We start from the raw sequence: 113510 nt of genomic DNA on the forward strand, positions 1-113510 counted from the left end.
GATGTCGCGCTATCGCGACGGTGCGGTCAGCTATCTCGACGTGGTCACGGCGCAGACGACCGAACTCGATACGCAGATCGCGTCGCTCGACGCCGATGCGCGACGCCTGCAGGCCTCCGTCGCGCTCGTGCGCGCGCTCGGCGGCGGCTGGCACGCCGCGCGTTCATGAACGTTTCTTCATCGGCACGCCCGGTGCCCGCACCGGCGCGCCCGATAACGTGGTGCCTGCCGGCATCGCCGTCGCGGCACCGGCCACTGTCACTTGAAAAGGATCACGCCATGAAGACCTTGATGTCCGCCACCCTCCTCTCCGCCCTTTGCGTCGCGCTGCCCGGCCGGGCCAGCGCGATGCCGCCCGCCGCGCCGGCGGCATCGCAGACGCTCGCCTCCAGCGCGCCCGCACGGTTGCCATCGCAATCGGCATGGAATGCCCCTCAAGCCGCGCCGCTGACGCGTGCGCAGGTCTACCGCGAACTCGTCCACGCCGAACGCGACGGCCAGTTCGCGCAACTCAATCGCGAACTCTATTCGCACTGACTGTACGCAGGCGTGCGTGCCGTGCAGCGCGGGGCGCGCGGCACGCGCGGCGCGATATCGCGCCGTCACCTGCCCGTGTCGAACCGGAACCCGAATCGCGCAACCGTTTCGATCCGTGCGGAGAACGCATGCGCGGCCAGCTTGCGCCGCAACCGCACGACCAGCGCATTGACCGTTTCGGGTTCGATGTCTGCGTCGCCCCATGCATACCGCAGCACGACATCGCGCCCGACCGGCCGTCCCGATTCGCGCAGCAGGCATTCGACGAGACGGAATTCCCGCGCACTGAGCGCGAGCCGCCTGCCGGGTTCCTCGAGTGCGCGCGTCGCCGCGTCGAGCCGGACCGATTCACGCGTGTCGATCGCACCGGCGCGGCGCCACAGCGCGCGCAGCCGCTCGTGCAGTTCCACGAACGAACACGGGTGGGCAAGACATACGTCGCAGCCGGCCTGCAGCATCCGCGCCCGCTGCGCGGGCGTGGCGCCGGTGACGATCGCGGCGATCGTCGCGCCGCCGGCCGAGACGGCGAGCCGCGGCAGTCCGGCGAGGATCGCCGGGTCGGCCGCGGCATCGGGCGCAGCAATCACGACGGCATCGAACCGGTCCTGCGTCGCCGCGAAACAGCCGTCGCGCCATCCGTCGACGCGTTCGACGCCATGCATGCTTTCGCGAAATGCCTTGTCGAGCCGCGCGGCCTCCGGTGTCGGCGGCGCAATCAGCAGGATGCGCATCGATCGTTCTCCTGCGCCGTCATGCGAGCGAGCGCGGCCAGCATTCGACCGTGATCGCCGCGCCGGCCGGCTGCGCGGCGCCGATCCGCAGCGCGAAACCGTGCACGCGCATCACGGCCGACACGATGCTCAGGCCGAGCCCCGACCCGTTCACATGGCGCGTGCGCTCGCCGCGATAGAAGCGTTCGAGCACCGCGTCGCGCTCGCCCGGCGGGATGCCGGGACCGGTGTCCTCGAACCGCACGAGCGGGCCGTTCGCGGTCGTGTGGAGCACGACGCGCACGCGACCGCCCGGCGGCGTGAACTTGATGGCGTTGTCCGCGAGATTGCTGAACGCCTCGAACAGCAACGCGCGATCGCCGTGAATGCCGTCGACCGATGCCGCGTCGAGCGCGAACGACACGTCGGCGGCCTCCGCCAGCGGTTCATAGAGTTCGCACACGTCGCGCAGCAAGGCCGCGACGTCGACCGCGGCAAAGCCGCCGCGCCGGCTCAGCGTGCCGATCTCGGAGATGCGCAGCATCGCGCGAAAGCGTTCGAGCAACCGGTCGGTTTCGTCGCGCGCGCAAGCCAGCAGCGCCGCCGACGCGGGATCGTCCGCGCAGAACGGCTGGTCGGCCAGCCGCGCCAGCATCGTGTGCACGCGTGCGAGCGGTGTGCGCAGGTCGTGCGCGATGCCGTCGCAGGTATGGCGCACCTCGCCCATCAGCCGCTCGACTTCGTCGAGCATGTGGTTCACGAGATGCGCGAGCAGGTCGAGTTCGTCATAGCGGCCGACCGGCAGCCGCTTGCCGAGATCGCCTTCGGCGATCTGCCGCGTGACGCGCCGGATCGCGGCGACGCGGCGCATCTGCCGCATGCCGAGCATGCTGCCGCCCGCGATGCCCGCGATCAGGATCATCACGCCGCCGATCACGAGCCCGCGGATCGCGACGTCGCGAATCTGGATGAAATGCGACAGGTCGCGCGCGACGACCAGCGTCATCCCGTTGCCGCGGCGCACGGCCATCGCACGCGTGATCGGCGCGGGCTGGCCGTCGAGCGGCGCGAGCGTGCGGTGCAGCGTGCGCCCGTGGCGATCCGCGCGCAGCGCGGGCGGCGTCGCGATGTCACCGGCCACGCGGCGCCCGGCCGCGTCGAACAGCCCGTAGAAACTCGTATGCATGTGCTCGTGCTCGAGCCGCCGGTGGATCGCGAGCGGCAGCTCGGCATCGGGAATCGAATCGAAATAGATCAGCTGCCACGCGAGCACCTCGTCGGTATCGCGCCGCATCGTGTGCGTCGCGGCCGCGTCGATCACGCCCGCCAGCAGCAGCAGCGACACCGAGAAGATCGCCGCGTACGCGCACAGCCAGCGAAACGTCGTCGTATGCCAGCGGCGCGTGAAGTTCGCCGCGCGAGCCGCGTCCATTCCCGCCTCCGTCACGCGAGCATGTAGCCCGAGCCGCGCACCGTCTGGATCATCGGTTGCGCGCCAGGCGGATCGATCTTCTTGCGCAGCCGGCCCATGTGGACGTCGATCAGGTTGGTGCCGGGATCGAAGTGATAGCCCCACACGGTCTCGAACAGCATCGTGCGCGTGATCGTCTGGCCCGCGTTGCGCATCATGAATTCGAGCACGCGGAATTCCGTCGGCAGCAGCGGAATCTCGTCGCCGCCGCGGCGCGCGCAGCGCGAAATGAGGTCGAGTTCGAGCGCGCCGACTTTCAGCAGCGTCTGCTGCGGCACGCCCGATGCCTGCCGGCGGCGCAGCAGCACCTCGATGCGAGCGCTCAGCTCGCCGGAATCGAACGGCTTCGTCAGGTAGTCGTCGCCGCCCGCGCGCAGCCCGCGGATGCGCTCGTCGACGTCGCCGAGGGCGCTCAGCATCAGCACCGGCGTATCGATGCCGACCGTGCGCATCGCGGTCAGGATCGCGAGGCCGTCCGCGCCCGGCAGCATCCGGTCGAGCGTGATCGCGTCGTACGATGCGCTCATCGCGCGCATCATCCCGTCGCGGCCGTTGTCGATCCAGTCGACCTCGAACCCGCGCGCGGTCAGCTCGCCGACGATCTCGTTCGCGGTCACCGCATCGTCCTCGACTGTCAGCACTCGCATGGTTGTCCTCTCAATGAACGTCACGTCGGGCGCACACGATGCGCCCGCGACTATCGTAGGCGACGCGGCCGCCGTCCGGCGCTACATGAAAAATGCTTCATCCGGTACCGCGGCAAGCGCGCGTGAAACATGTTTCATTCGTGCGTCGCCCGCTCCGCCGTGCGCGCCGCCTACGCTGACGTCCTGCGGCATCGGGCCGCGAAACCAGGAGCTACCGGATGAAACTGTCGACCACTGTCGCCTGCATGCTGCTCGCATGCGCCAGCACCGCCGCATTGGCGGGACCGCACCTCACCCCGCAGGAATGCAACGCGTACCCGTTCGTTCACACAGGCCGCGACGTCACGCATGCGGACCTCGTGCGCGAGCTGACCGAGCTCGAACAGGTCGGCTACGATCCGGCGCACGCGAGCCCCTACTACCCCGACGATCTCGACGGCGCGAAGCATCGGCTCGCCGCCGAATACCGCGCGGACTGCACGCATGCGCTGACCGCCGACGCAGGCGTGCAGCACTGAGCGCACGGCCGCGCGCAACACGGCCGGGGAGAAACGAGAAAGGCGGCACTTGCGTGCCGCCTTTTCTTCATGAACGCGCATCGATGCCGACCGCTGCGCCGAGGTGCCGCTCAGCGCGACATCATGTTCATGCTGACGTTGTGCATCACCCACAGCGTGCCGACGATCAGGATCGCCGCGGTCAGCACCGTGTAGCTGAACGCCATCACGTTCCAGCGCTGGCCCGACGAGCCGTTCATGTGCAGGAAGTACACGAGGTGCACGACGATCTGCACGAAGGCGAGCACGGCGAGCGCGATCAGCGACGCATGCGGCGACAGCACGCCGCCCATCACGAGGCCGAACGACGCGGCCGTGAGCAGCACCGACAGGATGAAGCCGGCGACATAGCCGCCGACGCTGCCGTGCCCTTCTTCCAGTTGAGACGAATGCGAATGGGCCATTTAGATCACGCTCGCGAGATAGACAAAGGAAAACACGCAGATCCACACGATGTCGAGGAAGTGCCAGAACAGGCTCAGGCACGTCAGGCGCCGCAGGTCGCGATCGGTCAGGTCGCCGCCGCGGAACACGATCTGCCCGGCGAGCACGATCATCCACAAGAGGCCTGCCGTCACGTGCAGCCCGTGCGTGCCGACCAGCGTGAAGAACGCCGACAGGAACGCGCTGCGCTGCGGGCCCGCGCCTTCCGCGATCAGGTGCGAGAACTCGCGCAGTTCCATCGCGAGAAACGCCGCGCCGAGCACGAACGTCACCGCGAGCCACGCGAGCAGCGCGCCGCGGCGCTGCTTGTACGCCGCGAGCATCGCGAAACCGTACGTGATGCTCGACAGCAGCAGCGCGGCGGTTTCCACCGCGACGCCCGGAATGTCGAACAGCTCCTTCGCGGTCTGGCCGCCCGCATACTGGTGGCCGAGCACCGCGAACGTCGCGAACAGCGCCGCGAAGATCACGCAGTCGGTCATCAGGTACAGCCAGAAACCGAACACCGAATGCGACGGCGGATGGTCGTCGTGCTCGAGCAGGGTTGCGCTCAAGGTTTTCTGCAACATCAGTTGGCCTCCAGTTCCACGTCGTCGACGCGCGCGGCCACGCGCTGCGTCGGCTGCTTGTCTTCGATCTTCCGCACCGTCGACGCGGGGATGTAATAGCCGTCGTTATCACGCGAGCTGTAGATCACGAGCGTCGCGATGATCCCGACGAGCCCGCCGATCGCCATCCACCAGATGTGCCACACCAGCGCGAAGCCGAGCACCAGGCTGAAGATCGCGATCACGAGGCCCGCGCAAGTATTCGACGGCATGTGGATGTCGCGGAACGTTGCCGGGTTCGGCCGGCCTTCGCCGCGCGCCTTCATGTCGGCGTACGCGTCGAGCGTGCGCACTTGCGGGATCACCGCGAAGTTGTAGTCGGCCGGCGGCGACGAGGTCGCCCATTCCAGCGTGCGGCCGCCCCACGGGTCGCCCGTCGTGTCGCGGTACTCGGGCAGGTGGCGGTTGCGGATGCTGACCACCAGCTGCAGCACCTGGCACGCGATGCCGATCGCGATCAGCACGGCGCCGAACGCGGCGACCAGCAGCCACGGATGCCATGCCGGGTTGTCGTAGTGGTTCAGGCGGCGCGTCATGCCCATGAAGCCGAGCACGTAGAGCGGCACGAACGCGACGTAGAAGCCGATCTGCCAGAACCAGAATGCGGCCTTGCCGAGCTTCTCGTTCAGCTTGAAGCCGAACGCCTTCGGGAACCAGTAGTTGAAGCCGGCGAGATAACCGAACAGCACGCCGCCGATGATCACGTTGTGGAAGTGCGCGATCAGGAACAGGCTGTTGTGCAGCACGAAGTCGGCGCCCGGAATCGCCATCATCACGCCGGTCATGCCGCCGAGCGTGAACGTGACCATGAAGCCGATCGTCCACAGCACGGGCGTCGTGAATTCGATCCGGCCGCGATACATCGTGAACAGCCAGTTGAACACCTTCACGCCGGTCGGGATCGCGATGATCATCGTCATGATGCCGAAGAACGCGTTCACGTTCGCCCCCGAGCCCATCGTGAAGAAGTGATGCAGCCACACGAGGAACGACAGCACCATGATCGCGCAGGTCGCGTACACCATCGTCTTGTAGCCGAACAGCGGCTTCTTCGCGAACGTCGCGATGACTTCCGAGAAGATCCCGAACGCCGGCAGGATCAGGATGTACACCTCCGGATGGCCCCACGCCCAGATCAGGTTCAGGTACAGCATCGCGTTGCCGCCGGCTTCGTTCGTGAAGAAGTGCATGCCGAGATAGCGATCGAGGCCGAGCAGCGCGAGCGTCGCGGTGAGGATCGGGAACGACGCCATGATCAGCACGTTCGTGCAGAGCGCGGTCCACGTGAACACCGGCATCTTCATCAGCGTCATGCCGGGCGCACGCATCTTGATGATCGTCACGAAGAAGTTCACGCCGGTCAGCAGCGTGCCGACGCCCGAGATCTGCAGCGCCCACAGATAGTAGTCGACCCCTACCCCCGGACTGAACTGCAGCTCCGACAGCGGCGGGTAGGCCAGCCAGCCCGTCTGCGCGAATTCGCCGATCACGAGCGACACGTTGATCAGGATCGCGCTGACGGCCGTCATCCAGAACGACAGCGAGTTGATGAACGGGAACGCGACGTCGCGCGCGCCGATCTGCAGCGGCACGATCAGGTTCATCAGGCCGACCATGAACACCATCGCCATGAAGAAGATCATGATCACGCCGTGTGCCGTGAAGACCTGGTCATAGTGGTGCGGCGGCAGGTAGCCGGGCCCGTTGTACGCGAGCGCGAGCTGCATGCGCATCATGATCGCGTCGGCGAAGCCGCGCAGCAGCATGATCAGCGCGACGATGATGTACATCACGCCGAGCCTCTTGTGGTCGACCGTGGTCAGCCATTCCGTCCACAGCCATTTCCACCGGCCGGTGATCGTCAGCGCGGCGAGAATGCCCAGCACGACCAGCCCCATGAAGGCGCCTGCCCCCATGATGATGGGCTGGTCGAACGGGATCGCCGAGAGTGTGAGTTTGCCGAACATGCGTTACCCCTTCGTGCCGCAGGCGGCGTCCTTCAGGTCGAGGACGTGGCCATCGTTGTATTTCGCGATGATGTTGTGGAAGAGCCGCGGATCGACCGACGAGAAGTAGCGCACGGGCGCCTTCTCGCTCGGTTGCGCGACGGTGCCGTACACGGTCGCGTCGAGCCGGTCCGGCGACGCCTTCACCTTCTGCACCCATGCATCGAACTGTTCGCGCGGCTCGGCGAGCGTGCGGAACTTCATGTCGGAGAAGCCGCGGCCGCTGAAGTTGGCGGACGTGCCCGCGTAGTTGCCGGGTTCGTCGGCGATCAGGTGCAGGCGCGTCTGCATGCCGGCCATCGCGTAGACCTGGCCGCCGAGCTGCGGGATGAAGAACGAGTTCATCACCGAATCCGACGTGATGCGGAAGTTCACCGGCGTGCCCACCGGAATCGCGAGCTGGTTCACCGACGCGATGCCGAGTTCCGGATAGATGAACAGCCACTTCCAGTCGAGCGCGACGACCTCGACGTCGATCGGCTTCACCGACGACTCGAGCGGCTTGTACGGGTCGAGCTCGTGCGTGGTCTTCCACGTGAGCACGCCGAGGAACAGGATGATCAGCGTCGGCACCGTCCAGATCACGACCTCGATCGCGGTCGAGTGCGACCAGTTCGGTGCATAGGTGGCGTTGCGGTTCGATGCGCGATAACGCCACGCGAACCACAGCGTGAGCAGGATCACCGGCACGACGACGACCAGCATCGCCCAGGTGGATGTCGCGATCAGCGCCTTTTCCGCGGCGCCGACGCTACCTTTCGGATTTAGTACATCTAAATTACAGCCTGACAGGCTCAACGCCGCGCCGATTGACATCAGCGCCGACCAGCCTCTTGAAGCTTTTCTTTTCATCACACAGCCCGAGGGTCATTGAATCCGTTTGCGTATGCCCGATGCGCATTCGATCCACGAAAGTGGCCGAATCATACGTCGCGCGGGTGTGATGAAAAACCGGTGGATGCGGCAAATCATCATTGCAGAATCTGCCGTGAGTCACATTGTCGCGGGGCAATTTCACGCAGCCGGAAGCGGGCCCGGCACGCGGCGTGCCGGACCTCGATCGATGCGCGCGCAACGAGCCGGACCGCCGTGCGATGCGGCCCGACATGCCGCGATCAGTCGTGCGTCGACGCCATGTACGAAGGCGGCGTCGGCCCCGTGCCGTCCCCTGCCGGCACCTTCGAATGGCTCGCTTCCTGGATCAGCCTGCCGACGGTCGGATCGATCGCGTCGGTGAACGGCTTCGGATCGACGCCGACCGCCAGCACGATCAGCGCGAGCGACGCGAACATCACGATCTCGCGACGGTTCAGGTCGGCGAGCTTCGCGATGCCCTGGCTCGCGACCTTGCCGAACACGACGCGCTTGAGCATCCACAGCGTGTACGACGCGCTGAGGATCAGCGTCAGTGCCGCGATCGCGCCGATCCAGAAGTTGAAGCGGATCGCGCCCATGATGACCATGAACTCGCCGACGAAGCCCGACGTGCCCGGCAAGCCCACGTTGGCCATCGCGAACAGCACCGTGAAGGTCGCGAAACGCGGCATCACGCCTGCCACGCCGCCGTACGCGGCGATCTCGCGCTGCTTCGTGCGATCGACGAGCACGTTCACGCACAACAGCATCGCGCCGGCGACGAAGCCGTACGACACGAGCTGAACGATCGCGCCTTCGACGCCGATCCGGTTGAACAGGAACAGCCCGAGCGTGACGATCCCCATGTGCGCGACGGTCGAGTACGCGAGCAGCTTGCCGAGATCGGTCTGCGCAAGCGCGATCAGGCTCGCATAGACGATCGCGAAGAGCGACAGCGCGATCACGGCCGGCGCGAAGAAGTGGCTCGCATCGGGCGTGATCGGCAGCGCGAAGCGCAGGAACCCGTAGCCGCCGAGCTTGAGCATCGCGAGCATCAGCGCGGCGCCGGTCGGGCCGTCGGTGTAGACATCGCTCAGCCACGTGTGGACCGGCCACATCGGCACCTTCACCGCGAACGCCGCGAAGAAGCCGAGGAACACCAGCAACTGCGGCGCGAAACCGAGCTGCAGCGTGCGCCATGCGGCCATGTCGAACGTATGCGACTGCGCGTACAGGTACAGCATCGCCATCAGCAGCAGCAGTGAGCCGGCGAACGAGATGAAGAAGAACTTCACGGCCGCATACACGCGGCGCTCGCGGCCCCACGTGCCGATCAGCAGGTATAGCGGGATCAGCGTCGCCTCGAAGAAGATGAAGAACAGCAGCCCGTCCTGCGCGACGAACACGCCGACCATCAGCCCCGACAGGATCAGGAACGATGCGTAGTACTGCGCGACGCGCACCGTGACCGATTCCCACGATGCGATCACCACCACGAGCGTCGTGAAGGCGGTCAGCACGACGAGCCACAGCGACGCGCCGTCGATACCGACGCGCCATCCGGAATTGAACGCCGCCAGCCAGTCGCGGCTTTCGACGAACTGCATCGCCGCCGAATGCGCGTCGAAGCCCGCAACCAGCGGGACGACGGCCGCGAGTCCCACGATCGCGCCCGCGAGCGCGATCAGCCGCGTCCGGCGCGGGTGATGGTCGGAACCGGCACGCAGCAGGCACACGCCGAACAGGATCGGAGCCCAGATGGCCAGGCTCAGGAAGGGAAAATCATGCATGTCAACAGGGCCTTGATGAGGTCGCGCTCTGCATCGGGGACAGGCGAGACGAAAGGAACGAAATCGAATCGACAGGTAGATTTCGTGAATCGCCAGTGTTGGCAAAATGTAAAGCGACATCACGGACAAACTTGATGTCGCTCAAACGCGATCGGGTTAACCAGCATAAGGCGATTGATTATTTTCTGCAGCGCAGCAGAGCATCAATTTTCCGTTCCGGCGCATGACACTGATTTTATTAAGTAATTTTTTGTATTGCGCGTCACGGCGAACCACGAAAAACGACGCAATGCCGCATTTTTGGCGTCGGCGTGTCGTTTCTCGGGGTCTGAACAGGATGATCGAGGTCCGGCAGGTCAACGAGGCAGAAGCTCGTTTTTCCTTACATTAATACTTACATTTATATTTCATATCGCCGGTGAATGGCCACCCTGCCCGCCCGGTGTCGCGGCAGGCATCGCATCGCTGATGTTCCCGGCCATCAGCGCTGATGACTCAGCCGGTCCCAGACGCGCATCGTCACCGCGCGATAGTGGTCGTGTTGCGCGGGGAAATGAACGAAGCGGCTGTCGCGCGTCGCATAGATCGGCGATGAAGCAAGCGTCGTCGCGTCGACGATATGGCGTGCGTCGATCATGCCGGATTCCAGCAGCTCCACGTAGATCGCCTGCTGGTCGCCGCCGCTCGCGTAGACCGACGACCGATCGTCGAAGCGCTCGATGCGCGCACAGATGCGCTCGACGAGTTCACGCATCGGCGCCACGTTGCGCACGCCGATCATGCACGAGTTGATCGCCCAGGCCGTGTGATCGGTACCGATCACGAAGTCGCGGCCGTCGATCACGCTGTCGATGGCCTGACGCTGGTCGATCGCCAGGATGTCCGCATCGACCCAGAACACGAATTCGTGATGCGGCAGATGTTCGCGAATCAGATGCAGCTTCGCCCAGTTCGCGTCGATGCCGCCCGGCAGGAACGCAGGCGCCTCGCGATACGCGTGGTACGCATAGCCGTGCCGCGTGCAGTAGCGGACGAAGTTCTCCTCGTGGAGATCGCCATAGCCCGCGACATGCGACGTATGCAGGCTCACGAACGCAACGCGCGCGTGCGGATTCACATGCCGCTCCGCTTCGCGCGGTCGCTGCTGCGCGGCGCGCCAGTCGTCCAGCGCGCGCGGGTGATCGCCGCGCTGATACCGCTCGGCATCGTCGACGAGCGCAACCACGTAGCGAAAGTCGTAATCGGCCGCCGGCGCCCAGGTATCGCCCACCGCTTGCCACTCGGGTGCATGGTGCGCGACGAGCGGCCGCGCGCCGGCGAGCGAATCGATCGCGACGCCGTCGCTCCAGACCGTCTGGGCCGACGCGAAATGGCCGTTCGCGAGCGGCACGTCGAACGGCAGCGGCGGAAAGTGCTCCGCGAGCAGCGTCGCCTCGCACGCATCGCGCCGCTCCGGAAGGCGCATCGCCCATTTGCCCAGTTCGAGTGCGAGCCTGCGCAATCGCTCCCGCACGTCGGGCACGTTGCGGAAGATCATGCCGCTTGCGGCGGGCAACGGCGATTTCGACGTCTGCGTGGTGACGATTGCGTCGTAACCGTGCGCGACGTCCGGCAGCGCGTGCGGATCGAACACGACGGAGAACGGATCGAGCACGAGCAGCCATGCGCCCGGCTCCATCGCGACGAGCTGCGCGATGATCGCATGGTACTTGTGCAGGATCGGCTGGCGCTCGCCGTACACGTGCATGCTGTCGACTGTCGCATGCCGGTAGCCGTGTAGCTGCGCGTAACGCGCGTGGTTGTCGACGAGTCCGTCGACAGGCCGATGAGAGAGGAAAGTCAGGACGGCATGCGGGCTTGCCAAGAGCGTCACCTTGAGTTGCGCCAGACGATACGCGATATGTAGCGCGTGACGGGGGCTCAAGTCGAGCATTCATTGCCGAGGAAAAAGAAAAAGCCCCGCAAGTCCGAGAACTTGCGGGGCTTTGTCACCGCTTTTGGCGGAGACGGAGGGATTCGAACCCTCGATCCAGGTTTTGGCCCAGATGCTCCCTTAGCAGGGGAGTGCCTTCGACCTCTCGGCCACGTCTCCCAAACTTTCGCTCGCACCAGGGAGGCAGTGCGACGAGAACGAGATAATATAGGGTTTCGAACCGCGCGTCAAATTCCGTGATGCATTTTCTTCAATGCATCACGAAAAATTCACGATGTCTGGTCGAGTTCGAATGCCTTGTGCAGCGCGCGGACGGCCAGCTCCATGTATTTCTCGTCGATCAGCACCGAAATCTTGATTTCGGACGTCGAGATCATCTGGATGTTGATGCCCTCTTCCGACAGCGTGCGGAACATCTTGCTCGCGACGCCCACGTGCGAACGCATGCCGACGCCGACGACCGACACCTTCGACACCTTCGGGTCGCCCTGCACGCGCTCGGCGCTGACATGGCCCTTCACCTGGTTGGTGAGGATGTCCATCGCCTTCTGGTAGTCGCCGCGGCCGACCGTGAACGTGAAGTCGGTTTTGCCTTCGACGCTCTGGTTCTGGATGATCATGTCGACGTCGACGTTCGCGTCGGCGACCGGGCCGAGGATCTGATATGCGATGCCCGGCTTGTCGGGCACGCCCATCACAGCAATGCGTGCTTCGTCGCGCTGGAACGCGATGCCGGAAATGACTGCCTTTTCCATGGTCTCGTCTTCTTCAAAAGTAATCAGGGTGCCCGAGCGCATTTCTTCGTCGAGCGGAATCAGCGGATCGGTCAGGCTCGACAGCACACGCGTCTTCACCTGGTATTTGCCGGCGAATTCGACCGAGCGGATCTGCAGGACCTTCGAGCCGAGGCTGGCCATTTCCAGCATCTCTTCGAACGTCACGCGATCGAGGCGGCGCGCCTCTTCGACGACGCGCGGGTCGGTCGTGTAGACGCCGTCGACGTCCGTGTAGATCAGGCACTCTGCCGCGTCCAGCGCAGCCGCGACCGCCACCGCCGACGTATCGGAGCCGCCACGGCCCAGCGTCGTGATGTGACCGTCCGGATCGACGCCCTGGAAGCCCGTGATGATCACGACCTTGCCGGCGTTCAGATCGGCCTTCACGCGCTCGTCGTCGATCGAGTGGATGCGCGCTTTCGTGAACGCGCTGTCGGTCTTGATCGGCACTTGCCAGCCGGCGTAGCTCACGGCCTCGACGCCGATTTCCTGCAGCGCGATCGACAGCAGGCCGACGCTGACCTGCTCGCCGGTCGACGCGATCATGTCGAGCTCACGCGGGCTCGGCTGGCTCGAAATCTCTTTCGCGAGACCGAGCAGACGGTTGGTTTCGCCGGACATCGCCGAAGGCACGACCACCATCTGGTGCCCGGCCTGATGCCATTTTGCGACGCGTTTCGCGACGTTCTTGATGCGCTCGACCGAGCCCATCGAAGTGCCGCCGTATTTGTGTACGATGAGTGCCATTGTCGTTCTGAACTGGAGGAGAAACCGCACGGGCGCGCTGGGCAGGCCGCGTAGCCGTTCGGTCACGCGGCTTGTGGCTGTGGACGGACGACGAGGGGGACGGCTGGGACGCAACACGCAAGCGTGGCGGATTTTGCCCGGAAGGCCGATCAGGCCGCGCAAACCGGGTACGTCACGCGGAAAACCTGCACAAAACGCTCAAAAATCGAGCCGAGCAAACGACCGAGCGTACCCGATAGACGCCCGCTTGACAAGCCGCTCGCCGTGTTGGCGGCCGTTCCGGCGCTGTTTACCAAATGGTGAAAATGGGCGCGCCATCGCGCCGCCGGAAGCCCGCCCGCCGCTACGCGATCAGCAGGTCGGGACGCCATTCGATCCGGCGCCAGGCGCCGTCGCCGGCCGTCTCGCTGTCGAACATGCCGACATCGCGATTGATGCCGAGCCGCGGCACGTAGATCAGCCGCTCGCCCGCGAACAGCAGCGGCACGTCGCGCTGCCAGGCCGGCACGCCGCGCTCCTGGAACAGGTTCTTCAGCGTGCGGCCCGGCCCGCCCGGCGACGTGCGCATCCGCTCGCCGCCCGCGCGGGCGCGCGCCGCGAGCCGCACGCCGCGCAGCAGTGCCTCCGGCACGGCGTCGGCACTCCCCGCCGCGGCTTGCGCGAACACGTAGGTGCCACGCCAGCCCGGCAGGTGCCACACTTCCTGCCCGTCCCACGCGAGCGCCGCCTCCGGGTGCGGCGAGCCCGTGCCGTCGTCGGCCGGTTCGCTGCTGTCGCCCGCTTCCCAGTAGACGACATCGCGATAGAGCCGCAGGCACTGCCCCGCGTGATCGACCCGCAGCGCATGGGCGTCATGCGCGGCGCGCAGCTGCCGCATCATGTTGGCGAGACGCGCGGCCGACGCGCCCGGCAAGCCGAGCCGGCGCATCCAGAAGCGCAGCAGGTTCGCACCGCGCGTGTCGTCGAACGCGACCAGCGCGTCGCGCGACAGCGCCTGCCCGTCATCGCGCGCGGCGGCGGCGAAATCCAGTTCGGCCAGGTCGTCGAGCAGCCGCTGCGCGGCGGCCGCATGCTGGGCCGCGCGACCGAGTGCATCGCGAAAGCCGGGAAAATGCACGGCCAGCACCGGCAGCACGTCGATGCGCAGTGCATTGCGCGCATAGCGCGTGTCGCCGTTCGATTCGTCGTCGATCCAGGCGAGCGCGTGCTGCTCCGCATAGCGCTCGAGTTGCGCACGCAACAATCGCAGCAACGGCCGCACACGCTCGACGCTCACGCCGTCGGGGCGATAGCGCGGCGCCATCGCGGCGAGCCCGGCGATGCCCGCGCCGCGCAGCAACTGCAGCAGCACGGTCTCCGCCTGGTCGTCCGCATGCTGCGCGAGCCACAGCACGGCTACGCCGTGGCGTTCGCACATCGTGTCGAGCGCCGCGTAACGACGTTCACGCGCCGTCGCCTCGATACCGAGGCCGCTGTCGCGCGGCACGTCGACGCGCATCGCTTCGAACGCGACGCCGAGCCGGGCGGCTTCCGCTTCGGCATGCGCAACCCATGCGTCAGCGTTCGCGCTCAGGCCGTGATGCACGTGCAGCGCGACGCAACGCGACGCGCCCGCGACACGCACGGCCGCATCGAGCAGCACCGTCGAGTCAAGGCCGCCGCTGTAGGCGATCGCGATGCGTGCATCGGCCGGCAGGCCGGAAAACGCAACGCCGACCGCGTCGAGGACGACGCGGTCGGCGAAGAATTCGGTCGGCGGGATCACGAGAGGAACGCGCGCGCAGCGGCGCGCGAATGGAATACGCAGCCGGTCATGCGCCGGGCGTGGTTTCCTTGAACTTGCCGTAGGCCATCAGGCGTTCGAAGCGGCGCTCGCGCAGCGCATCGATGCTCATGCCCTGGAACTGGCGCAGCGAATCGGCAAGCGCGCGGCGCAGCAGTGCGGCCATGCCCTTCGGATCGCGATGCGCGCCGCCGAGCGGCTCGTTGATGATCTTGTCGATCAGGCCGAGCGCCTTCAGGCGGTGCGCGGTCAGGCCCAGCGCTTCCGCGGCTTCCGGCGCCTTCGCGGCGCTCTTCCACAGGATCGACGCGCAGCCTTCCGGCGAGATCACCGAATAGGTCGAGAACTGCAGCATCATCACGGTATCGGCCACGGCGATCGCCAGCGCGCCGCCCGAACCGCCCTCGCCGATCACGGTCGTGATGATCGGCGTCTTCAGCTCGGCCATCACGTAGAGGTTGCGGCCGATCGCTTCCGACTGGCCACGCTCTTCCGCGCCGATGCCCGGGTACGCACCCGGCGTATCGACGAACGTGAAGATCGGCAGCCCGAACTTCTCGGCGAGACGCATCAGGCGTTCGGCCTTGCGATAGCCTTCCGGACGCGGCATCCCGAAGTTGCGCGCGGCGCGCTCCTTCGTGTCGCGGCCCTTCTGGTGACCGATCACCATGCACGGATGACCGCCGAAGCGCGCGAGGCCGCCGACGATCGACAGGTCGTCCGCAAACGCGCGGTCGCCGTGCAGTTCGTGAAAATCGGTAAACAGTTCCGCAACGTAATCGAGCGTGTACGGACGCTGCGGATGCCGTGCGATCTGCGAGACCTGCCACGGCGACAGGTTCGCGTAGAGGTCTTTCGTCAGTTGCTGGCTTTTCTTCGACAGCCGCTCGATTTCTTCCGAAATATCGACCGCCGAGTCGTCCTGCACGAATCGCAGCTCTTCGATCTTGGCCTCGAGTTCGGCGATCGGCTGTTCGAAATCCAGAAACGTGGTCTTCATGTGTTCGAATCCTTGGGTCTTGCGGCAGCGCGTATTCTACCCGCGCGGGCGACGCTCAAAACCGGCTCTCAACTATTGATGTTTAAAACCCGATAGCCGACGCTCAGGCGTCGGTGTCGGGCGCATCGAGGCTGCGCCACATGTACCAGGTCGCGACGGTGCGCCACGGCTCCCAGTTGGCGGCGACTTCACGCGCCTCGCTGCGCGTGACGGGTTCCCCGCTGAAGTAATTGACGCTGATCGCGCGGATCAGGCCCGGGTCGTCGAGCGGCAGCACGTCCGGCCGCGACAGGTTGAAGATCAGGAACATCTCGGCCGTCCAGCGGCTGATGCCGCGGATCTGCGTGAGTTCCGCGATCACGTCCTCGTCGTCCATCGACGTCCATTTGTCGACGTGCAGCGCGCCCGATACGAAATGCTGCGCAAGATCGAGGATGTACTCCGTCTTGCGTTTCGACAGCCCGCACGCGATCAGCTTGTCCGCGCCGAGCCGGATCACCGGCTGCGGCGCGAGCTTCGGACACGCGTCCTCGATGCGCGCCCACAGCGACTGCGCGGACGGCACCGAAATCTGCTGGCCGACGACCGAGCGCGCGAGCGTGACGAACGGATCGCCGCGCTTCACGAGATGCGCGGGACCGAACTTCGGAATCAGTTTCTTCAGGATGCGGTCGCGCTTGACGAGGTCGGCGCACGCCTTGTCCCAGTAGGCAGGACGCACGACCACCTCCTCGCCGTCCGCTTCGGACGCACGCGTCTTGCGGGCCGCGTCGGCGGCCGGCTGCGCAGCCGCCGGCTGCGCATGACCGTTCAGCGCGCCGTTCGGCGCGGCACGCGTCGCGTCCGCCTTCGCCGCCGGCACGCGCCTGGCTGCCGGACGCGCGGCGACCGCGGTCGCGCGCCTGACCGGCGCTTTTCTAGCCGTTGCCATCTTGCCTCCTACCTGACGGATCGGTCAGTGGAACGCATCGCGCTCATACGCGACGCCATTCGGTCGATCCGCCCGGTTTGTCTTCAAGTGCGATGCCGGCTTCGAGCAGTTCCGCCCGGATCCGGTCCGCTTCGGCATAGTCCTTCGCTTGCTTCGCCGCGACGCGCGCGGCGATCTTCGCTTCGATCTCGTCGGCCGCGAGCGCGCCCGCCTGCGCGGCACCGGACGCCTGCTGCAGGAACGCGCGCGGTTCGCGACCCAGCAGGCCGAGCAGGCCCGCCAGCTGTTTCAGCTGCCGCGCGAGCGACGCGTCGCGCGTGCGATTCACTTCGCCCGCAAGCTCGAACAGCGTCGCCACCGCAACCGGCGTGTTGAAGTCGTCGTTCATCGCGGCCGCGAAACGCTGCGCGTGCGGCTCGTTCCAGTCGAGCGCGAGCGAGTCGGCCTCGACGTCCTTCAGCGCCGTGTACAGACGCGTGAGCGATGCGCGCGCGTCGTCGAGATGCACGTCGCTGTAGTTGAGCGGCGACCGGTAGTGCGTGCGCACGATGAAAAAGCGCATGACTTCCGCGTCGTACCGTTCGAGCACTTCGCGGATCGTGAAGAAGTTGCCGAGCGATTTCGACATCTTCTCGTTGTCGACCTGCACGAAGCCGTTGTGCATCCAGTAGTTGACGAACGTCTGGCCGGTCGCGCCTTCGCTCTGCGCGATCTCGTTCTCGTGGTGCGGGAATTGCAGATCCTGCCCGCCGCCATGGATGTCGAAGTGATTGCCGAGCAGCGAGCAGCCCATCGCCGAGCACTCGATGTGCCAGCCCGGGCGCCCCATCCCGTACTTCGAGGCCCACGACGCGCCCTCCGGATCTTCCGGCTTCGCGCGCTTCCACAGCACGAAGTCGAGCGGATCTTCCTTGGCGTCGTTCGCGGCCACGCGTTCGCCCGCGCGGAGATCGTCGAGCGACTTGCCCGACAGCTTCCCGTAGTTCGCGAACTTGCGCACCGAGTAATTGACGTCACCGTCGGTCGCCTGGTACGCGTAGCCGTTCGTCTCGAGCGTCTCGATCATGCCGAGCATCTGCGGGATGAACTGCGTCGCGCGCGGCTCGATGTCGGGCCGCTGGATGCCGAGCGCACCTTCGTCCTCGTGCATCGCGCCGATGAACCGGTCGGTCAGCGACTTGATCGTCTCGCCGTTCTCGACCGCGCGGCGGATGATCTTGTCGTCGATGTCGGTGATGTTGCGCACATACGTGACCCGATAGCCGATCGCACGCAACCAGCGCTGGACGAGGTCGAACACGACCAGCATGCGCGCGTGGCCCACGTGACAATAGTCGTAGACGGTGATCCCGCATACGTACATCCGCACTTCGCCTGACTGGCGCGGCACGAAAACTTGCTTGTCACGCGCGAGCGTGTTGTAGATGCGCAGTGATTCCATAGAGATGAACCGTGAGCCGAAGGAAACCGCCCTGGCGAAGCTCGCCCAGCATGCGACACGGACGGACCATCTGCTGCGGCACCGGGCCGAGCGTCCTCGTATCACACGGGGCGGTCAGGCTGCAAGCACAGCGGTGACGGCCACGAGAGGCTAAGAAAGACTGTCTGCCGCTCGCCGGAACGGGCAGACGTTTTGTTAGAATGGCTCGGAGTATAACATTCCGATTTACGCCTATGAAACCTCATCGCGGCCGCGCGCAGAGCGCTGCGACCCTCGTTGCGACCACCGTCATGGGCGTCGCGCTGACGCTTTTCGCGGTCCCCGCGGCGCATGCGCAGAAGGCCCCGGCGGTCGCCGACGGCACGCCCGAAATCGACGCGTCGATCGCCGGCAAGCAGTGGCAGCAGGCGCTCGCGCAGCTCGACGCGCGCATCGCGTCGAACCCGCGCGACGTGCAGGCGCAGTTCAAGCGCGGCACCGTGCTGGCCCGCCTGAACCGCGACGACGACGCGATCCAGCAGTTCGTCGCGATCACGCAGGCGTACCCCGAACTGCCCGAGCCGTACAACAACCTCGCGGCGCTGTACGCGAAGCATGGCCGCTACGACGAAGCGCGCACCGCGCTCGTCACCGCGACGCAATCGAACCCGAGCTACTCGCTCGCGTACGAGAACCTCGGCGATCTCTACCTGCGCCTCGCGGCCGAGTCGTACAAGCGCGCGCAATCGCTCGGCCGCACGAGCGGCGCCACCGCGCAGCGCCTCGCCGATCTCCAGAAGATCGTGTCGCCGTCGAAAGCCGCGCCGAATGCACGCGCGACGACGCCGGCCACGCGCGACTACACCGATCGCGCCGCCGCGAACGTGAGCACCACCACGCTGCCGATGTCGCCGACGTTCCAGTTCAGCGGTCCGTCGGGCGCACTGGCGGCGCCGTACGTCGCGCCGTCGCACTGAGCGGCGCGGCCTTCTTTCCCCTCCCAACCTGAGGATCGCAATGAAACGTCTGTTGCTGGCGCTTGGCGGCGCCGCCCTTCTCGCGACCGCGCCCGCGTTCGCGCAATCGGCTACCGCGCACCCCGTCGTGCAGCTGAAGACCTCGCAGGGCGACATCCGCGTCGAGCTCTATCCGGAGAAGGCGCCGAAGTCGGTCGCCAACTTCCTCGATTACGTGAAGGCCGGCCAGTACAACGGCACGATCTTTCATCGCGTGATCAAGGGCTTCATGATCCAGGGCGGCGGCTACAAGACCAACTTCGAGGAGAAGCCGACCCGCGCGCCGATCCCGCTGGAGAGCCGCAATGGTCTGAAGAACCTGACGGGCACGATCGCGATGGCACGCACGAGCGATCCGAATTCGGCCACCGCGCAGTTCTTCATCAACACGGTCGACAACGGCGGCCTCGACTACCCGAACCCGGACGGCAACGGCTATGCGGTGTTCGGCAAGGTCGTGTCGGGTCTCGACGTCGTGAAGAAGATCGAAGGCGTGGCGACGACCTCGCGCGGCCCGATGCAGGACGTGCCGGCGCAACCGATCGTGATCGAATCGGCCAGCATCGTCTCGAAGTAAGAACCTGCCGGCACGTCCGGCGCCACACGCGGCCGCGTCGCACGACCGGCCGCGTGCCATTTAAACCGCCTCACCGAAGGAATTCATCATGGTTGAACTGCATACGAACCACGGCGTGATCAAGCTCGAGCTCGACGCCGCGAAGGCACCGAAGACGGTCGAGAACTTCCTGAACTACGTGAAGAAGGGCCACTACGACGGCACCGTGTTCCATCGCGTGATCAACGGCTTCATGATCCAGGGCGGCGGCTTCGAGCCGGGCCTGAAGCAGAAGCCGACCGACGCGCCGATCGACAACGAGGCGAACAACGGCCTGAAGAACGACAACTACACGGTCGCGATGGCGCGCACGAACGATCCGCACTCGGCCACCGCCCAGTTCTTCATCAACGTGAACGACAACGACTTCCTGAACCACTCGTCGCCGACGCCGCAGGGCTGGGGCTACGCCGTGTTCGGCAAGGTCGTCGAAGGCCAGGACGTGGTCGACAAGATCAAGGGCGTCAAGACGGGCAACGCCGGTTTCCACCAGGACGTGCCGACCGACGACGTCGTGATCGAAAAGGCCGTCGTGGTCTGACGCACGGTTACGGAGACACTTCGATGTTGCAGGAGAGTCCGCCGCGAAGCGTCTCCGCGGGCGTGCCCGGCGAGCGCGAGTACGCGCAAGCCGCACGCCCGTTCCTGTTTCTCTCCGATCTGCATCTGAGCGAAGCGATTCCGAAGACGGTCGCCGCGTTCGAGCATTTCGTGAAATACACCGCCGACAGCGCCGACTCGGTGTTCATCCTCGGCGACCTGTTCGAATACTGGATCGGCGACGACATCCTCGACGACGATCCGTTCGCGGCCCGCATGGCCGCGCTGATGCACACGTTCTCCGAGCGCGGGATCGCGCTCTACGTGATGCACGGCAACCGCGATTTCCTGCTCGGCCGGCGCTTCATGAAGGCGGCCGGCGCGATGCTGCTGCCCGACCCTTCGCTGATCATGGCGTTCGGCCAGCGCATCGTGCTCGCGCACGGTGACGCGCAATGCACGGCCGACCGCGGCTACCAGGTGTTCCGGCGCTTCGCGCGCAATCGCGTCGCGCAATGGCTGTTTCTCGCGTGGCCGTTCCGCTGGCGCCATGCGCTCGCGCAGCGCATGCGCTCGAACAGCGAAACGGGACGGATGCGCCCTGCTTCGGCCATCTACGATGTCACGCGCGAAGGCGTGGCCGCCCTGTTCCGGAAGAGCCGCGCGAGCGTGATCATCCACGGCCACACGCACCGCCCCGCGCGCCACCTGGAACCCGGCGGCATCCGCTGGGTGCTGCCCGACTGGGATCTCGATCACGGCAAGCCGCGCGGCGGCTACCTGCGCGTCGACGCGGAAGGCATCCACGCGATGCCGCTCGACTGACACCGTCGTCGCATCGACCGGCGGCCGTCGGCACACATCGCGCCCGTCACACCTGGCGCTCGACCGTCTTTCCTTCCAGCACCGCCGACAGCCTGCGCAGGTCGAGACGCGCCGCATCGGCGCCCTGCAGCGTTTCCAGATGCGTGCCGAGCTGCTCGAGCGCCGCGACGATTTCGTCGACACGGCGGCTTTCCTTCGCCGCGTGGTCGATCAGCCCGTGGATCGCGAGCGACATCGGATCGTCGGCGTTCGGCGTGATCCCGTATGCGCAGAATGCCGCGCGCTCGGGCTGCGGCTTCGGCTGTGCCGGCATCACGATGCGAGCCGGATTGCCGACCGCGGTGCCGCCCGCCGGCACCGGCTTCACGACGACCGCGTTGGAGCCGATCTTCGCGCCCGCACCGACCGTGAAGCCGCCGAGCACCTTCGCACCCGCGCCGACGATCACGCCGGCTTCGAGCGTCGGGTGGCGCTTCGCTCCGCGTGTGAGCGACGTGCCGCCCAGCGTCACGCCCTGATAGATCGTGCAGTCGTCACCGATGATCGCCGTCTCGCCGATCACGACACCCATGCCGTGGTCGATGAACACGCGCCGGCCGATCGTGGCGCCGGGATGGATCTCGATCCCCGTGAGGAATCGCCCGGCCTGCGACGCAAAACGCGCGAGCCAGTAGCGCTTCGCGCGCCAGCAAGCGTGCGCGAAACGATGCAGCACGAGCGCATGCAGCCCCGGATAACAGGTCAGCACTTCCCATGCACTGCGAGCGGCGGGATCGCGCTCGCGAATCGTTGCAACGTCTTCGCGCAGTCTCGTGAACATGATGGGGTCTGGGAAAAGGCCGGCGCGCATCGCCGGCTATGGCCGGCCGTTATCGCGCCGGGTAATTTGCTTATGACGTTCGGCGATTGTAGGGCCAGTCGCGCACGGCCGCACGCGGTCGCGCGTTCACCCCGCCACCGGCGCGGGTATTCGAGCGAAAGGCTTGCTGGAGCAGGCGTCCAGGTGGGTCGGCCGGATGGAATGCGCGAAGCCCGGCGCTTCCGCGCTACCCGACGCACGACCTGCCCGGCCCGAAGCGGCAGCCGGCCGGCGACCGGGCAGCCGGTGCGCCGGCCGCTTACGCGTCGCCGTCGGGCTTGCCCGATTTCAGCAGGATGTGCTTCGCGACGCCACGCAGGATGTTGACCTCCTCGCGCTCGAGGCCCGTGCGCGCAAACAGGCGCCGCAGCCGCGGCATCAGCTTCTTCGGATTGCGCGGATCGAGGAACTCGAGCGCGATCAGCGCGTTCTCGAGGTGGACGTACATCCGCTCGATCTCGTCGCTCTGCGCGAGCGTGCCGGCTTCGGCCGACGGTTGCGCCGGCGGCTCGCTCGCCTGCTCGAGAAACGCGACGCGCAGCTCGTACGCGAGCACCTGCACGGCCTGCGCGAGGTTCAGCGAACTGTAGGCCGGATTCGCCGGGATGTGCGCGAGCGCGCTGCACTGCTCGACGTGCTCGTTCGCGAGGCCCGTGCGCTCGTTGCCGAACACGAGCGCGATGTCGCCCGCGCCGACCTGCGCGCACGCCTGCGCGGCGGCCGCGCGCGGCGCGAGGCGCGGCGGCCCGTATTCGCGCGTGCGCGCGGTCAGCGCGATCGACCAGTGAACGCCGGACAGCGCGTCGCCGAGCGTCGGCACGACATGCGCGGACGCGAGGACGTCGTCCGCGCCGCTGGCCATCGCGATCGCCTCGGGGTCGCTCTGCACGTGCGGCACGCGCGGCGCGACCAGCACGAGGCGCGAGAAGCCCATCGTCTTCAGTGCGCGGGCGGCCGCCCCGACATTGCCGGGATGGCTCGGCTCGACGAGCACGAAGCGGGTGGACGTGAAGCCGCCGGACGGCGGCAGGGACGAGGCCGCGCCCGGCTCGGACGGCGCGGCGGTGTTCTGCGGGGTTTCCACTACGATACGACTCGGTTCATCAGAATGGCAGTATGGTATCGCCATCGCCGCGGCAAACCCACTCGTCCGGACGGACAGTGGGGGTTTCCCCGCATTCCGGTCGCCTGAAACAGCCAAAAATCGGGTAAAATCATGCCTTTACGCGTCGCACACCGTGCGGCGCGGGTCGTACCCCGTTCTTTGTCAATTCGCGTCTCACCTCGCCCGGCATGCTTGCGCCGTTCCGGGCGGTTGTTCCACTTCGTGGCGGCCCGTGCCGCCAGCTACAGGATCCAGCTCATGCATCCCATGCTCAACATTGCTGTCAAGGCTGCGCGCCGCGCCGGACAGATCATCAACCGCGCGTCCCTCGATCTCGACCTGATCGAGATCCGCAAGAAGCAGCAGAACGACTTCGTCACCGAAGTGGACAAGGCCGCCGAAGACGCGATCATCGAGACGCTGAAGACCGCCTACCCCGATCACGCGATCCTCGCGGAAGAATCGGGCGAATCCGACAACGAATCCGAATTCAAGTGGATCATCGATCCGCTCGACGGCACGACCAACTTCATCCACGGCTTCCCGTACTACTGCGTGTCGATCGCGCTCGAGCACAAGGGCGTCGTCACGCAGGCCGTCGTCTACGATCCGAACAAGAACGACCTGTTCACGGCCACGCGCGGCCGCGGTGCGTACCTGAACGACCGCCGCATCCGCGTCGGCCGCCGCGACCGCCTGGCAGATGCGCTGGTCGGCACCGGCTTCCCGTTCCGCGAGAAGGACGGCCTCGACGCGTACGCGCGCCTCTTCACCGAAATGACGCAGGCCTGCACGGGCCTGCGCCGCCCGGGCGCGGCGGCACTCGATCTCGCGAACGTCGCGGCCGGCCGCCTCGACGCGTTCTTCGAGCAAGGCATCAACGTGTGGGACATGGCCGCGGGCAGCCTGCTGATCACCGAGGCCGGCGGCCTCGTCGGCAACTACACGGGCGACGCCGATTTCCTGCATCGCCACGAGATCGTCGCGGCGAACCCGAAGATCTACGCGCAGATGATCCCGATCCTGAACCGCTACAGCCGAATCCACCCGGCAGCGGAGTAAGCCCGGGCCGCGCCGGCATGGCGCGGCTTTCGCGCATACCGTTCGCGGGCATCGTCACGATCGCGCGGCACCCGCCTCCCGCTCGTCCGGGAGGCGCGACAATCTTCCGTGCGCAAGGGGCGCTTCGTGCGCCTATCCTGAAGTTGCCTGACTTGTCCGGGAGGCGGCGTACCGCCGCCCGCACCGCGTTACCCGCAATGACAATGAATGGTTTGCGTCCGGCAGGCCCGCGCGGCGAACCACGCCGCCGCCGGCATGCCGGCCCCACCTGTATCAACACCGCCACGACGCCGTGGCAATCGCATCCGAGTCCCCATGTTACGGCTAAGCGAAATTAAACTCCCCCTCGACCACCCCGAGAGCGCACTCGAGGCCGCGATTCGCGCGCGCCTCACGGAGCTTGGCGTGGCCGCGGACGAGCTCCTCCGTTACACCGTGTTCCGCCGCGCGCACGATGCGCGCAAGCGTTCGGACATCAAGCTCACGTACATCGTCGATCTCGAGGTCAAGGACGAGGCGGCCGCGCTCAAGCGCATCGCCGGCAAGCCGCATTGCGGCAAGACGCCCGACATGGCGTATCACTTCGTCACGAAGGCGCCCGAGCGCGCCGATTTCCTGCGCCCGGTCGTCATCGGCATGGGGCCGTGCGGCCTGTTTGCAGGCCTGATCCTCGCGCAGATGGGCTTCCGCCCGATCATCCTCGAACGCGGCAAGGCCGTGCGCGAGCGCACCAAGGACACCTTCGGTCTGTGGCGCAAGAGCGTGCTCAACCCCGAATCCAACGTGCAGTTCGGCGAAGGCGGCGCCGGGACCTTTTCCGACGGCAAGCTGTACAGCCAGATCAAGGATCCCCACCACTATGGCCGCAAGGTGCTGGACGAATTCGTCAAGGCCGGCGCACCGGAAGACATCCTGTATCTGAGCCGGCCGCACATCGGCACGTTCCGCCTCGTCAGCATGGTGGAAAAGATGCGCGCGTCGATCCATGAACTCGGCGGCGAAGTCCGTTTCGAAACGCGCGTCGACGACATCGAGATCGATCAGGGCAAGGTGCGTGCGCTCAAGCTGTCGAACGGCGAAACGCTCCGGTGCGACCATGTGGTGCTGGCCGTGGGCCACAGCGCGCGCGACACGTTCCAGATGCTGCACGATCGCGGCGTCTATATCGAAGCGAAGCCGTTCTCGCTCGGTTTCCGGATCGAGCATCCGCAGGGGCTGATCGACCGCAGCCGCTTCGGCAAGTTCGCGGGCCACAAGCAGCTCGGCGCGGCCGACTACAAGGTGGTCCACCACGCCAACAACGGCCGGGCCGTCTACAGCTTCTGCATGTGCCCGGGCGGCACGGTGGTCGCGGCGACTTCCGAGCCTGGCCGCGTCGTCACCAACGGGATGAGCCAGTATTCGCGCGCCGAGCGCAACGCGAACGCGGGTATCGTCGTCGGCATCACGCCGGACGACTATCCCGGCGGGCCGCTGGCCGGCATCGCGTTCCAGCGCAAATGGGAGGAACGTGCGTTCGAACTCGGCGGCGGCGACTACCGCGCGCCGGGCCAGCTGGTCGGCGATTTCATCGCAGGCCGGCCGTCGACGTCGCTGGGTTCCGTGGAGCCGTCGTACAAGCCGGGCGTCAATCCGACCGACCTCAGCACCGCACTGCCGGACTACGTGATCGAAGCCATCCGCGAAGCGCTGCCCGAGATCGACAAGAAGATCTCCGGCTTCGCGATGCACGATGCCGTGCTGACCGGCGTGGAAACGCGCACGTCGTCGCCGATCCGGATTCGACGCAAGGACGACTACCAGAGCATGAACGTCGACGGCCTGTATCCGGCCGGCGAAGGCGCCGGCTATGCGGGCGGCATCTATTCGGCAGCCATCGACGGCATCGAGGTCGCGCAGGCGGTCGCCCTCAGCATGACGTCGGGACACACGTCCTGACAGAGCGGACGCGGTCGGCGCGCGACGGTCCGTGACCCGAGTGCGCCGACTGTTTCAGGTCCGCCGCGCCGATGTGCTTCATCGACGCCCGGCCATTGCGCGCTTTCGGCATGCCCGTCAATACACGCCGGGAATCAGCCGGTACCGCACCTTCGACTTGTACGCCCGATAATCGGCGTCTTCCGACAGCACGCGCTCTTCCATCCTGATTCGACCGATCTGCAACAGCATCCAGATGCCGATCGTGAGCAGGTTGCGCGTACTGAAGTTGGCAAGCAGGAAACCGATTTCGGACAACAGGTAACCGGCATAGATCGGGTGGCGCATGAACCGGTACGCACCGGTCGAGACGACCCCTCGATTGGCCGGCAGCAGACCGAACGAGCGCCCGAGCGACATTTTCGCGAACAGCTGCCACGCAATCCCGCAAATTTGCCAGGTGCCCCCTGCCCACTCCGGAATCAGTTGCGTACTGGCAGTCAGCTGATAGGTCAGGCAGTAGAACGAGCCACCGAGGGAAAAGCACACCGCGACAGGATGCCAGTCGCGCCGTTTCGGCAATTTGGCAAAAGCCGACATGCCGACGGTCAGTACTGCGGATACCAGCAGCAGGATCAATGTGATCCGGCTCGGGTCCGCCCGCCACGGCATATAAATCAGATAAGCAAATACGCCCAGCACGGTCACTGACGACACGCGAGCACACAGCTCGATCAGGTCGATCCGCTCCGATTCATCCGCGACCGCCGTAACGTGCGGCACCAGAGTATGCCGCGCGCACGCGCCCCCCGCATCCTGTATGGCCTGCTTCATGTTTTGTGCCCCGAGACTTATTGCGTTTTTATATATATTGCCGTTTCAGACTAGCACGCTCCCTTCATTGAAACTTGCCTAAGTTTCGGTTTTGCGCGGTTGATTGGTGTAAGTCCCGAGGGCATGGGCAATTAAAACGAACGATTAACTGGATTACGCGGCATGCCAAACGTTTCACAGTTCGCAGCGCTCTTCAGGCTGATGAAATCGTCTGCGGTAATCGCCAATCCGCGGCATTGATCCCTGACAAACAGGGTCGCATGAACACGGCGGAACAGGCAGCCATGGTCGGCACAGGACAACGACGACGCGCCGCGAGGTTCAAAGGCGCGGCACGCCGCCCGACGTCGCGAGACGAGCGGATGCCGCGCAGCTCAACCGCATGCTGTCAAACCGGCCTGTCGCTGCAATGGCTGGTGTAAAAGCTGACGCCGTTGCCGTCGGGATCGCGCATCGAGAAATAGTGGTGACCGTAGAGCTCGCCGTCCGCAATGGCTGACGGTGAATATCCGTTGTCGATCAGGCTTGCCCGGTACGACTCCAGATCCGCCTTCGTACGTCCTCCGATCATCAGGTCAATCTTCTCGCTGGCGAAATCGGGCCTCTGGCCACTCTGGCTGTCCGGCAACGCGTCCGTCTGATCATCGCCTTTCTTGAACAGCAGCAGATGCGTGCCACCCCGCATCTCAACGATTGCCATCCCGGGAAAGGCCCCGAAGGCGCGCAGACCCAACCCAGTGTAAAAGCGATAGCTCGCGTCGACATCCTGCACTTTCATGACGAAGTGACCGAGCGCAACAGCAGGCAATCGATCGTCGATTTCATGTTCGTTCATAACCTACCCTGGGGTGTTTGTTGGAAAAAATCTTGCACCGCGTGCATGCCTGCACTAATCTGACCGGCCAGTCGAAAATGTTATACGACTGAGCAGTCGAAAAAGCAAGGGGGTGTGATGACACGCAAGAAGGAAATCGACAGGGACCGGGTTCTGGACGCCGCCGGGGCCGTCATCCTTGAGTCCGGCGGGCATGATTTCACGCTCGACGCCGTCGCGGAGCGTTCGGGAATCAGCAAGGGCGGCCTTGTTTATACCTTTTCAACCAAGGACCGGCTGATACTTGAGATGCTGGAACGAGAAGTGACGCGATTCCAGGAAGCAGTACGCCGGCGACTGGGTAGCGGACGAACCGGACCAGTCGAATGGGCCCTGGCGTATATCGACGCAGCATTGGACGAGGACGACGCCACGACGCAGCAGGCCGCCTTTCTCGTAACCGCGCTGGTACACGCGCCGGGCATGCTGGAGCCGGTGCAGCGCCATTACCGCGCACTACTCGAGCCACTGCGAACGGACCATGGCGAGATTGCCGAAGTTCGTCAGGCACTGCTCGCCGTCGAGGGCATTTTCCTGCTCCGGGGGCTCGGGTTCGTGGAACTCGCCCCCGGCGAGCACAAATCCGTCTTGCTCCACGCGCGCAATACCGTACTTGCTGCGTTGGAAAGATCGACAGATCGGCCATCCTGAGAAGCAGGGGCACGACAGCGCGCGCGGCGACCGCGCGACCGCCGAAAGCTGGCCAAACGGCGAACTTCGCGCGTGCACGTGGAAGCGACTGGTAAACTCGGGCAACCCAAGCAACAACTTCATGCCTGACCTATGACCACGCTGTCGCCCGACGCCTTTGCCGGCCATACCCCAATGATGCAGCAGTACCTGCGCATCAAGGCCGATCATCCCGACACACTCGTCTTCTACCGGATGGGCGACTTCTACGAGCTGTTCTTCGAGGATGCGGAAAAGGCCGCACGCCTGCTCGACCTGACCCTCACGCAGCGCGGCGCGACGGCCGGCACGCCGATCAAGATGGCCGGCGTGCCGCATCACGCGGTCGAGCAGTATCTGGCGAAGCTCGTAAAGATGGGGGAATCGGTCGCGATCTGCGAGCAGATCGGCGATCCCGCCACGTCGAAGGGGCCGGTCGAGCGCAAGGTCGTGCGCGTCGTCACGCCCGGCACGCTGACCGATGCCGCGCTGCTGTCCGACAAGAACGACGTGTACCTGCTCGCGATGTGCACGGGCCACAACAAGCGCGGCGTCGCGGTCAATGTCGGCCTCGCGTGGCTGAACCTCGCCAGCGGCGCGCTGCGGCTCGCCGAAATCGAACCCGATCATCTCGCGGCCGCGCTCGAGCGCATTCGGCCGGCCGAAATCCTGACGCCGGACGGCGCAGTCGATGCCGTGCCCGCAAGCGCGGGTGCAACCAAGCGCGTGCCGGCCTGGCACTTCGACATCGCATCGGGCACGCAACGCCTGTGCGACCAGCTCGACGTCGCAGGCCTCGACGGATTCGGCGCACACTCGCTGACGAGCGCATGCGGCGCGGCCGGCGCGCTGCTGCTCTATGCGGCCGCCACGCAGGGCCAGCAGCTGCGGCACGTGCGCAGCCTGAAGGTCGAGAACGAAACCGAATACATCGGGCTCGATCCGGCCACGCGCCGCAACCTCGAACTGACCGAGACGCTGCGCGGCACCGAATCGCCGACGCTGTATTCGCTGCTCGATACCTGCTGCACGACGATGGGCAGCCGCCTGCTGCGTCACTGGCTGCATCACCCGCCGCGCGCGTCGGTCGCCGCCCAATCGCGCCAGCAAGCCATCGGCGCGCTGCTCGATGCGCCGGCAAGCGCAAGCCTCGATGCGCTGCGCAGCGCGCTGCGCCAGATCGCCGACGTCGAACGGATCACCGGGCGTCTCGCGCTGCTGTCCGCACGCCCGCGCGACCTGTCGAGCCTGCGCGACACGTTCGCCGCGCTGCCGGCGCTGCGCGAGCGCATCAGCGCGGTCGTCGCGAATGCGGACGCGCTCACGCGCGTCGACGCGGCACTCGCGCCGCCCGCCGAATGCCTCGACCTGCTGACGAGCGCGATTGCGCCCGAGCCGGCCGCGATGGTGCGCGACGGCGGCGTGATCGCACGCGGCTACGATGCCGAGCTCGACGAGCTGCGCGACATCTCGGAGAACTGCGGGCAGTTCCTGATCGATCTCGAAGCACGCGAACGCACGCGCACCGGCATCGCGAACCTGCGCGTCGAATACAACAAGGTGCACGGCTTCTACATCGAGGTCACGCGCGGCCAGACGGACAAGGTGCCCGACGATTACCGCCGCCGCCAGACGCTGAAGAACGCCGAACGCTACATCACGCCCGAACTGAAGACCTTCGAGGACAAGGCGCTGTCCGCGCAGGAACGTGCGCTCGCGCGCGAGCGCGCGCTGTACGACTCGGTGCTGCAAGCGCTGCTGCCGTTCATCCCCGAGTGCCAGCGCGTCGCATCGGCACTCGCCGAGCTCGACCTGCTCGCCGCCTTCGCCGAACGTGCGCGCGCACTCGACTGGGTCGCACCGACCTTCACCGACGAGATCGGCATCGACATCGAGCAGGGTCGCCATCCGGTGGTCGAGGCGCAGGTCGAGCAGTTCATCGCGAACGACTGCCGGTTCGGCACCGAGCGCAAGCTGCTGCTGATCACCGGGCCGAACATGGGCGGGAAGTCGACGTTCATGCGGCAGACCGCGCTGATCGCGCTGATGGCTTACGTCGGCAGCTACGTGCCGGCGAAATCGGCGTGCTTCGGTCCGATCGACCGGATCTTCACGCGCATCGGCGCAGCCGACGATCTCGCGGGCGGCCGCTCGACGTTCATGGTCGAGATGACCGAAGCCGCGGCAATCCTCAACGACGCAACGCCGCAAAGCCTCGTGCTGATGGACGAGATCGGCCGCGGCACGTCGACGTTCGACGGTCTCGCGCTCGCGTGGGCGATCGCACGCCACCTGCTCGCGCACAACGCGTGCTACACGCTGTTCGCGACGCACTACTTCGAGCTGACGCAGTTGCCGGCCGAATTCCCGCAAGCGGCCAACGTTCACCTGTCGGCCGTCGAACACGGCCACGGCATCGTGTTCCTGCACGCGGTCAACGAAGGCCCGGCGAACCAGAGCTACGGCCTGCAGGTCGCGCAACTCGCCGGCGTCCCGGCACCGGTGATCCGCGCCGCACGCAAGCACCTCGCGTATCTCGAGCAGCAGTCGGCGTCGCAGCACACGCCGCAACTCGACCTGTTCAGCGCGCCGCAAGCGGTCGTCGACGATCTCGAATGCGCGGACGCGCCGGCGCTGCCCGACACGCCTCATCCGGCGCTCGACAAGCTGCGCGCCATCGATCCCGACGATCTCAAGCCGCGCGAGGCGCTCGACCTGCTGTACGAACTGCGCACGCTGGTCCGGTCGCACGATGCCGACGGGCACGCGTAAGCACGTCTCGCCGGGCCTGTCCGCCCGTGTGGCCGCCGCGCTGGCCGCGGCGGTTCTTGCGCTCGCGCAGGCCGGCGCACAGGCTGCTCCGCCGAAACGCACCACCGCGCCCTATTCGTTCGCGGTCGTGTCGGGCGTCATCAACGCCCCGGCGGACGAACCGTCCGCCCAGCGGCTGCTCGATGCGATCGCGCGCGAGCGCAATCTCGCTTTCATCGTCTATGCGGGCGATCTCAAGGGTTCGAAGGAAGCATGCCGCGATTCGCTGTATTCACAGCGCGGCGCGATCCTGGATTCGGCGCGCGTGCCGCTCGTGTTCATTCCCGGCCACGACGACTGGCTGACGTGCAACACGGCAGCCGGCGGCGGCTACGATCCGGTCGAGCGGCTCGACTTCCTGCGGCAGACGCTGCTTGCCGATTCGGCGCTGCCCGACCCGGGCGCGCTGCAGATCACGCGGGAAAGCGAAGTCGCACGGTTCCGGCCGTATCGCGAGAATGCCCGCTGGATGCGCGACGACATCGTCTACGTCGCGCTCAACGCACCGGCGCCGAACAACCATTACCTGACGGCCGGCGGCCGCAACGGCGAATTCGAGGATCGCATCGTCGCGAACGGTTTCTGGATCGACCACGCAGCCGAATACGCGAAACGGCGCGAAGCGCGTGCGATGGTGGTGATTTTCGAAGGCGATCCGCAGTTCGAACGCTATGAACGCGCGGAACGCTTTGCCTGGCTGCGTTTCAACCGGCCGCGCGTACGCGACGGCTTCCGTGAACTGAAACGAACGCTGGTGAAGGCTGCGGCGACATTCCGCGGCCCGATCCTGGTGATGCACGCGAGCGGCGAGCCGCTGGCGAACGGCTTCCTGATCGACCGGCCGCTGCACGCCGACGATGGTGAACTGATCGGAAACGTGACGCGCGTCGCGATCGGACCGCGTCATCCGGTGGATCAGTGGGTCAAGGTGAGCGTGTCGCCGTCACGGCAGACGATCTTCAACGTGAGCCTGCAGGAGGTGCCGAAGAACCTGCCGGTGCCGCCCGCGCTGCCGCTCGTGCCGCACGACGACGTACCGCTGCCACAGATGCCGGAAATCCCCGCGCTGCCGGCGCTGCCCGACTCGTCGTCGGTCGCGCCGCCGCTGCAGGGTGACGGCGCCGCCCCGGGCGGCGCGTCGCGCCTTGCGCCGCCCCCTGCATCGGGGCCGGCGCCCGGCTTGCCTGCAAGCTCAGTGCAGGGTACGCCCTGACGGTGCTTCGCCGTCTTCGTCGTCGTCCTCGTCGACGATCTCGAGCCCTTCCGCGCCGTGCGCGTGCTCATGCTCGATTTCGTCTTCGGTGGCTTCGCGAACGTCCTTCACGGTCAGTGCGAAACGCAGCGCCATGCCTGCCAGCGGGTGATTGCCGTCGAGCACGACCTTGTCTTCTGCAACGTCGGTGACCGTATAGATCAGCGAATCGACTTCCTCGTCGCCGTCTTCCGGCGTGCCTTCGAACTGCATGCCCACTTCGAGCGGCTCGGGAAAACGATCGCGCGGCTCGATCTTCACGAGTTCGGGATCGTAGTCGCCGAACGCGTCCTGCGGCTCGAGCTGAACCTGCGCTTCGTAGCCGGGCTCGTGGCCGTCGAGCTGTTCCTCGATCTTGGGGAACGTGCCATCATAGCCGCCGTGCAGATAAACCATCGGCTCGTCGCTTTCCTCGATCAGATTGCCCTGTGCGTCCGACAGCTTGTAAGTGACCGACACGACAGTGTTTTTTGCGATTTTCATCCAATTCTCCCAAATACAACTCTCATTATACGATGCGCAACCGGTCTCAAGCCGAACCGCGGGAAGCCGCTGCCGCTCCGCTCGGCGCGCCGCCCTCCGATCTTCCCACACCGCTGCTCGGCGGTCTCACGCCGGCGCAATTCATGCGCGGCTACTGGCAGAAGAAGCCGCTGCTGATCCGCCAGGCGATCCCCGGCGTCGCGTCGCCGGTCTCGCGCGACGCGCTGTTCGAGCTTGCTGCCGACTATGACGCGGAATCGCGACTGATCACCCATTTTCGTAACAAGTGGCAACTGGCGCACGGCCCGTTCGAACCGGGCTCGCTGCCGGCCGTCACGCGCAAGGCGTGGACCCTGCTCGTGCAGGGGCTCGACCTGCACGCCGACGCGGCGCGCGCGCTGCTCGACCGCTTTCGCTTCATCCCCGACGCGCGGCTGGACGACCTGATGATCTCGTATGCGACGGACGGCGGCGGCGTCGGCCCGCATTTCGATTCGTACGACGTCTTCCTGCTGCAGGTCGAAGGCCGGCGCCGCTGGCGGGTCGGTGCGCAGAAGGACCTGTCGCTGCAGCCGGACGTGCCGCTGAAGATCCTCGAAAACTTCGAGCCGAGCGACGAATGGGTGCTGGAGCCCGGCGACATGCTTTACCTGCCGCCGCACATCGCGCACGACGGCGTCGCCGAAGGCGAGTGCATGACCTGCTCGATCGGCTTCCGGGCCCCGTCCGCCGGCGAACTGGGCGCCCAGTTCCTGTACTATCTCGCGGAGCGCGGCGGCCTGCGCGACGGCGGCGGCGACGACCTTTACCGCGACCCGAAGCAGCCGGCCGTCGACACGCCGGCGCAATTGCCCCCGGCGATGGTCGAGCGTGTCGCCGAGATCGTCGACGCGATCCGCTGGCGCAAGCGCGACGTCGCCGAATTTCTCGGTTGCTACCTGAGCGAGCCCAAGCCGAACGTCGTATTCGACCCGCCGGCGCGCCCGCTGTCCGAGTCCGCGTTCGTCACGCAAGCGTCACGGCGCGGCGTTTGTCTCGACAGAAGGGCCGCATTGATGTATAACGCGCGCTCGTACTTCATTAATGGCGAGGAAGGACCGCTCGAGCAGGCCGGGGAATGGCTGCCCGAACTGGCCGATCAACGCCAGATGGAGGCGAAACGGTTTGTAACACTATCCCGGGTTCCCTCGATGACAGCCTTGTTGCACGAGTGGTATCGTGCGGGCTGGATACGGGTCGGAAACCGGAATTAGTGTGAGTCGCCCCGTATGCCCGTACGGATCAAATTCTGTATGGGAAAGACAACGTATTGACCCCGCATTTGTCGACGGTCGATAGGAAAGTGCATATAATTTCCGCCCAAGCCGTAGGGAAGATTCACGCTCTAAGAAGTGCATCTCCACCAGCGGCCCAGGTCGGTGTTGGAGCACATTACCGGTATTGTTTCGCGCTGTTGCTTACCTTTAACCATAAAAGGACGTGATCATGAAGAAATCCCTCCTCGTAGCTTCCCTGTTGGCTGCTGTTGCACTGGCTGCTTGCAACAAGAGCGCTGACCAAGCTGCTTCGTCGGCTGCAAGCGACGCGGCTGCTGCTGCTTCGACGGCTGCTTCGGCAGTTGCTGGTGCAGCGAGCGACGCTTCGGCCGCTGCTTCGTCGGCAACGGCTGCTGCGAGCGACGCTGCTGCTGCAGTGGCGTCGGCTGCTTCGGCAGCGACGGCTGCTCCGGCTTCGGGCGCAAGCCAGTAAGCCTTCAGCATCAGCTGAAAAAAACCGGCCCGAGGGCCGGTTTTTTTACGTCTGCCGTTTCCGTACACATCGCCCGGCAGCCGCACGGGGCCGCCGCAGCGGCCCTGCCCCGCTCATCCGAGCATCAGCCAGTCGAAGCCCGCGTCCTGCGAGGCCACGATCACGTCCTCACCGTTCGTCCCCAGCACGCCGCCGAACGCCCGGCGGGCCAGTTCCGGCAGGTTGTTCTGCTGGCTCAGGTGCGCCGCGACCAGGTGCTGGAGGCGGCTGCGTTCGAGCGACGCGAGGATGTCGGCCGCCGCGTCGTTGCTCAGGTGGCCGTGGTTGCCGCCGATCCGCGCCTTCAGCGACTGCGGATAGCGGCTCGCAGCCAGCATCGCGGTATCGTGGTTGGATTCGAGCACCAGTGCGTCACAGCCGCTCAGGACGGCCGTAATGTGCGGCGTGGCCATTCCGACGTCCGTCAGCACGCCGAGCCGGCTGCAGCCGTCCATGAAGACGAACTGCAGCGGTTCCCGCGCATCGTGGGGGACCGTGTAGGGCATCACGGCCAGATCGCGTATCGCGGCCGTCTCGTCGCCCCACAGCACGTGGAGATCGACGTCGGCCTCGTCCGCGCCGACCGCGCGCGCGGTGCCCCAGCTCATATAGAGCGGCAGCGACGCGCGGCGGGCGAGCGTCAGCGCACTGCCGACGTGGTCGCTGTGTTCGTGGGTGATGAGGATCGCATCGAGATCGTCGATGCCGAGATTCAGTCGGCCGAGCCGGCGCTCGACCTCCTTGGCGGAGAAACCGCAATCGAGCAGCACGCGCGTGGTCGTCGTGCCGCTCGAGGCCTCGACGACCAGCGCGTTACCTTCGCTGCCGCTTCCGAGGCTGGCGAATCTCACGCGCTCAGTTCAGCTGAGCTTGCAGCAGCGAGATGATCCGCTGCGCGTCCGACGAGTTGTCGACCTGGCCATTCGCGCCGATCACCGCGACCTGCGTGCCGCTGGCGCCTTGCGCGCGCACGTTGACTAGGTATTCCTTGCCCGGCTTCGCCGCCGACGGGCCGCCGTAGAACAGCTTGCCGAACAGGCCGTCACGCTTGAGCTCTTCCATCGTATTCGCGTAGCGCACGGTGTACACGCCCTTCTCGCGGTCGCGATTGTCGACCGTGAAGTTGGTGCGGTCGAGCGCCAAGCCCACACGCAGCCACGCGCGATCGAACGACTCGGCCAGCTGCAGCGTCGCCGCGCCGCCGCTCGTGTCGCTGACCTGCGCCGGCGCCGTCGCGGAACGTGCGTCGGTCAGCAGCTGCTTCGCCTGCGCGTCGGTCAGGCCGAACTTCTGCATCAGCTTCGACAGGAACACGGCTTCGAGCACCGGGTTGCGCGGACGCTCTTCCCAACGCGACGACGTACCGCCCTGCGGGCCGACCATCATTTCCTCCATCGCGCTGTGCGTGATCGAGATGTCGGTGTTGCCGTCCGACGTGCGGTTCACGAGCGTGCGGAAGCGGTCGCGCGTGCCCGACGAGTAGGCGAAATCGATGACCTTGCCGATCGTGCGGCGGAACCAGTCGTCCGGGATATTCGCGCGGTTCTCGGCCCAGTCGGTCGCCATGATGCCGGTCGACGGCGCATCGGTCTTCAGCGAGAAGCCGTTCTCCTGCCAGAACTCCTTCAGGATCGGCCACAGCTGCTCGGGTGTCCGGCCATCGACGACGAGCCAGCGGCGATCGCCGTCGCGCTCGATATGCATGCCGAGCGGATCCTGCGCGCTCGGAATGCCGTCGGTCGCGTTGCCGGCCTGCGTCGTGACCCGCGGCGGCAGCGTGCCGAGCCCGGCGTTGCTCGGCGGCGCGACGAACTGCTGCGTCGTCGGCACCGGCTTCAGGTCGCTCGGCACGGCCAGCGGCGGCGCCGAACCGGTGTTCTTGTAGTTGACCCGGTCGGGGGCCAGGTAGTCGTTCAGCGTATCGCAGCCAGCGAGCGCGCCCAGCGCCAGCGCCACCACCGACAGCTGGATGGCGCGAGAGGAAATGGCGAAACGTTTCATGAAATCCTTCGTCTTGCTAGAACGCTCGTCAGGAGCGGCGCCGGACGGAGCCGGCCGGTGCGGGTTGATCAGGGGTCGAGCCGGCGGCCGCAGGACGCGGCCGCCTCGGCATCAGAGAACGCCGGCCTCGACGAGGGCCGAACGCACGGCATCGTGGCAGCGCTCGTCGAGCGCCGTGAGCGGCAACCGGATGCCGCCCTGCATCTTGCCCATCGCCTGCAGCGCCCACTTCACCGGGATCGGGTTCGCCTCGATGAACAGGTTCTTGTGCAGCGACAGCAGCTTCATGTGCAGCGCGCGGGCGGTCTGGACGTCACCGGCCAGCGCCGCGCGGCACAGGTCGCTCATGGCACGCGGTGCGACGTTCGCCGTCACCGAGATGTTGCCGTGGCCGCCGAGCAGCATCAGCGCGATCGCGGTCGGATCGTCGCCGCTGTAGATCGCGAATTGCTTCGGCGCGGCCTTGATCAGGTGCGCGGCGCGATCGATGTTGCCGGTCGCGTCCTTCACGCCGATGATGCCCGGCACTTCCGCGAGGCGCAGCGTCGTCTCGTTCGCCATGTCCGCGACCGTACGGCCCGGCACGTTGTACAGGATCACCGGCAGGTCGACCGCTTCGGCGATCGTCCGGAAGTGGCGATACATGCCTTCCTGCGTCGGCTTGTTGTAGTACGGCACGACCTGCAGCGTCGCGTCCGCGCCGACAGCCTTCGCGTGCTTCGTCAGCTCGATCGCCTCGGCGGTCGAGTTGCCGCCCGCGCCCGCGATGATCGGGATGCGTTTCGCCGCATGCTCGACCGCCGTGCGGATCATCAGGATGTGCTCTTCGACGTTGAGCGTTGCCGACTCGCCGCTCGTACCGACCACGACCAGCGCATCGGTGCCTTCCGCGATGTGCCAGTCGATCAGTTTGCGAAACGCCGGCAGGTCGAGACTGCCGTCTTCGAGCATCGGGGTGACGATCGCGGGGATGCTGCCGCGGATTTGAATGCCGTCTTGGGTGCCGTTAGCCATGAAACGCGATTGAATGTGTACCGGTAAACGTTGAGATTGTAGCGGATTAGCCGGGCAGTTCGTAACGTGGAATTCCCGCCCCCGCCTTCGGGGTCGCGCCCTCGCGCACCGCGCCAAGACGCTGGACGAACGCCTCGCGCGGCGCGGCGACGAAACCGTCCTCGTACGCAACCACCCGGAGGCGGCCGTGCACGGCGTCCAGCAGCTCGCCCGGGGCGAGCAGGAACGCGGGGTTGGACGGTTTGCCGACCGTTTCGTTTCCTTGCGCGAAGGTTTCGTAGATCAGCACGCCGCCCGGCGCCACTGCATCGAGCAGATGGGGCCAGAGCGGACGATGCAGGTAGTTCGTGACGATCACGGCCGCAAACTGCTCGCCGGCCGGCAGCGGCCACGGCGCGCCTTCGAGATCGGCCGCGCGGGCGTCGACGCCGGGAATCGCGCGCAATGCAGCCAGCGCGGCCGGATCGCGGTCGAGCGCGACGACCGGATGCCCGCGCGACGCGAACCAGCGCGCATGGCGGCCGCCGCCCGCGGCGACGTCGAGCACCGCGCCGCCGGCCGGCACGAGCCGCGACCGTTGCGCGACCCAGCGTGACGGCTCGGCCTGGGCGACGTGGCCGCCCGCGGCGGCGATGACGGATTCGCTCATGCGCGGGATCAGTTGTACGACAGGCCCATCGCGTCGCGCACGTCGCGCATCGTTTCCGTCGCGTACTTGCGCGCCTTGTCGCAACCGTCCGCGACGATCGCGCGCAGCAGCGACGGATCGTCCATGTACTTCTGCGCGCGCTCGAGCATCGGCTGCTGTTCGCGCAGGATGCCTTCGACGACCGGCTGCTTGCAGTCGAGGCAGCCGATGCCCGCCGAGCGGCAGCCCTTCTGCACCCACTCGTGCGTCGCTTCGTCCGTGTAGACCTGATGCAGCTGCCACACCGGGCACTTGTCCGGATCGCCCGGATCGGTGCGGCGTACGCGCGCGGGATCGGTCGGCATCGTGCGGACCTTCTTCGTGATCGTCTCGGCGTCTTCGCGCAGGCCGATCGTGTTGCCGTACGACTTGGACATCTTCTGCCCGTCGAGGCCCGGCATCCGCGATGCTTCGGTCAGCAACGCCTGCGGCTCGACCAGGATGATCTTGCGCGCGCCTTCGAGATAGCCGAACAGGCGCTCGCGGTCGCTCATCGACAGGCTCTGCGATTCCTGCAGCATGGCACGCGCCTGTTCGAGCGCCTCGTCGTCGCCCTCCTGCTGATACGCGTTGCGCAGCTCGTGATAGAGCTTCGCGCGCTTGCCGCCGAGCTTCTTCGCGGCCTCGAGCGCCTTCTCCTCGAAGCCGGGCTCACGGCCGTACAGATAGTTGAAGCGGCGCGCGATCTCGCGCGTCATCTCGACGTGCGGCACCTGATCCTCGCCGACCGGCACGAGCGAGCCGCGATACAGCAGGATGTCGGCCGCCATCAGCACCGGGTAGCCGAGGAAGCCGTAGGTGGACAGGTCCTTGTCCTTCAGCTTCTCCATCTGCTCCTTGTAGGTCGGCACGCGTTCGAGCCAGCCGAGCGGCGTGCTCATGCCGAGCAGCAGCGCGAGCTCCGCGTGCTCGGGCACCTTGCTCTGGATGAACAGCGTCGCCTGCGCCGGATCGATGCCCGATGCGAGCCAGTCGATCAGCACGTCCCACACGTTCTTCTCGATGACCTCGGGAGTCTCGTAGTGCGTCGTCAGCGCATGCCAGTCGACGACGCAGAAAAAGCACGGGTACTCGGACTGCAGCTTCACCCAGTTTTTCAGCACGCCGTGGTAGTGGCCGAGGTGCAGCGACCCGGTGGGTCGCATGCCGGAGAAAATACGTTCTGGGAACATGATTGTCGTTAGAAAAGCGAGGCGAATGGGGACAGGATGGCGCTCAGCACGGCGTAGCCGACGTTGACGAGCGGGCGCAGCCAGAAATTCGTCAGCACGCCCGTCGCGACCAGCGCGAGGACGATGATGAAACCGTACGGCTCGATGCGCGACAGCGCGATCGATTGCTTCGGCGGCAGCAGCGCCGCCAGGATGCGGCCGCCGTCGAGCGGCGGCAGCGGAAACAGGTTCAGCACGCCGAGCACGAGGTTCGCGCTGACGCCGGCAAACGCCATCCGCGTGAAGAACGGCTCGTCGACGCCGACGGCGGGCAGCACGAGGGTCAGCACGCCCCAGACCAGCGCCTGCGCGAAGTTGCAGGCCGGACCCGCGAGCGACACCCACAGGCTGCCCCAGCGCGGATTGCGCAGGTTGCCGAACGAAACCGGCACCGGCTTCGCATAGCCGAACAGGAACGCACCGCCCGTCAGGAAGTACATCACCAGCGGGATCGCGATCGTGCCGAGCGGATCGATGTGGCGCATCGGGTTGAACGACACGCGGCCCATCACGTAGGCGGTGTTGTCGCCGAGCAGGCGGGCGGCGTAGCCGTGCGCGGCCTCGTGCAGCGTGATCGCGAAGATCACGGGCAGCGCGTAGACGGCGATCGTCTGTATCAGGGAAGCATCCATATCGCGTTATTGTAACAAGCGCACTCGCGCAAAATTGAACGGCCCGCTCAGGCGGCCGAGAGGCCGAACGGTTCCAGCGCGCCGCGCCCCGCGCGCACGAGCTCCGGCTCGTCGCCGGTCAGGTCGATCACCGTCGACGGTTCGCGCGGGCACGCGCCGCCGTCGATCACGAGGTCGACCTGCTTCTCGAGCCGCGTGCGGATTTCCTCGGGATCGTTGAGCGGCTCGTCGTCCGGCGGCAGGATCAGCGTCGTGCCGAGCAGCGGCTGGCCGAGCGATTCCAGCAGCGCGAGCGTGATCGCATGGTCGGGCACGCGCAGCCCGATCGTCTTGCGCGACGGGTGCGACAGCCGGCGCGGCACTTCCTTCGTCGCCTGCAGGATGAACACGTAGGGGCCCGGCGTCACCGACTTGATCTGCCGGTACTGGCGGTTGTCGACCATCGCGAAGTTCGCGAGCTCCGACAGGTCGCGCACGAGCAGCGACAGGTGCTGCTTCTCGTCGAGGCCGCGAATCCGGCGCACGCGCTCGACCGCATCCTTGTCGTCGAGATGGCACGCGAGTGCATAGCTCGAATCGGTCGGCATCGCGATCACGCCGCCCTTGCTGACGATCTCCACGGCCTGCTTGATCAGGCGCGGCTGCGGATTATCCGGATGAATCCTGAAGAACTGGGACATGGGGGCACGTAAAGGGGGAGGAATCGGCAACGCACGGCGGCGCGGGCGGCGGTCGGCCGCCCGGCGTCAGAGCCAGCGTTCCCAGACCGGCGTGAGGTCGGACGGCAACGGCGGCAGGCTGCCGAGTTCGACGCGGCCCTCGCCCGGCGCATGGAAATCCGAGCCGCGCGACACTTCGAAGCCGAAGCGGCGCGCAACGTCCGCGTATTCGCGGTACTGGTCGGGCGTATGACTGCCCGTGATGACTTCGATCGCGCGGCCGCCCAGATCGATGAACTCGCCGAAGAACGCGTCGAATTCGACGGGCGTGTAGCGGTAGCGGCCCGGATGCGCGACCACGGCTTCGCCGCCCGCCGCGCGGATCCAGCCGACCGCGTCGGACAGCGACGCCCAGCGATGCGGGACGAAGCCGGGCTTGCCGTCGCCGAGCAGGCGGTCGAACACGTCGGACGTCGATTCGGCGTGGCCGTTCTCGACGAGAAAGCGCGCGAAATGCGTGCGCGAGATCAGGTCGGGATTCGACACGTACTTCAGCGCGCCGTCGTACGCGCCGGGAATGCCGAGCGTCGCGAGCTGCTCGCCGATCGCCACCGCGCGCGCCGCGCGGCCGTGGCGCGTGCGGTACAGGCCGTCGACCAGCGCCGGGTTCGCGGGATCGATGTTCAGGCCGACGATGTGCACGGTGCGCGACGCCCACGTGACCGAAATCTCGACGCCGCTCAGGTAGCGCATGCCGAGCGCTTCCGCCTCGCTGCGTGCCGCCGCCTGGCCGCCGATTTCATCGTGGTCGGTCAGCGCCCACAGGGTCACGCCGCCAGCATGCGCGCGGCGTGCGACGTCGGCAGGCGGCAGCAACCCGTCGGAAACATTGGAATGGCAGTGGAGATCGGCGTTCATCGTAGGCATGGCAGGTAAGGCTTCATTCTACTGCAATGCGGCAATTGCGCCGCCCGCCTGCCCTGCCGCCGGCGTCGCGCGCCTACGCGCAGAACGCCTCGATCAGCGCCGCGACCTGCTCGGGCTGGTCGTGATGCACCATGTGGCCGGCGTCCTCGACGAGCTTTTCGCGCCAGTCGGGGAACGCGTCGAAGCGCGCCTTGAATTCGGGCAGCGGGATGTCGCCGGCGATGTGCGCGAGCGTCGGCGAATTGACGGCTTCGACATGCAGCACCTTCGCCCGCACCTGCTTCCAGGTGGCCATCACTTCATCGAGCCGGTACAGCAGCGGGCCCGGCATCTTGTGCGCCGGATCGGCCAGCAGGTGGTAAAGGCCGTCGTCGCCGCGCTTCGACCAGTGCTCGGCGAGAAACGCGGCACGGCGCGGGGCGAGCCGCGGATTGGTCTTGATCAGGCGCGCCGCCACGTCGTCGAGGGACGCGTACGGCCGCAGCGCGGGCGGCTCGCGCAGTTCGTCCAGCCAGCCGCGCAGCCGGCGCGGCGCCTGCTCGGCATGCGCGGGCGCGAGCCCGAATCCTTCGAGGTCGACCACGCGCCGCACGCGCTCTGGCCGCGCGCCGGCGTACAGGCACACGACGTTCGCGCCCATGCTGTGGCCGACCAGGTTGACTTCGCCACCCGGCGCATAGTGGTCGACGAGTGCATCGAGGTCACCGAGGTATTCGTGGAACCAGTAGTGGCCGCCGCCCTGCCGCGCGACCGGCCAGTCGGACAGCCCGAAGCCGCGCGCATCGGGCGCGATCACCTGCCAGTCGCCCGCGAGCGCATCGACGACGAACTGGAACGACGCCGCGACGTCCATCCAGCCGTGCAGCATGAACAGCATCGGCGCATCGGGCCGGCCCCAGCGCCGCACATGCAGCTGGACGCCGCGCACCGTGACGAAATCGGAAACAGAACTCGAGGCACTCATTGCAGCCGCCAAAAAAGAATGGTCGTTCGATTATAGCGGCGACGCCCCCGTTCCGGCGGCCGGCAATCGAGGCTCCGCTCTAGCGGCGCGGGCATTCGAAGGCCGGCCGCGAATCCCCACGGGCCGGGTGCGCGGGGCGCCGGCGGCCGACCGGATACGGCCGGACGCGATCCGGCTAGTGCGCGGCGTTGCCGTCCGCCGCGTCCTGCGCGGCCAGTGCGTCGAGTTCGGCCTGCTCGAAGCCGGCGTCGCGCCGCGCATCGAAGTTGAACGGGCCGCGCAGCCGCGGCGCATGGTATTGCTCGGCGAGCTGCCGGTAGGTCGGCACCGGATCGCGGCCGGCTGCGTCGCACAGATGCCGGAACCAGCGGTTGCCGATCGCGACATGGCCGATCTCGTCGCGCAGGATCACGTCGAGGATCGCAGCCGACGCGTCGTCGCCCGCCTGCAGGAGCCGTGCGCGAATCGGCGGCGACGCGTCGAGCCCGCGCGCCTCCAGCGTGCGCGGCACGAGCGCCATGCGCGCCAGCACATCGCACTTGGTCCGCTCGCACATCTCCCACAGCCCGTTGTGCGCGGGAAAATCGCCGTACACGTGCCCGAATGCCGCGAGGCGGTCCGACAGCAGCGTGAAGTGATAGGCCTCCTCGGCCGCGACCTTCAGCCAGTCCGCATAGAACGCGTCCGGCATGCCGGCGAAACGCCAGACTGCGTCGAGCGCCAGGTTGATCGCGTTGAACTCGATATGGGCGAGCGCGTGCAGCAGCACGGCGCGCCCTTCGGGCGAACGCATGCTGCGCCGCTGGAGCTGGCGCGGCTCGACCAGCGGCGGCCGCGCCGGGTGCCCGGGCAGATCGGCCGGTTCGGGCAGCGCGAGCGACGGCATGATCGTGGCCTGCCCGGCCCGCAACGCCTCGTGCAGCGCGCGCACCTGCGCGGCCTTGGTCGCGGGTTCGGACACGCGCAGCGCGTCGAGCGCCGCGCTGCGCACACAGGCCGGCGCATTGCCGGAGGAAGAAGACGCCATGCTCATAAACGGGGACACCCTGCGTACGCGTCGCGGGAGCAGTTGCACGCGACGGTTTACAATATGCGATTGTTCCGCGGCGCCATGCGCCGGGCAACCGGACGCGCCATTCTACCGGCGCCCATCACCGAAGAGACAAGGAGACTCCGTGACGATCTACAAGCTGGGCGATACGGCCCCGACGATCCACGAAAGCGTATTCGTCGCCGATACGGCGGCCATCATCGGCAAGGTCGTGCTCGAGGAGAACGCGAGCGTATGGTTCGGCGCGACGATTCGCGGCGACAACGAAACGATCACCGTCGGCGCGGGCAGCAATGTCCAGGAAGGTGCGGTCCTGCATACGGATCCGGGCTTTCCGCTGACGATTGCCGAAAACGTGACGATCGGGCACCAGGCGATGCTGCATGGCTGCACGATCGGCGAAGATTCGCTGATCGGGATTCAGGCGGTGGTCTTGAATGGAGCGGTTATCGGCCGCAACTGTCTGGTCGGTGCCGGCGCGGTCGTGACGGAAGGCAAGACGTTCCCGGACAACTCGCTGATTCTCGGCGCGCCGGCGAAGGTCGTGCGCGAGCTGTCGGCGGAAGACATCGCGCGGCTGCGCGCAAACGCGAAGACGTATGTCGAGCGGCGTGCGCATTTCAAGGAGCAACTCGTGCGGATCGGGTGATTCGCACGGATTTCAAGGAAGAAGAGTGAGCGACCAGTTACAGAAATTCATGTTCAATGCGGCGCCCGTGCGCGGCGAGATCGTTTCGCTGCGCAATACGTGGCAGGAAGTGCTCGCCCGCCGCGACTACCCTGCCCCGGTGCGCACGGTACTCGGCGAGATGATGGCCGCGTGCGCGCTGCTGTCCGCGAACCTGAAATTTCACGGCACCCTGATCATGCAGATCTTCGGCGACGGGCCGGTCCAGATGCTGGTCGTCCAGTGCGGTTCGGATCTGTCGATGCGGGCCACCGCGAAATTCGCCGGCGACGCGGCGCAGACGATCGGCGACGACACGAGCTTCGCGTCGCTCGTCAACGCGAGCGGCCACGGCCGTTGCGTGATCACGCTCGACCCGGCCGACAAGCTGCCGGGCCAGCAGCCGTACCAGGGCATCGTGCCGCTGAACGGCGTCGACGGCCCGCTCGAATCGGTGTCGCAGGTGCTCGAGCACTACATGCACCACTCGGAGCAGCTCGACACGCGGCTGTGGCTCGCGGCCGATCGCGATCGCGCGGTCGGCATGCTGCTGCAGAAGCTGCCGGGCGACGGCGGCATCGTGCCGCGCAACGCCGAAACCGATATCGACACGTGGGAGCGCGTCTGCACGCTCGGCGGCACGTTGTCGGCGAAGGAGCTGCTCGAGGTCGAACCGGAAGTCGTGTTCCGCCGGCTGTTCTGGCAGGAAAACGTGCAGCACTTCGAACCGGCCGGCACGCGCTTCCAGTGCTCGTGCTCGCGTGAGAAGGTCGGCGCGATGCTGCGCATGCTCGGTCGCGAAGAAGTCGACAGCGTGATCGTCGAACGCGGCCACGTCGAGATCCACTGCGAGTTCTGCAACCAGCGCTACGAATTCGATCCCGTCGACGTCGCGCAATTGTTCGCGGCGCCCGGCGTCGAAACCGGCATCGCGCCGGCAACCGACCAGCGTCACTGAGCGGCGTGCTCGTGCCCGCCGTCCGGGCACGGGCGCATAATGACGCACGAGCGCCGCACGCACGGCTCAGGCGCCGGAGGCCCGGCCTTCGGCGCACGCCGCTTCCCGCCGTCGGCGCGCTGCAGGAGAAACACATGAATCGCCTCCGCCCGTTTCGCCCCCTCATCCTGACGAGCGTCGCCGCCGGCACGCTCGCGCTCGCCGGCTGCGCGATGCCGCCGCCGACTTCCACGATCCTGAGCCGCCTGCCCGAGCCGGGCGCGTCGAGCGGCCAGCCGCCCGCACTGTCGAGCGCCGAACGCAAGCGCTACGACGAGATCGACCGGCAGGTCCTGCGCGAGCAGAACAGCGCCATCGCGGCCGAGGCCGCCGCGCGCGCATGGGCGTACTACTCGCCGCCGCCCGTGACGGTCTACGGCGGCTACTACGGCGGATGGGGAAATCGCTGGGGAACGGGTGTCAGCTACGGCTACCCGGGCTGGTGGTGGTAAGCGGTCGATCGATTGACGACTGGCAGGAAATAAAAAAGCGCGGCATTTCCCGCGCTTTTTCAATGGGTCCGACGTATCGCGATCAGTGATGCGCGGCCTTGCCCTTGTCGCCGCCATGATGCCGCGACGGCTTCGCGATCGACTGCGGATTCGGCACGACACGCACCGGCGCCGCGGAGACGGTACCGCGCGTCGACGTGTTCGACGGCGTGTTGTTCAGCGGCCCTGCAGGTGCATTCGGCGACACGAACTGCACGAATACTTCGCCGTCCTTCACCATGCCCATCTCGTAGCGCGCACGCTCCTCGATGGCCGCGGTGCCGCTCTGCAGATCCTGCACTTCGCCGGCCGTGCGCTCGTTGCGCAGCTTCTCGTCCGCATTCTTCTGGAGCTGGTCGTCGAGCTGCTGACGCAATTCATGCACCCGCAGCCAGCCGCCGTGTCCCCACCATAGGGGGTACTGAATGAGCGCCAGCAAGGCAATCAGGACGACAGTGACAAGCCGCATGTAAGAGACGCAGATATAAGAAGCGCCGCTCCGCGCACATGCACAGAGCGGCGTCGAGATGACGAACCCGATAGTAGCGCGTTAGCGCAGGTTATAGAAAGCCGATTTACCCGGGTAGCTTGCGATGTCGCCGAGATCTTCCTCGATGCGCAGCAGCTGGTTGTACTTCGAGATGCGGTCGCTGCGCGACAGCGAACCCGTCTTGATCTGACCGGCGTTCAGGCCGACCGCGATGTCCGCGATCGTCGAATCTTCCGTTTCGCCCGAACGGTGCGAGATCACGGCCGTGTAGCCTGCGCGCTTCGCCATTTCGATCGCCGCGAACGTTTCGGTCAGCGTACCAATCTGGTTGATCTTGATGAGGATCGAGTTCGCGATGCCCTTCTCGATGCCTTCCTTCAGGATGCGCGTGTTCGTGACGAACAGGTCGTCGCCGACCAGCTGCACCTTCTTGCCGAGGCGGTCGGTCAGCAGCTTCCAGCCTTCCCAGTCGCTTTCGTGCATGCCGTCCTCGATCGACACGATCGGGAACTTGTCGGCGAGCGTCGCGAGGTAATCGGTGAATTCTGCCGACGACAGTTGCAGGCCTTCGCCCGCGAGCTGGTACTTGCCGTCGTGGTAGAACTCGGATGCCGCGCAGTCGAGCGCGAGCAGCACGTCTTCGCCCGCACGGTAACCGGCCTTCTCGATCGCCTGCAGGATCGTCGACAGGCACTCGTCGTTGCTGCCGAAGTTCGGTGCGAAACCGCCTTCGTCGCCGACTGCCGTGCTCATGCCGCGGTCGCTCAGGATCTTCTTCAGCGCGTGGAACACTTCCGCGCCGCAACGCAGGGCTTCACGGAACGTCGGCTGGCTGACCGGGACGATCATGAATTCCTGGATGTCGAGGCTGTTGTTCGCGTGCGCGCCGCCGTTGACGATGTTCATCATCGGCACCGGCAGTTGCATCGCACCCGAACCGCCGAAGTAGCGGTACAGCGGCAGGCCTGCCTCTTCGGCAGCCGCCTTCGCGACAGCCATCGACACGGCCAGCATCGCGTTCGCGCCGAGGCGCGACTTGTTGTCGGTGCCGTCCAGCTCGAGCAGCGTCTTGTCGAGGAACGCCTGTTCCGACGCGTCGAGGCCCATGATGGCTTCGGAGATTTCGGTGTTGATGTGCTCGACTGCCTTCAGCACGCCCTTGCCGTTGTAGCGGCCGGCTTCGCCGTCGCGCAGTTCGATCGCTTCACGCGAGCCGGTGGACGCGCCCGACGGCACCGCCGCGCGGCCCATCGTGCCCGATTCGAGCAGCACGTCGCATTCGACGGTGGGGTTGCCGCGCGAATCCAGAATCTCGCGGCCGATGATATCTACGATGGCACTCATGGGTTTCCTCTGAGAATGACGATGGATTCTTCAAACTGCGACGGCGCGCGCGCCGGAACCGCTTTCGCTACAGACGCGCGAAGCCGTCGCAAGGTTCATTCGATCTTTAATTGAAATCGTTTTCCAGGAACGGATTGCGCTTCACCGCCTGGTCGAGCGTGACGAGCGTCTCCAGCAGCGCACCCATCCGGTTCAGCGGCACCGCGTTCGGGCCGTCCGACTTCGCTTCCGCGGGATTCGGGTGCGTTTCCATGAAGAGGCCCGCGACGCCCGTCGCGACCGCCGCACGCGCGAGCACCGGCACGAATTCGCGCTGGCCGCCCGAGCTCGTGCCCTGCCCGCCCGGCAGCTGCACCGAGTGGGTCGCGTCGAACACGACCGGCGCGTTCGTCTCGCGCATGATCGCGAGCGAGCGCATGTCCGACACAAGATTGTTGTAGCCGAACGAGACGCCGCGCTCGCACGCCATGAAGCGGTCTTCCGACAGCCCCGCCTCACGTGCCGCGTCACGCGCCTTGTCGATCACGTTCTTCATGTCGTGCGGCGCGAGAAACTGGCCCTTCTTGATGTTGACGGGCTTGCCCGAGCGCGCGCACGCGTGGATGAAGTCGGTCTGGCGGCACAGGAACGCCGGCGTCTGCAGCACGTCGACGACCGACGCGACCTGCTCGATCTCGTCGATCGAATGCACGTCGGTCAGCACCGGCAGGCTGAGCTGGCGCTTCACCTCGGACAGGATCCGCAGGCCTTCGTCCATTCCGAGGCCGCGGAACGACTTGCCCGAGCTGCGGTTCGCCTTGTCGTAGGACGACTTGTAGATGAACGGAACGTTCAGCTTCTCGCAGATCTCCTTCAGGCGGCCTGCCGTGTCGATCGTCATTTGCTCCGATTCGACGACGCAGGTACCCGCGATCAGGAAGAAAGGCTTGTCGAGACCGACCTCGAAATCGCACAGCTTCATGCTTTACACTCCGCGCGCTTGCTTGTTGGCGAGCGCGGCTTCGACGAACGACTTGAAGAGGGGATGACCGTCACGCGGCGTGGACGTGAATTCCGGGTGGAACTGGACACCGACGAACCACGGGTGCATCGAGCGCGGCAGCTCCATCATTTCCGGCAGATCCTCGCTCGGGGTACGGGCGCTGATGATAAGGCCGCCGGCTTCGAGCTGGGGCACGAAGCGGTTATTGACTTCATAACGGTGGCGATGGCGCTCGTTCACGTCCTTGCCGTAGATTTCTTCCGCCATCGTGCCCGGCTTGATCGGGCAGCGCTGCGAACCGAGGCGCATCGTGCCGCCGAGGTCGGATTCCTCGGTGCGCGTCTCGACCTTGCCGTCGCGGTCGTACCACTCGGTGATCAGCGCGACCACGCGCTCCGGCGTGTCCGGCTCGAATTCCGTGCTGTTCGCCTGCTTCAGGCCGACGACGTCGCGCGCGAATTCGATCACCGCGAGCTGCATGCCGAGGCAGATGCCGAGATACGGCACCTTCGCTTCACGGGCGTACTGGATCGCCTTGATCTTGCCTTCCGTGCCGCGACGGCCGAAACCGCCCGGCACCAGCACGGCGTCGAGATGCTTCAGGCTGTCGACACCGTTCGCCTCGATCTCTTCCGAGTCGATGTACTCGATGTTGACCTTGGTCGACGTGTGCAGCGATGCGTGGCGCAGCGCCTCGATCAGCGACTTGTACGACTCGGTCAGGTCGACGTACTTGCCGACCATGCCGATCGTCACTTCGTGCTCCGGGTTCTCGAGCTTCTCGACGAGCGCCGACCACATGCTCAGGTCGGCGTCCTTCGGCGACAGCTTCAGTTCCTCGCAGATGATGCGGTCGAGGCCCTGGTCGTGCAGCATCTGCGGAATCTTGTAGATGCTGTCGGCGTCCCACACCGAGATCACGGCGTCTTCCGGCACGTTCGAGAACATCGAGATCTTCTTCGATTCGTCGTCGGGGATGCGGCGGTCGGCACGGCACAGCAGCACGTGCGGCAGGATGCCGATTTCGCGCAGCTTCTGCACGCTGTGCTGGGTCGGCTTCGTCTTCAGCTCGCCCGCCGTCGCGACGTACGGCACCAGCGTCAGGTGCACGAAGCACGCGCTGTTGCGGCCGAGGCGCAGGCTCATCTGGCGTGCCGCCTCGAGGAACGGCAGCGACTCGATGTCGCCGACCGTGCCGCCGATCTCGACGATCGCGACGTCCGGCTCGCCGCAGGTGGCCGACGCGGCCCCGCGCTCGATGAACGCCTGGATTTCGTTCGTGATGTGCGGGATGACCTGCACGGTCTTGCCGAGATAGTCGCCGCGGCGTTCCTTGCGGATCACCGATTCGTAGATCTGGCCGGTCGTGAAGTTGTTGGCCTTGCGCATCTTCGTGCTGATGAAGCGCTCATAGTGGCCGAGGTCGAGGTCGGTCTCCGCTCCGTCTTCCGTCACGAACACTTCGCCGTGCTGGAACGGGCTCATCGTGCCGGGGTCGACGTTGATGTACGGATCGAGTTTGAGGAGGGTGACTTTCAGACCGCGCGATTCAAGGATCGCGGCGAGGGAAGCGGCGGCAATACCCTTGCCAAGGGAAGAAACTACGCCGCCGGTGACGAAAACATATTTGGTCATCGCTGGATGCTCGCGGGAAAAACGGATTATACCGTAAAGCCCGCCCTTCTCTCAGCAATTGGCGTGATGATCGCGCCCTTTCGCACCGCCCCGCGCCAACCGTGCGCGCCGGGGCGAACCGGCCGGCCGGTCGACGCGCGGCGGCCGCGCCGGGCACGGCGCGGGTGACCGCGCGGCGTGTCAGGCGCGCTTCGCGAGCGGAACGCCGCCCTGCGACGCGCCGCCCTCCTCCGCCTTCAGCGTATTCAGCATCCGCTGCAATGCGCGGGCGGTCTCGAGCGGCCGCTCCATGGGGAACAGGTGGCTGCCTTCCAGCCATTCGACACGGCCGCGCGCCGCCCGCCGCGTCGCATCGAGCCCGACCTGCCGCACCTCGCGCGAACGCGTGCCGGCGAGGAAGCCGAGCGGCACCGGCGCGCCGTGCGCGAGCCGCGGGCCGAGCGTGTGCGGCAGCGTCCGGTAGATCAGGTACTCGACCTGCCGGTCGAACGCGAGCGCCCGCTCGCCGTCGGCGCCGGCCTGCGGAATCCCGTAGTCGATGTAGTCGGCCAGCATCCGTTCGTCCCAGCGCGCGAACGCCGGTTTCTCGCGGAAGTGCCGCCAGACTTCGTCGCGGCTCACCCAGCGCGTGCGCCGGTTGCGCGTCGCGGCGGCCGGCGACAGCCGCTCGTCGAGCCCTGCCCACTGGCTCGCGCGCAACGCGCCGGCACGCCAGCCCGCGATGATCGGCGAATCGATCATCACGACGCCACGCACCCATTGCGGCTTCTTCAGCGCGGCCATCAGCGACAGGTAGCCGCCGAGCGAATGGCCGACGAGCCACACCGGGCGCTCGTAGCGGCTGCCGATGTCGTCGAGCAGCTGCTCGACGAGGTGCGGCCAGTCGCGCGTCACCGGGTAGCGACGGTCGTGGCCGATCCGCTCGATGTAGCGCAGCTCGTAGTCGTCGGCCAGTTCGGCGAAGATCGTCCGGTACGTCGACGCCGGGAAGCCGTTCGCATGCGAGAAGTGGAGGATGTCCTTCAAACGCCGATGTCTCCTGGTTCTGCCAGGGCCGTGCTTCGGCATGTTCCGCCGGCCCCGGGTGTGCTTTGCCGATACGGCGGCCCCGCGCCGCGCTCACCGGTCCATCCAGTACCGGCGCTGCTCGTCGCGATAACGCCTGAATGCGAACCCGCCATCGGCCGGCGCGACGTCGAATCGAATAGCGCCGTCGCGATCGGTGCGCGGCAGCGGAATCCCGCGCGCCTCGTAGCGGGCGAGCACGCTCCGGTGCGGATGCCCGAAACGATTGCGATAGCCTACAGGAAATACCGCGACGCGCGGCCCGACCGAATCGAGGAAAGGCTCGACCGACGACGTGCGGCTGCCGTGGTGCGCCACGACCAGGATCTGCGCGGCCAGCGCATCGCGCGCATCGGCCACCAGCCGGCGCTCGGCGGCGGCCTCGATGTCGCCCGTCAGCAGTGCCGACGTGCCGCCCGCGTCGATGCGCAGCACACACGATTGTCCGTTCGACGAACCCGTGCCCACCCCGCCCGGCGGCCACAGCATCGTGAAGACGACACCGTCCCAGGTCCACCGCTGCCCGGCCGCACAAGGCAGCCGATCGGCCACGCCGGCCGCCTGCGCATCGCGCCACAGGCGGTGCCGCGGCGCAATGCCGGCCAGCAGCTGGCGCACGTCGGCCGCCGCATAGACGGCCGGTGCGCCGCCCGCATGATCGGCGTCCGCGTGGCTGAGCACGAGCGAATCGATCGTCGCGATGCCGCGCGCGCGCAGCACCGGCGCAACGATCCGCGTACCCGCATGGGTCGATTCCGCGCCCGGCCCCGCGTCGAACAGCAGCGTTCGGCGTGCGGTTTCGACCAGCACCGAAGCGCCCTGCCCGACGTCGAGCACGGTCAGCCGGAAACCGCCCGGCGGCGGCGCGTCGGGCGCCGGCGCGACGAGCGGCAGCCACGTGAGCGGCGCCGCCCAGCGCAACGGCCAGCCGCGCGGCATCAACGCCCACACGACACCCACGCAGGCCAGCGCGAGCACCGGCCAGTCCGGCATGCGCAGCCAGAACACGCCGGCCGGCCAATCGGCGAGGTGTCCGAGCAACGTCATCATCGGGCCGAGCGCCGCGTGGGCGAGCCGGAACGCAAGGGCATCGAACGGTGCGGGCAACGCGATGCCGGCCAGCACGACCGGCGTCACGACCGAGCTGACCCACGGAATCGCGAACGCATTGCCGAACGGGCCCGACAGCGAAATCTGCGCGAACCATGCGGCCGTGAGCGGCGCGAGGCCGATCGTCACCGCGTACTGCACGCGTGTGGCTTCGGCAATGCGGCGGCCGGCGCGCCTGCCCCACGCGCGCAACCGGCTCGACAGGCCGGCCGCGCCGCCGTCCTCGTCGCCTTCCGCGTCCGCCTCGCGCACCGCGCGCCAGCCGGCGACGGCCAGCAGGATCACGGCGACAGCACCGAACGACAGCCAGAAGCCGGCCGACAGCACGGCCCACGGATCGGCGAGCAGCACGCCGCCGAGCGCCGCGCACAGCACCGCGGAGGTCGGCACGCTGCGTCCGGCCAGATACGCGATGCCGCCGCCCGCAATCATCCACCACGCGCGCTGCGCCGGCACGTTGAAACCGGCGAGCGCCGCATAGCCGGCCGCGGCCGCCAGGGCGGCAAGCGCGGCCGCGTACGGCGCGGGCAACACGAGCGTCGCGGCCCGCGCGCGCCAGCGCAGCCGGCGCCAGACCATCGACACGAGCCCGCCCGCGATCGCGCCGACCAGCCCGACATGCAAGCCGGAAATCGCGACCAGGTGGCTCGTGCCGGTGTTGCGCAGGACGCGCCAGTCGTCGTCGCCGATGCCCGACTGGTCGCCGATCGCCAGCGCGGCGACGATGCCGCGATGCGCGGCATCGATACCGAGCGTCTCGCCGATGCGCATCCGCAACGTATCGCGCAGCCGATCGATCGTCGCGCGCCATCCCGAGGTGCGCGCATCGAGCAATGCCGCCCGCCGCGGCGCGCTGACATAGCCGATTGCACGGATGCCCGCGGCGAGCCACGCGGCCTCGCTGTCGCGCACACCGGGATTGGCCTCCGCATGCGGGCGCTTCAGGCGCACGACGAAGCGCCAGCGCTGTGCGGCACGCAGATCAGGAAGCGCATCGCGTGTCGCGGCTGCGCCATACGCGCGCCACGACAACCGGATCAACGGCGGAAAACGGGCCAGCCCCGCATCGTTCGACTCGACCGCGAACAGCAGCCGCGCGCCGCTCTCGTCGACGACCGGCAGCCCCCTGATCACGCCGGTGACGACGATGTCGCGCCCTTCCCATTCAGCAGGCAAGCTGTCGCTCAACCGCCATTCGGCCCGGGCAGCGGCGTAGCCGAACCCCGCGACGCCGGCCGCGAGCGCGCACAGCACCCATCCGAGTGCGGCCATCGTATGCGTGCGCCGACCGCGCATGCACCATGCGCCCAGCGCCGCGCAGCCAGCGAGCACGGTTGCCCCGATCGTCCATGCGATCGCACCCGGCAACGCCGCCTGCCGCTGCAGCACGACGACGCCGAGCGCGAACGCGATCCACCTCACGCGCATCGCGCCTCCTCGTCGACCCGGCGCCGCGATGACGAATGCGGCGCCTTCCGGCAACGATTATGCGGACGAAAGTGCGAGTCGCGGCAGCGCGGCGAGCGCGTTAGCCGAAGTGCATAGGGACACTGTGCCGGCATCGAGCCCGCGCAATTCGGCGAGCACGTCGCCGATGCGCGGCACCTGGTCGGGCGTGTTGCGGGACTTGTACGCCCATTCGGGCGCGATGTCGGGTGCGTCGGTCTCGACGACGAGCGCGTCGAGCGGCAACTCCGCAGCGAGCCGGCGAATCTGCAGCGCGCGAGCGAACGTCACGTTGCCGCCGAAACCGAGATGCAGCCCCTGCGCGAGATACGCGTCGGCCTGCTGGAAACTGCCGTTGAACGCGTGCGCGATGCCGCGCCGCACGCCGAAACGGCGCAGCCCGGCGAGCACGCGGTCCTGCGACTTGCGCACGTGGCACAGCACGGGCAGGTCGAATTCGCGCGCCAGCTTGAGCTGCCCCTGGTAGAAGAATTGCTGCCGGCCTTCGTCGAGCCCCGGCACGAAGTAGTCGAGGCCGATCTCGCCGATCGCGACGAAGCGCGGATCCTCGAGGCTCGCCTCGATCTCCATGCGCAGCCGGTCGAGATCCTCGTCGCGCGCCTGCGGTGTATACATCGGGTGAATGCCGAGCGCGTAGACCGCGCCCGGCGTGCGTTGCGCGAGTTCGCGCACCGTCGTGAAGTTGTCGCGCCCGATGCTCGGGATCACGATGCGCGACACGCCGGCCGCGCGCGCCGCATGCGCGACCGCGTCGCGGTCGGCGTCGAACTCGGCAGCATCGAGATGGCAGTGCGTATCGATCCACATGGCGGCAGTCCTGCGCCCTTGCGCCGCGCCGGGACGAACCCGGCAGCAGCCCGAACGCGTTCGCTTCTTACACCGGCAGCGCCGGCTCCTCGTGCAGCACGCCGTCGCGCAGCCGCATGATGCGGTCGCAGCGCGCGGCGAGATCGGGATCGTGCGTGACGATCACGAAGCTCGTTTCGAGCGTCTCGGACAGTTCGAGCATCAGGTTGAACACCGTGTCGGCCGTCGTGCCGTCGAGGTTGCCGGTCGGCTCGTCGGCGAGCACGCACGCGGGCTTCGTGACCAGCGCACGCGCGATCGCGACGCGCTGCCGTTCGCCGCCCGACAGCTCGCCCGGCCGGTGCTTCGCCCGCGGGCCGAGACCGACGCGCTCGAGCATCGCCTGCGCCTGCTCGCGCGCGTCCTCGGTCGTCATCCGTCGGATGCGCAGCGGCATCGCGACGTTGTCGAGCGCCGTGAATTCGGGCAGCAGGTGATGGAACTGATAGACGAAACCGAGCGCGCGGTTGCGCAATTCGTTGCGCTCGCGCTCGGCGAGTTGCGTAAACGGCTTGCCGAGCAGCGACACCTCGCCCGCGCTCGGCTCGTCGAGCCCGCCGAGCACGTGCAGCAGCGTGCTCTTGCCGGAACCCGACGCGCCGACGACCGCGAGCTTCTCGCCGCGCCGCACCGTCAGCTCGGTGTTGTTGAGCACCTGCACGTTGAAGCCGCCCTGCACGAACGCCTTCGTGATCCCGCGCGCCTGAAGCACGTATTGCTGCATACCAGCCGAATCCTGTCTGTTGTGTTGTCGTGAATCCGCGAATGCGGTCGCGCGGTCATTCATAGCGGAGCGCCTCCGCCGGCTTCACCTTCGCGCCGCGCCAGCTCGGATAGAGCGTCGCGACGGCCGACAGCGCGAACGCGATCAGCCCGATCCGGATCACGTCGCTCGCGACGAGTTCGGACGGCAGCTCGCTGATGAAGTACACCGACGGCGGCAGGAACTGCACGCCGAACAGGTGCTCGATCATCGGGATCAGCCACGGGATGCTCCACGCGATCAGGCAGCCGAGCGCGACGCCGGACGCGGTGCCGACGAAGCCGATCGTCACGCCCTGCACGACGAAGATCTTCATGATCGACCCCGGCTGCGCGCCGAGCGTGCGCAGGATCGCGATGTCGGCCTGCTTGTTGGTCACCGTCATCACGAGCGACGACACGAGATTGAACGCGGCCACCGCGATGATCAGCGTGAGGATGATGAACATCATCCGCTTCTCGATCTGCACGGCCGAGAACCAGGTCTTGTTCTGCTGGGTCCAGTCGCGGATATACAGGCTGCCCGACAGCGTGTGCGACAGCTCGACCGCGACCTGCGGCGCCTTCTGCATGTCGGTGAGCCGCAGCCGCACGCCGGTCGGCGCGGCCATCCGGAACAGCGCCTCGGCGTCGCGGATGTTGATCATCGCGAGCGTGCTGTCGTATTCGTAGTGACCCGATTCGAACACGCCGACAACCGTGAACTGCTTCAGGCGCGGCATCATGCCGGCCGGCGTGATCGAGCCTTCGGGTGCAACGAGCGTGACCTTGTCGCCGACCGTCACGCCGAGGTTGCCGGCGAGCGCATCGCCGAGCACGATGCCGAACTGGCCCGGCACGAGCGCGCCGAGCTGGCCGGCCTTCATGTCCTTGCCGATGTCGGACACCTGCGGCTCGAGCGTCGGCTCGACGCCGCGCAGCATCACGCCGCTCACCGCGTCCTGGCGCGTGAGCAGCGCCTGCGCGTCGACGTACGGCGCCGCGCCGATCACCGACGGGTTGCGGCGCGCTTCCTGCGCGGTCAGCTGCCAGTCGGGCATCGAGCCCGTCGGCGAGAACACCTCGACGTGCGCGAGCACCGACAGCATGCGATCGCGCACTTCCTTCTGGAAGCCGTTCATCACCGACAGCACGACGATCAGCGCCGCGACGCCGAGTGCGATCCCGAGCATCGACACGAGCGCGATGAAGGAGATGAAGCCGTTGCCGGTCGTGCGTTTGCCGGCGCGCGTGTAGCGCCAGCCGATCTGCCATTCGTACGGAAGTTTCAAGCGAATCCTTTCTGCTGGTTACGGCGTGGAGGCGCCCCGCGGCCGGCCCGCCGCCCGGCGGCGGCCATCGGCCCGGGCACGGTCGAAAAACGGCCGCCGGACGCGAACGGGCCGTCAGCCGGCCCGATCACGCGCGCAGTTTGCCATACAATGCGCACCATCATGCACGACCGACGCCTCCATTTTCTCGTTCCGTTCGCGCTGCCGTCGGCGGCCGATGCGGCCTCGTCCCTGCACACGCTGGACAGCCCCGCGCTCGAAAAGTTGCTCGCCCGCGCCAGCCTCGTCGAGCGCGTGGCCGGCGAGGACTTCCAGCGCACACTGCCGCACGAGCGCTGGCTGGCCCGCCAGTTCGGCGCGACGCAGGGCAACGCCGCGGACGAGGCGCCGCTCGCGCCCTACATGTTGCTGGCGGACGGCGGCGACCCCGGCCCGCACGCGTGGGCGTGCGTCGAGCCCGTGCACGTCGAAATCGCGCACGATCACCTGGTGCTCGTCGATCCGGCCGCCCTCGCGCTCGACGACGGCGACGCGGCCGCGCTGCTCGCGGTTGCACGCCCGCTGATCGAGGAGCTCGGCGTGCGGCTCGAAGCGCCGAATCCGGCACGCTGGTACCTGTCGAGCAACCAGCTCGCACGCCTCGCCGGCGCCGCGCCGCTGCGCGCGAGCGGCCGCAACATCGAGATCTGGCTGCCGCACGAGGCCCACACCGGCGAACGCTCGCGGATGTGGATGAAGCTGCAGAACGAGGTGCAGATGGCGTGGTTCCAGCACCCGGTCAACGAAGCCCGCGAAGCGCGCGGGCTGCCGGCCGTCAATTCGATCTGGTTCCATGCCCAGGGCACGCTGAAGCCGGTCGGCAAGCCGTTCGCGCGCGTGCTGTCCGCATCGCCCGCCGCGCTGGGCCTCGCGCGCGCCGCGCAGACCGAAGCCGGCGGCACGCCCGCGACGTTCGGCGCGCTGCCGGCCGCCGACGGCGCGACGCTCGTCGAGCTGCCGGAGCTGACCACCGCGTTCATCGAACAGGACTGGGCGCGCTGGCACGACGAGCTCGCCGCGCTCGAGCGCGACTGGTTCGCACCGGCCCTCGCCGCACTGCAGAACAGCGCGCTTTCGAGCGTCGCTGTCACGCTGTGCGGCGACACGAGTTCCGTGACGCTGCACGCGACGCGCGGCGACCTGCGCAAATTCTGGCGCCGCCGCGCGCTCGCCTCCCTGTTCGAATAACCCAGCCAACGCGTATGACCCGGATCGTTACCCGCCCCGTCGCGCCCGCCGACGCCGAAGTGCTCGCGCGCCACGGCCTGCACCCCGTCCTCGCGCGCCTGTACGCGTCGCGCGGCGTGCAGTCGCCCGCCGACATCGAAACCGCGCTCGCGCGTCTCGTCCCTCCGACCGAGCTGAAGGGCTGCGCCGATGCGGCGTCGCTGCTCGCCGACGCGATCGCCGACAAGCGGCGCCTGCTCGTCGTCGCCGACTACGACTGCGACGGCGCGACCGCGTGCGCGGTCGCGGTGCGCGGCCTGCGGATGTTCGGCGCGCAGATCGACTACCTGGTGCCGAACCGCTTCGAATACGGCTACGGGCTCACGCCCGAGATCGTCGAGCTCGCGGCCGCGCGCAAGCCCGACCTGCTGATCACCGTCGACAACGGGATCGCGAGCGTCGCGGGCGTCGAAGCCGCGAACGCACGCGGCATCGACGTGCTCGTGACCGACCACCACCTGCCCGGCGACGCGCTGCCCGCCGCCCGCGCGATCGTCAACCCGAACCAGCCCGGCTGCGCGTTCCCGAGCAAGCACCTCGCCGGCGTCGGCGTGATGTTCTACGTGCTGCTCGCGCTGCGCGCCGAACTGCGCCGCCGCGGCGTGTTCGCGAGCAGGGAAGCCGAACCGCGCCTCGACGGGCTGCTCGACCTCGTCGCGCTCGGCACCGTCGCCGACGTCGTGCGGCTCGACGGCAACAATCGCGTGCTCGTCGCGCAGGGGCTGCAGCGCATCCGCAACGGCCGCATGCAACCGGGCGTCGCGGCACTGTTCCGCGCCGCCGCGCGCGAAGCGCGCACCGCGTCGGGCTTCGACCTCGGCTTCGGCCTCGGCCCGCGCCTGAATGCCGCCGGCCGGCTGTCCGACATGTCGCTCGGCATCGAGTGCCTGATCACCGACGACATCGGCCGCGCGTGGGACCTCGCGCAGCAGCTCGACGTGATGAACCGCGAGCGTCGCGAGATCGAGGCCGGCATGCAGCAGCAGGCGCTCGCCGATCTCGCCGACGTCGACCCGGCCGACGCGTGCACGATCACGCTGTTCAACCCCGAGTGGCACCAGGGCGTGATCGGCATCGTCGCCGGCCGGCTCAAGGAAAAATTCCACCGTCCGTCGTTCACGTTCGCGCACGCCGACGAAGAAGGCAAGCGGGTCAAGGGATCGGGCCGGTCGATCGCCGGCTTCCACCTGCGCGACGCACTCGACCTCGTGTCGAAGCGCGAACCGGACCTGATCGTCGCATTCGGCGGCCACGCGATGGCGGCCGGCCTCACGCTCGACACCGAGAACGTGCCGCGCTTCGCGGCCGCGTTCGAGGCCGTCGCGCTCGAATGGCTGTCCGACGACGCGCTCGCCCGCGTGATCGAGACCGACGGCGAGCTCGAGGACGCGTACTTCACACCGCAGTTCGTCGGCCTGCTCGACGAAGCCGTGTGGGGGCAAGGCTTTCCGGCCCCGCTTTTCTCGGGCGAATTCGACGTCGTGTCGCAGTCGCTCGTGAAGGAGAAGCACCTGAAACTGCAGCTCGCACGCGGCCGCCAGCGCTTCAATGCGATCTGGTTCAACCACACCGAACCGCTGCCCGAGAGCGCGCTGGTCGCGTACCGGCTCGTCGCCGATACCTGGAACGGCGTCACGCGCGTCCAGCTGATCGTCGAGCACGCGGCCGGCTGAGCGCAGGCCGCACGGCCCGCTGCCGTGCGCGCCCGTGCATGCACGCCGCGCCGGACGGGGCCGCGGCACGTATGCGCGCACCGTTTGCGTCACCGGGTAAGTTTGCCGATCGGCTATAATTCCGCTTTTTTACGAAGCAAGAATAGCGAACGATCATGGAAGCGGAACGTCTCAACGCGATCGAAAGCTCCCTGCTCGACCTGCGCAATCGCGCGGGCGAGCTTCGGGGGTATCTTTGACTACGACGCCAAAGCTGCGCGTCTGACCGAAGTCAACAAGGAACTCGAAGACCCGAACGTCTGGAACGATTCGAAGAACGCCCAGGCGCTCGGTCGCGAGAAGAAGCTGCTCGAAGGCGTCGTCACGACGCTCACCGCGCTCGACGGCGACCTGCGCGACGCGCTCGACCTGTTCGAGCTGGCCCGCGAGGAAGGTGACGAGGACACGCTCCTCGCGTCGGAAGAAGACGCCGCGAAGCTCGAGGCGCGCGTCGGCGACATCGAGTTCCGCCGGATGTTCTCGAACCCGGCCGACCCGAACAACTGCTTCATCGACATCCAGGCCGGCGCCGGCGGCACCGAGGCGTGCGACTGGGCATCGATGCTGCTGCGCCAGTACCTGCGCTACTGCGAGCGCAAGGGCTTCAAGGCCGAAGTGCTCGAAGAGTCCGACGGCGACGTCGCCGGCATCAAGAACGCGACGGTCAAGGTCACGGGCGAATACGCGTACGGCTTCCTGCGTACCGAGACGGGCATCCACCGCCTCGTGCGCAAGTCGCCGTTCGACTCGTCGGGCGGCCGTCACACGTCGTTCTCGTCGGTGTTCGTCTATCCGGAAATCGACGACTCGATCGAAGTCGAGATCAACCCGGCCGACCTGCGCATCGACACGTACCGCGCATCGGGCGCGGGCGGCCAGCACATCAACAAGACCGACTCCGCGGTGCGGATCACGCACATGCCGACCGGTATCGTCGTGCAGTGCCAGAACGACCGCTCGCAGCACCGCAACCGTGCCGAAGCGATGGCGATGCTGAAGTCGCGCCTGTACGAAGTCGAGATGCGCAAGCGCCAGGCCGAACAGGACAAGCTCGAATCGAGCAAGACCGATGTGGGCTGGGGCCACCAGATCCGCTCGTACGTGCTCGACCAGAGCCGCGTGAAGGACCTGCGTACGAACGTCGAAATGAGCAACACGCGTGCGGTGCTCGACGGCGATCTCGACGACTTCATCAGCGCGAGCCTCAAACAGGGCGTGTAAGCGCCGCGGCGCGGCCTGGCCCGCGCCGCCCTTCCCGTTTGCGTTGCCGCACCCACTCCGAATTCCGACCATCATGACCGAACCGACCCAAACGCAGCCCGCCGTCACGGCGGACGAAAACCAGATCATCGCCGAGCGCCGCGAGAAGCTGCGCGCCCTGCGCGAGCAAGGCGTCGCCTACCCGAACGATTTCCGGCCCGAGCACCATGCAGCCGACCTGCAGGCGAAATTCGCCGATTCGGACAAGGCCGCGCTCGAAGCGAACCCGGTCGAGGTGTCGGTCGCCGGCCGCATGATGCTCAAGCGCGTGATGGGCAAGGCGAGCTTCGCGACGGTGCAGGACGGGTCGGGCCAGATCCAGTTCTTCGTGACGCCGAACGACGTCGGCGCCGAAACCTACGACGCATTCAAGAAGTGGGACCTCGGCGACATCGTCGCCGCGCGCGGCGTGCTGTTCCGCACCAACAAGGGCGAGCTGTCGGTCCAGTGCAAGGAGCTGCGCCTGCTGTCGAAGGCGCTGCGTCCGCTGCCGGACAAGTTCCACGGCCTGTCCGACCAGGAAATGCGCTACCGCCAGCGCTACGTCGACCTGATCGTCACGCCGGAAACGCGCGACACGTTCCGCGCCCGCACGAAGACGATCGCGTCGATCCGCAAGTTCATGGACAACGCCGAGTTCATGGAAGTCGAAACGCCGATGCTGCACCCGATCCCGGGCGGCGCGGCGGCGAAGCCGTTCGTCACGCATCACAACGCGCTCGACATGCAGATGTTCCTGCGCATCGCGCCGGAGCTGTACCTGAAGCGCCTGATCGTCGGCGGCTTCGAACGCGTGTTCGAGATCAACCGTAACTTCCGGAACGAAGGCGTGTCGCCGCGTCACAACCCGGAATTCACGATGATGGAGTTCTACGCCGCGTACACCGACTACCGCTGGCTGATGGACTTCACCGAGCAACTGATCCGCCAGGCGGCCATCGATGCGCTCGGCACCGCGACGATCCAGTACCAGGGCCGCGAGCTCGACCTCGCGAAGCCGTTCCATCGCCTGACGATCACGCAGGCCATCCAGAAGTACGCGCCGGACTACACCGACGGCCAGCTGTCGGACGACGCGTTCCTGCGCACCGAACTGAAGCGCTTCGGCGTCGACGTGTCGCAGCCCGCGTTCCTGAACGCAGGCATCGGCGCGCTGCAGCTCGCGCTGTTCGAGGAAACGGCCGAAGCGCAACTGTGGGAGCCGACGTTCATCATCGACTACCCTGTCGAGGTGTCGCCGCTCGCACGTGCATCGGATACGGTGCCGGGCATCACCGAGCGTTTCGAGCTGTTCATGACCGGCCGTGAGATCGCGAACGGTTTCTCGGAGCTGAACGATCCGGAAGACCAGGCCGCGCGCTTCAAGAAGCAGGTCGAGCAGAAGGATGCGGGTGACGAGGAAGCGATGTTCTTCGACGCCGACTACATCCGCGCGCTCGAATACGGGATGCCTCCGACCGGCGGCTGCGGGATCGGCATCGACCGTCTGGTGATGCTGCTGACCGACAGCCCGACGATCCGCGACGTGCTGCTGTTCCCCCACCTGCGCCGCGAAGACTGATCGCCGCGCCCGCGTGTGCGCCGCGCCCCGCGGCGCGCACGCGTCAGCTTTGTAACGACGCGTAAGTCCCGCCAGCCGGCGTTCGCCGGCTTTCGATCCTCCCCCGTTTTATCCCCTCGTCGCGCCTGCCTTCTGCGGGTTTTCCCTGCCATGGGCGCGTGCGCCCCGCTGCAATTCGTTACACCTTGATACGGTGCGCCGCGCGCCGGTGGATGACACTCCTGTTGCGTCACCACGCATGACCACGGGACCAGAACCAGGCGCAGGAACGCCAGGTCTGCTCGCTCCCGAGCGTGGGATCCGGTCCGGCCCGCAGCGCCGACCCGGATCGACACCGGAGAAAAAAATGGACAGCCAGAATCAGACCACGCCGCAAAAGCAACGCCTCCACCCGCTCATCGCCACCGCCGCCGGCGCCGTCATCGTCGCCAGCCTCGCGGCGACGGCAGCGATCACGGGCATCTTCCCGAAGGCCAACAGCAACAATGCACAGAACGGCCAGACCCAGGCCGCGCTGATCGCATCGCAGCCGGCCGTCGATACGGCCGCGGCCGCCAGCGCCGCGCTGGCCGCGCAAGCCCAGCAGCAGGCAGCCGAACAGGCCGCCGCGCAGCAAAAGGCTGCCGAGCAGAAGGCCGCCATCGCGCAGGCTGAACCGAAGCCCGCGCCGCGTCCGGCCGCGCCGCATCGCCGTCACACGACGGCGCCGCAGCCTCCGCAATACGCGCAGCAGCCGTCGGCGCCGGCCCAGAGCTACTGCCAGACCTGCGGCACGGTCGTCGCGATCTCGCAGACGCGCACGCCGGGCCAGAGCTCGGGGATCGGCGCCGTGGGCGGCGCTGCAGCCGGCGGCCTGCTCGGCAACCAGTTCGGTCACGGCAACGGCCGCACCGCGATGACGATCATCGGCGCGCTGGGCGGCGGTCTGGCCGGCAACCAGGTCGAGAAGCAGGTGCGCGCGGAAACCGACTATCAGGTGCAAGTGCAGATGGAGAACGGCGCGACGCGCACGTTCACGTACCACAACCCGCCGCCGTTCGGCCAGGGCCAGCGCGTGCGGATCGAGAACGGCACGCTGGTCGGCGCGTAATCGCCTGATCGTATCAGCGCCCCCTGCCCGCATGTCGTGCGCGGGCAAGCGGCCTGAAAACGAAAACGGCTCGTGAGCAATCGCTCACGAGCCGTTTTTTTCATTGCGCCGTGCGCGTCCATGCGGCGCACGCGGTGCCCGGCGGTCAGTCTTCGTCGTCGAAGTCCGATTCGTCGATCCAGTGTGCCTGGATCGCTTCGAGGATCTTCTCGCCCGAGTGCGCCGGATCGTCGTTGAAACCGTCGAGTTCGAGCACCCACTGGCGCAGGTCGACGAAGTTGATCCGCTGCGGGTCGATGTCCGGGTGCTTGTCCGCCAGCGCAATGGCTATTTCACGCGAATCGGTCCATTTCATCGCCTGCCTCCGGTCTGGGTCAGTGGTTTTCCTTGGCGTGGTTGATCGAGTACTTCGGGATCTCGACCACCAGGTCCGAATCTTCCTTCACGATCGCCTGGCACGACAGGCGCGACGTCGGCTCGAGGCCCCACGCCTTGTCCAGCAGATCGTCTTCGTCCTCTTCGGACGGCGTCAGGTCGTTGAAGCCCTCGCGGATCACCACGTGGCACGTCGTGCAGGCGCACGACTTCTCGCATGCGTGCTCGATCTCGATCCCGTGATCGAGCAGGTTGTCGCAGATACTCTTGCCGGGCGTCGCGTCGATCACTGCGCCATCCGGGCACAGTTCGACGTGAGGCAGCACCACCAGTTGAGGCATGTCCGTTCCGTCAGTCAGGGTGCGGCGCGAGGCGCCGCACGGTTCATCATCGCGCGCGGGCCGTCGCCGGCCGATGCGCGGTTCGCAAGTTCAGATCTCGTCGAGCCGGCGGCCCGACAGCGCGCGCTTGATGCTCTTGTCCATCCGGCGCGCCGCGAATTCGTCGGTGCCGTCGGCCAGCGCCTTGGTCGCCGCCTCGATCGCGTTCGTGTCGTCGCCCTGCACGATCGCGCGCAGCGCGGCGGCAAGCGTGTCGACCTGCGTGCGCTCGTCCGCATCGAGCAGTTCGCCGTCGGCCGCGAGCGCGGCCTGCGTCGCCTCGAGCATCCGCTCGGCCTCGACCTGCGCTTCGCGCAGCGCGCGCGCGCGCATGTCGATTTCGGCCGTCTTGAAGCTGTCCTCGAGCATCTTCGCGATGTCGTCATCGGCGAGGCCGTACGACGGCTTCACGACGACCGACGCCTCGACGCCCGACAGCTGTTCGCGTGCGAACACCGACAGCAGGCCGTCCGCGTCGACCTGATAGGTCACGCGAATGCGCGCGGCGCCGGCCGTCATCGGCGGAATGCCGCGCAGCTCGAAGCGCGCGAGCGACCGGCAGTCGGCGACGAGCTCGCGCTCGCCCTGCACGACGTGGATCGCCATCGCGGTCTGGCCGTCCTTGAAGGTCGTGAATTCCTGCGCACGCGCGATTGGAATCGTCGAGTTGCGCGGAATGATCTTCTCGACGAGGCCACCCATCGTCTCGACGCCGAGCGACAGCGGAATCACGTCGAGCAGCAGCCAGTCGTCGCCAGTACCGCGATTGCCCGCGAGCAGGTCGGCCTGGATCGCCGCGCCGAGCGCGACGACCTGGTCCGGATCGAGGTTCACGAGCGGCGGCTGGCCGAAATATTTCGCGACCGCGTCGCGGATCACCGGCATGCGCGTTGCGCCGCCGACGAGCACGACACCCTTGATGTCGGCCGGCGTGACCTGCGCGTCGCGCAGCGCCTTGCGGGTCGGCGTGAGCGTGCGCTGCACGAGCGGTTCGACGAGCGACGCGAAAGTGTCGTGCGTAATCGTCTGCACGAGGTGCGCACCGCCCGACAGCGTGACGTCCAGCGACGCCTGCGGCGCGGCGGACAGCGCTTCCTTCAGCACGCGCACGCGGTCGAGCAGCAGGCGCACGTCTTCGGGCGCCAGCGTCTTCGCGTCGATGCCGGCCTGCGCGAGCACGTGCCCGAACAGCGCATGGTCGAAATCGTCGCCGCCGAGCGCGGAATCGCCGCCTGCAGCCAGCACTTCGAACACGCCCTTCGTCAGCTTCAGGATCGACAGGTCGAACGTGCCGCCGCCGAGGTCGTACACCGCGTAGAGGCCTTCGGCGCCATTGTCGAGGCCGTAGGCGATCGCCGCGGCAGTCGGTTCGTTCAGCAGGCGCAGCACATTGAGGCCCGCGAGGCGCGCCGCATCCTTGGTTGCCTGGCGCTGCGCGTCGTCGAAATACGCAGGCACCGTGATCACCGCGCCGACCAGATCGTCGCCAAGCGAATCCTCGGCGCGATAGCGCAGCGTCGCGAGGATCTCGGCCGACACTTCGACCGGGCTCTTCACGCCGTCGATGGTACGGATCTGCACCATGCCCGGCGCATCGACGAATTCGTACGGCGCGTTCGCCGCGCCTTCGACCTCGGCCTTGCCGCGGCCCATGAAGCGCTTGACCGACACGATCGTGTTGCGCGGATCGGTGGCGGCCTGCTCCTTCGCTTCGTGGCCGATACGACGGCCGCCCTTCTCGAGGTAGCGGACCACCGACGGCAGCAGCATGCGGCCCGCTTCGTCCGGCAGCACTTCCGGCACGCTGTTGCGCACGGCCGCGACGAGCGAGTTCGTCGTGCCGAGATCGATCCCGACGGCGAGTCGCCGCTGGTGCGGCGCCGGCGCCATGCCCGGTTCGGAAATTTGCAGTAAAGCCATCTTGGTTCGTTCGGGCGCTTGGCCCGTTTGCTGCGCGTGCCGCGAGGCACGCGGTTAAGTTTCGAGGCGCTCGATCTGCGCGCCCACTTCCGACGCGACGCGTTCGATGAACATCAGCTGGCGCACGGCTTCCGCGGCGGCCTGGTCGGCGCCGCTGTCGAGCAGCGTGCCGAGACGCTCGACGCGCACGCGCTTCTCGTCGCGCAACTCGGCGAGCAACCCGTCGAGCGCGTCGACGTTGCGGGCGGCCGCGGCATCCTCGATGCCCTCGCGCCACTCCATCTGCTGCATCAGGAACGCCGGCTCCATCGCCGTGTTGTTTTCCGCGCCGATGTCGACGCCGCGCAGCGACAGCAGGTAGGACGCGCGCTTCAGCGGATCGCGCAGCGTGCGGTACGCCTCGTTCGCGCGGGTGGCCCATTGCATCGCGATGCGCTTCTGCGCATCGCCGGCCGCCGCGAAGCGGTCCGGATGCACCTGCGTCTGCACCGTCCGGTAGGCGGCGTCGAGCGCCGTTTCGTCGAGCGCGAATTGCGCCGGCAGGTGAAACAGGTCGAAGTGGCTGTCTTTCAGCGAGACCATCGTCGCGTTCAATTCCGGTTCGTCGCGCGGCAAACGCCGCACATTAAAAAGGCGGCCCGTGCCGCCTCTTGCCCGCATCGCGCGGAGATCCGCGTCACACGCGGAACGATTCGCCGCAACCGCACTCGTCCTTCACGTTCGGGTTGTTGAACTTGAACCCTTCGTTCAGGCCTTCGCGGGCGAAATCGAGCTCGGTGCCGTCGATGTACGCGAGGCTCTTCGGATCGACGATCACCTTCACGCCATGGCTCTCGAACACCTGATCCTCGGGAGCCAGCTCGTCGACATACTCGAGCTTGTACGCGAGCCCCGAGCACCCGGTCGTGCGAACGCCAAGCCGCAGGCCCATACCCTTGCCGCGACGGACGAGGTATTTCTGGACGTGCTGTGCTGCTTTTTCGGTCAGTGTAATTGCCATGATGTCCTTGCCGCGGCGCGCCACCCGGGCCCGCCGCGTTTCCTTCTCTAGCCGCTCGATGCCGCTCAGGCTGCTGCCTGATCGCCTTCCTTGGTGTCGTGGCGCTTCTTGTAGTCGGCCACGGCTGCCTTGATCGCGTCTTCCGCGAGGATCGAGCAGTGAATCTTCACCGGCGGCAGCGCGAGTTCCTCGGCGATCTGCGTGTTCTTGATCGACAGTGCTTCGTCGAGCGTCTTGCCCTTCACCCACTCGGTGACGAGCGAGCTCGACGCGATCGCCGAACCGCAACCGTAGGTCTTGAACTTCGCGTCTTCGATCACGCCGTCCGCGCCGACGCGGATCTGCAGCTTCATCACGTCGCCGCAAGCCGGCGCGCCGACCATGCCCGTGCCGACCGTGTCGTCGTCCTTCGCGAACGAACCGACGTTGCGCGGGTTTTCGTAGTGATCCAGAACCTTGTTGCTGTAAGACATGACTCAGACTCCTTGACTCGTTACGTCTGCGTGCGTCAATCCGCCCGCGGGTGCATTCAATGCGGTATTAGTGTGCGGCCCATTCGATCGTCGACAGATCGATGCCTTCCTGGTGCATTTCCCAAAGCGGCGACAGTTCGCGCAGCTTCGCGATCTTGCTGTTCAGCAGATTGACCACGAAGTCGACTTCCTGCTCCGTCGTGAAGCGGCCGACCGTGAAGCGGATCGAGCTGTGCGCGAGTTCGTCGTTGCGGCCGAGCGCACGCAGCACGTACGACGGCTCGAGCGACGCCGACGTGCATGCGGAGCCCGACGACACCGCGACGTCCTTGATCGCCATGATCAGCGACTCGCCTTCGACGAAGTTGAAGCTGATGTTCAGGTTGTGCGGGACACGGTGTTCCATGTCGCCGTTCACGTAGGTTTCCTCGATCTGCGACAGGCCGCGCAGCAGCTTGTCGCGCAGCATGCGGATGCGCTCGTTCTCGGTCGCCATTTCTTCGCGGGCGATGCGGAACGCTTCGCCCATGCCGACGATCTGGTGCGTCGCCAGCGTGCCCGAACGCATGCCGCGCTCGTGGCCGCCGCCGTGCATCTGCGCTTCGATGCGCACGCGCGGCTTGCGGCGCACGTACAGCGCGCCGATGCCCTTCGGGCCGTAGGTCTTGTGCGCCGAGAACGACATCAGGTCGACCTTCAGCTTCGCGAGGTCGATCACGACCTTGCCGGTCGACTGCGCGGCGTCGACGTGGAACACGATGCCCTTCTCGCGGCAGATCTCGCCGATCGTCTCGATGTCCTGGATCACGCCGATCTCGTTGTTCACGTGCATCACCGACACGAGGATCGTGTCCGGGCGCAGTGCGGCCTTGAACACGTCGAGGTCGATCAGGCCGTCATCCTTCACGTCGAGGTAGGTGACTTCGAAACCGTCACGCTCGAGCTCGCGGCACGTATCGAGCACGGCCTTGTGCTCGGTCTTCACCGTGATGATGTGCTTGCCCTTGCCCTTGTAGAAGTTCGCGGCACCCTTGATCGCGAGGTTGTCCGATTCGGTTGCGCCGGACGTCCAGATGATCTCGCGCGGATCGGCGTTCACGAGTGCGGCCACCTGTTCGCGCGCCTCTTCGACCGCACGCTCCGCGTCCCAGCCGTAAGCGTGGCTGCGCGACGCCGGGTTGCCGAACTGCTCGCGCAGGTACGGCACCATCTTGTCGACCACGCGCGGATCGACCGGCGTCGTCGCGCTGTAATCCATGTAGATGGGCAGGTGGAGAGTCTCTTGGGTCATCTGTCGCTCCGGGTATTCTGTGCAGGGACTAACTATGTGCGTTATGGGGTATGGCGGGCGCCTTCGCGCTCACGAACTCGCGATGTTGAACACCGAATTGGGGCCGAGCGGCATCGTGCGCACGGGCTCGGCCGGTGCGGCGACGGGCTCCGGTGTGCGGCGATCGCGCAGCACCGCAGGGGCGCCCTCGCGTGCACGCTGCTGATCGACGAGATCCTGCAGCGACACGGAGTCGAGGTATTCGACCATCTTCTGGTTCAGGGTCGACCACAGCTCGTGCGTCATGCAATGGCCGTCGGGCTGCTTCGAGCCGTCGCACGTGCCCTTGCCGCCGCACTGCGTGGCATCGAGCGGTTCATCGACCGCGATGATGATGTCGGCAACGGTGACGTCCTGCGCGCGACGCGCGAGGTTGTAGCCGCCGCCCGGGCCGCGCACGGATTCGACGATTTCATGCCTGCGCAGCTTGCCGAACAGCTGTTCGAGATACGAGAGCGAAATCCGCTGGCGCTGGCTGATGCCTGCAAGCGTCACCGGGCCCTGCTCCTGGCGCAGTGCCAAGTCAATCATCGCCGTGACGGCGAAACGGCCTTTGGTGGTGAGTCTCATGGTGTCTAGGGGACTGCAATCTTGACGATTTTGGTCAAGTATAAATATTTGACGGTTTTAGTCAAGTATCCATGTCTTTGAAAGGGTATTCGCAGACCGCTGAATACCGTGCGATCAGCGCGCCGTACGGGCGCGAAGCGTTTCCAGCAGGCCCGCGCACGCGCGCTCGACCTGGTCGAGCACCTGTTCGAACCCCTGCGCGCCGCCGAAATACGGATCGGCCACTTCGGTTTCGCCCGATCCCGGCGCGAACTCCATCAGCAGGCGCACCTTGTCGCGATGCTGCGGCGGGCAGCGCCGCCGCAATTCCGCGAGATTCGCCTCGTCCATCGCCAGCAGCAGGTCGAAGCGCTCGAAATCCGCCGCGCTCACCTGCCGCGCGCGCAGCGCCGACAAGTCGTAGCCGCGGCCGAGCGCGGCTGCCTGCGCCCGCGTATCGGGCGGCTCGCCCACGTGCCAGTCGCCGGTGCCGGCCGAATCGATCGCGATCCGGTCGGCCAGCGCGGCCGCGTCGACCTGGTGGCGCATCACGCCTTCCGCGGTGGGCGAGCGGCAGATGTTGCCGAGACAGACGAAACAGATCGCAACGCGGGTCATCGCACTATCGGGAAGTTGCGGCGGACCGCGTGAGGGAATAGCCAGCCATTATACAAAGACGGCCGAAATCGCGCCGCCGCGCAAAGCGACGGCGCCGTGCATTACAGCGCCTTCGGCGCGGCGAGCACGACGTCGCCGGCTGCCGCCGGCAGCGGCTTGGCCGCGTCGCCGACCAGCCCGAACGACACCGCGCGCGCCAGCTCGGCAGACGCCTGGTGCACCGCCAGCGGGCCACGCGACGGCGCATCGGCCATCGCATGCAGATAGGCTGCCGCTGCCAGCGGGACGACGATTGCCAGCGGCCAGTACATCGATATTGTCTTTCTCATGATGCGAACCTCCTTGACCGGGTACCCCGAAATCCACTTCCGGGGACTACAGACAGGATTCTATAGACCGCACCTATCGAGATAAATATGCAAATAGCGAACGCACTGTTGTCGCCCGCTGAACAGTCGTCAGCCGAGGTGGCTCTGGGACGCCGCGTACAGCTCGCGGAACGTGCGCCCGGTCGGCGTGGGCATGTCGCGCGTATCCATCCAGCCGCCCATCATCGGCAGGCGCCGCAGCATGCCGCCGCTGCCGCCCAAGCGCTCGAGGACGCGCACCGCGAGCTTGGTCGTCAGCGCGTACAGCATCGGCCGCCGTGCGAAGAAGCCCCACGCGGCGAGCGCCGCCCGCTCGCGCCACGGCCGCAGGTGCCGCTCGACCTGCTTCTCGCGCAGCGTGCGCAGCAGGTGCGACAACGGAATGCCGGCCGGGCACACGCTGTCGCATTCGCCGCAGAGCGTCGCGGCCTGCGGCAGGTCGAGCGTGCGGTCGAGCCCGACGTAGCTCGGCGTCAGCACCGAACCCATCGGCCCCGGATAGACCCAGCCGTACGCGTGGCCGCCGACCTTCTGGTACACCGGGCAGTGGTTCATGCACGCGCCGCAGCGGATGCAGCGCAGCATGTCCTGGAACTCGCCGCCGAGCAGGCCCGTGCGGCCGCCGTCGACCAGCACCACGTAGTTGTGCTCGGGACCATCCTCGTCGCCAGGCCCGCGCGGCCCGGTCAGCAGCGAGAAATAGTTCGACGTCTTCTGCCCCGTCGCGGAACGCGGCAGCAGTCGCATCGCGGTCGCGAGGTCCTCGAGCGTCGGCAGCACCTTCTCGATGCCCGTCACCGCCACGTGCACGCGCGGCATCACCGTGCACATGCCCTCGTTCCCTTCGTTCGTCACGATCGCGACCGAGCCCGTCTCGGCGATCACGAAGTTGCCGCCCGTCACACCCATGTCGGCCGACATGAAATGCGGGCGCAGCACCTCGCGCGCCTCGCGCGTCATGTCCGGGATCTCGGTGAGCCGCTCGCGGTGGTGCGTGCGCGCGAACAGGTCGGCGATCTCGTCCTTGTCCTTGTGCACGACGGGCGCAATGATGTGGCTCGGCGGCTCGTTGTCGTTGATCTGCAGGATGTATTCGCCGAGATCCGTCTCGATCGACTGCACGCCCATCTCCGCGAGCACCGCGTTCAGGCGCATTTCCTCCGACACCATCGACTTGGTCTTGATGACCTTCTTCACGTCGTGCCGGCGCGCGATGTCGGCGACGAGCCGCGCGGCATCCGCGGTCGTTTCGGCGAACAGTACCGTCGTGCCGCGCCGCGTCGCCTCGCGCTCGAACGCTTCGAGCCAGACATCGAGGTTCTCAAGCGCGCGGTTGCGGCGCGCCTTGAGCGCGGCGCGCGTGGCCGGGAAGTCGATCGCGGTCATCGCGTCGGCGCGCGCGGACACGAACTTCGTCGACAGCTTCTTCAGGTTCTGCTGCAGGCGCTGGTCGGCCAGCTTCTGGCTGGCGCGCGCCTTGAAATGCATCGATTGGACTTGCATCGCGGTATCGGGGAAAAGTGAGCGGAACCGGGCGTCAGACGTCGCCCGCCAGCACCTGCGCGACGTGCAGCACGCGTGTGTCGCGGTCGCCGGTGCGGCGCAACCGCCCTTCGATGTTCAGCATGCAGCCGAGATCGCCGAGCACGACGGCGCCCGTGCCCGATGCGCGCACGTTCGCGCATTTCTCGTCCGCGATGGCCGCCGAGATGTCGCCGTACTTGACCGCAAACGTGCCGCCGAAGCCGCAGCAGTGCTCGCAGTCCTTCATCTCGGTGACCGCGACGCCGCGCTGCGCCAGCAGCGCGCGCGGCTGCGCCTTCACGCCGAGCTCGCGCAGGCCCGAGCACGAATCGTGATAGGTGACGGGCCCGGTGAATTCGCCCGGCGCGAGCGACACCTTCGCGACGTTCGCGAGGAAATCGGTCAGTTCGTAGACTTTCTGCTGGAACCGCGTGTAGCGCCCCATCAGTTCGGGATCGTCGCGGAACAGGTCGCCGTAGTGCGCGCGAATCATCCCGCCGCACGAACCCGACGGCGCGACGACGTAATCGAACTGCTCGAACTCGCGCAGCGTCTTTTCCGCGAGGTCGCGCGCGAGCGCACGGTCGCCCGAGTTGTAGGCCGGCTGGCCGCAGCAGGTCTGCGCGGGCGGCACGATCACCTCGTAGCCGGCGTCGCGAATCAGCTTCAGCGCCGAGAAACCGATTTCGGGGCGCATCAGATCGACCAGGCAGGTCACGAACAAACCGACTCGCATACGTGCTCCTTCGAGAAAACGGCTCTCATTATCCGCCGTTTGGCTGGCAAGACCAACGCCGGCTCGCGTGCAACCCGGCCATGCGAGAAACGAGGACTTCCTCGAACGGCGTTCGCTTTTTTCACGATACGAGATACAATCGTTGCAACACCGCTTGACGCGTCAACCGATTTCTCCCCCGACATGAGCCAACCCACCCCGGATTCAAAAACGTCGATCCAGGTGATCGAACGCATGATGCGGTTGCTGGACGCGCTCGCCGCGCACAGCGATCCTGTCAGCCTGAAGGAACTGGCGCAGCGCACGGAGCTGCACCCGTCGACCGCGCACCGCATCCTCAACGACATGGTGACCTGTCGCCTCGTCGACCGTTCCGATCCCGGCACCTACCGCCTCGGCATGCGGCTGCTGGAACTCGGCAACCTCGTGAAGGCGCGCCTGTCGGTGCGCGACGCGGCGCTGATGCCGATGCGCGAACTGCACCGCCTCACCGGGCAGACCGTGAACCTGTCGGTACGCCAGGGCGACGAGATCGTCTACATCGAGCGCGCGTATTCCGAACGCTCGGGGATGCAGGTCGTCCGCGCGATCGGCGGCCGTGCGCCGCTGCACCTGACGTCGGTCGGCAAGCTGTTCCTCGCGGCCGACGAAACGTCGCGCGTGCGCGCCTATGCAACGCGCACCGGGCTGTCCGGCCATACGCAGAACAGCATCACCGACATCGCGAAGCTCGAGCGCGAGCTGACGATCGTCCGCCAGCAATCGTGCGCGCGCGACAACGAGGAGCTGGAGCTCGGCGTGCGCTGCATCGCGGCCGGCATCTACGACGATTCGGGCAAGCTCGTCGCGGGCCTGTCGCTGTCGGCACCAGCCGACCGCCTGCAAGACGCGTGGCTCGGCCAGTTGAGCCGCACCGCGCTCACCATCTCGGAATCGCTCGGCTACCGGCCTGCGCCCTCGAAGGACGTGGACGGACTGCAGCGGCAGGCGTAAGCCTGCCCTCGCCCACCCCGGTTCATGCCCGACAAAAAAGCCCCGCGATTGCGGGGCTTTTTTCTTGGAACCTGCGAAGCGGCGGCGAACCGCCGCGACGCGATCAGGTGCCGCCGTTCGGCGTGTTGGCTGCCGTCAGGCGCTCGCCGCCACCGGCGTCGAGCCAGTTGCGCAGGCGCGATGCGTCGGCGAAGCGCGAGTACTTGCCGAACGAGTCGAGCAGCACCATCACCATCGGCCGGCCGTGGATCGTCGCCTGCATCACGAGGCATTCGCCTGCTTCGTTGATGAAGCCCGTCTTCTGCAGGCCGATGTCCCACGAGCCGTTGCCGCGGATCAGCGCATTGGTGCTGTTGTAGACCAGGTTGCGCTTGCCCGTGTACACCTCGTACGTGCGATCGGTCGAGAACTGACGGATCATCGGATACTGGTACGCCGCATTGACCATCTTCACGAGGTCACGTGCGCTCGACACGTTCGAACTCGACAGGCCCGTCGAATTCTCGAAGTGCGTATCGGTCATGCCGAGCGCCTTCGCCTTCGCGTTCATCGCGGCGATGAATGCCGGACGCCCGCCCGGGTAGTAACGCGACAGCGACGCGGCCGCGCGGTTTTCCGACGCCATCAGCGCGATGTGCAGCATGTCCTCGCGCGACAGCACCGAGCCGACCGACAGGCGCGAGCCCGTGCCCTTCTCGTAGTCGCGGTCTTCGTCGGTGACTTCGATCTGGTCGGTCATCGGCGACTTCGAGTCGAGCACGACCATCGCCGTCATCAGCTTCGAGATCGACGCGATCGGCACGACGGCGTGCGAATTCTTGTCGAACAGCGGCTCCCCGGAATTCTGGTCGACGACGTACGCGACGCTCGAACGCAGCGCGAGCGCGTCGGGCGTGTCGTGCAGGCCGAACGCCTGGCCAACCGTCGGACGGCGCGGCTGGAACGCGACCTTGCGGACCGCGCCGCGGTGGCCGCCATGCAGGTTGTTCGCGGCGAGCGTCACCCGCTTTCGCGACGCCTTCGCGCGCGGCGCATCGGCCTCGGCGACCTTGGCGGATTTGTCGGAGGTCGCCTTGGCCGACTTCTTCTTCGCTGACGAAGCAGGAGCGACGGCCTTTTTCTTGGCGGCTTGTTGGGTCTTCGCAGTGGCGGCAAAGGCGTCAGCAGGCGCGACGGACGCTGTAGTCGCCAGCAAGGCGACTGCGACCGACACAGCCGTGCCGAGCGTCATGCTCTGCAACAATCTGCGCGGTGAAAACGATTCGGCTTTCATTGGGGTCTGGACAAAGCGGGCGGGAGGTTTCCGCAAGTGTAGTTAAAGCTGAAAAAAAGAGCAATATTAGGCACTTACCGATCGTCGTTAAACCGGAATGTAAGGGTCGGCCAACCTCAGACCAATGACCCCTCCCGCCCCCATCGAAAAAACCAATGAGTGCACTGCCCGACAGCGCCCGTCTCCCGATTACCACACGGTTAATTGAGATAACGTCACTTTGGAGGCGATTTAAAGCGGGGAAACTACGTATCCGGTGCTCGACGTGCCAAGGGCGCCGGTCTCGACCGTGGCGGCGGCACGTCGCCACGGCACGCGCATCGAAACGGCGCGTTCTTCGACAGGAACAGAAGGATAACGTTCCAGGGGCCTGTCAGGTTTACCTGTGCGTGATCATGGTGCGCCGCGCTCGCCCTGCGGCCGTGCGCACCATTTGGGATTACGCATGAAACCGATTCCGAACGGCCACGATAACTCGTTGTTTTATCGATAATTTACGATGATTGTGCAACGCACAAAAAGTACTTGACATCCGCTTCCTCTGCCCTAAAATAGGCCTCATTGCTGCGTTGCACAAAGCACGCGCATCCGAGGTTCCCCAGCGTAGTGCCCTTTATCTCTGCGATCGACGCGATCGCTTTTCAGGAGCTTGACATGTCCTTGCTGACCCCCGAGCAAATCGCCGCTGCACAAAAAGCCAACCTCGAAAGCCTGTTCGGTCTGACGACCAAGGCATTCGAAGGCGTCGAAAAGCTGATCGAACTCAACCTGCAGGTCGTGAAGTCGACGCTGACCGAGGGGCAGGAAAACGCACAGCGCCTGCTGTCGGTGAAGGACGCTCAGGAACTGATCGCACTGCAAGCCAGCCTGTCGCAGCCGGTCGCCGAAAAGGTGCTGTCGTACGGCCGTCACCTGTACGAAATCGCATCGTCGACACAAGCCGAGTTCGCGAAGGTTGCCGAAGCGCAATTCGAAGAGCAGAACAAGAAGGTCCAGGCACTCGTCGACAACGTCGCGAAGAACGCCCCGGCCGGTTCGGAAACGGCTGTCGCCGCGCTGAAGTCGGCACTGAACGCTGCGAACACCACGTACGAAACGGTTCAGAAGGCCACGAAGCAAGCCGTCGAAATCGCCGAAACGAACTTCAACGCTGCTGCTGCCGTCGCCACGAAGGCTGCGACCGCCGCTGCCGCACGTCGTTCGAGCAAGCCGGCCGCGTAAGCGTCCCCTGCTCCTGAAAGAGCCGCGCCCAGCGCGGCTTTTTCGTTTCCGGCGCCGGAACGTGCGCGAACGGCCCGCCGCTCGCCGCGCTCGATCAAGCGGTTTGATCGCCGCATCGGCCGCAGGCAAAGGAAAACGCCGCCGTCCGGATTGCCCGGGCGGCGGCGTTTTTTGTAACCGGCGCATGGCCGGCCGTGCGCGTCGCGTTACTTCTTGCGTTGCGGCGGCAGGTCCGTACAGACGCCTTCGTACAGTTCGGCGGCCATGCCGACCGATTCGCCGAGCGTCGGGTGCGGATGGATCGTCTTGCCGATGTCTTCCGCGTCCGCGCCCATCTCGACGGCGAGGCACACTTCGCTGATCAGGTCGCCCGCGTTCAGGCCGACGATGGCGCCACCGATCACGCGGTGGGTTTCCTCGTCGAAGATCAGCTTCGTGAAGCCTTCGTCGCGGCCGTTCGCGATCGCGCGGCCCGACGCGGCCCACGGGAACACGGCCTTGCCGTACTTGATGCCTTCGGCCTTGCACTGGTCTTCCGTCTTGCCGGCCCACGCCACTTCCGGATCGGTGTACGCCACCGACGGGATCTGCAGCGCGTCGAAGTATGCCTTCTCGCCGTGCGCGGCTTCCGCGGCGACGTGGCCTTCATGCACCGCCTTGTGCGCGAGCATCGGCTGGCCGACGATGTCGCCGATCGCGAAGATGTGCGGCACGTTCGTGCGCATCTGCTTGTCGACGTCGATGAAGCCGCGATCCGTGACCGCGACGCCGGCCTTGTCGGCACCGATCTTCTTGCCGTTCGGGCTGCGGCCCACCGCGACGAGCACGAGGTCGTAGCGCTGCGCTTCCGCCGGCGCCTTCTCGCCCTCGAACTTCACGTAGATGCCGTCTTCCTTCGCTTCCGCGCCGACCGTCTTGGTCTTCAGCATCACGTTGCCGAAGCGCTTCGCGTTGTACTTTTCCCAGACCTTCACGAGATCGCGGTCGGCGCCCATCATCAGGCCGTCCATCATTTCGACGACGTCGATCTCGGCGCCGAGCGTCGAGTACACCGTGGCCATTTCGAGGCCGATGATGCCGCCGCCGATCACGAGCATGCGCTTCGGCAGCTGGCGCAGTTCGAGTGCGCCGGTCGAATCGACGACGCGCGGGTCTTCCGGCATGAACGGCAGCTTCACGGCTTGCGAGCCTGCGGCGATGATCGCCTGCTTGAACTTGACGACCTTCTTGCCGTTTTCGCCCTGCACTTCCATGTGGAACGGGTCGACGAATGCGCCGACGCCCGTGACCACTTCGACCTTGCGTGCCTTGGCCATGCCGGCGAGGCCCGTCGTCAGTTTCTTGACGACGCCGCCCTTGAAGTCGCGCAGCTTGTCGAGGTCGACCTGCGGCTTGCCGAACGTGATGCCGTGCGACGCGAGCGCCGCGGCTTCTTCGACGACGAGCGACGTATGCAGCAGCGCCTTCGACGGGATACAGCCGACGTTCAGGCACACGCCGCCGAGTGTCGAGTAGCGTTCGACGAGCACGGTCTTCATGCCGAGGTCGGCGGCGCGGAACGCGGCCGAGTAGCCGCCGGGGCCGGCGCCGAGCACGAGCATGTCGCACTCGATGTCGGCGGCACCGTTGTAGCTGCCGGCTTGCGGCGCGGGCGCCGGCGCGGGTGCAGCTGCTGCGGGCTTCGGCGCTTCGGGTGCTTTCGCGGGTGCGGGTGCGGCGACGCCTGCCGAAGCTTCGACGATGGCGATGACGGTGCCTTGCGAGACTTTCTCGCCGGCTTTGACCTTGATTTCCTTGACGGTGCCGGCGACGTCGCTGGGCACTTCCATGGAGGCTTTATCGGATTCGAGCGTGATGAGCGTTTGCTCTTTTTCGATCACGTCGCCGGGTTTGACGTTGACTTCGATGACATCGACGCCGCTGAAATCGCCGATATCCGGAACCTTGACTTCGATGAGACTCATTACTGTCCCCTTCTTGATTGACTGCAGACAGAGGGGGGAGGAACCCGCAGAAAGAACCTGCAACGACGGCCTGGCAAAAGAACGCGAACCTGGGCAGGACCACCTTTGCTGTCCGCCCAAGGACGCGCCTTTCTTTTGGTTACTTTTCTTTGGAAGACAAAGAAAAGTGACCGCCGCCCCGCGCAGGGGCGACGCTAGCAGACCGTCAGCAATACAGGTTCAACGACAGGGCGCGGATAACAAACAAAAAACCCACGCCCCCGCGAGCCCCCTCCCCGCTCATCAAAGAGCGATGCGACGGAAATCGCCGAGCAACGCGCCGAGATACGCATTGAACCGCGCGGCTTCGGCGCCATCGATGACGCGATGGTCATACGACAGCGACAGCGGCAGCATGAGACGCGGCACGAACTGCTTGCCGTCCCACACCGGCTTCATCTGCCCGCGCGACAACCCGAGGATCGCCACTTCCGGCGCGTTGATGATCGGCGTGAAGTTGGTGCCACCGATCCCGCCGAGCGACGAGATCGAGAAGCAGCCGCCCTGCATCTGGTCCGGCTTCAGCTTGCCTTCGCGCGCGGCCTTCGACAGGTCGCTCATTTCCTTCGCGATGTCGACGAGACCCTTCTTGTCCGCATCGCGGATCACCGGCACGACGAGGCCGTTCGGCGTATCGGCCGCGAAACCGACGTGGAAGTACTGCTTGAACACGAGGTTGTCGCCGTCGAGGCTCGCGTTGAAGGTCGGGAATTTCTTCAGCGCGGCGACGACTGCCTTGATCACGAACGCGAGCATCGTGAACTTCACGCCCGCCTTCTCGTTTTCCTTGTTCAGCTGGACACGCAGCGCTTCGAGCTCGGTGATGTCCGCTTCGTCGTTGTTCGTGACGTGCGGGATCATCACCCAGTTGCGATGCAGGTTCGCGCCCGAGATCTTCTTTATGCGCGACAGCGGCTTCGCCTCGAACGGGCCGAACTTCGAGAAGTCGACCTTCGGCCACGGCAGCAGGTTCAGCTCGCCGCCGCCTGCCGGCGCGGCTGCCGCTGCCGGTGCCGCGCGCTGGCCGGTCATCACGCCCTTCACGAAGCCCGTGACGTCTTCCTTCGTAATGCGACCCTTCGGACCCGAACCCTGCACGCGTGCGACTTCGACGCCGAGTTCGCGCGCGAACTTGCGCACCGACGGCGACGCGTGGCTCGCGCGGTATTCGCCCGACGGCGCAGCGGCCGGGGCCGGGGCCGCGGCAGCCGGTGCCGGCGCAGCCTGCGCGGGTGCCGGAGCAGCAGCCGGCGCGGCAGCGGCCGGAGCCGGCGCGCTCGCCTGCGGAGCGGCAGCCGGTGCGCCTGCGGCTTCGAGCAGCACGATCAGCGTGCCTTCCGATACCGAATCGCCCACCTTGACCTTGATATCCTTCACGACGCCGGCGGCCGGGCTCGGCACGTCCATCGTCGCCTTGTCCGACTCGAGCGTGACGAGCGACTGTTCCTTCTCGACCGTGTCGCCGACCTTCACGCCGATCTCGATCACCGGCACGTCCTTATAGTCGCCGATGTCGGGCACCTTCACCTCGAACGTGCCGCCGGCTGCTGCCGGTGCGGCCGCCGGGGCTGCCGCGGCCGGGGCCGGCGCTGCCGTCGGAGCCTGAGCCGGAGCGGCGGCAGGCGCAGCCGCGCCGTTCGCCTGCGCCGCAGCGCCGCCTTCGAGCAGAATGATCAGCGAGCCTTCCGACACGGAATCGCCCACCTTGACCTTGATTTCCTTCACGACGCCGCCGACCGGGCTCGGCACGTCCATCGTCGCCTTGTCCGACTCGAGCGTAACGAGCGACTGCTCGGGCTCGACCGTATCGCCGACCTTCACGCCGATCTCGATCACCGGCACGTCCTTGTAATCGCCGATATCCGGCACCTTCACTTCGATCGCTTGACTCATCTGTTTCTGTCTCCATGGCCGCGCGCGCTCCTCGCGGGAGCGGCGCGCGGCATCACACGGCGTGTGCGTTAAACGGTCATCGGGTTGGGCTTGGACGGATCGAGGTTGTACTTGGCAATCGCGTCCGCGACCACCTTGCGCTCGATCGTGCCTTCGTCGGCCAGCGCGTTGAGCGCGGCGACGGTGACCCAGTGACGGTCGACTTCGAAGAAGTGACGGAGCTTCTCGCGGGTATCCGAGCGGCCGAAGCCGTCGGTGCCCAGCACGACGAAGCGGCGATCGACCTGGCCGCGGATCTGGTCGACCAGCGCACGGACGTAGTCGGTCGATGCGATGACCGGGCCCTGCGTGTCCTTCAGGCACTTCTGCACGTGCGACAGGCGACGCTCTTCGGTCGGATGGAGCAGGTTCCAGCGTTCGACCTGGTGGCCTTCACGCGCGAGCTCGGTGAAGCTCGGCACGCTCCACAGGTCGGCAGCGACGCCCCAGTCGTTCTTCAGCAGGTCGGCCGCAGCGATCACTTCGTTGAAGATCGTGCCCGCGCCGAGCAGCTGGACGCGCGGCGCCTTCTTGTCGGCGTCGGCCTTGCGGAACGCGTACATGCCCTTGATGATGTCGGCCGCTACGTGGTCGCCCTGCGGAATCGCCGGGTGCTCGTAGTTCTCGTTCATCACCGTGATGTAGTAGTACACGTCTTCCTGGTCCTGCACCATGCGGCGCAGGCCGTCCTGGATGATCACGGCGAGTTCATAGCCGAACGTCGGGTCGTAGCTCACGCAGTTCGGCACCGATGCCGCCCACAGGAGCGAATGGCCGTCTTCGTGCTGCAGGCCTTCGCCGTTCAGCGTCGTGCGGCCCGCGGTACCGCCGAGCAGGAAGCCGCGCGAACGCATGTCGCCCGCGGCCCACGCGAGGTCGCCGATCCGCTGGAAGCCGAACATCGAATAGAAGATGTAGAACGGCACCATGATCTCGCCGTGCGTCGAGTACGACGTCGCCGCAGCGATCCAGTCGCACATGCCGCCCGCTTCGTTGATGCCTTCCTGCAGGATCTGGCCGGTTTCCGATTCCTTGTAGAACATCAGCTGGTCGGAATCTTCCGGCACGTACTTCTGGCCCTGCTGATTCCAGATGCCGATCTGGCGGAACAGGCCTTCCATGCCGAACGTACGCGATTCGTCCGGGACGATCGGCACGACGCGCTTGCCCAGCGCCTTGTCCTTCAGCAGGATGTTCAGGATCCGCACGAACGCCATCGTCGTCGAGATCTCGCGGCCTTCGCCCGTGCCCTTCAAGAGCGGCTCGAACGCGTCGAGCGCCGGCACCGGCAGCGACGTCGCCTTCTCGCGGCGATGCGGCAGGTAGCCGCCGAGATCCATGCGCTGCTTGCGCATGTATTCGAGCTCCTTCGAGCCTTCCTCGAACTTCAGGTACGGCACGTCGGCGATCTGCTCGTCGGTGATCGGCAGGCGGAACTGGTCACGGAACTTCTTCAGTTGCTCGACCGGCAGCTTCTTCTGCTGGTGCGTGATGTTCATCGCCTGGCCCGACTCGCCCATCCCGTAGCCCTTGATGGTCTTCGCGAGGATGACGGTCGGCGCGCCCTTCGTGTTCGTGGCTTCGTGGAAGGCCGCGTAGATCTTGTGCGGATCGTGACCGCCGCGGTTCAGTGCCCAGATGTCGTCGTCCGACCAGTCGGCGACGAGCGCCTTCAGCTCGGGCGTGTTGAAGAAGTGCTCGCGCACGAACGCGCCCGATTCCGACTTGTACGTCTGGTACTCGCCGTCGACGACGTCCATCATGCGGCGCATCAGCGCGCCCGACTTGTCGCGCGCGAACAGCGCATCCCAGCGGCTGCCCCAGATGACCTTGATCACGTTCCAGCCGGCGCCGCGGAATTCCGATTCGAGTTCCTGGATGATCTTGCCGTTGCCGCGCACCGGGCCGTCGAGACGCTGCAGGTTGCAGTTGATCACGAACACGAGGTTGTCGAGCTTCTCGCGGCTCGCCATCCCGATCGCGCCGAGCGATTCCGGTTCGTCCGTCTCGCCGTCGCCGAGGAATGCCCACACCTTGCGGCCTTCCGTCTTCGTGATGCCGCGTGCCTCCAGGTACTTCATGAAGCGCGCCTGGTAGATCGCCATGATCGGGCCGAGACCCATCGACACGGTCGGGAACTGCCAGAAGTCCGGCATCAGCCACGGGTGCGGGTACGACGAGATGCCCTTGCCGTCGACTTCCTGGCGGAAGTTGTCGAGCTGCTCCTCCTTCAGGCGGCCGAGCAGGAACGCGCGCGAGTACACGCCCGGCGACGAGTGGCCCTGCACGAACACGAGATCGCCGCCGTGCTGGTCGGACGCTGCGTGCCAGAAGTGGTTGTAGCCGACGTCATAGAGCGTCGCGGCCGATGCGAACGAGGCGATGTGGCCGCCGACGTTCGTGTCCTTGCCTGCACGCAGCACCATCGCCAGCGCGTTCCAGCGCGTGTACGAACGGATACGGTGCTCGATATCCTGGTCGCCCGGGATCTTCGCCTGTGCTTCGACCGGAATCGTGTTGATGTACGGGGTGTTGGCGGAGAACGGCAGGTGTTCGCCGTGCATGCGGGCGAACTCGATTTGCTTTTCGATCAGGTAATGCGCGCGGCCGGTGCCCACGGAGGAGATCACGCCATCGAGCGACTCCAGCCACTCGACGGTTTCTTGCGGGTCGTCGTCACGTTCGGCGGCGACATACTTCATCACTTCGTTCGGTACAGCGGACATTCTCGTCTCCTGGGTCCTGGAATGTGAGGATCGCTCTCATGCAGACGACGCGACGCGGCCGGCTGCGGGCAAGCTCCAGCGGATTGTAATGAGCGTCCGCGGGGCTGCGCAACAAAATTTTCGAATTGTGAGATCTTTTCTCGCAATGCGGAATATTGCTGCGCTGCACCCATGTTTCGGGGCGCTCCGGCACGCGGCAGCGGAACAAATCCGTTTCCGTTCAACATATCCGGTACAGGTTTTCCATGTATTGCGCTGCGCTACAATCCTGCCATGTTGACCGATCGGCTTTTCGCACGCTCGGCGCGACCGTCGGGCCCGCCGGCGGAGTCGCAGCCGTCCCGTTGGCACCACGGACCGTGGTGGTCCAATTCCTATTTGCTGACGCCGCTGCTGTCGATCCTGGTGTTCCTCGTGGTGATGAGCCTCATCCTGTGGAGCCTCAATCGCCGCGAACAGCAGCAGCAGGAAGACACCCTCTTCCGTAACGTCGCATGGGCGCAGCAGCAGATCCGCCTGTCGATGACCGGCGCGCAGGAACAGCTGCAGGCGCTGTCGCGCGATCTCGCGTCGGGCCGCCTCGACCAGAACGCGTTCCAGATGGCCGTCGCGGACGTGATGCAGACGCATCCGGAAATCCTCTACCTGAACTGGTACACCGCGCCCGGCGTGCAGCGCTGGCCGACCGTGCATCCGCCGCTGCTCGGCCAGCGGCTCGCGAAGCCCGGCGACGCGCAGATGCAGGAAGCCGTGCGCGGCGCGTACGACGAGGCGCGCAGCACGCGCCGCCAGGCCTATTCGCCGCTGATCTACGACGACTTCGGCAACGGCTTCATCACGCTGCAGACGCCCGTGATGCGCGGCGACCGCGAATATCTCGGCTCGATCGCCGCGGTGTTCTCGGTCGAAGGCATCCTGAAGCACGACATCCCGCAGGAACTGTCGTCGAAGTACAAGATCTCGATCACCGATTCGAACAACCGCGAGCTGTCGTCCACGTCGACGCGCCCGCGCCTGCCGCGCGACTCGCACTACGATCTTCCGCTCGATCCGCCCGGCCAGGGGCTGACGGTGCGCGTGTACGCGTTCCCGCAGCTCACGAACCTGACCAACAACACGCTCGTGTGGCTCGTCGCCGGCCTGTCGTGCTTCGTGCTGTGGAGTCTCTGGAGCCTGTGGAAGCACACGCGCCAGCGCTTCGAGGCGCAGCAGGCTCTGTACGCGGAAGCGTTCTTCCGCCGCGCGATGGAAAACTCGGTGCTGATCGGCATGCGCGTGCTCGACATGCACGGCCGCATCACGCACGTGAACCCCGCGTTCTGCCGGATGACGGGCTGGGACGAAACCGACCTCGTCGGCAAGGTCGCGCCGTTCCCGTACTGGCCGCGCGACGCGTACCCGGAAATGCAGCGCCAGCTCGACATGACGCTGCGCGGCAAGGCGCCGAGCTCGGGCTTCGAGCTGCGCGTGCGGCGCAAGAACGGCACGCTGTTCCATGCGCGCCTGTACGTGTCGCCGCTGATCGACAGCTCGGGCCGCCAGACCGGCTGGATGTCGTCGATGACCGACATCACCGAGCCGAAGCGCGCCCGCGAGGAACTCGCGGCCGCGCACGAGCGCTTCACGACCGTGCTCGAAAGCCTCGACGCCGCGGTATCGGTGCTGGCCGCCGACGAAGCCGAGCTGCTGTTCGCGAACCGCTACTACCGCCACCTGTTCGGCATCCGCCCGGACGGCCATCTCGAGCTGTCGGGCGGCGGCTTCGACCGCGCTCAGGCCTCGTCCGACTCGATCGACATGGTCGACGCGTTCGCGGGCCTGCCGGCCGCCGCGCTGACGAGCAGCACGGCCGATGCGCAGGAGGTGTACGTCGAGAGCATCCAGAAATGGTTCGAAGTGCGCCGCCAGTACATCCAGTGGGTCGACGGCCACCTCGCGCAGATGCAGATCGCGACCGACATCACGACCCGCAAGAAGGCGCAGGAACTCGCGCACCAGCAGGAAGAAAAGCTGCAGTTCACGAGCCGATTGATGACGATGGGTGAAATGGCGTCGTCGATTGCACACGAATTGAACCAGCCGCTCGCCGCGATCAACAACTACTGCTCGGGCACGCTCGCGCTCGTCAAGAGCGGCCGCGGCACGCCCGAGACGCTGCAGCCCGCGCTGGAAAAGACCGCGCAGCAGGCGCTGCGCGCCGGGATGATCGTCAAGCGGATCCGCGAATTCGTGAAGCGCAGCGAGCCGAAACGCCAGCCGGCAAGGGTCGCGGACATCGTCGCCGACGCGGTCGGGCTCGCCGAAATCGAGGCCAGGAAGCGCAGGATCCGGATCGTCACGGAAATCCTCGCAAGAATGCCTATTATTTATGTCGACCCCGTGCTGATCGAACAGGTGCTGATGAACCTGATGAAGAACGCGGCCGAGGCGATGGCCGACGTGAAGCCGGCGTCGGCGGACGGCGTGATCCGCGTCGTCGCCGACATCGATGCGGGCTTCGTCGACATCCGCGTGATCGACCAGGGTCCGGGCGTCGACGAAGCGACCGCCGAGCGCCTGTTTGAACCGTTTTACAGCACCAAGTCCGATGGCATGGGCATGGGGCTGAATATCTGCCGTTCGATCATCGAATCGCATCGGGGGCGTCTGTGGGTGGTCAACAACGTCGAGCCGGATGGCCGCATTTCCGGCGCGACGTTCCACTGCAGCCTGCCCATTGGGGAACCCGCTGATCTCGGCCAAGGGGGGCGCGAGGCATCGGCATCACATACCGTTACGGGAGAACTATGAATAGCCCTGTCACCACCACTCAGGAAACCGTCTTTGTCGTCGACGACGACGAGGCCGTACGGGACTCGCTGCGCTGGCTGCTGGAGGCGAACGGCTATCGCGTGCAATGCTTCTCGAGCGCGGAGCAGTTCCTCGATGCCTACCAGCCGGCGCAGCAGGCCGGCCAGATCGCCTGCCTGATTCTCGACGTGCGGATGTCGGGCATGAGCGGTCTCGAGCTGCAGGAACGCCTGATCGCCGACAATGCCGCGCTGCCGATCATTTTCGTCACGGGTCACGGCGACGTGCCGATGGCCGTGTCGACGATGAAAAAGGGTGCGATGGACTTTATCGAGAAACCGTTCGACGAGGCCGAGCTGCGCAAGCTCGTCGAGCGGATGCTCGACAAGGCCCGAAGCGAAAGCAAGAGCGTCCAGGAACAGCGGGCCGCGAGCGAACGCCTGTCGAAGCTGACCGCGCGCGAGCAGCAGGTGCTCGAACGCATCATCGCGGGCCGCCTGAACAAGCAGATCGCCGACGATCTCGGCATCAGCATCAAGACGGTCGAGGCGCACCGCGCGAACATCATGGAAAAGCTCAACGTCAACACGGTGGCCGACCTGCTGCGCCTCGCGCTGTCGAAGAAGCAGGCCTGAGCGTCTTCAGCGGCCGCGGCGGCGCTTGCCCGCCCGGCCCGCAGACGACGTCTGCCGCCCCGCGCGATGCGGCCCACTCGCGCGGCGGCGGCCTTTTCTCCCGGCGCACGCGCGCCGCGGCCATGACGCTTCTCGCTGATTCCCTGTCGGACGGCAGCAGGCGAACGGTATAATTGCGTGCTTTGCTGCGGCGCTTCGGGTGCCGCACGCCCGCATTCCAACTTCCCGGCAGGACCCACCACCATGACAGCCCTCCTCATCGACGGCAACGCCCTTTCGAAGACCCTGCGCGCGCAGGCCGCCGAACGCGCCGCCGCCCTGACCGCACGCGGCCACCAGCCCGGCCTCGCGGTGATCCTCGTCGGCGCAAACCCGGCGAGCGAAGTCTACGTGCGCAACAAGATCAAGGCGTGCGAGGACAACGGCTTCTTCTCACAGAAGGATGCATACCCGGCCACGCTGTCGGAAGCCGACCTGCTCGCGCGCATCGACGAACTGAACCGCGACCCGAAGATCCACGGCATCCTCGTCCAGCTGCCGCTGCCGGCGCATATCGACAGCCACAAGGTGATCGAGGCGATCGCACCGGAGAAGGACGTCGACGGCTTCCACGTCGCGAACGCGGGCGCGCTGATGACCGGCAAACCGCTGTTCCGCCCGTGCACGCCGTACGGCGTGATGAAGATGTTCGAGGCGCACGGCATCGCGCTGCAGGGCGCGAACGCGGTCGTGATCGGCCGCTCGAACATCGTCGGCAAGCCGATGGCGATGATGCTGCTCGACGCCGGCGCGACCGTGACGATCTGCCACAGCAAGACGCGCGACCTCGCCGCGCACACGCGCCAGGCCGATGTCGTGGTCGCGGCAGTCGGCAAGCGCAACATCCTGACCGCCGACATGGTGAAGCCGGGTGCAACGGTGATCGACGTCGGCATGAACCGCGACGACGCCGGCAAGCTGTGCGGCGACGTCGATTTCGCGGGCGTGAAGGAAGTGGCCGGCTACATCACGCCGGTGCCGGGCGGCGTCGGCCCGATGACCATCACGATGCTGCTGATCAACACGATCGAAGCGGCCGAGCGCGCCGCCGACGCGGCCGCCTGACCACCTGCCCGCTCAGCCGGCGCACGGTTCCGTGCGCCGGCGTCCCGCCAGCCGCATCGCCGCGGCTGCACCGCGCCGGAAGCATGTCGCCCCTCGCCGGTCGCCCGTCGCCCCCATCCGACCCTGCGTCAATCGCGTCATTAGAAACTAACGATTGGAAAGCGCACGATGCGCCCCAATAATGTCGGTATCGGGCGCCGTCGCGCCCCGCCGCCGTTACCCTTTTCATCCCGGTTCATCCGGCAACAGACAGGGAGTCTTATGTCCGCCAGCGCCAACACCAATCCGCTCCTCGACTTCTCCGGCCTGCCCCGTTTCGGCGAGATCCGCCCGGAGCACGTGACGCCCGCGCTCGATACGCTGCTCGACGCAGCCGGCCGCGCGGTCGAAGCCGCGAGCGCGAGCGCGACGCCGTCGACCTGGGCCGCCGTCGTCGAGACGGTCGAGCAGGCCACGGAGCCGCTCGGCCGCGCATGGGGCATCGTCGGCCACCTGAACGCGGTCGCCGATACGCCCGAACTGCGCGCCGCCTACGGTGAAAATCTGCCGCGCGTGACCGAGTTCTGGTCGAGCGTCGGACAGAATCTCGCGCTGTACGAGAAGTACAAGGCGATCGCCGCGAGCGCCGAATATGCGACGCTTTCCGCCGAGCGCAAGAAGATCCTCGACAACGCGCTGCGCGATTTCCGCCTGTCGGGCGCCGAGCTGCCCGAGGACCAGAAGCCGCGCTTCGCCGAACTGCAGGAACAGCAGGCCGCGCTGTCGAAGGCATTTTCCGACCACGTGCTCGATGCCACCAACGCGTACGCGTACTTCGTCGAAAACGAAGCCGACCTGGCCGGCCTGCCCGGCGACGCGATCGAGGCTGCCCGCGAAGCCGCGCAGAAGGACGGCAAGGACGGCTGGAAATTCACGCTGCACTTCCCGTCGTACTTCCCGGTGCTGCAGTACGCGGACAACCGCGCGCTGCGCGAGACGCTCTACCGCGCGTATGCGACGCGCGCGTCGGAGCTCGGGCCGCAGTACGGTGACGGCAAGGCCGAATGGGACAACACGGCGATCGTCGCCGACGAGCTGAAGCTGCGCCGCGAAGAGGCGCAGATGCTCGGCTATCTCAACTTCGCCGAAGTGTCGCTCGCGCCGAAGATGGCCGAATCGCCGCAGCAGGTCATTGCATTCCTCGAGGATCTCGCCACGCGCGCGCGCCCGCACGCAGACAAGGACTGGGACGAGCTGCGCGCGTTCGCCGCGAAGGAACTCGGCCTGACGGAACTCGCGCCGTGGGACGTGGCATACGCGGCCGAAAAGCTGCGCCAGCAGCGCTACGCGTTCTCGGAAAACGAGGTCAAGCAGTACTTCCCCGAGCCGGCCGTGCTGAAGGGCCTGTTCACCGTCACCGAGACGCTGTTCGGCGTGCGCATCAAGCCGGACGACGCGCCGGTATGGCACAAGGACGTGCGCTTCTTCCGCGTCGAGAACCGCGACGGCTCGCTCGTCGCCCAGTTCTATCTCGACCTGTACGCGCGCGAAGGCAAGCGCGGCGGCGCCTGGATGGACGACGCGCGCTCGCGCGCGAAGCGCGGCAGCGACGTGCAGACGCCGGTTGCGTACCTCACCTGCAACTTCTCGGCACCGATCGGTGGCAAGCCCGCGTGCTTCACGCACGACGAAGTCATCACGCTGTTCCACGAGTTCGGCCACGGGCTGCACCACATGCTCACGCGCGTCGACGAGCTCGGCGTGTCGGGCATCAACGGCGTCGAATGGGATGCGGTCGAGCTGCCGTCGCAGTTCATGGAAAACTTCTGCTGGGAATGGGACGTGCTGTCGTCGATGTCGTCGCACGTCGACACGGGCGCCACGCTGCCGCGCGAGCTGTTCGACAAGATGATCGCCGCGAAGAATTTCCAGAGCGGGCTCGGCACGCTGCGCCAGATCGTGTTCTCGATGTTCGACATGCTGCTGCACGTCGACTTCGACCCGGCCGGCGCCACCGGCGTGACCGCCTTCGCGCGCGAGATCAACGAGCGCTATCACGTGATCCCGCAGGCGGCGTTCTCGCGCTGGCCGAACACGTTCAGCCACATCTTCGCGGGCGGCTACGCAGCCGGCTACTACAGCTACAAGTGGGCCGAGGTGCTGTCGGCCGATGCGTACGCGGCGTTCGAGGAAGCGGCCGCCAAGAGCGGCAGCGTGCTCGACGCGGCCACCGGCACGCGCTATCGCCGCGAGATCCTCGAGGTCGGCGGCAGCCGCCCGGCGATGGATTCGTTCAAGGCGTTCCGCGGCCGCGAGCCGGAAATCGACGCGCTGCTGCGCCACAACGGGATGGCCGCGCCCGCACACTGAGCGCGCCGCCCGGCCTTTCCGGCTGCATCGACAGGCACCGCTGCGGCGGTGCCTTTTTTCATGGCGCGGGCGCTTCGTCGTCGAACAGCGAGAACTGCCCGTGACGCTCGGCCGTGTCCTCGTCGATGCGCACGCCGACACCGAGCAGCCGGACGGCCTGCGCGCGCCGCTGCAGCCCCTTCGCGAGCAGCGTGACGGCCGTCTCCGCATTGGTCGCGTCGGCCACGCACTCGACCGTCGTGCGCTGGAAATCGGCGAAGCGGATCTTCACGTACAGCTTGCGGATCGACCGCGCGGCGCCTGCGCGCGCAATCCGCGCGTCGAGCTGCACGACGAGGCGACGGATCTCGTCCGCGCATTGCTCGAGCGTCGTCAGGTCGGTCACGTAGGTCGTCTCGACGCTGACCGACTTGCGCTCCTGGTCGGCCTGCACGGGCCGTTCGTCGATCCCGCGCGACAGTTCGTACAGCCGCCGCCCGAATGCGCCGAACTCGCGGTGCAGGTCGATCAGCGGCCAGTCGCGCAACTGCGCGCAGGTCTGGATGCCGAGCCGGTCGAGCCGCGTGGCCGTCACCTTGCCGACGCCGTGCAGCTTGCGCACCGGCAGCGCCGCGACGAACGCGTCGATCTCGTGCGGCCGCACGACGAACAGGCCGTCCGGCTTGTTCCAGTCCGACGCGATCTTCGCGATGAACTTGTTCGGCGCGACGCCGGCCGAGACGGTCACGCCGACCGTGTCGAACACACGCTGGCGGATCTCGCGCGCGATCAGCGTCGCACTGCCCTGGCACCGCTCCGACCCGCTGACGTCGAGGTACGCCTCGTCGAGCGACAGCGGCTCGACGTCGGGCGTGTAGTCGCGATAGATCGCCATGATCTGCCGCGACGCCGCGCGGTATTTGTCCATCGCGGACGGCAGGATCAGCAGGTCCGGGCACTTGCGCATCGCGAGCGCCGACGACATCGCCGAATGCACGCCGTAGCGCCGCGCCTCGTAGTTGCAGGTCGCGATCACGCCGCGCTGGTCGGGCCGGCCGCCGACCGCGAGCGGCCGATTGCGCAGCGACGGGTCGTCGCGCATCTCGACCGATGCGTAGAAGCAGTCGCAGTCGCAGTGAATGATCTTGCGCATGCGCGGCAGCGCGTCGCCCGGCGGCGGCACGTGCGGATCGGCAGGCGGAATGGTGGTCGGGTTCACGGTGCCGATACTGTACAAAAACACAGTGCCGGTTTCAACTGTCGCGTGCGGCAGAAACCGGCCGCCCGCGCCGGGCTGCGCCGTACCGGCCCGCTTTGCGCGGATCGTACCGGCCGGGCGCGGGCAGCGGCACCTATACTCGTCTGCCGCGACACACGAAACGAGAAGGTGACGGATGAAGACGATCGGACTGATCGGCGGCATGAGCTGGGAATCGTCGGCCGAGTACTACCGGATGATCAACCGGCATTCGAAGGCGCTGCACGGCGGCCACCACAACGCGAAGAGCGTGCTCGTCACGGTCGATTTCGCGGAAATCGAAGCGCTGCAGCGCACGCACGACTGGGCGGCGCTCGGCGAACGGATGGCCGACGCGGGGCGGCAGCTCGAAGCGGCCGGCGCCGACCTCGTCGTACTGACGACCAATACGATGCACCGCGTGCACGACGCGATCGAGGCCGCGGTGATGCTGCCGTTCCTGCACATCGCCGATCCGACCGGCAGCGCGCTGCGCGACGCGGGCGTCGAGCGCGTCGCACTGCTCGGCACGCGCTACACGATGGAGTTGCCGTTCTATGCGGAGCGGTTGCGCGAGAAATTCGGGCTGGACGTGCTCGTGCCGGACGAACGCGGGCGCGACGACGTGCACCGGATCATTTACGACGAGCTGTGCCACGGCATCATCGCGGCGCAATCGCGTGCGACGTATGTGTCGATCATCGAGGCGCTGGCAAAGCGCGGCGCGCAGGCCGTGATCCTCGGCTGCACGGAGATCACGCTGCTGATCGGCGCGGACGATTCGCCGCTGCCGGTGTTCGACACGACCGCGCTGCACGCGAAGGCGGCCGTGGAGTGGGCTGCGCGATAACCGCGGCAACGGATATCGCGCGCAGAAAACAAAAAACCCGGCACGAGGCCGGGTTCCTGTCGACGAAGCGCGCATCGGTCACTTGCGCTGCACATCGTCTGGTGTGCTTGGTTGCGGGGGTAGGATTTGAACCTACGACCTTCGGGTTATGAGCCCGACGAGCTGCCAGACTGCTCCACCCCGCGTCAGAGAAATAAATTATAGGGTGAGGAAGTACTCACGTCAATACTTTTGTCACAAATTCTTCTCTCCCCTTCCAGGCAGCGTCGCACGCCCCCTGCTCCGCGTCGCGCATTGCGCGCGTTCGCCCCCCATGCTCGCGGTAAGATGGCGGCCTTCGCATTCACGCCGCACACACACTCCCGTTCATGAAAATCGCCACCTGGAACGTCAACTCGCTCAACGTCCGCAAGCAGCATGTGCTCGACTGGCTCGCGCAGAGCGGCACCGACGTGCTGTGCCTGCAGGAACTGAAGCTGCCTGACGAGAAATTCCCGCGCGCCGATCTCGAGGCGATCGGCTACCGCAGCTGGTTCACGGGCCAGAAGACCTACAACGGCGTCGCGATCCTCGCGCGCGAGTCGCTGACCGTCGACGAATCGGACGTCGTGCGCAATATCCCCGGCTTCGACGATCCGCAGCAGCGCGTGGTCGCCGCGACGGTCGACGGCGTGCGGATCGTGTCCGCGTATTTCCCGAACGGCCAGGCGCCCGACTCCGACAAGTTCGTCTACAAGATGCAGTGGCTCGATGCACTGCAGGCGTGGATGCGCGCCGAGTTGCAGCGCTTCCCGAAGCTCGCGCTGCTCGGCGACTACAACATCGCGCCGGAAGACCGCGACGTGCACGATCCCGCGAAATGGGAAGGCCAGAACCTCGTGTCGCCGCAGGAGCGCGCGCACTTCGCGCAACTGATCGAACTCGGCTTCGTCGACGCGTTCCGCCGCTTCGAGCAGCCCGAGAAGACCTTCACGTGGTGGGACTACCGGATGATGGCGTTCCGCCGCAACGCGGGGTTGCGCATCGACCACATCCTGCTGTCGCCGGCGCTCGCGCAGACATGCACGTCGTGCGAGGTCGACCGCACGCCGCGCACGTGGGAACAGCCGTCCGACCACACGCCCGTCGTCGCGATCGTCGGCTGATCGTCCAATCCGTCCGCGCTTAGCGCCGCGCGGGCGCCGGCCCGAGATGGGTCCACAGGAAGCCGAATTCGGCCGCATCGGCTTCCGCGCGCTCCAGATCGTCGGCACTGCCGTGGCCGCCGTCGGTGTTCTCCCAGTACCACACCCGTTCGTGACCGAGCGCATGCATGCGTGCGGCCATCTTGCGCGCATGCGCGGGATGCACGCGGTCGTCGCGCGTCGACGTCGTCAGCAGCAGCGGCGGATACGCGACGCCTTCGCGCACGCGGTGATAAGGCGAATACGCGGCCAGCGCCGCGCCCTCGCCCGGATCGTCCGGGTCGCCGTATTCGCCGAGCCACGCAGCACCCGCGTGCAGCTTCGGATAGCGCTGCATGTCGAGCAGCGGCACGCGGCACAGCACCGCGCCGAACAGCTCGGGGCGCTGCATCATGCACGCGGCGACCAGCAATCCACCGTTGCTGCCGCCCTCGATCCCGAGTTGAGCGGCCGTCGTCACGCCGGTCGCGGTCAGATCCTCGGCCACCGCGATGAAATCGTCGAATGAACGCTGCCGATGCTCGCGCTGCGCGTCGACGTGCCAGCGCGGCCCGAACTCGCCGCCGCCGCGGATATGCGCGAACGCCATCACGCCGCCGCGTTCGAGCCATCCGATGCCGAACGCGTCGCTGTAGCCCGGCAGGTTCGGGATCGCAAAGCCGCCGTAGCCAGACAGCAAACACGGCCGCGCGACGCGCGTGGCGCCTTCGGCCGGATCGAGCGCATCGCGCGGCCCGATCAGCGTGTACGGCACCACCGTGCCGTCCCGCGAGCGCGCGCTCGCGCGGCGCACGACGAGCCCGGCCGCATCGAACTGCACCGGCGGCCGGTCGAGCAGCACGCGGCGCGACGGCGCATCGTCCGCACGATCGGCGAGATCGGCCAGCCAGCATTCGGGCGGATCGAGATAGGTGTCGACATCGACGTACACCTCGTCGTTCAGCGTCGCCTCGACGGGCTCGACGTCGATCTGCGCGTCGCCCGTCCACTCGAACGGCCGCGCGTCCCACACCCACGTGCCGTCGTCGGCCTGTCGCGGTTGCCACAGCATCGTGCGGTTGTGCACGTCGTCGAGCCAGCTCGCGATCAGCGTGGTGCGCGTGTGCGTCCACGTGCACGCGGACGTCGTCGGCTGCGGCGCGAACAGCGTCGTGAATTCGCGCGACCCGGCCAGGAACGCCTGCTCGCGGATCGCGAGCAGCGAGCCGCCCGCATGGCGCACGCCGTCGCAGTCCCAGTCGAGGCGCGGCTCCAGCACGAGCCAGCCTTCCCAGAACCCGACTTCGACATGCGTCGGCACGTCGTAGCGCGCCCACTCGCCGGCGTCGGTCAGCCAGTATGAATGCGCGTCGAAGAAGTCGACGCTGCGCCACGCGACGTGACGACGGTCGATCGGATCGAACCACGCGCCGGCGCTGATGTCGTCGGGTTCGCCGCTGAAGACGACGGGCGCATCGGCCAGCGCCGTGCCGCGCACCCAGCGCCGTGCTTCGTACGGATAGCCGGCCGCGGTCGCATGCGCTTCGCCGCGATCCCAGCTTACGTAGACGGTGTCGCGGTCGATCCAGCCGACCGTGTGATGGCCCGGCTCGTCGATCGTGAAACCACCATCGACGAAACGGCGTTCGACGAGATCGAATTCGCGCACGACGACCGCGTCCGCACCGCCCGGCGACAGCGACAGCAGCGCGCGATCGCCGTCCGGATACAGGATCGCGTCCTGCTCGAACACCCATGATTCGCCCTCCTCGGCACCGAGCGCGTCGACGTCGAGCAGCGTTTCCCACGCAGGTCGACCGGCACGCCAGTCGTCCCAGCGCGTGCGGCGCCACAGCCCCTTCGGATGGAGATCGTCCTGCCACAGGTCGTACGCCCAGTCGCGCCAGCGGGTCGGAATCACCGGTCGTTCGCGCGGCAGATAGGCCTTGGCGAGACGTGCGGTCAGCGCGCGATACGCGTCGTCGTCGCGCAACGCGGCGCGCGTGCGCGCATTCTGCGCGTCGACCCACGTGCGGGCGCGCTTGCTGTCGAGCGCTTCGAGGAAACGGAACGGGTCGGCCCCGGTGGGCCAGCGAAAGGAATCGGACATTGCGGATCGGCGGAATGGCAAGCTGCGTGCAAACCGCGATTATGTCCGATCGCGGCATGCGCGACGCCAGCGCATGCCGCAAATCGCGCTCAGGGCTCCAGATGGAGTTCCTGGATCTTGCGCGTGATCGTGTTGCGGCCGATGCCGAGCCGCTCCGCGGCCTCGACCTTGCGGCCGCGCGTGAAATCGAGCGCCTCGCGGATCACGGCCGCCTCGAAGCGACGCGCGAGCTCGTCCATCACGTCGGCCGAATTCTCGCGCAACAGCCGCGCGACTTCGGTACGCAGCCCGTGTTCCCACAGCGGGTAGCCGGCCGGCGCGCCGCCGTTCGGCGCGGCCGCGACGGGCGTGCTCGCCACCGGCGCTGCACCGAGCACGGACGTTCCGGCTGCCACGCTGCCGCCGCTGCCGGGCGCATCCGCGCCGTCACCCGTCGCGACGACCGGCGCACCGCCCGGCACGAGGTCGGGCGGCAGGTCCTTGACCTCGACCGTCTGCGCGGGCGCCATCACGGTCAGCCAGTTCGCGAGGTTCTCGAGCTGCCGCACGTTGCCGGGAAACGCGAGCGACGTCAGGTACGCGAGCGCTTCGTCGGACACGCGCTTCGGCTCGACGCCGAGATCGCGGGCACTCTTCTGCAGGAAGTGGCGCGTGAGCAGCGCGATGTCCTCGCTGCGTTCGCGCAACGGCGGCAGGCGCAGCCGGATCACGTTGAGCCGGTGGTAAAGGTCCTCGCGGAACAGCCCCTGCCGCACGCGCGATTCGAGATTCTGGTGCGTCGCGGCGATCACGCGCACGTTCGCGCGCAGCGGGTTGTGCCCGCCGACGCGATAGAACTGCCCGTCCGACAGCACGCGCAACAGGCGCGTCTGCAGGTCGAACGGCATGTCGCCGATTTCGTCGAGGAACAGCGTGCCGTTCTCGGCTTGCTCGAAGCGGCCCTGCCGTGTCGTCTGCGCGCCGGTGAACGCGCCGCGCTCATGGCCGAACAGCTCGGACTCGAGCAGGTCCTTCGGAATCGCCGCGGTGTTCAGCGCGATGAACGGCCCGTTCGCGCGCGGGCTGTGACGGTGCAGCGCCCGTGCGACGAGTTCCTTGCCGGTGCCCGATTCGCCGGTGATCAGCACGGTTGCGGCCGAATGCGACAGTCGGCCGATCGCGCGAAACATGTCCTGCATCGCGGGAGCCTGGCCGAGCATCTCGGGCGCCTCGGCCACGCGCTCGTCCTGCGGCGCGCCGCCGCGCAGGCTTTCTTCCACCGCACGGCGGATCAGTTCGACGGCCTTGTCGACGTCGAATGGTTTCGCGAGATATTCGAACGCGCCGCCCTGGAACGCCGCGACGGCGCTGTCGAGATCGGAAAACGCCGTCATGATGATGACGGGCAAGCCCGGCAGCCGCTCGTGCATCGCCTGCAGCAACTCGAGGCCCGAGCCGCCCGGCATCCGGATGTCGGACACGAGCACCTGCGGCGTCTCGTGGTCGAGCGCGGCCAGCGCGTCGCGCACGTTCGCGAAGCTCTTCGTCGCGAAGCTGTCCCGGGCGAGTGCCTTTTCAAGCACCCAGCGGATCGATTGGTCGTCGTCTACTATCCAGATCGGCTTCATAGGTCGGTCAGGTATGGGTGAATCCGGTGAATCGCAAGTCGCCGCTCAATGGTCGAGCGGCAGCAGAATCTGAAACTCGGTACGTCCGGGCCGGCTTTCGACCTCGATCATCCCGTCGTGCTGCTGCACGAAGGTCTGCGCGAGCGTAAGACCGAGGCCGCTGCCGTCCTCGCGCCCGGACACGAGCGGATAGAAGATCCGGTCGCGAATCTCTTCCGGAATGCCGGGCCCGTTGTCGATCACGTGCAAGTCCAGTGCCAGCCGGTACAGGCGCTTCGCGATCGTCACCTTGCGCGCGATGCGCGTGCGCAGCTCGATCTTCGCGTCGCCCTGCGCGATCCGCTCGCGCAGCGCCTGCGCTGCATTGCGGACGATGTTGAGCAGCGCCTGGATCAACTGCTCCTTGTCGCCGCGCAGGTCCGGCACGCTCACGTCGTAGTCGCGCTCGATCGTGAGCCCGCGCGGGAATTCCGCGAGCATCACCGCGCGCACGCGTTCGCACACTTCATGAATGTTCACGTCGCCGACGATGTGCGGATGCCGGTGCGGCTCCAGCAACCGGTCGACGAGCGTCTGCAGGCGATCGGACTCCTTGATGATCACCTGCGTGTATTCGCGCAACTCGCCGCGCTCGCGCTCGCCCAGTTCGAATTCGAGCAGCTGGGCTGCGCCTCGAATGCCGCCGAGCGGATTCTTGATCTCGTGCGCGAGGTTGCGGATCAGTTGCTTGTTGACCGCGGTCAGGTCGTGGATGCGCTCTTCCCGGTCGGTGCGCGACTGCCGTTCGTTCTCGAACAGCTCGACGAGCACGAAATCGGGCGCCGTCTCGAGGAAGCCGACGATCGCGTGCACGTGCAGCGGTTCGCGGCCGGGCCGGTCGAGCACGGTATCGAGGTGCGTCGCATGGAAGCGTTCCTCGCCGATCGCGGTGATCGTCGACGCCAGTTCGTTCGCGTTCGGGAAAATCTCGCCCCACGGCCGCTGTGCGAGCTGCCGGCGCGAGATGTCGAGCATCGCCTCCGCCGACGGGTTCGCGAACGCGATCCGCAGCGTCTTGCGGTCGAGCACGATCACGACCGTCGGCAGCGCTTCCAGCCCTGCCAGCAGGCCCGAGCGTGCGAGCCGCTCGTCGTCCGTCAGTCGCTCGGGCTGCCCCGTTCTCGCCTTGATCAGATTCTTCAGAACCATCTGCGTGCTTGTCGCGCCTCACCGGGCCAGAAAATGAAAATCGTCGGAACAAAAAAGGGACGGCCGGACGCCGTCCCCTTTCAGACTCCGCCGCTCCCGCCGCGGGCCGCGCGACGGGAACGAACCGGCATGACGGCGCTGAATCGAAGCGCCATCGCCGATTAGAGCGAGTAGTACATCTCGAACTCGATCGGGTGCGTCGTCATGCGGAACTTCGCCAGCTCCTGCTCCTTCAGCGCGAGGTACGCGTCGAGCATGCCGTCCGTGAACACGCCGCCACGGGTCAGGAACTCGCGATCCTTGTCGAGCGCTTCGATTGCCTGGTCGAGGCCCGCGCAGACGGTCGGGATCTTTGCATCCTCTTCCGGCGGCAGGTCGTACAGGTTCTTGTCCGCGGCTTCGCCCGGATGGATCTTGTTCTGGATCCCGTCGAGGCCCGCCATCATCAGTGCCGAGAACAGCAAGTACGGGTTCGCCATCGGATCCGGGAAGCGCGTTTCGATACGGCGGCCCTTCGGGTTCGACACGTGCGGAATGCGGATCGATGCCGAACGGTTACGCGCCGAGTAAGCGAGCTTGACCGGTGCTTCGAAGTGCGGGACCAGACGCTTGTACGAGTTCGTCGTCGGGTTCGTGATCGCGTTCAGTGCACGGGCGTGCTTGATGATGCCGCCGATGTAGAACAGCGCCAGTTCCGACAGGCCGGCGTAGCCGTTGCCCGCGAACAGGTTCTGGCCGTCCTTCCAGATCGACTGGTGAACGTGCATGCCCGAACCGTTGTCGCCGACGACCGGCTTCGGCATGAACGTCGCCGTCTTGCCGTACGAGTGCGCGACGTTATGGATGATGTACTTCGACCATTGCGTCCAGTCGGCGCGCTGAACCAGCGTCGAGAACTTCGTGCCGATTTCGTTCTGGCCCTGGCCCGCCACTTCGTGGTGGTGCACTTCGACCGGGATGCCGAGCTGTTCGAGCAGCAGGCACATTTCCGAACGCATGTCCTGGAACGTGTCGACCGGTGCGACCGGGAAGTAGCCGCCCTTCGTGCCCGGACGGTGGCCCGTGTTGCCGCCTTCGAATTCCTTGGCCGACGACCACGGTGCTTCTTCCGAGTTGATCTTCACGAAGCAGCCCGACATGTCCGTGTTCCACTGGACCGAGTCGAAAATGAAGAATTCCGGTTCCGGACCGAAGTAGGCCGTGTCGCCGATGCCCGTGCTCTTCAGGTACGCTTCGGCGCGCTTCGCGAGCGAGCGCGGATCGCGTTCGTAGCCCTTGCCGTCGGCCGGCTCGACCACGTCGCAGGTCAGCACGAGGGTCGACTCTTCGTAGAACGGGTCGACGAAGGCTGCGTTCGGGTCCGGCATGAGCAGCATGTCCGACGCCTCGATGCCCTTCCAGCCCGCGATCGACGAACCGTCGAATGCATGACCGCTTTCGAACTTGTCTTCGTCGAACGCCGAAACCGGCACCGAGACGTGCTGTTCCTTGCCGCGCGTGTCCGTGAAGCGGAAATCGACAAACTTGCAGTCCTCGTCCTTCACGAGTTGCATGACGTCGGCGACGGTTTTACTCATAACCTCTTCTCCTGATTAGAACAATTCCGGCGGACTGGGAACCGCCTCGTTTATCGAGCTGACCGGGGTCTTGCTTTGGCGCAGCGCGCCCCGATTCGACCGAATTCTATATAGCAGCTTCCGTGCCACCTTTTCAAACGCCGAGCGCAAATCGCGCCAGAGCTCGCCACGACAGGGCTGTGCTGCGCGATTCCGGGGCTTCGCGCCGCACCGGCCGCTCGTCGAAAGCACTGTCATGGTGCAATCGCCGCAGCCCGTTGCCGCCGCAGAATCATTCTGGTGCATGCGCGCCATTCTGCACTCTTTTGGTGAACGTGTGGGCCGCGCGTGCACCGCACCGCATGCGGGCGTCCGTGCCGCGACGCCGCGCTAGAATGGTCGTTTGACCGATACGGAGACCCCCTGCCATGAGTACGCTCGACCAGCTTTACGCGAAGGCCGACGAACGCCGCGCACACGACGCGCTCAACTACGCCGGCGCGCTGCTGCCGGTCGAGGCATTCGAACTGCTGCAGCTCGACCCGTCCGCGCGCCTCGTCGACGTGCGCACGCGCGCCGAACTCGACTGGATCGGCCGCCCGCTCGTCGGCGACGGTCAGTACCTGCACCTCGAATGGACGCGCTACCCGGGCGGCGTGCCGAACGCCGAATTCGTCAACGAACTGAAGGCGGCCCTTCCGGCCGATACGCCGATCCTGTTCCTGTGCCGCAGCGCCGCGCGCTCGAAGCTCGCCGCGGTCGCGTCCGCACAGGCCGGCTTCACGAAGGCCTTCGACCTGCTCGAAGGCTTCGAGGGCGCGAAGGACGCCGAAGGCCACCGCAAGACGGTCGACGGCTGGTGCTTCCGCAAACTGCCGTGGATCGGCGCCTGACGGCGCACCGCGCCGACCGGCCAGGACACCCTCATCGTCGAGCCGGGCGATGACATGCCGATGACGGGCCGCGTTGCGCGGCCCGTGGCTTTTGTGCAGCCGCGTGGCGGCCGCTCAGGCGCGCGGCGTGTCGGGCTCGACGACGTCGCCGCCGAGCAGGTGCACGCCTTCGCGCAGCTTCACGAACGCGGCCGCGACCGCTTCCGGCTCGCCCTTCACGCCGAGGTCGATATGACGGCGCGCGTAGATGCCGCCGCGCTCCGCGTCGCCGACGCTCGGCAGGCTGAACACGCGCACGCCGGGGAAATCGCGCTCGATGCGCTCCATCAGCGGCGTGAGCGTCGATTCGGGCAGCTCGAACACGTACAGCGAGCGTTCCGCGTGCGGCGTCGCGTGATGCAGGTGCGCGTACTTCGTGTCGAGCACCCATTCGATCATCGGCCACGCCATCACGGGGAAGCCCGGCACGAAATGCAGGTCGCCGACCGAGAAGCCGGGGATGCGGTTATAGCCGTTCGGGATGATCGTGGCGCCAACCGGGAACACGCCCATGTTGAAGCGGTGCTGGTTCTCCGGCGACTCGAAGTCGACCGGCGTGGCCGGATCGGTGTGCGTTTCGCGGATCCGCTCCGCAATCAGCAGCTTCGCTTCCGGATGCAGTTCGAGCGGCACGCCGAGCGCGGCGGCCGCGCACTGGCGCGTGTGGTCGTCCGGCGTCGCGCCGATCCCGCCGGTCGAGAACACGATGTCGCCCGACGCGATCGCACGCGCGAGCGTCGCCGTGATGCGCGCCGGATCGTCGCCGACGTACTCGGCCCAGTCGAGCGCGAGGCCGCGCGCGCCTAGCAGCGCGATGACCTTCGCCAGATGCTTGTCCTGCCGGCGGCCCGAAAGGATTTCATCGCCGATGATGATGATGCCGATGCTCATGCCTGCCCCATGTCGATTGCGGTGGCGCGCGCGCTCGCGCGCAGGTCCTCCAGCGCGCGCAGGCAATAGTGCCCGAACCACAGCGCCGAGAAGACGAGGATGAAAGCGTATACCCAGATCATGGCGGCCGCGACGAACGGAAACAGCACCATCATCCAGATCGACGAGACCCATACGAAGGTCGGCACCGTGCCGAGCAGCCCGGTCGCGACGCCGATGCCGATCAGCGGCCAGCGGTGCTGCCGCACGACCGCACGGCGCTCGTCGCGGCTCGCGTGCAGCGCGAGCGCGTCGTAGGTCATCACGCGGTACGTGAGCCAGCCCCAGATCACCGGCGGCAGCAGCGCGAAGAACGGCGGAATCAGCCACAGCGGGATCGTGACGACCAGCAGCACGACGCCGACGAGCGCCGCGCCGAGCGAATTGACCGCGCTGCCGAGGAAGGTGCCGCCGCGCTTCGGCTCGAGCGCCGCGAACTGCCGGTTCGACAGGTGCTTGATCACGACCGGCATCGAGATCGTCGCGATCAGCAGCAGCACCGTCAGCACGATCAGCGGGATCGCGAGCGACACGACCACGAACGGCGCGACGACCGCATGCAGCTGCGACATGCCGATCGCGTCGAACGCGCGATACAGCATCGCCGTCAGCACGAAGCCGTCGAGCGCGCCGCGCGCGAGATCCAGCAGCGTCTGCCACGAGAACCACAGCACGGCGCCCCACAGCAGCGCCGAGACGACGAACGGCATCAGGGTGAGCCACAGCATGCGCGGGTGCAGCGCGCTGGCGAGCGCCCGGACGAAAGAGCGCAGCAAGTCGTTCATGCGAGCCTGTATCGACGGAGAAAAACGGGGAAAGGATAAACCACACGGCCCGCATGCGCCGAAGCGCATGCGGGCCGTGTGGGAATGCCGTTCAACGGGAGCGGAATCGCGTCAGGCCGACGCCGCGCCGCGCTTGGCGGGGAACAGGCGCCGGAAGATCCGCACGAACGCGAGGCCGTGCTGCGACCAGAAGCCGTCGCCGTAGGACACGCCCTCGACCTGCTCGCGGATGCCGGTCGGCTCGACCGTGCGGTTCCACGACGCGGTGCCGAACATCATGTCCCACCACGGGAACAGCACGCCGAAGTTGCAGCCGTACTTGGTGCCTTCATGACCGTAGCCGACCGCGTGGTGGCGCCGGTGGAAGATCGGGCTGACGAGCAGGCGCTCGCCGAGCCAGCCGAACGACAGGCGCGCATTCGTATGCTGGATGCTCTGCATGAAGTTCGTGACCGCGGTCAGTACGACGAACTGCGACGGCGTCACGCCGATCACGAGCGCGATCGCCGCGAAGAAGCACGACTGGATCACGTCGTCGAGCAGGTGGTTGCGGTCGTCGCACCACAGCGACATCTGCCGCTGGCTGTGATGGACCGCGTGCAGTTCCCACCAGATGCCGAACTTGTGCTGCCAGCGGTGATACCAGTAGCCGGCGAAATCGAGCACGACGAGGTAGATCGCGAACGCGATGATCGGCTTCGAGGTCACGCCCGGCCACAGATAGTCGAGGTTGACGTTCGCGACGCCGTGCAGGCGCAGCCACGCCTGGACGTTGTCGAACACCGGCTGCAGCGCGAAGAAGAAGAACAGCGTGTAGATGCCGAGCTTCGAGATCGCCGTGTAGATCACGTCGACCCGCACCGCGCGGCGGTTCTTCCAGCGCTCGACCGGCAGCAGCGCCTCGAGCGGGCGCAGCAGCGCGAACATCAGCACCATCTGCAGCGCGCCGATGATCACCCAGTACAGCGCGTCGTAGGTGTCCTCGTCATAGTCCATCAGGTTGAACTTGAAGAGGAGCGGCTGCACGACGTCGACGTACAGCCAAGTCTGGATGTCCGACACGAACGCATCGATCAGGTGCAGCATCGTCCGCCTCCGCCCGTCACGCGCCGTTCGCAGCCTTCCACGGCGCGCGGTCGTAGAAGTAGATGCCGTGCGGCGAGCGGCCGACGGAGATCGTCTGCACCAGCTTGCGCGACGCCAGATCGATGATCCCGACCTTCTTCGCGAAGCGGAACGTCACCCACAGCGTCTTCTTGTCGGCGGACAGCTCCATGTCGTCGGGGCCCGGCAGCAGGCCGGTGATGTCGCCAACCTTGGTGAGCGTGATCTCGTCGATGATGCTGATCGTGTTCGCGACCCGGTTCGTGATCGCGACGTGCGTGCCGTCGGCGAGCGAGCGGAAGTTGTGCGCGCCCTTGCCGGTCTGGATCGTCTTCACGACCTTCTGATTGCGCCAGTCGACGACCGCGATGTAATCGGCGCCCGTCATGCCGACCAGCAGGTATTTGTCGTCCGGCGTCATCCACAGGCCCGCCGGCACCTTGCCGACCGGCATCTTCCACTTGACCGTCTGCGTCGCGAGGTCGACCGCCGCGATCTCGCCGGACACCTGCAGCGACACGAGCACGGTCTTGCTGTCCTTCGTGAACGCGAGGTGGCTCGGCATCACCGCGAGCGGCAGGCGCTTCACGAGATGCAGGTCGCGGCCGTCGTAGCTGTAGATGTCGAGCCGGTCGAGGCGCAGCCCGGTCGACACGAACCACTTCTTGTCAGGCGAGAAGCCGAGCTGGTACGGATCCTCGATGCCTTCGACCGTGCGCTGCAGCTTGCCGGTCTTCGGATCGACGAACATCAGGCTGTTCGAGACCGAATTTGCGACGATCAGCGACGAATTGTCGGGCGTCGCCATCAAATGGTGCGGTTCCTTGCCGGTCGGCATCGTGGAAACGACTTCGCGGGACTGCTGGTCGATCAGGGAAAGCGTCGCTTCGGCCGAATTGAGGACGATCACGTTGTTCGCGTGTGCGGCGGGCGCCAGCACGGCGGCGGCCAGCGCAAGCGTGCGGCCGAAGGAAAGGAAAGTGCGCATGAAGACTCACGTCGTGGAACAGCAGTGATTGTAGAACGTTCGGCGGGCCCCTCCGGTTGACCCAGGCCGGTATTGCGCCACTTCGCCGGCTGCCGCAGCAGCCGGACGAGCCGCCGCGGCAGGCGCCGCGCGGCCGGCCGGGGCCGGCCGCCGGTGCGGGCCCGGGACGCCGATGTTGCGCTAGCGCTGCATCGACTCCCAGACCTTGTGCAGACGCTTGACAGAGACAGGCATCGGCGTGCGCAGTTCCTGCGCGAACAGCGAAATCCGCAGTTCCTCGAGCAGCCAGCGGAATTCCGCGAGCCGCGGGTCGGCGACGCCGCCGCGCTGCGACACCGCGCGCTGGTACTGCTGGGCGAGCGGCAGCAGGTCGGCCGACTGCTTCGCGTCGCGCGCCGGATCGGCCTTCAGCTTGTCGATCCGCAACGCGATGCCCTTCAGGTAGCGCGGAAAGTGCGCCAGCTGCGTGTAAGGCGTGTCGATCACGAAGCGCTTGCCGACCAGCGCGGCGAGCTGCTGCTGCAGGTCTGCATGCGCCTGCGCGAACGGCTTCGCCTGCGCGAGCTTCTTCACGAGGCCCGCGTATTCGGCCAGGATCTGCCCGACGAGCCGTGCGATTTCCTGCGCGAGCAGATTCAGGCGGCTCCGGCCCTCGTCGCGGCGCGCGTGGAAGGTCGCGTCGTCGTCGGGCAGCGGCTCCTGCAGGCACGCGCGATCGAGCGCCGTGTCGATCAGCTGGTCGCGCAGCTCGTCCTGCGTGCCGAGCGACATGTACTGCATCGCCATCTCGCGCAGGCCCGGCAGGTTCTTCTCGAGGAACTTGATCGGCTCCTTCAGCTGCAGCGCGAACAGCCGCCGCAGGCCGGCCCGGTGGATCCGCGCGGCCTCCTCCGGCGAGTCGAACACCTCGACGTCGCAATGTGTGCCGCGGTCGACGAGCGCCGGGTAGCCGTACAGCGTCTGGCCGCGCCGGCGGATTTCGAGCAGCTCGGGCAGCTTGCCGAAATTCCAGGTCGTCAGGTTCTCGTACAGCGCCGTCGCGCCGGCTTCCGCCGGAGCGGCCGTCTGCGGCGCCGCGCCCTTGCCTGCCTTCGCGTTGCGGCCGACGGCACCGGCAGCACCCGCCGCCGACGGCGCCGGGCCGCCCGGCTGGCCGGCATCGGCGTCGCCGCCCGCCGCGATCGTCGACGCTGCCGCGATCTTCTGGAACTGCTGCTGTGCCTGCGCACCCAGCTCCTGGCGAAGCTGCGCGAGATTGCGCCCCATCGCCAGCTGGCGGCCGTGCTCGTCGATCACCTTGAAATTCATGAACAGGTGCGCGGGCAGCGTCTCGAGCTTGAAGTCGGCCGTTTTCATCGCGATTTGCGTCTCGCCGCGCACGTCGGCGATCAGCGCCTCGACGAGCCCGCCCGCGCCGAAGCGCTCGCGGCCCATCCGCTCGACGAAGCCGGCCGCGTACTCGGGCAGCGGCACGCAGTGCCGGCGCAGCTTCTGCGGCAGCGACTTCAGCAGCAGCTGCACCTTTTCCTTCAGCATCCCCGGCACGAGCCACTCGCAGCGCCGTGCGTCGACCTGGTTCAGCGCGTACAACGGCACCGCGAGCGTCACGCCGTCGCGCGCCGTGCCGGGCTCGAAGTGGTACGTGAGCGCCATCTCGACGCCGGCCATCGTCGCGCGCTTCGGGAACAGCTCGGTCGTCACGCCGGCCGCCTCGTGACGCATCAGGTCGTCGCGCGACAGGTACAGCAGCCGTTGCTTGTCCTCCGCCTGGCCGCCCTTCTTCACCTCGTCGCGATACCAGCGCTCGAACGCGACGCCCGTATGGATCCCTTCCGGGATCGCCTGGTCGTAGTACGCGTAGATCAGCTCGTCGTCGACCAGCACGTCCTGCCGGCGCGACTTGTGCTCGAGCTGCTCGATGTCGGCGAGCAGCTTGCGGTTGTGCGCGAAGAACGGCAGCTTCGTGTCGAACTCGCCTTCGACCAGCGCGCCGCGGATGAACAGTTCGCGTGCGCGCGCCGGATCCTGCTTGCCGAACGCGACGCGCCGGCGGTGATAGATCGGCAGCCCGTACAGCGTCGCGCGCTCGTACGCGCTGACCTGCGCCGGACGTTTCTCCCAGTGCGGTTCCGACAGCGATTTCTTCAGCAGGTGCGCGCCGATCTTCTCGACCCATTCGGGCTCGATCTTCGCGAGGCAGCGCGCGTACAGCCGGCTCGTCTCGACGAGCTCGGCCGCCATCACCCAGCGGCCGGCCTTCTTCGCGAGCACGGAGCCCGGCCACAGGTAGAACTTGATCCCGCGCGCGCCGAGATAGTGCGGATCGTCGTCGGCTTTCAGGCCGAGGTTGCCGAGCAGGCCCGTCAACAGGGCCAGATGGACCTGTTCATAGGTCGCCTCGACTTCGTTCAGGCGCCAGCCGTGCTCGCGCACGACGGTCAGCAGCTGCGAATGGACGTCGCGCCACTCGCGCAGCCGCAGGTGCGACAGGAAGTTCTGCCGGCACGCGTCGATCAACTGGCGATTCGACTTCTTGTGCGCGACGGCCTCCTCGAACCACGCCCAGATCTTCAGCCACTGCAGGAATTCGGAACGCTCGTCGGCAAACCGGCGGTGTGCCTGGTCGGCCTGCTCCTGCGCTTCGATCGGCCGGTCGCGCGGGTCCTGCACGGACAGCGCACTCGCGATGATCAGCACCTCGCGCAGCGACTGCTGGTCGCGCGCGGCGAGAATCATCCGGCCGACGCGCGGGTCGAGCGGCAGCCGCGCGAGTTCGCGGCCGAGCGGCGTCAGCGCGTTGTCGTCGTCGACCGCGCCGAGTTCGTTGAGCAGTTGATAGCCGTCCGCGATCGCACGGCCGGGCGGCGGTTCGAGGAACGGGAACGACTCGATCGCCGTCAGGTGCAGCGACTTCATCCGCAGGATTACCGACGCGAGCGACGAGCGCAGGATTTCCGGATCGGTGAAGCGCGCGCGCGCCTGGTAGTCGCTTTCCTCGTACAAGCGGATGCAGATGCCGTCGGCCACGCGGCCGCAACGGCCCGCGCGCTGGTTCGCGGCCGCCTGCGAGATCGACTCGACCTGCAGCTGCTCGACCTTGTTCCGGTACGAATAGCGCTTCACGCGCGCGAGGCCGGTGTCGACCACGTAGCGGATGCCCGGCACCGTCAGCGACGTTTCGGCCACGTTGGTCGCGAGCACGATCCGGCGCGCATTGGACGCCTTGAATACCTTGTCCTGGTCGGCCGCCGAGAGCCGCGCGAACAACGGCAGGATCTCGGTGTGCGGCGGATGGTGCTTGCGCAGCGCCTCGGCCGCCTCGCGGATCTCGCGCTCGCCGGGCAGGAACACCAGCACGTCGCCGGGGCCTTCGCGGCACAGCTCGTCGACCGCGTCGACGATCGCGTCCATCAGGTCGCGCTCGGCTTCGCGCGCGGTCTTCACGCGGTCGCGGCCGCCCGTGCCTTCGGCGTTCTTCACGGCCGGGCGATCCTCGGCCACCGGGCGGTAGCGCATCTCGACCGGATACAGCCGCCCGCTCACCTCGATCACGGGCGCCGGGCGCTCGTCGGTGCCGAAATGGCGCGCGAAGCGATCGGCGTCGATCGTCGCGGACGTGACGATCAGCTTCAGGTCCGGCCGCCGCGGCAGGATTTCCTTCAGGTAGCCGAGCAGGAAGTCGATGTTCAGGCTGCGCTCGTGCGCCTCGTCGATGATCAGCGTGTCGTACGCCTTCAGCAGCGGATCGGTCTGCGTCTCGGCGAGCAGGATACCGTCCGTCATCAGCTTCACGGACGCGCCCGGCGCGAGATTGTCGGTAAAGCGCACCTTGTAGCCGACCACCTCGCCGAACGGCGTGCCGAGTTCCTCGGCGATCCGGCGGCCGGTCGACGACGCGGCGAGCCGGCGCGGCTGCGTATGGCCGATCAGGCCCGTGCCGCCGGCGCCGAGGCCGCGGCCGAGATCGAGACAGATCTTCGGCAACTGGGTGGTCTTGCCCGACCCCGTTTCGCCGCAGACGATGACAACCTGATGACCGGCGATCGCGCGCGCGATTTCGTCGCGCTTGCCCGACACGGGCAGGCTTTCGGGATACGTGATCGGCGGAACGGGATTCGGTGCGACGACGGCGCGCGGCGGACGCTCGCGGCGCGGCGGCCGCTCGACCGTTGCCTGCGGTGCGCCCTTCGCGGCCGGCTGGCGCGCATCGCCGCGCCGTTCGTCGCTGCGCGGCCCGCGCGGTGCGGGTGCCGGCGTGCTCGCCGGCTTGTCCTGCTGCTCGCGCGCATCGGCCGCACCATCCGGGTGCCGGGCCGACGGCGTATTGGCCCGCGTCGGCGCGGGACTTTTAGAAACATTCGACATGGGGGCGCATTATAATCCCGCCCATGAATTCCCAAACCGACCTCCCTCCCGCCCAGACCGGCGCCGCGACGCCGCCGGCCGCCGACGATTCGGCCGCCAGCCACGCGCAGTTCGTCGACTGGATGCGCTCCGTCGCGCCCTATATCCACAAGTTCCGCAACAGCACGTTCGTCGTGGGGTTTGGGGGCGAGGTGGTGCAGCAGGGGCTGCTGAACGCGCTCGTGTCCGACATCGCGCTCCTGCAGGCGATGGGCATACAGATCGTGCTCGTGCACGGCTCGCGCCCGCAGGTCGAGGAGCAGCTGAGCCTGCACGGTGTCGAATCCGAGTTTTCGCACGGCCTGCGCATTACCGATGCGCGCGCGCTCGAATCCGCGAAGGAAGCGGCCGGCGAAGTGCGTCTCGACATCGAGGCCGCGATCAGCCAAGGTCTGCCGAACTCGCCGATGGCGCACGCGCACATCAGCGTCGTGTCGGGCAACTTCGTGACCGCGCGGCCGGTGGGGATTCTCGACGGGGTCGATTTCGCGCACACGGGCATCGTGCGCAAGATCGACGCCGAATCGATCCGTCATTCGCTCGCGAGCCGCAAGCTCGTGCTGCTGTCGCCGCTCGGTTTCTCGCCGACCGGTGAGGCATTCAACCTGTCGATGGAAGACGTCGCGTCGGCGGCCGCGATCGCACTGCGCGCCGACAAGATCATCTTCCTGACCGAAGCGCCCGGCATCGTCGACGACGAAGGCGAGCTGGTACGCGAAATGTCGCTCGACGCGGCGGCCGAGCTGCTCGATTCCGGTAACGTCCAGGGCGACGACGCGTTCTTCCTGAAGCACTCGATCCGCGCGTGCCGCGGCGGCGTGACGCGGGCCCACCTGATCCCGCAGTCACTCGACGGCAGCATGCTGCTCGAACTGTTCCTGCACGATGGCGTCGGCACGATGATCTCGTACGAGAACCTCGAGAGCCTGCGCGAGGCGACGCCTGACGACGTCGGCGGCATCCTGTCGCTGATCGAGCCGCTCGAGTCGGACGGCACGCTGGTACGACGCGGCCGCCACCAGATCGAACGCGACATCGACCACTTCTCGGTGATCGAGCACGATGGCGTGCTGTTCGGCTGCGCGGCGCTGTACCCGTACCAGCAGGAGAAGATCGGAGAGATGGCGTGCCTGACGGTCGCGCCGGAAGCGCAAGGCTCGGGCGACGGCGAACGCCTGCTCAAGCGCATCGAGCAGCGCGCCCGCGCGCGCGGCCTCACGCACATCTTCGTGCTCACGACGCGCACCGAGCACTGGTTCCTCAAGCGCGGCTTCGTCAAGGTCAGCGTCGACGACCTGCCGGAAGACCGCCGCAAACTCTATAACTGGCAGCGCAAGTCGCTCGTGCTGATGAAGCAGCTCTGAGCGCAGGCACGACTGCCCTCCCCCCAGACCGATTACAGGAGAAGTACACGATGGCTCGAATGATCCAATGCGCGAAGCTCGGCAAGGAAGCCGAAGGCCTCGATTTCCCGCCGCTGCCGGGCGAACTCGGCAAGCGCATTTACGAGAGCGTCTCGAAGGAAGCGTGGCAGGGCTGGCTCAAGCAGCAGACGATGCTGATCAACGAAAACCGCCTGAACATGGCCGACCCGCGCGCGCGCCAGTACCTGATGAAGCAGACGGAAAAGTACTTCTTCGGCGACGGCGCGGACCAGGCGTCCGGCTACGTGCCGCCGACGGAAGGCTGATGACGTGACGCGCGGCGCCGGCAGGTGGCCGCGCGACCCGACGAAAAACGGCACCGTGCTCAGACACGGTGCCGTTTTTCTTTTGGGCCCGGGCGATCGGCGCGAGTCAACCGGCCGGTTGCAGCGCGCCGCCGTCGCCCGGCTGTTGCGGGCTCCCGCTCGCGCTTTCGGCACCGCCGCCTTCGGTGCCCCATTCGGCCGCATCGCTGCGTTCGGCCGTCGACAGTTCGTCCGCGCGATATCCGGTGCGATTCAGCAGCGCCAGCATGCAGACGAGCGACACGAACGCGTAGAGCCCCGACGCGACCGCGACGCCGACGATGCTGCCCGTCGCGTTGAGGATCGCCTGCGCGAGCACCGGCGTGCCGCCGCCCACGACCAGCGCGCTCAGCTGATACGCGAGCGACAGGCCCGTGTAGCGGATGTTGGCCGGAAACACGCGTGCGAGCACACCGCCGACCGCGCCGTAGAACATCGCCGACGGAATCGTCGAGATACACATGCCCGCGACGGCAACTGCGTACGAACGCGTCGCGAGCGCATGGAACATCACCGGCATCAGCACGATCTCCGGAATCAGGATCCAGCACATCGCGCGCCGCATGTCGACCTTCGACACGAACCATGCGCCGACCGGCTGCATCAGGAACTGCACGACGAGCGAGATCGACAGGATGCCGAGGAACGTGCCCTGCGCGTAGCCGAGTTCCTTCGTCGCCCACGACAGCGCGAACGTGCTGCGGAAATACGTGACGTTGATTACCGGCAGCGTGCCGGCCGCGAGCAGCACGACTACCCAGTGATCGCGCACGACGTCGCGCAGCGGCAGCGTCACCGTGCGCTTGCGCGCGAGCACGCGCTGCATGTCGGCCGATTCCTCGAGCTTCAGCCGGATCACCATGCCGATGATCACGAGCACGGCCGACAGCAGGAACGGGATGCGCCAGCCCCACATCAGGAACGACGGCGTAGGCAGCGCGCTCAGCGCGAAGAACGCGGCCGTGGCCAGCAGGTTGCCGGTGGGCGAGCCCTGCTGCGCGAACGCCGCGTACAGGATGCTGCGGTGCTTGGGCGCATTCTCGCTCGCGATCAGCACCGCGCCGCCCCACTCGCCGCCGACCGCGATGCCCTGCAGCACGCGCAGCACGACGAGGCCGGCCGGCGCCCAGACGCCGATCTGCGCATAGCCGGGCAGCAGGCCGATGCCGGTCGTCGCGAGCCCCATCATCACCAGCGTGATCACGAGCGCGGTCTTGCGGCCGACGCGATCGCCGAGATGCCCGAACACGATGCCGCCGAGCGGCCGCGCGGCGAAGCCGGCCCAGAACGTGACGAACGCGAGCAGCGTCGCGACGCCGGGGTCCATCGTGCTTGCAAAGAACACCTTGCCGAACACGAGCGCCGCGGCCGTGCCGTAGATGTAGAAGTCGTACCACTCGATCGTGGTGCCGACGAACGCCGCGAAGGCGGCGCGGCCAGGCCGCGGCTGCGCGGCGCTCGGGGATTGCGGACGGCTCATCGATGTCTCCATATGGGTGTTCGGGGGCGTGACTCGCGCGCGCCTTTCCCGGGTGGCCGGCATCACGCCGCCGGCCGGCGGCGTCGTGTCAGTCGGGTGCCTGATCCGTGGCCGTCTTCAGCACGCCGGCGTCGAGCAGTTGCTGCTGAAGCGCCCGATCGACGCCGAGCCGGTCGAGCACCGCACGCGTGTCGCGACCGAGCGCGGGCGGCGGCGAACGATAGGTGGCCGGCGTGCGCGACAGCTTCACCGGCGACGCAGTGCCGCGATACACGCCGATCTCGACGAACAGGTTCCGGTGCAGCGCATGCGGATCGTGCGCGACGTCGGCCACCGTCCGTACCGGCCCGCACGGCACGCCGGCCGCCATCAGGTCGTGCGCGAGCGGCTCGCATGCGTGCGCGGCGAGCCGCGCTTCCAGTTCGGCCTTCAGCTCGGGCCGGTGTGCGCAGCGGCTGCGGTTGTCGACGAAGCGCGCGTCGCCGGCGAGCGCCGGCGCACCGAGATGCGCGACGAGCCGCGCGAACTGCCGGTCGTTGCCGACCGCGAGGAAGATCGGCACGGTCGCCGTGCGGTAGCTGTCGTACGGCGCGATGTTCGGATGCGCGTTGCCGCTGCGCTCGGGCACACGGGCCGAGCCAAAGAAATTCGGCAGGTGCGGATGCAGCAGCGACACGCCGCAGTCGTACAGCGCGATGTCGATCGACTGCCCGAGCCCGCTCTTCTCGCGCTCGGCAAGCGCCAGCAGGATGCCGGCGAGCGCGTTGAGCCCCGTGACCATGTCGACGATCGGCAGGCCGATGCGCGTCGCGTCGCCGTCGCGTTCGCCGTTGACGCTCATCAGCCCGGCCATCGCCTGGATCACCGCGTCGTAGCCGGGCAGCCCGCCGAGCGGGCCGTCGTCGCCGAAGCCCGTCACCGCGCAGTGGATCAGCCGCGGGAAGCGCGGCTGCAGGTCGCGTGCATAGTCCATCCCCCAGCGCGCGAGCGTGCCGGGCTTGAAGTTCTCGACGAGCACGTCGGCCTCTTCGAGCAGGTGCCACAGGATCGCGCGTCCTTCGTTGCGCGACAGGTCGAGCGCGAGCCCTTCCTTGTTGCGGTTGACGCCCATGAAGTACCAGGCCGTGTCGCCGAGGAACG

The 113510-nt window shown here is 66.9% G+C and carries 100 protein-coding genes, 2 tRNA genes and 3 pseudogenes (2 of these 105 cut by a window edge); 34 read left to right on the forward strand and 71 right to left on the reverse strand.

The genetic code is table 11. The features are described 5' to 3' along the window. Positions 1-169: the 3' end of an efflux transporter outer membrane subunit gene (locus AC5LXX_RS10690; protein WP_493409458.1), read on the forward strand. The gene continues 1247 nt to the left of window position 1, outside the view; the window shows 169 of its 1416 coding nt (coding positions 1248-1416); its start codon lies beyond the left edge, outside the window; its stop codon occupies positions 167-169. Positions 170-279: 110 nt separating this feature from the next. After that, positions 280-537 (forward strand): DUF4148 domain-containing protein, encoded by a 258-nt coding sequence (locus tag AC5LXX_RS10695; protein WP_493409459.1) that lies wholly within the window; start codon positions 280-282, stop codon positions 535-537. Between the two features lie 65 nt (positions 538-602). Here AC5LXX_RS10695 and AC5LXX_RS10700 read toward each other — a convergent pair whose 3' ends face one another. From AC5LXX_RS10700 to AC5LXX_RS10710, 3 genes are read right to left on the reverse strand one after another with little or no spacing between them, the layout of a single operon-like run. Then, a complete protein-coding gene (locus AC5LXX_RS10700) occupies positions 603-1268 on the reverse strand; it encodes a response regulator transcription factor (protein WP_493409460.1) in 666 nt (221 codons plus the stop codon). A gap of 19 nt (positions 1269-1287) precedes the next feature. Further along, positions 1288-2679: a sensor histidine kinase gene (locus tag AC5LXX_RS10705; RefSeq protein ID WP_493409461.1), complete on the reverse strand. Its 1392-nt coding sequence runs from the start codon at positions 2677-2679 to the stop codon at positions 1288-1290. Positions 2680-2690: 11 nt separating this feature from the next. Next, entirely contained in the window at positions 2691-3365 is a 675-nt protein-coding gene (locus AC5LXX_RS10710; RefSeq protein WP_124455413.1) for a response regulator transcription factor, read from the reverse strand. A gap of 218 nt (positions 3366-3583) precedes the next feature. On the opposite strand from AC5LXX_RS10710, the gene AC5LXX_RS10715 reads away from it, so the two are divergent. Beyond that, entirely contained in the window at positions 3584-3883 is a 300-nt protein-coding gene (locus AC5LXX_RS10715) for a DUF4148 domain-containing protein (RefSeq protein ID WP_322082762.1), read from the forward strand. A 110-nt stretch (positions 3884-3993) separates the two neighbouring features. Here the strand turns inward: AC5LXX_RS10715 and cyoD are convergent, their stop codons facing one another. From cyoD to AC5LXX_RS10760, 9 genes are all read right to left on the reverse strand, one after another. Then, positions 3994-4326 (reverse strand): cytochrome o ubiquinol oxidase subunit IV, encoded by a 333-nt coding sequence (cyoD, locus tag AC5LXX_RS10720; protein WP_011352504.1) that lies wholly within the window; start codon positions 4324-4326, stop codon positions 3994-3996. Further along, positions 4327-4935, reverse strand: coding sequence for a cytochrome o ubiquinol oxidase subunit III (gene cyoC / locus AC5LXX_RS10725; RefSeq protein WP_034188894.1), 609 nt, complete (start codon positions 4933-4935; stop codon positions 4327-4329). Then, the gene (gene cyoB, locus AC5LXX_RS10730) at positions 4935-6941 is read right to left on the reverse strand and encodes a cytochrome o ubiquinol oxidase subunit I (protein ID WP_124455415.1); all 2007 of its coding nucleotides are present in this window, start codon (positions 6939-6941) and stop codon (positions 4935-4937) included. Before cyoB ends, cyoC begins: the two co-directional genes overlap by 1 nt. A gap of 3 nt (positions 6942-6944) precedes the next feature. After that, entirely contained in the window at positions 6945-7832 is an 888-nt protein-coding gene (cyoA, locus tag AC5LXX_RS10735; protein ID WP_309291166.1) for a ubiquinol oxidase subunit II, read from the reverse strand. After that, positions 7759-8088 carry a hypothetical protein gene (locus tag AC5LXX_RS10740; protein ID WP_493409462.1) on the reverse strand — a complete coding sequence of 110 codons (330 nt, stop codon included), beginning with the start codon at positions 8086-8088 and terminating at the stop codon, positions 7759-7761. The genes cyoA and AC5LXX_RS10740 overlap by 74 nt, the downstream gene beginning before the upstream one ends. Positions 8089-8095: 7 nt before the next feature. Beyond that, positions 8096-9625: a complex I subunit 4 family protein gene (locus AC5LXX_RS10745; protein ID WP_493409463.1), complete on the reverse strand. Its 1530-nt coding sequence runs from the start codon at positions 9623-9625 to the stop codon at positions 8096-8098. 481 nt (positions 9626-10106) lie between these two features. Beyond that, positions 10107-11498 (reverse strand): glycosyltransferase family protein, encoded by a 1392-nt coding sequence (locus AC5LXX_RS10750; protein ID WP_493411118.1) that lies wholly within the window; start codon positions 11496-11498, stop codon positions 10107-10109. A 125-nt stretch (positions 11499-11623) separates the two neighbouring features. Further along, positions 11624-11717: transfer RNA gene (locus AC5LXX_RS10755), tRNA-Ser, on the reverse strand. A gap of 110 nt (positions 11718-11827) precedes the next feature. After that, complete coding sequence (locus AC5LXX_RS10760; protein ID WP_493409464.1) at positions 11828-13081, reverse strand: aspartate kinase; 1254 nt, start codon at positions 13079-13081, stop codon at positions 11828-11830. On the opposite strand from AC5LXX_RS10760, the pseudogene AC5LXX_RS10765 reads away from it, so the two are divergent. Then, positions 13064-13301: pseudogene (locus AC5LXX_RS10765) on the forward strand (hypothetical protein); the annotation flags it as partial. The gene AC5LXX_RS10760 and the pseudogene AC5LXX_RS10765 overlap by 18 nt on opposite strands. A 123-nt stretch (positions 13302-13424) precedes the next feature. Here AC5LXX_RS10765 and tilS read toward each other — a convergent pair. The 4 genes from tilS to cysS form a co-directional block, all read right to left on the reverse strand. Next, positions 13425-14846 (reverse strand): tRNA lysidine(34) synthetase TilS, encoded by a 1422-nt coding sequence (gene tilS, locus AC5LXX_RS10770; protein ID WP_493409465.1) that lies wholly within the window; start codon positions 14844-14846, stop codon positions 13425-13427. Between the two features lie 46 nt (positions 14847-14892). Next, on the reverse strand, positions 14893-15864 hold the full coding sequence (locus AC5LXX_RS10775) for an acetyl-CoA carboxylase carboxyltransferase subunit alpha (protein ID WP_006478433.1): 972 nt from the start codon (positions 15862-15864) through the stop codon (positions 14893-14895). Positions 15865-15967: 103 nt separating this feature from the next. Beyond that, on the reverse strand, positions 15968-16795 hold the full coding sequence (locus AC5LXX_RS10780; RefSeq protein ID WP_493409466.1) for a DNA-3-methyladenine glycosylase family protein: 828 nt from the start codon (positions 16793-16795) through the stop codon (positions 15968-15970). A 43-nt stretch (positions 16796-16838) separates the two neighbouring features. Beyond that, on the reverse strand, positions 16839-18236 hold the full coding sequence (gene cysS / locus AC5LXX_RS10785; RefSeq protein WP_493409467.1) for a cysteine--tRNA ligase: 1398 nt from the start codon (positions 18234-18236) through the stop codon (positions 16839-16841). 233 nt (positions 18237-18469) lie between these two features. Here cysS and AC5LXX_RS10790 point away from each other — a divergent pair, with 233 nt between their 5' ends. The 4 genes from AC5LXX_RS10790 (at position 18470) to AC5LXX_RS10805 (ending at position 21212) form a co-directional block, all read left to right on the forward strand. Then, positions 18470-19192 (forward strand): tetratricopeptide repeat protein, encoded by a 723-nt coding sequence (locus AC5LXX_RS10790; RefSeq protein WP_185658229.1) that lies wholly within the window; start codon positions 18470-18472, stop codon positions 19190-19192. A 40-nt stretch (positions 19193-19232) separates the two neighbouring features. Continuing rightward, positions 19233-19808, forward strand: a complete 576-nt coding sequence (locus AC5LXX_RS10795) for a peptidylprolyl isomerase (protein ID WP_059233797.1) — start codon at positions 19233-19235, stop codon at positions 19806-19808. Positions 19809-19896: 88 nt separating this feature from the next. Continuing rightward, complete coding sequence (locus AC5LXX_RS10800) at positions 19897-20388, forward strand: peptidylprolyl isomerase (protein ID WP_006478428.1); 492 nt, start codon at positions 19897-19899, stop codon at positions 20386-20388. 23 nt (positions 20389-20411) lie between these two features. Continuing rightward, positions 20412-21212, forward strand: a complete 801-nt coding sequence (locus AC5LXX_RS10805) for a UDP-2,3-diacylglucosamine diphosphatase (RefSeq protein WP_493409468.1) — start codon at positions 20412-20414, stop codon at positions 21210-21212. Positions 21213-21258: 46 nt separating this feature from the next. On the opposite strand, the gene cysE is transcribed toward AC5LXX_RS10805, so the two are convergent. Together cysE and AC5LXX_RS10815 are read right to left on the reverse strand one after the other, a co-directional pair. Continuing rightward, positions 21259-22032, reverse strand: coding sequence for a serine O-acetyltransferase (gene cysE, locus AC5LXX_RS10810; protein WP_322082755.1), 774 nt, complete (start codon positions 22030-22032; stop codon positions 21259-21261). Positions 22033-22330: 298 nt separating this feature from the next. Next, on the reverse strand, positions 22331-23155 hold the full coding sequence (locus tag AC5LXX_RS10815) for an RNA methyltransferase (RefSeq protein ID WP_493409469.1): 825 nt from the start codon (positions 23153-23155) through the stop codon (positions 22331-22333). 279 nt (positions 23156-23434) lie between these two features. Between AC5LXX_RS10815 and AC5LXX_RS10820 the strand changes: the two genes are divergently transcribed. Both AC5LXX_RS10820 and AC5LXX_RS10825 read left to right on the forward strand, forming a co-directional pair. Beyond that, the gene (locus AC5LXX_RS10820; protein WP_493409470.1) at positions 23435-24238 is read left to right on the forward strand and encodes an inositol monophosphatase family protein; all 804 of its coding nucleotides are present in this window, start codon (positions 23435-23437) and stop codon (positions 24236-24238) included. A gap of 315 nt (positions 24239-24553) precedes the next feature. Beyond that, positions 24554-26176, forward strand: a complete 1623-nt coding sequence (locus AC5LXX_RS10825) for an NAD(P)/FAD-dependent oxidoreductase (protein WP_322082754.1) — start codon at positions 24554-24556, stop codon at positions 26174-26176. Positions 26177-26293: 117 nt separating this feature from the next. Here the strand turns inward: AC5LXX_RS10825 and AC5LXX_RS10830 are convergent, their stop codons facing one another. Next, positions 26294-26989, reverse strand: a complete 696-nt coding sequence (locus AC5LXX_RS10830; protein ID WP_493409471.1) for a methyltransferase family protein — start codon at positions 26987-26989, stop codon at positions 26294-26296. 388 nt (positions 26990-27377) lie between these two features. Next, positions 27378-27824, reverse strand: coding sequence for a VOC family protein (locus AC5LXX_RS10835; protein WP_493409472.1), 447 nt, complete (start codon positions 27822-27824; stop codon positions 27378-27380). 117 nt (positions 27825-27941) lie between these two features. On the opposite strand from AC5LXX_RS10835, the gene AC5LXX_RS10840 reads away from it, so the two are divergent. The 3 genes from AC5LXX_RS10840 to AC5LXX_RS10850 all read left to right on the forward strand — a co-directional run bounded on the left by AC5LXX_RS10840 (position 27942) and on the right by AC5LXX_RS10850 (position 32556). Further along, complete coding sequence (locus AC5LXX_RS10840; protein ID WP_493409473.1) at positions 27942-28514, forward strand: TetR/AcrR family transcriptional regulator; 573 nt, start codon at positions 27942-27944, stop codon at positions 28512-28514. A gap of 132 nt (positions 28515-28646) precedes the next feature. Continuing rightward, positions 28647-31304 (forward strand): DNA mismatch repair protein MutS, encoded by a 2658-nt coding sequence (gene mutS / locus AC5LXX_RS10845; RefSeq protein ID WP_493409474.1) that lies wholly within the window; start codon positions 28647-28649, stop codon positions 31302-31304. Then, positions 31285-32556: a hypothetical protein gene (locus AC5LXX_RS10850; RefSeq protein ID WP_493409475.1), complete on the forward strand. Its 1272-nt coding sequence runs from the start codon at positions 31285-31287 to the stop codon at positions 32554-32556. Before mutS ends, AC5LXX_RS10850 begins: the two co-directional genes overlap by 20 nt. Here the strand turns inward: AC5LXX_RS10850 and AC5LXX_RS10855 are convergent. Next, positions 32536-33078 carry an FKBP-type peptidyl-prolyl cis-trans isomerase gene (locus AC5LXX_RS10855; RefSeq protein ID WP_059554208.1) on the reverse strand — a complete coding sequence of 181 codons (543 nt, stop codon included), beginning with the start codon at positions 33076-33078 and terminating at the stop codon, positions 32536-32538. The genes AC5LXX_RS10850 and AC5LXX_RS10855 overlap by 21 nt on opposite strands. Positions 33079-33110: 32 nt before the next feature. Between AC5LXX_RS10855 and AC5LXX_RS10860 the strand changes: the two genes are divergently transcribed. After that, a complete protein-coding gene (locus tag AC5LXX_RS10860) occupies positions 33111-34331 on the forward strand; it encodes a JmjC domain-containing protein (protein ID WP_493409476.1) in 1221 nt (406 codons plus the stop codon). Between the two features lie 56 nt (positions 34332-34387). Beyond that, positions 34388-34634: pseudogene (locus AC5LXX_RS10865) on the forward strand (hypothetical protein). Here AC5LXX_RS10865 and AC5LXX_RS10870 read toward each other — a convergent pair. The 11 genes from AC5LXX_RS10870 to AC5LXX_RS10920 form a co-directional block, all read right to left on the reverse strand. Beyond that, positions 34542-34913, reverse strand: coding sequence for a hypothetical protein (locus tag AC5LXX_RS10870; RefSeq protein ID WP_493411135.1), 372 nt, complete (start codon positions 34911-34913; stop codon positions 34542-34544). The pseudogene AC5LXX_RS10865 and the gene AC5LXX_RS10870 sit on opposite strands and share 93 nt — an antisense overlap. Before the next feature lie 27 nt (positions 34914-34940). Next, positions 34941-35717, reverse strand: coding sequence for an MBL fold metallo-hydrolase (locus AC5LXX_RS10875; protein WP_493409477.1), 777 nt, complete (start codon positions 35715-35717; stop codon positions 34941-34943). Positions 35718-35721: 4 nt separating this feature from the next. Further along, positions 35722-36867 carry an NlpB/DapX family lipoprotein gene (bamC, locus tag AC5LXX_RS10880; protein ID WP_124455432.1) on the reverse strand — a complete coding sequence of 382 codons (1146 nt, stop codon included), beginning with the start codon at positions 36865-36867 and terminating at the stop codon, positions 35722-35724. A gap of 111 nt (positions 36868-36978) precedes the next feature. Next, positions 36979-37881, reverse strand: coding sequence for a 4-hydroxy-tetrahydrodipicolinate synthase (gene dapA, locus AC5LXX_RS10885; RefSeq protein ID WP_493409478.1), 903 nt, complete (start codon positions 37879-37881; stop codon positions 36979-36981). Positions 37882-37927: 46 nt separating this feature from the next. Continuing rightward, positions 37928-38530: a class I SAM-dependent methyltransferase gene (locus tag AC5LXX_RS10890; RefSeq protein WP_493409479.1), complete on the reverse strand. Its 603-nt coding sequence runs from the start codon at positions 38528-38530 to the stop codon at positions 37928-37930. Positions 38531-38538: 8 nt separating this feature from the next. After that, positions 38539-39741 carry a tryptophan--tRNA ligase gene (locus tag AC5LXX_RS10895; RefSeq protein WP_006487046.1) on the reverse strand — a complete coding sequence of 401 codons (1203 nt, stop codon included), beginning with the start codon at positions 39739-39741 and terminating at the stop codon, positions 38539-38541. Positions 39742-39749: 8 nt separating this feature from the next. Further along, positions 39750-40412: a site-2 protease family protein gene (locus AC5LXX_RS10900; protein WP_124455435.1), complete on the reverse strand. Its 663-nt coding sequence runs from the start codon at positions 40410-40412 to the stop codon at positions 39750-39752. A 47-nt stretch (positions 40413-40459) separates the two neighbouring features. Further along, positions 40460-41092 (reverse strand): L-threonylcarbamoyladenylate synthase, encoded by a 633-nt coding sequence (locus tag AC5LXX_RS10905; RefSeq protein WP_069744852.1) that lies wholly within the window; start codon positions 41090-41092, stop codon positions 40460-40462. 66 nt (positions 41093-41158) lie between these two features. Beyond that, positions 41159-41989: a 3',5'-nucleoside bisphosphate phosphatase gene (locus AC5LXX_RS10910; RefSeq protein WP_185658232.1), complete on the reverse strand. Its 831-nt coding sequence runs from the start codon at positions 41987-41989 to the stop codon at positions 41159-41161. Positions 41990-42071: 82 nt separating this feature from the next. Beyond that, positions 42072-42962 carry an alpha/beta fold hydrolase gene (locus AC5LXX_RS10915; protein WP_493409480.1) on the reverse strand — a complete coding sequence of 297 codons (891 nt, stop codon included), beginning with the start codon at positions 42960-42962 and terminating at the stop codon, positions 42072-42074. 175 nt (positions 42963-43137) lie between these two features. Then, complete coding sequence (locus AC5LXX_RS10920) at positions 43138-43995, reverse strand: ferritin-like domain-containing protein (protein ID WP_493411119.1); 858 nt, start codon at positions 43993-43995, stop codon at positions 43138-43140. 142 nt (positions 43996-44137) lie between these two features. Here AC5LXX_RS10920 and AC5LXX_RS10925 point away from each other — a divergent pair, with 142 nt between their 5' ends. From AC5LXX_RS10925 to AC5LXX_RS10935, 3 genes are all read left to right on the forward strand, one after another. After that, on the forward strand, positions 44138-44662 hold the full coding sequence (locus AC5LXX_RS10925) for a gamma carbonic anhydrase family protein (RefSeq protein ID WP_124455439.1): 525 nt from the start codon (positions 44138-44140) through the stop codon (positions 44660-44662). 25 nt (positions 44663-44687) lie between these two features. Further along, a complete protein-coding gene (gene hslO / locus AC5LXX_RS10930; RefSeq protein WP_034188925.1) occupies positions 44688-45638 on the forward strand; it encodes an Hsp33 family molecular chaperone HslO in 951 nt (316 codons plus the stop codon). A 134-nt stretch (positions 45639-45772) separates the two neighbouring features. Further along, entirely contained in the window at positions 45773-46129 is a 357-nt protein-coding gene (locus tag AC5LXX_RS10935) for a hypothetical protein (protein ID WP_493409481.1), read from the forward strand. An 82-nt stretch (positions 46130-46211) separates the two neighbouring features. Here AC5LXX_RS10935 and ftsB read toward each other — a convergent pair whose 3' ends face one another. From ftsB to AC5LXX_RS10980, 9 genes are all read right to left on the reverse strand, one after another. Then, positions 46212-46637, reverse strand: a complete 426-nt coding sequence (gene ftsB, locus AC5LXX_RS10940) for a cell division protein FtsB (RefSeq protein ID WP_027784847.1) — start codon at positions 46635-46637, stop codon at positions 46212-46214. An 81-nt stretch (positions 46638-46718) separates the two neighbouring features. Further along, the gene (gene eno / locus AC5LXX_RS10945) at positions 46719-48002 is read right to left on the reverse strand and encodes a phosphopyruvate hydratase (protein WP_011352544.1); all 1284 of its coding nucleotides are present in this window, start codon (positions 48000-48002) and stop codon (positions 46719-46721) included. Between the two features lie 106 nt (positions 48003-48108). Beyond that, positions 48109-48963, reverse strand: a complete 855-nt coding sequence (gene kdsA, locus AC5LXX_RS10950; RefSeq protein ID WP_493409482.1) for a 3-deoxy-8-phosphooctulonate synthase — start codon at positions 48961-48963, stop codon at positions 48109-48111. Positions 48964-48966: 3 nt separating this feature from the next. Next, positions 48967-50619: a CTP synthase gene (pyrG, locus tag AC5LXX_RS10955; RefSeq protein WP_493409483.1), complete on the reverse strand. Its 1653-nt coding sequence runs from the start codon at positions 50617-50619 to the stop codon at positions 48967-48969. A 180-nt stretch (positions 50620-50799) separates the two neighbouring features. Next, complete coding sequence (locus AC5LXX_RS10960) at positions 50800-51645, reverse strand: alpha/beta fold hydrolase (RefSeq protein ID WP_493409484.1); 846 nt, start codon at positions 51643-51645, stop codon at positions 50800-50802. Positions 51646-51738: 93 nt separating this feature from the next. Beyond that, positions 51739-54222 (reverse strand): DNA internalization-related competence protein ComEC/Rec2, encoded by a 2484-nt coding sequence (locus tag AC5LXX_RS10965; RefSeq protein ID WP_493409485.1) that lies wholly within the window; start codon positions 54220-54222, stop codon positions 51739-51741. Positions 54223-54279: 57 nt separating this feature from the next. Next, positions 54280-55068, reverse strand: a complete 789-nt coding sequence (locus AC5LXX_RS10970; RefSeq protein ID WP_493409486.1) for a TatD family hydrolase — start codon at positions 55066-55068, stop codon at positions 54280-54282. A gap of 67 nt (positions 55069-55135) precedes the next feature. After that, positions 55136-55894: a lipoprotein-releasing ABC transporter ATP-binding protein LolD gene (lolD, locus tag AC5LXX_RS10975; RefSeq protein WP_493409487.1), complete on the reverse strand. Its 759-nt coding sequence runs from the start codon at positions 55892-55894 to the stop codon at positions 55136-55138. After that, complete coding sequence (locus AC5LXX_RS10980; RefSeq protein ID WP_493409488.1) at positions 55887-57140, reverse strand: lipoprotein-releasing ABC transporter permease subunit; 1254 nt, start codon at positions 57138-57140, stop codon at positions 55887-55889. Before AC5LXX_RS10980 ends, lolD begins: the two co-directional genes overlap by 8 nt. Positions 57141-57302: 162 nt before the next feature. Between AC5LXX_RS10980 and AC5LXX_RS10985 the strand changes: the two genes are divergently transcribed. The 5 genes from AC5LXX_RS10985 to AC5LXX_RS11005 all read left to right on the forward strand — a co-directional run bounded on the left by AC5LXX_RS10985 (position 57303) and on the right by AC5LXX_RS11005 (position 64029). Further along, complete coding sequence (locus AC5LXX_RS10985) at positions 57303-58367, forward strand: regulator (RefSeq protein WP_493409489.1); 1065 nt, start codon at positions 57303-57305, stop codon at positions 58365-58367. Between the two features lie 14 nt (positions 58368-58381). Then, entirely contained in the window at positions 58382-60079 is a 1698-nt protein-coding gene (gene recJ / locus AC5LXX_RS10990) for a single-stranded-DNA-specific exonuclease RecJ (RefSeq protein ID WP_493409490.1), read from the forward strand. Positions 60080-60234: 155 nt separating this feature from the next. Beyond that, positions 60235-61339 (forward strand): peptide chain release factor 2 gene (prfB, locus tag AC5LXX_RS10995; RefSeq protein ID WP_124455448.1). Its coding sequence is split into 2 segments (ribosomal slippage): positions 60235-60315 and positions 60317-61339, totalling 1104 coding nucleotides; the frame shifts between segments, so codons are not numbered across the junction. Between the two features lie 73 nt (positions 61340-61412). Beyond that, positions 61413-62939, forward strand: coding sequence for a lysine--tRNA ligase (lysS, locus tag AC5LXX_RS11000; protein ID WP_043190322.1), 1527 nt, complete (start codon positions 61413-61415; stop codon positions 62937-62939). Positions 62940-63285: 346 nt separating this feature from the next. Further along, entirely contained in the window at positions 63286-64029 is a 744-nt protein-coding gene (locus tag AC5LXX_RS11005; RefSeq protein WP_493409491.1) for a glycine zipper 2TM domain-containing protein, read from the forward strand. 145 nt (positions 64030-64174) lie between these two features. Here AC5LXX_RS11005 and iscX read toward each other — a convergent pair whose 3' ends face one another. The 12 genes from iscX to AC5LXX_RS11065 form a co-directional block, all read right to left on the reverse strand. After that, a complete protein-coding gene (gene iscX / locus AC5LXX_RS11010; RefSeq protein WP_069621826.1) occupies positions 64175-64384 on the reverse strand; it encodes a Fe-S cluster assembly protein IscX in 210 nt (69 codons plus the stop codon). A 19-nt stretch (positions 64385-64403) separates the two neighbouring features. Further along, complete coding sequence (gene fdx / locus AC5LXX_RS11015; protein ID WP_006478392.1) at positions 64404-64745, reverse strand: ISC system 2Fe-2S type ferredoxin; 342 nt, start codon at positions 64743-64745, stop codon at positions 64404-64406. Positions 64746-64835: 90 nt separating this feature from the next. Further along, positions 64836-66704: a Fe-S protein assembly chaperone HscA gene (gene hscA / locus AC5LXX_RS11020; protein WP_493409492.1), complete on the reverse strand. Its 1869-nt coding sequence runs from the start codon at positions 66702-66704 to the stop codon at positions 64836-64838. A gap of 54 nt (positions 66705-66758) precedes the next feature. Continuing rightward, complete coding sequence (hscB, locus tag AC5LXX_RS11025; RefSeq protein WP_124455486.1) at positions 66759-67286, reverse strand: Fe-S protein assembly co-chaperone HscB; 528 nt, start codon at positions 67284-67286, stop codon at positions 66759-66761. Positions 67287-67380: 94 nt separating this feature from the next. Then, on the reverse strand, positions 67381-67704 hold the full coding sequence (gene iscA / locus AC5LXX_RS11030) for an iron-sulfur cluster assembly protein IscA (protein WP_012492710.1): 324 nt from the start codon (positions 67702-67704) through the stop codon (positions 67381-67383). A gap of 65 nt (positions 67705-67769) precedes the next feature. Beyond that, positions 67770-68177 carry a Fe-S cluster assembly scaffold IscU gene (gene iscU, locus AC5LXX_RS11035; RefSeq protein WP_006481982.1) on the reverse strand — a complete coding sequence of 136 codons (408 nt, stop codon included), beginning with the start codon at positions 68175-68177 and terminating at the stop codon, positions 67770-67772. Between the two features lie 67 nt (positions 68178-68244). Then, on the reverse strand, positions 68245-69468 hold the full coding sequence (locus tag AC5LXX_RS11040; RefSeq protein ID WP_493409493.1) for an IscS subfamily cysteine desulfurase: 1224 nt from the start codon (positions 69466-69468) through the stop codon (positions 68245-68247). Positions 69469-69537: 69 nt separating this feature from the next. Then, the gene (gene iscR, locus AC5LXX_RS11045; protein WP_009691731.1) at positions 69538-70077 is read right to left on the reverse strand and encodes a Fe-S cluster assembly transcriptional regulator IscR; all 540 of its coding nucleotides are present in this window, start codon (positions 70075-70077) and stop codon (positions 69538-69540) included. A 114-nt stretch (positions 70078-70191) separates the two neighbouring features. Next, positions 70192-70674, reverse strand: coding sequence for a low molecular weight protein-tyrosine-phosphatase (locus tag AC5LXX_RS11050; protein ID WP_124455452.1), 483 nt, complete (start codon positions 70672-70674; stop codon positions 70192-70194). Positions 70675-70775: 101 nt separating this feature from the next. After that, a complete protein-coding gene (locus tag AC5LXX_RS11055; RefSeq protein WP_124455453.1) occupies positions 70776-71003 on the reverse strand; it encodes a hypothetical protein in 228 nt (75 codons plus the stop codon). A gap of 129 nt (positions 71004-71132) precedes the next feature. Continuing rightward, positions 71133-72545, reverse strand: coding sequence for a lactate utilization protein B (locus AC5LXX_RS11060; protein ID WP_493409494.1), 1413 nt, complete (start codon positions 72543-72545; stop codon positions 71133-71135). Between the two features lie 34 nt (positions 72546-72579). Further along, entirely contained in the window at positions 72580-73302 is a 723-nt protein-coding gene (locus tag AC5LXX_RS11065) for a (Fe-S)-binding protein (RefSeq protein WP_124455455.1), read from the reverse strand. A gap of 183 nt (positions 73303-73485) precedes the next feature. Between AC5LXX_RS11065 and AC5LXX_RS11070 the strand changes: the two genes are divergently transcribed. After that, on the forward strand, positions 73486-74295 hold the full coding sequence (locus tag AC5LXX_RS11070; protein ID WP_059233713.1) for an IclR family transcriptional regulator: 810 nt from the start codon (positions 73486-73488) through the stop codon (positions 74293-74295). A gap of 103 nt (positions 74296-74398) precedes the next feature. Here the strand turns inward: AC5LXX_RS11070 and pbpG are convergent, their stop codons facing one another. Continuing rightward, a complete protein-coding gene (pbpG, locus tag AC5LXX_RS11075) occupies positions 74399-75568 on the reverse strand; it encodes a D-alanyl-D-alanine endopeptidase (protein WP_124455457.1) in 1170 nt (389 codons plus the stop codon). 654 nt (positions 75569-76222) lie between these two features. On the opposite strand from pbpG, the gene AC5LXX_RS11080 reads away from it, so the two are divergent. Then, on the forward strand, positions 76223-76789 hold the full coding sequence (locus tag AC5LXX_RS11080; RefSeq protein ID WP_152857003.1) for a phasin family protein: 567 nt from the start codon (positions 76223-76225) through the stop codon (positions 76787-76789). Between the two features lie 206 nt (positions 76790-76995). Here AC5LXX_RS11080 and lpdA read toward each other — a convergent pair whose 3' ends face one another. The 4 genes and pseudogenes from lpdA to AC5LXX_RS11100 all read right to left on the reverse strand — a co-directional run. Continuing rightward, positions 76996-78753, reverse strand: coding sequence for a dihydrolipoyl dehydrogenase (gene lpdA / locus AC5LXX_RS11085; RefSeq protein WP_493409495.1), 1758 nt, complete (start codon positions 78751-78753; stop codon positions 76996-76998). Between the two features lie 282 nt (positions 78754-79035). After that, complete coding sequence (gene aceF, locus AC5LXX_RS11090; protein ID WP_493409496.1) at positions 79036-80685, reverse strand: dihydrolipoyllysine-residue acetyltransferase; 1650 nt, start codon at positions 80683-80685, stop codon at positions 79036-79038. 68 nt (positions 80686-80753) lie between these two features. After that, the gene (gene aceE, locus AC5LXX_RS11095; protein WP_493409497.1) at positions 80754-83450 is read right to left on the reverse strand and encodes a pyruvate dehydrogenase (acetyl-transferring), homodimeric type; all 2697 of its coding nucleotides are present in this window, start codon (positions 83448-83450) and stop codon (positions 80754-80756) included. Positions 83451-83586: 136 nt separating this feature from the next. Next, positions 83587-83804, reverse strand: a pseudogene (locus AC5LXX_RS11100) (hypothetical protein); the annotation flags it as partial. Here AC5LXX_RS11100 and fixL point away from each other — a divergent pair. The 4 genes from fixL to AC5LXX_RS11120 all read left to right on the forward strand — a co-directional run bounded on the left by fixL (position 83724) and on the right by AC5LXX_RS11120 (position 90328). Continuing rightward, complete coding sequence (fixL, locus tag AC5LXX_RS11105; protein WP_124455462.1) at positions 83724-86240, forward strand: oxygen sensor histidine kinase FixL; 2517 nt, start codon at positions 83724-83726, stop codon at positions 86238-86240. The pseudogene AC5LXX_RS11100 and the gene fixL sit on opposite strands and share 81 nt — an antisense overlap. After that, positions 86237-86875 carry an oxygen response regulator transcription factor FixJ gene (gene fixJ, locus AC5LXX_RS11110; protein ID WP_006493245.1) on the forward strand — a complete coding sequence of 213 codons (639 nt, stop codon included), beginning with the start codon at positions 86237-86239 and terminating at the stop codon, positions 86873-86875. The genes fixL and fixJ overlap by 4 nt, the downstream gene beginning before the upstream one ends. Before the next feature lie 243 nt (positions 86876-87118). After that, positions 87119-87979: a bifunctional methylenetetrahydrofolate dehydrogenase/methenyltetrahydrofolate cyclohydrolase FolD gene (gene folD / locus AC5LXX_RS11115; protein WP_493409498.1), complete on the forward strand. Its 861-nt coding sequence runs from the start codon at positions 87119-87121 to the stop codon at positions 87977-87979. A gap of 261 nt (positions 87980-88240) precedes the next feature. Beyond that, on the forward strand, positions 88241-90328 hold the full coding sequence (locus AC5LXX_RS11120; RefSeq protein ID WP_493409499.1) for a M3 family metallopeptidase: 2088 nt from the start codon (positions 88241-88243) through the stop codon (positions 90326-90328). 58 nt (positions 90329-90386) lie between these two features. Here the strand turns inward: AC5LXX_RS11120 and dinB are convergent, their stop codons facing one another. Then, positions 90387-91550 (reverse strand): DNA polymerase IV, encoded by a 1164-nt coding sequence (gene dinB, locus AC5LXX_RS11125; protein WP_200097387.1) that lies wholly within the window; start codon positions 91548-91550, stop codon positions 90387-90389. A gap of 151 nt (positions 91551-91701) precedes the next feature. Here dinB and AC5LXX_RS11130 point away from each other — a divergent pair, with 151 nt between their 5' ends. Next, entirely contained in the window at positions 91702-92394 is a 693-nt protein-coding gene (locus AC5LXX_RS11130) for an aspartate/glutamate racemase family protein (RefSeq protein WP_493409500.1), read from the forward strand. Between the two features lie 108 nt (positions 92395-92502). On the opposite strand, the gene AC5LXX_RS11135 is transcribed toward AC5LXX_RS11130, so the two are convergent. Further along, positions 92503-92579, reverse strand: a tRNA-Met gene (locus AC5LXX_RS11135). A 183-nt stretch (positions 92580-92762) separates the two neighbouring features. Between AC5LXX_RS11135 and xth the strand changes: the two genes are divergently transcribed. Next, the gene (xth, locus tag AC5LXX_RS11140; protein WP_493409501.1) at positions 92763-93539 is read left to right on the forward strand and encodes an exodeoxyribonuclease III; all 777 of its coding nucleotides are present in this window, start codon (positions 92763-92765) and stop codon (positions 93537-93539) included. A 19-nt stretch (positions 93540-93558) separates the two neighbouring features. Here the strand turns inward: xth and AC5LXX_RS11145 are convergent, their stop codons facing one another. The 4 genes from AC5LXX_RS11145 to glnA all read right to left on the reverse strand — a co-directional run bounded on the left by AC5LXX_RS11145 (position 93559) and on the right by glnA (position 100039). After that, complete coding sequence (locus AC5LXX_RS11145; protein ID WP_493409502.1) at positions 93559-95667, reverse strand: prolyl oligopeptidase family serine peptidase; 2109 nt, start codon at positions 95665-95667, stop codon at positions 93559-93561. 89 nt (positions 95668-95756) lie between these two features. Beyond that, on the reverse strand, positions 95757-97274 hold the full coding sequence (ntrC, locus tag AC5LXX_RS11150; protein WP_493409503.1) for a nitrogen regulation protein NR(I): 1518 nt from the start codon (positions 97272-97274) through the stop codon (positions 95757-95759). Positions 97275-97319: 45 nt separating this feature from the next. Then, positions 97320-98462 (reverse strand): nitrogen regulation protein NR(II), encoded by a 1143-nt coding sequence (gene glnL, locus AC5LXX_RS11155; protein ID WP_031399495.1) that lies wholly within the window; start codon positions 98460-98462, stop codon positions 97320-97322. Between the two features lie 161 nt (positions 98463-98623). Next, positions 98624-100039, reverse strand: coding sequence for a type I glutamate--ammonia ligase (glnA, locus tag AC5LXX_RS11160; protein ID WP_124455470.1), 1416 nt, complete (start codon positions 100037-100039; stop codon positions 98624-98626). A gap of 407 nt (positions 100040-100446) precedes the next feature. Here glnA and AC5LXX_RS11165 point away from each other — a divergent pair, with 407 nt between their 5' ends. Then, positions 100447-100911, forward strand: coding sequence for a rhodanese-like domain-containing protein (locus tag AC5LXX_RS11165; RefSeq protein ID WP_124455471.1), 465 nt, complete (start codon positions 100447-100449; stop codon positions 100909-100911). Between the two features lie 114 nt (positions 100912-101025). On the opposite strand, the gene AC5LXX_RS11170 is transcribed toward AC5LXX_RS11165, so the two are convergent. From AC5LXX_RS11170 to hrpA, 5 genes are all read right to left on the reverse strand, one after another. Continuing rightward, positions 101026-101841: a competence/damage-inducible protein A gene (locus AC5LXX_RS11170; protein ID WP_493409504.1), complete on the reverse strand. Its 816-nt coding sequence runs from the start codon at positions 101839-101841 to the stop codon at positions 101026-101028. Beyond that, the gene (locus tag AC5LXX_RS11175) at positions 101838-102665 is read right to left on the reverse strand and encodes an EI24 domain-containing protein (protein WP_493409505.1); all 828 of its coding nucleotides are present in this window, start codon (positions 102663-102665) and stop codon (positions 101838-101840) included. The genes AC5LXX_RS11170 and AC5LXX_RS11175 overlap by 4 nt, the downstream gene beginning before the upstream one ends. A gap of 111 nt (positions 102666-102776) precedes the next feature. After that, a complete protein-coding gene (locus tag AC5LXX_RS11180; RefSeq protein ID WP_493409506.1) occupies positions 102777-103751 on the reverse strand; it encodes a sterol desaturase family protein in 975 nt (324 codons plus the stop codon). A gap of 16 nt (positions 103752-103767) precedes the next feature. Next, entirely contained in the window at positions 103768-104757 is a 990-nt protein-coding gene (locus AC5LXX_RS11185; protein WP_493409507.1) for a YVTN family beta-propeller repeat protein, read from the reverse strand. A 180-nt stretch (positions 104758-104937) separates the two neighbouring features. Further along, on the reverse strand, positions 104938-109122 hold the full coding sequence (hrpA, locus tag AC5LXX_RS11190) for an ATP-dependent RNA helicase HrpA (RefSeq protein ID WP_493409508.1): 4185 nt from the start codon (positions 109120-109122) through the stop codon (positions 104938-104940). 23 nt (positions 109123-109145) lie between these two features. On the opposite strand from hrpA, the gene argA reads away from it, so the two are divergent. Together argA and AC5LXX_RS11200 are read left to right on the forward strand one after the other, a co-directional pair. Next, positions 109146-110525, forward strand: a complete 1380-nt coding sequence (argA, locus tag AC5LXX_RS11195) for an amino-acid N-acetyltransferase (protein ID WP_014896599.1) — start codon at positions 109146-109148, stop codon at positions 110523-110525. A gap of 50 nt (positions 110526-110575) precedes the next feature. After that, positions 110576-110851 (forward strand): oxidative damage protection protein, encoded by a 276-nt coding sequence (locus AC5LXX_RS11200; protein WP_006478357.1) that lies wholly within the window; start codon positions 110576-110578, stop codon positions 110849-110851. Positions 110852-110957: 106 nt separating this feature from the next. Here AC5LXX_RS11200 and AC5LXX_RS11205 read toward each other — a convergent pair whose 3' ends face one another. Together AC5LXX_RS11205 and AC5LXX_RS11210 are read right to left on the reverse strand one after the other, a co-directional pair. Continuing rightward, positions 110958-112370: an MFS transporter gene (locus AC5LXX_RS11205; protein ID WP_493409509.1), complete on the reverse strand. Its 1413-nt coding sequence runs from the start codon at positions 112368-112370 to the stop codon at positions 110958-110960. A gap of 88 nt (positions 112371-112458) precedes the next feature. After that, a protein-coding gene (locus AC5LXX_RS11210) for a CaiB/BaiF CoA transferase family protein (RefSeq protein ID WP_493409510.1) crosses the window boundary here: on the reverse strand, positions 112459-113510 show its 3' portion. 175 nt of this gene lie beyond the right edge of the window; only the last 1052 of its 1227 coding nucleotides appear in the window; its start codon lies beyond the right edge, outside the window; it ends in the stop codon at positions 112459-112461.

The sequence above is a fragment of the Burkholderia torrens genome (assembly GCF_984668525.1).

What these genes read in the sequence shown, in the direction of transcription:
- AC5LXX_RS10900 (WP_124455435.1), bottom strand. Translation starts at nt 40,412, where the DNA reads ATGGATGCTTCCCTGATACAGACGATCGCCGTCTACGCGCTGCCCGTG.
- fixJ (WP_006493245.1), top strand. Translation starts at nt 86,237, where the DNA reads ATGAATAGCCCTGTCACCACCACTCAGGAAACCGTCTTTGTCGTCGAC.
- AC5LXX_RS10790 (WP_185658229.1), top strand. Translation starts at nt 18,470, where the DNA reads ATGAAACCTCATCGCGGCCGCGCGCAGAGCGCTGCGACCCTCGTTGCG.
- AC5LXX_RS10915 (WP_493409480.1), bottom strand. Translation starts at nt 42,962, where the DNA reads ATGAGTGCCTCGAGTTCTGTTTCCGATTTCGTCACGGTGCGCGGCGTC.
- AC5LXX_RS10970 (WP_493409486.1), bottom strand. Translation starts at nt 55,068, where the DNA reads ATGTGGATCGATACGCACTGCCATCTCGATGCTGCCGAGTTCGACGCC.
- AC5LXX_RS10775 (WP_006478433.1), bottom strand. Translation starts at nt 15,864, where the DNA reads ATGAAGACCACGTTTCTGGATTTCGAACAGCCGATCGCCGAACTCGAG.
- AC5LXX_RS11180 (WP_493409506.1), bottom strand. Translation starts at nt 103,751, where the DNA reads ATGCTGCACCTGATCGATGCGTTCGTGTCGGACATCCAGACTTGGCTG.
- AC5LXX_RS10820 (WP_493409470.1), top strand. Translation starts at nt 23,435, where the DNA reads ATGCATCCCATGCTCAACATTGCTGTCAAGGCTGCGCGCCGCGCCGGA.
- eno (WP_011352544.1), bottom strand. Translation starts at nt 48,002, where the DNA reads ATGAGTGCCATCGTAGATATCATCGGCCGCGAGATTCTGGATTCGCGC.
- AC5LXX_RS10855 (WP_059554208.1), bottom strand. Translation starts at nt 33,078, where the DNA reads ATGAAAATCGCAAAAAACACTGTCGTGTCGGTCACTTACAAGCTGTCG.
- aceF (WP_493409496.1), bottom strand. Translation starts at nt 80,685, where the DNA reads ATGAGTCAAGCGATCGAAGTGAAGGTGCCGGATATCGGCGATTACAAG.
- AC5LXX_RS10840 (WP_493409473.1), top strand. Translation starts at nt 27,942, where the DNA reads ATGACACGCAAGAAGGAAATCGACAGGGACCGGGTTCTGGACGCCGCC.
- AC5LXX_RS11130 (WP_493409500.1), top strand. Translation starts at nt 91,702, where the DNA reads ATGAAGACGATCGGACTGATCGGCGGCATGAGCTGGGAATCGTCGGCC.
- iscU (WP_006481982.1), bottom strand. Translation starts at nt 68,177, where the DNA reads ATGTCTTACAGCAACAAGGTTCTGGATCACTACGAAAACCCGCGCAAC.
- fixL (WP_124455462.1), top strand. Translation starts at nt 83,724, where the DNA reads ATGTTGACCGATCGGCTTTTCGCACGCTCGGCGCGACCGTCGGGCCCG.
- ftsB (WP_027784847.1), bottom strand. Translation starts at nt 46,637, where the DNA reads ATGCGGCTTGTCACTGTCGTCCTGATTGCCTTGCTGGCGCTCATTCAG.
- AC5LXX_RS10780 (WP_493409466.1), bottom strand. Translation starts at nt 16,795, where the DNA reads ATGGCAACGGCTAGAAAAGCGCCGGTCAGGCGCGCGACCGCGGTCGCC.
- AC5LXX_RS11055 (WP_124455453.1), bottom strand. Translation starts at nt 71,003, where the DNA reads ATGAGAAAGACAATATCGATGTACTGGCCGCTGGCAATCGTCGTCCCG.
- kdsA (WP_493409482.1), bottom strand. Translation starts at nt 48,963, where the DNA reads ATGAAGCTGTGCGATTTCGAGGTCGGTCTCGACAAGCCTTTCTTCCTG.
- hscB (WP_124455486.1), bottom strand. Translation starts at nt 67,286, where the DNA reads ATGGTCTCGCTGAAAGACAGCCACTTCGACCTGTTTCACCTGCCGGCG.
- lolD (WP_493409487.1), bottom strand. Translation starts at nt 55,894, where the DNA reads ATGAATGACCGCGCGACCGCATTCGCGGATTCACGACAACACAACAGA.
- AC5LXX_RS10760 (WP_493409464.1), bottom strand. Translation starts at nt 13,081, where the DNA reads ATGGCACTCATCGTACACAAATACGGCGGCACTTCGATGGGCTCGGTC.
- recJ (WP_493409490.1), top strand. Translation starts at nt 58,382, where the DNA reads ATGACCCGGATCGTTACCCGCCCCGTCGCGCCCGCCGACGCCGAAGTG.
- cyoD (WP_011352504.1), bottom strand. Translation starts at nt 4,326, where the DNA reads ATGGCCCATTCGCATTCGTCTCAACTGGAAGAAGGGCACGGCAGCGTC.
- aceE (WP_493409497.1), bottom strand. Translation starts at nt 83,450, where the DNA reads ATGTCCGCTGTACCGAACGAAGTGATGAAGTATGTCGCCGCCGAACGT.
- AC5LXX_RS10745 (WP_493409463.1), bottom strand. Translation starts at nt 9,625, where the DNA reads ATGCATGATTTTCCCTTCCTGAGCCTGGCCATCTGGGCTCCGATCCTG.
- bamC (WP_124455432.1), bottom strand. Translation starts at nt 36,867, where the DNA reads ATGAAACGTTTCGCCATTTCCTCTCGCGCCATCCAGCTGTCGGTGGTG.
- AC5LXX_RS11200 (WP_006478357.1), top strand. Translation starts at nt 110,576, where the DNA reads ATGGCTCGAATGATCCAATGCGCGAAGCTCGGCAAGGAAGCCGAAGGC.
- AC5LXX_RS10805 (WP_493409468.1), top strand. Translation starts at nt 20,412, where the DNA reads ATGTTGCAGGAGAGTCCGCCGCGAAGCGTCTCCGCGGGCGTGCCCGGC.
- AC5LXX_RS11120 (WP_493409499.1), top strand. Translation starts at nt 88,241, where the DNA reads ATGTCCGCCAGCGCCAACACCAATCCGCTCCTCGACTTCTCCGGCCTG.
- lpdA (WP_493409495.1), bottom strand. Translation starts at nt 78,753, where the DNA reads ATGAGTCTCATCGAAGTCAAGGTTCCGGATATCGGCGATTTCAGCGGC.
- xth (WP_493409501.1), top strand. Translation starts at nt 92,763, where the DNA reads ATGAAAATCGCCACCTGGAACGTCAACTCGCTCAACGTCCGCAAGCAG.
- pyrG (WP_493409483.1), bottom strand. Translation starts at nt 50,619, where the DNA reads ATGACCAAATATGTTTTCGTCACCGGCGGCGTAGTTTCTTCCCTTGGC.
- cyoC (WP_034188894.1), bottom strand. Translation starts at nt 4,935, where the DNA reads ATGTTGCAGAAAACCTTGAGCGCAACCCTGCTCGAGCACGACGACCAT.
- AC5LXX_RS10890 (WP_493409479.1), bottom strand. Translation starts at nt 38,530, where the DNA reads ATGAGCGAATCCGTCATCGCCGCCGCGGGCGGCCACGTCGCCCAGGCC.
- iscX (WP_069621826.1), bottom strand. Translation starts at nt 64,384, where the DNA reads ATGAAATGGACCGATTCGCGTGAAATAGCCATTGCGCTGGCGGACAAG.
- AC5LXX_RS10700 (WP_493409460.1), bottom strand. Translation starts at nt 1,268, where the DNA reads ATGCGCATCCTGCTGATTGCGCCGCCGACACCGGAGGCCGCGCGGCTC.
- iscA (WP_012492710.1), bottom strand. Translation starts at nt 67,704, where the DNA reads ATGGCAATTACACTGACCGAAAAAGCAGCACAGCACGTCCAGAAATAC.
- AC5LXX_RS11065 (WP_124455455.1), bottom strand. Translation starts at nt 73,302, where the DNA reads ATGCGAGTCGGTTTGTTCGTGACCTGCCTGGTCGATCTGATGCGCCCC.
- AC5LXX_RS10835 (WP_493409472.1), bottom strand. Translation starts at nt 27,824, where the DNA reads ATGAACGAACATGAAATCGACGATCGATTGCCTGCTGTTGCGCTCGGT.
- AC5LXX_RS10895 (WP_006487046.1), bottom strand. Translation starts at nt 39,741, where the DNA reads ATGTTCCCAGAACGTATTTTCTCCGGCATGCGACCCACCGGGTCGCTG.
- AC5LXX_RS10965 (WP_493409485.1), bottom strand. Translation starts at nt 54,222, where the DNA reads ATGCGCGTGAGGTGGATCGCGTTCGCGCTCGGCGTCGTCGTGCTGCAG.
- AC5LXX_RS11145 (WP_493409502.1), bottom strand. Translation starts at nt 95,667, where the DNA reads ATGTCCGATTCCTTTCGCTGGCCCACCGGGGCCGACCCGTTCCGTTTC.
- cyoA (WP_309291166.1), bottom strand. Translation starts at nt 7,832, where the DNA reads ATGAAAAGAAAAGCTTCAAGAGGCTGGTCGGCGCTGATGTCAATCGGC.
- pbpG (WP_124455457.1), bottom strand. Translation starts at nt 75,568, where the DNA reads ATGAAAGCCGAATCGTTTTCACCGCGCAGATTGTTGCAGAGCATGACG.
- lysS (WP_043190322.1), top strand. Translation starts at nt 61,413, where the DNA reads ATGACCGAACCGACCCAAACGCAGCCCGCCGTCACGGCGGACGAAAAC.
- glnL (WP_031399495.1), bottom strand. Translation starts at nt 98,462, where the DNA reads ATGGTTCTGAAGAATCTGATCAAGGCGAGAACGGGGCAGCCCGAGCGA.
- AC5LXX_RS11185 (WP_493409507.1), bottom strand. Translation starts at nt 104,757, where the DNA reads ATGCGCACTTTCCTTTCCTTCGGCCGCACGCTTGCGCTGGCCGCCGCC.
- AC5LXX_RS10920 (WP_493411119.1), bottom strand. Translation starts at nt 43,995, where the DNA reads ATGAGCATGGCGTCTTCTTCCTCCGGCAATGCGCCGGCCTGTGTGCGC.
- mutS (WP_493409474.1), top strand. Translation starts at nt 28,647, where the DNA reads ATGACCACGCTGTCGCCCGACGCCTTTGCCGGCCATACCCCAATGATG.
- AC5LXX_RS10705 (WP_493409461.1), bottom strand. Translation starts at nt 2,679, where the DNA reads ATGGACGCGGCTCGCGCGGCGAACTTCACGCGCCGCTGGCATACGACG.
- AC5LXX_RS10850 (WP_493409475.1), top strand. Translation starts at nt 31,285, where the DNA reads ATGCCGACGGGCACGCGTAAGCACGTCTCGCCGGGCCTGTCCGCCCGT.
- AC5LXX_RS11060 (WP_493409494.1), bottom strand. Translation starts at nt 72,545, where the DNA reads ATGCAAGTCCAATCGATGCATTTCAAGGCGCGCGCCAGCCAGAAGCTG.
- AC5LXX_RS11170 (WP_493409504.1), bottom strand. Translation starts at nt 101,841, where the DNA reads ATGAGCATCGGCATCATCATCATCGGCGATGAAATCCTTTCGGGCCGC.
- dapA (WP_493409478.1), bottom strand. Translation starts at nt 37,881, where the DNA reads ATGGCTAACGGCACCCAAGACGGCATTCAAATCCGCGGCAGCATCCCC.
- AC5LXX_RS10825 (WP_322082754.1), top strand. Translation starts at nt 24,554, where the DNA reads ATGTTACGGCTAAGCGAAATTAAACTCCCCCTCGACCACCCCGAGAGC.
- AC5LXX_RS10710 (WP_124455413.1), bottom strand. Translation starts at nt 3,365, where the DNA reads ATGCGAGTGCTGACAGTCGAGGACGATGCGGTGACCGCGAACGAGATC.
- glnA (WP_124455470.1), bottom strand. Translation starts at nt 100,039, where the DNA reads ATGAGTAAAACCGTCGCCGACGTCATGCAACTCGTGAAGGACGAGGAC.
- AC5LXX_RS10910 (WP_185658232.1), bottom strand. Translation starts at nt 41,989, where the DNA reads ATGAACGCCGATCTCCACTGCCATTCCAATGTTTCCGACGGGTTGCTG.
- AC5LXX_RS10860 (WP_493409476.1), top strand. Translation starts at nt 33,111, where the DNA reads ATGCGCAACCGGTCTCAAGCCGAACCGCGGGAAGCCGCTGCCGCTCCG.
- cysE (WP_322082755.1), bottom strand. Translation starts at nt 22,032, where the DNA reads ATGTTCACGAGACTGCGCGAAGACGTTGCAACGATTCGCGAGCGCGAT.
- hscA (WP_493409492.1), bottom strand. Translation starts at nt 66,704, where the DNA reads ATGGCTTTACTGCAAATTTCCGAACCGGGCATGGCGCCGGCGCCGCAC.
- AC5LXX_RS10935 (WP_493409481.1), top strand. Translation starts at nt 45,773, where the DNA reads ATGAATCGCCTCCGCCCGTTTCGCCCCCTCATCCTGACGAGCGTCGCC.
- AC5LXX_RS10695 (WP_493409459.1), top strand. Translation starts at nt 280, where the DNA reads ATGAAGACCTTGATGTCCGCCACCCTCCTCTCCGCCCTTTGCGTCGCG.
- hrpA (WP_493409508.1), bottom strand. Translation starts at nt 109,122, where the DNA reads ATGTCGAATGTTTCTAAAAGTCCCGCGCCGACGCGGGCCAATACGCCG.
- AC5LXX_RS10715 (WP_322082762.1), top strand. Translation starts at nt 3,584, where the DNA reads ATGAAACTGTCGACCACTGTCGCCTGCATGCTGCTCGCATGCGCCAGC.
- AC5LXX_RS10740 (WP_493409462.1), bottom strand. Translation starts at nt 8,088, where the DNA reads ATGTCGGGCCGCATCGCACGGCGGTCCGGCTCGTTGCGCGCGCATCGA.
- argA (WP_014896599.1), top strand. Translation starts at nt 109,146, where the DNA reads ATGAATTCCCAAACCGACCTCCCTCCCGCCCAGACCGGCGCCGCGACG.
- folD (WP_493409498.1), top strand. Translation starts at nt 87,119, where the DNA reads ATGACAGCCCTCCTCATCGACGGCAACGCCCTTTCGAAGACCCTGCGC.
- fdx (WP_006478392.1), bottom strand. Translation starts at nt 64,745, where the DNA reads ATGCCTCAACTGGTGGTGCTGCCTCACGTCGAACTGTGCCCGGATGGC.
- ntrC (WP_493409503.1), bottom strand. Translation starts at nt 97,274, where the DNA reads ATGAAGCCGATCTGGATAGTAGACGACGACCAATCGATCCGCTGGGTG.
- AC5LXX_RS11165 (WP_124455471.1), top strand. Translation starts at nt 100,447, where the DNA reads ATGAGTACGCTCGACCAGCTTTACGCGAAGGCCGACGAACGCCGCGCA.
- AC5LXX_RS11205 (WP_493409509.1), bottom strand. Translation starts at nt 112,370, where the DNA reads ATGAGCCGTCCGCAATCCCCGAGCGCCGCGCAGCCGCGGCCTGGCCGC.
- AC5LXX_RS10830 (WP_493409471.1), bottom strand. Translation starts at nt 26,989, where the DNA reads ATGAAGCAGGCCATACAGGATGCGGGGGGCGCGTGCGCGCGGCATACT.
- AC5LXX_RS10795 (WP_059233797.1), top strand. Translation starts at nt 19,233, where the DNA reads ATGAAACGTCTGTTGCTGGCGCTTGGCGGCGCCGCCCTTCTCGCGACC.
- AC5LXX_RS11175 (WP_493409505.1), bottom strand. Translation starts at nt 102,665, where the DNA reads ATGAACGACTTGCTGCGCTCTTTCGTCCGGGCGCTCGCCAGCGCGCTG.
- AC5LXX_RS11040 (WP_493409493.1), bottom strand. Translation starts at nt 69,468, where the DNA reads ATGACCCAAGAGACTCTCCACCTGCCCATCTACATGGATTACAGCGCG.
- AC5LXX_RS11070 (WP_059233713.1), top strand. Translation starts at nt 73,486, where the DNA reads ATGAGCCAACCCACCCCGGATTCAAAAACGTCGATCCAGGTGATCGAA.
- AC5LXX_RS10985 (WP_493409489.1), top strand. Translation starts at nt 57,303, where the DNA reads ATGCACGACCGACGCCTCCATTTTCTCGTTCCGTTCGCGCTGCCGTCG.
- AC5LXX_RS11005 (WP_493409491.1), top strand. Translation starts at nt 63,286, where the DNA reads ATGGACAGCCAGAATCAGACCACGCCGCAAAAGCAACGCCTCCACCCG.
- cyoB (WP_124455415.1), bottom strand. Translation starts at nt 6,941, where the DNA reads ATGTTCGGCAAACTCACACTCTCGGCGATCCCGTTCGACCAGCCCATC.
- AC5LXX_RS10905 (WP_069744852.1), bottom strand. Translation starts at nt 41,092, where the DNA reads ATGTCCCAGTTCTTCAGGATTCATCCGGATAATCCGCAGCCGCGCCTG.
- AC5LXX_RS11050 (WP_124455452.1), bottom strand. Translation starts at nt 70,674, where the DNA reads ATGACCCGCGTTGCGATCTGTTTCGTCTGTCTCGGCAACATCTGCCGC.
- cysS (WP_493409467.1), bottom strand. Translation starts at nt 18,236, where the DNA reads ATGGAATCACTGCGCATCTACAACACGCTCGCGCGTGACAAGCAAGTT.
- AC5LXX_RS10800 (WP_006478428.1), top strand. Translation starts at nt 19,897, where the DNA reads ATGGTTGAACTGCATACGAACCACGGCGTGATCAAGCTCGAGCTCGAC.
- AC5LXX_RS11080 (WP_152857003.1), top strand. Translation starts at nt 76,223, where the DNA reads ATGTCCTTGCTGACCCCCGAGCAAATCGCCGCTGCACAAAAAGCCAAC.
- iscR (WP_009691731.1), bottom strand. Translation starts at nt 70,077, where the DNA reads ATGAGACTCACCACCAAAGGCCGTTTCGCCGTCACGGCGATGATTGAC.